Annotated in this window: 77 protein-coding genes and 1 pseudogene (1 of these 78 only partly in view); 41 read left to right on the top strand and 37 right to left on the bottom strand. The window is 64.8% G+C overall.

Annotated elements, in window-relative coordinates:
- Nucleotides 1-275: 275 nt before the first annotated feature.
- The gene (gene mrdA / locus AC07R1_RS10495) at nucleotides 276-2,168 is read left to right on the top strand and encodes a penicillin-binding protein 2 (protein ID WP_011062421.1); all 1,893 of its coding nucleotides are present in this window, start codon (nucleotides 276-278) and stop codon (nucleotides 2,166-2,168) included.
- 1 nt (nucleotide 2,169) lies between these two features.
- Here mrdA and AC07R1_RS10490 read toward each other — a convergent pair whose 3' ends face one another.
- Nucleotides 2,170-3,135 (bottom strand): LysR family transcriptional regulator, encoded by a 966-nt coding sequence (locus tag AC07R1_RS10490; protein ID WP_125063932.1) that lies wholly within the window; start codon nucleotides 3,133-3,135, stop codon nucleotides 2,170-2,172.
- Nucleotides 3,136-3,312: 177 nt separating this feature from the next.
- Here AC07R1_RS10490 and AC07R1_RS10485 point away from each other — a divergent pair, with 177 nt between their 5' ends.
- The 7 genes from AC07R1_RS10485 to qhpG all read left to right on the top strand — a co-directional run bounded on the left by AC07R1_RS10485 (nucleotide 3,313) and on the right by qhpG (nucleotide 12,968).
- The gene (locus AC07R1_RS10485; protein ID WP_015636459.1) at nucleotides 3,313-4,626 is read left to right on the top strand and encodes an MFS transporter; all 1,314 of its coding nucleotides are present in this window, start codon (nucleotides 3,313-3,315) and stop codon (nucleotides 4,624-4,626) included.
- A gap of 19 nt (nucleotides 4,627-4,645) precedes the next feature.
- Nucleotides 4,646-5,875 carry a Zn-dependent hydrolase gene (locus AC07R1_RS10480; protein ID WP_041752774.1) on the top strand — a complete coding sequence of 410 codons (1,230 nt, stop codon included), beginning with the start codon at nucleotides 4,646-4,648 and terminating at the stop codon, nucleotides 5,873-5,875.
- Nucleotides 5,876-5,885: 10 nt separating this feature from the next.
- On the top strand, nucleotides 5,886-6,911 hold the full coding sequence (locus tag AC07R1_RS10475; protein ID WP_015636457.1) for a histone deacetylase family protein: 1,026 nt from the start codon (nucleotides 5,886-5,888) through the stop codon (nucleotides 6,909-6,911).
- Nucleotides 6,912-7,368: 457 nt separating this feature from the next.
- Nucleotides 7,369-9,273 (top strand): sigma-54-dependent Fis family transcriptional regulator, encoded by a 1,905-nt coding sequence (locus AC07R1_RS10470; protein WP_072445019.1) that lies wholly within the window; start codon nucleotides 7,369-7,371, stop codon nucleotides 9,271-9,273.
- Nucleotides 9,273-10,991 carry an ABC transporter ATP-binding protein gene (locus AC07R1_RS10465; protein ID WP_404673663.1) on the top strand — a complete coding sequence of 573 codons (1,719 nt, stop codon included), beginning with the start codon at nucleotides 9,273-9,275 and terminating at the stop codon, nucleotides 10,989-10,991. Before AC07R1_RS10470 ends, AC07R1_RS10465 begins: the two co-directional genes overlap by 1 nt.
- The gene (qhpE, locus tag AC07R1_RS10460) at nucleotides 10,981-11,664 is read left to right on the top strand and encodes a subtilisin-like serine protease QhpE (RefSeq protein ID WP_019094087.1); all 684 of its coding nucleotides are present in this window, start codon (nucleotides 10,981-10,983) and stop codon (nucleotides 11,662-11,664) included. The genes AC07R1_RS10465 and qhpE overlap by 11 nt, the downstream gene beginning before the upstream one ends.
- Nucleotides 11,649-12,968 (top strand): flavin-dependent monooxygenase QhpG, encoded by a 1,320-nt coding sequence (qhpG, locus tag AC07R1_RS10455; protein WP_342402273.1) that lies wholly within the window; start codon nucleotides 11,649-11,651, stop codon nucleotides 12,966-12,968. The genes qhpE and qhpG overlap by 16 nt, the downstream gene beginning before the upstream one ends.
- A 143-nt stretch (nucleotides 12,969-13,111) precedes the next feature.
- Here qhpG and AC07R1_RS10450 read toward each other — a convergent pair whose 3' ends face one another.
- From AC07R1_RS10450 to AC07R1_RS10440, 3 genes are all read right to left on the bottom strand, one after another.
- A complete protein-coding gene (locus AC07R1_RS10450) occupies nucleotides 13,112-15,031 on the bottom strand; it encodes an amidohydrolase (protein WP_342402274.1) in 1,920 nt (639 codons plus the stop codon).
- Nucleotides 15,032-15,217: 186 nt separating this feature from the next.
- Nucleotides 15,218-16,708 (bottom strand): aldehyde dehydrogenase family protein, encoded by a 1,491-nt coding sequence (locus AC07R1_RS10445; RefSeq protein WP_495110507.1) that lies wholly within the window; start codon nucleotides 16,706-16,708, stop codon nucleotides 15,218-15,220.
- Nucleotides 16,709-16,908: 200 nt separating this feature from the next.
- Nucleotides 16,909-17,487 carry a DUF4337 domain-containing protein gene (locus tag AC07R1_RS10440; protein WP_041774389.1) on the bottom strand — a complete coding sequence of 193 codons (579 nt, stop codon included), beginning with the start codon at nucleotides 17,485-17,487 and terminating at the stop codon, nucleotides 16,909-16,911.
- A 236-nt stretch (nucleotides 17,488-17,723) separates the two neighbouring features.
- On the opposite strand from AC07R1_RS10440, the gene AC07R1_RS10435 reads away from it, so the two are divergent.
- Genes AC07R1_RS10435 through AC07R1_RS10425 form a run of 3 tightly spaced genes read left to right on the top strand, consistent with a single transcriptional unit; the run spans nucleotide 17,724 to nucleotide 21,890 of the window.
- A complete protein-coding gene (locus tag AC07R1_RS10435; protein ID WP_495110506.1) occupies nucleotides 17,724-19,202 on the top strand; it encodes an efflux transporter outer membrane subunit in 1,479 nt (492 codons plus the stop codon).
- A complete protein-coding gene (locus AC07R1_RS10430; protein WP_065363159.1) occupies nucleotides 19,199-20,308 on the top strand; it encodes an HlyD family secretion protein in 1,110 nt (369 codons plus the stop codon). Before AC07R1_RS10435 ends, AC07R1_RS10430 begins: the two co-directional genes overlap by 4 nt.
- Nucleotides 20,301-21,890: a DHA2 family efflux MFS transporter permease subunit gene (locus AC07R1_RS10425; RefSeq protein ID WP_093410209.1), complete on the top strand. Its 1,590-nt coding sequence runs from the start codon at nucleotides 20,301-20,303 to the stop codon at nucleotides 21,888-21,890. The genes AC07R1_RS10430 and AC07R1_RS10425 overlap by 8 nt, the downstream gene beginning before the upstream one ends.
- Nucleotides 21,891-21,894: 4 nt before the next feature.
- On the opposite strand, the gene AC07R1_RS10420 is transcribed toward AC07R1_RS10425, so the two are convergent.
- The gene (locus AC07R1_RS10420; RefSeq protein WP_047288070.1) at nucleotides 21,895-22,725 is read right to left on the bottom strand and encodes an AraC family transcriptional regulator; all 831 of its coding nucleotides are present in this window, start codon (nucleotides 22,723-22,725) and stop codon (nucleotides 21,895-21,897) included.
- Nucleotides 22,726-23,000: 275 nt separating this feature from the next.
- Here AC07R1_RS10420 and AC07R1_RS10415 point away from each other — a divergent pair, with 275 nt between their 5' ends.
- Nucleotides 23,001-24,716 (top strand): 2-isopropylmalate synthase, encoded by a 1,716-nt coding sequence (locus AC07R1_RS10415; protein ID WP_495110505.1) that lies wholly within the window; start codon nucleotides 23,001-23,003, stop codon nucleotides 24,714-24,716.
- 387 nt (nucleotides 24,717-25,103) lie between these two features.
- Here AC07R1_RS10415 and AC07R1_RS10410 read toward each other — a convergent pair whose 3' ends face one another.
- On the bottom strand, nucleotides 25,104-25,769 hold the full coding sequence (locus AC07R1_RS10410) for an HAD family hydrolase (RefSeq protein WP_015636443.1): 666 nt from the start codon (nucleotides 25,767-25,769) through the stop codon (nucleotides 25,104-25,106).
- Nucleotides 25,770-25,870: 101 nt separating this feature from the next.
- Nucleotides 25,871-27,526, bottom strand: a complete 1,656-nt coding sequence (locus tag AC07R1_RS10405) for a WG repeat-containing protein (RefSeq protein WP_495110504.1) — start codon at nucleotides 27,524-27,526, stop codon at nucleotides 25,871-25,873.
- A gap of 412 nt (nucleotides 27,527-27,938) precedes the next feature.
- Between AC07R1_RS10405 and peaA the strand changes: the two genes are divergently transcribed.
- The 4 genes from peaA to peaD all read left to right on the top strand — a co-directional run bounded on the left by peaA (nucleotide 27,939) and on the right by peaD (nucleotide 32,499).
- Nucleotides 27,939-29,519: a quinohemoprotein amine dehydrogenase subunit alpha gene (gene peaA, locus AC07R1_RS10400; RefSeq protein WP_011062401.1), complete on the top strand. Its 1,581-nt coding sequence runs from the start codon at nucleotides 27,939-27,941 to the stop codon at nucleotides 29,517-29,519.
- Nucleotides 29,520-29,598: 79 nt separating this feature from the next.
- A complete protein-coding gene (gene peaB / locus AC07R1_RS10395; protein ID WP_065363162.1) occupies nucleotides 29,599-31,032 on the top strand; it encodes a quinohemoprotein amine dehydrogenase maturation protein in 1,434 nt (477 codons plus the stop codon).
- A gap of 1 nt (nucleotide 31,033) precedes the next feature.
- Nucleotides 31,034-31,357 (top strand): quinohemoprotein amine dehydrogenase subunit gamma, encoded by a 324-nt coding sequence (gene qhpC, locus AC07R1_RS10390; protein WP_011062399.1) that lies wholly within the window; start codon nucleotides 31,034-31,036, stop codon nucleotides 31,355-31,357.
- Between the two features lie 23 nt (nucleotides 31,358-31,380).
- The gene (peaD, locus tag AC07R1_RS10385; RefSeq protein ID WP_125063723.1) at nucleotides 31,381-32,499 is read left to right on the top strand and encodes a quinohemoprotein amine dehydrogenase subunit beta; all 1,119 of its coding nucleotides are present in this window, start codon (nucleotides 31,381-31,383) and stop codon (nucleotides 32,497-32,499) included.
- 102 nt (nucleotides 32,500-32,601) lie between these two features.
- Here peaD and AC07R1_RS10380 read toward each other — a convergent pair whose 3' ends face one another.
- The 3 genes and pseudogenes from AC07R1_RS10380 to AC07R1_RS10370 all read right to left on the bottom strand — a co-directional run.
- The gene (locus AC07R1_RS10380; protein WP_015636438.1) at nucleotides 32,602-33,000 is read right to left on the bottom strand and encodes a lysozyme inhibitor LprI family protein; all 399 of its coding nucleotides are present in this window, start codon (nucleotides 32,998-33,000) and stop codon (nucleotides 32,602-32,604) included.
- 37 nt (nucleotides 33,001-33,037) lie between these two features.
- Nucleotides 33,038-33,487 (bottom strand): GFA family protein, encoded by a 450-nt coding sequence (locus AC07R1_RS10375; RefSeq protein ID WP_225368814.1) that lies wholly within the window; start codon nucleotides 33,485-33,487, stop codon nucleotides 33,038-33,040.
- Nucleotides 33,464-34,360: pseudogene (locus AC07R1_RS10370) on the bottom strand (ADP-ribosylglycohydrolase family protein); the annotation flags it as partial. The pseudogene AC07R1_RS10370 and the gene AC07R1_RS10375, both read right to left, overlap by 24 nt.
- Nucleotides 34,361-34,493: 133 nt before the next feature.
- Between AC07R1_RS10370 and AC07R1_RS10365 the strand changes: the two are divergent.
- Nucleotides 34,494-34,952 carry an SRPBCC family protein gene (locus AC07R1_RS10365; RefSeq protein ID WP_011062395.1) on the top strand — a complete coding sequence of 153 codons (459 nt, stop codon included), beginning with the start codon at nucleotides 34,494-34,496 and terminating at the stop codon, nucleotides 34,950-34,952.
- A 78-nt stretch (nucleotides 34,953-35,030) separates the two neighbouring features.
- Entirely contained in the window at nucleotides 35,031-35,834 is an 804-nt protein-coding gene (locus AC07R1_RS10360; protein WP_495110503.1) for an aminoglycoside phosphotransferase family protein, read from the top strand.
- 334 nt (nucleotides 35,835-36,168) lie between these two features.
- Here AC07R1_RS10360 and AC07R1_RS10355 read toward each other — a convergent pair whose 3' ends face one another.
- Entirely contained in the window at nucleotides 36,169-37,494 is a 1,326-nt protein-coding gene (locus AC07R1_RS10355) for an aminotransferase-like domain-containing protein (RefSeq protein ID WP_401403648.1), read from the bottom strand.
- An 87-nt stretch (nucleotides 37,495-37,581) separates the two neighbouring features.
- Here AC07R1_RS10355 and AC07R1_RS10350 point away from each other — a divergent pair, with 87 nt between their 5' ends.
- Together AC07R1_RS10350 and AC07R1_RS10345 are read left to right on the top strand one after the other, a co-directional pair.
- On the top strand, nucleotides 37,582-38,214 hold the full coding sequence (locus AC07R1_RS10350; protein ID WP_220223050.1) for a LysE family translocator: 633 nt from the start codon (nucleotides 37,582-37,584) through the stop codon (nucleotides 38,212-38,214).
- 24 nt (nucleotides 38,215-38,238) lie between these two features.
- Nucleotides 38,239-38,583, top strand: coding sequence for an antibiotic biosynthesis monooxygenase family protein (locus AC07R1_RS10345; RefSeq protein ID WP_011062391.1), 345 nt, complete (start codon nucleotides 38,239-38,241; stop codon nucleotides 38,581-38,583).
- Between the two features lie 4 nt (nucleotides 38,584-38,587).
- Here AC07R1_RS10345 and inhA read toward each other — a convergent pair whose 3' ends face one another.
- Nucleotides 38,588-39,274: an isonitrile hydratase gene (inhA, locus tag AC07R1_RS10340; protein WP_041119270.1), complete on the bottom strand. Its 687-nt coding sequence runs from the start codon at nucleotides 39,272-39,274 to the stop codon at nucleotides 38,588-38,590.
- Between the two features lie 92 nt (nucleotides 39,275-39,366).
- On the opposite strand from inhA, the gene AC07R1_RS10335 reads away from it, so the two are divergent.
- Entirely contained in the window at nucleotides 39,367-40,350 is a 984-nt protein-coding gene (locus AC07R1_RS10335; protein WP_401403644.1) for a GlxA family transcriptional regulator, read from the top strand.
- Nucleotides 40,351-40,359: 9 nt separating this feature from the next.
- Here AC07R1_RS10335 and AC07R1_RS10330 read toward each other — a convergent pair whose 3' ends face one another.
- The 9 genes from AC07R1_RS10330 to AC07R1_RS10290 all read right to left on the bottom strand — a co-directional run bounded on the left by AC07R1_RS10330 (nucleotide 40,360) and on the right by AC07R1_RS10290 (nucleotide 50,285).
- On the bottom strand, nucleotides 40,360-42,798 hold the full coding sequence (locus AC07R1_RS10330; RefSeq protein WP_401403641.1) for an alpha/beta fold hydrolase: 2,439 nt from the start codon (nucleotides 42,796-42,798) through the stop codon (nucleotides 40,360-40,362).
- A 14-nt stretch (nucleotides 42,799-42,812) separates the two neighbouring features.
- A complete protein-coding gene (locus tag AC07R1_RS10325; protein ID WP_125063718.1) occupies nucleotides 42,813-44,255 on the bottom strand; it encodes a TIGR01777 family oxidoreductase in 1,443 nt (480 codons plus the stop codon).
- Nucleotides 44,256-44,270: 15 nt separating this feature from the next.
- Complete coding sequence (locus AC07R1_RS10320) at nucleotides 44,271-44,744, bottom strand: hypothetical protein (RefSeq protein WP_495110502.1); 474 nt, start codon at nucleotides 44,742-44,744, stop codon at nucleotides 44,271-44,273.
- A gap of 76 nt (nucleotides 44,745-44,820) precedes the next feature.
- Nucleotides 44,821-45,726: an alpha/beta fold hydrolase gene (locus AC07R1_RS10315; RefSeq protein ID WP_495110501.1), complete on the bottom strand. Its 906-nt coding sequence runs from the start codon at nucleotides 45,724-45,726 to the stop codon at nucleotides 44,821-44,823.
- 337 nt (nucleotides 45,727-46,063) lie between these two features.
- The gene (locus tag AC07R1_RS10310) at nucleotides 46,064-46,525 is read right to left on the bottom strand and encodes a cysteine hydrolase family protein (protein ID WP_011062384.1); all 462 of its coding nucleotides are present in this window, start codon (nucleotides 46,523-46,525) and stop codon (nucleotides 46,064-46,066) included.
- Entirely contained in the window at nucleotides 46,522-46,899 is a 378-nt protein-coding gene (locus tag AC07R1_RS10305; RefSeq protein ID WP_401403635.1) for a VOC family protein, read from the bottom strand. The genes AC07R1_RS10310 and AC07R1_RS10305 overlap by 4 nt, the downstream gene beginning before the upstream one ends.
- A gap of 66 nt (nucleotides 46,900-46,965) precedes the next feature.
- The gene (locus AC07R1_RS10300) at nucleotides 46,966-48,792 is read right to left on the bottom strand and encodes a glycoside hydrolase family 15 protein (RefSeq protein WP_183001514.1); all 1,827 of its coding nucleotides are present in this window, start codon (nucleotides 48,790-48,792) and stop codon (nucleotides 46,966-46,968) included.
- Nucleotides 48,785-49,585 carry a glucose 1-dehydrogenase gene (locus AC07R1_RS10295; RefSeq protein WP_401403632.1) on the bottom strand — a complete coding sequence of 267 codons (801 nt, stop codon included), beginning with the start codon at nucleotides 49,583-49,585 and terminating at the stop codon, nucleotides 48,785-48,787. Before AC07R1_RS10295 ends, AC07R1_RS10300 begins: the two co-directional genes overlap by 8 nt.
- Before the next feature lie 112 nt (nucleotides 49,586-49,697).
- Complete coding sequence (locus AC07R1_RS10290) at nucleotides 49,698-50,285, bottom strand: TetR/AcrR family transcriptional regulator (RefSeq protein ID WP_011062380.1); 588 nt, start codon at nucleotides 50,283-50,285, stop codon at nucleotides 49,698-49,700.
- 135 nt (nucleotides 50,286-50,420) lie between these two features.
- Between AC07R1_RS10290 and AC07R1_RS10285 the strand changes: the two genes are divergently transcribed.
- Together AC07R1_RS10285 and AC07R1_RS10280 are read left to right on the top strand one after the other, a co-directional pair.
- A complete protein-coding gene (locus AC07R1_RS10285; protein WP_404673672.1) occupies nucleotides 50,421-51,593 on the top strand; it encodes an MFS transporter in 1,173 nt (390 codons plus the stop codon).
- A gap of 70 nt (nucleotides 51,594-51,663) precedes the next feature.
- On the top strand, nucleotides 51,664-52,404 hold the full coding sequence (locus AC07R1_RS10280; protein ID WP_015636428.1) for a thioesterase II family protein: 741 nt from the start codon (nucleotides 51,664-51,666) through the stop codon (nucleotides 52,402-52,404).
- Between the two features lie 181 nt (nucleotides 52,405-52,585).
- On the opposite strand, the gene AC07R1_RS10275 is transcribed toward AC07R1_RS10280, so the two are convergent.
- Nucleotides 52,586-53,554, bottom strand: a complete 969-nt coding sequence (locus tag AC07R1_RS10275; protein ID WP_495110500.1) for a siderophore-interacting protein — start codon at nucleotides 53,552-53,554, stop codon at nucleotides 52,586-52,588.
- 174 nt (nucleotides 53,555-53,728) lie between these two features.
- On the opposite strand from AC07R1_RS10275, the gene AC07R1_RS10270 reads away from it, so the two are divergent.
- The 6 genes from AC07R1_RS10270 to AC07R1_RS10245 all read left to right on the top strand — a co-directional run bounded on the left by AC07R1_RS10270 (nucleotide 53,729) and on the right by AC07R1_RS10245 (nucleotide 78,585).
- Complete coding sequence (locus AC07R1_RS10270) at nucleotides 53,729-63,028, top strand: amino acid adenylation domain-containing protein (RefSeq protein WP_495110499.1); 9,300 nt, start codon at nucleotides 53,729-53,731, stop codon at nucleotides 63,026-63,028.
- Between the two features lie 70 nt (nucleotides 63,029-63,098).
- Nucleotides 63,099-64,157: a TauD/TfdA family dioxygenase gene (locus AC07R1_RS10265; RefSeq protein WP_053152895.1), complete on the top strand. Its 1,059-nt coding sequence runs from the start codon at nucleotides 63,099-63,101 to the stop codon at nucleotides 64,155-64,157.
- A 10-nt stretch (nucleotides 64,158-64,167) separates the two neighbouring features.
- The gene (locus AC07R1_RS10260; protein WP_495110498.1) at nucleotides 64,168-67,239 is read left to right on the top strand and encodes a non-ribosomal peptide synthetase; all 3,072 of its coding nucleotides are present in this window, start codon (nucleotides 64,168-64,170) and stop codon (nucleotides 67,237-67,239) included.
- A complete protein-coding gene (locus AC07R1_RS10255) occupies nucleotides 67,239-77,801 on the top strand; it encodes an amino acid adenylation domain-containing protein (protein ID WP_495110497.1) in 10,563 nt (3,520 codons plus the stop codon). Before AC07R1_RS10260 ends, AC07R1_RS10255 begins: the two co-directional genes overlap by 1 nt.
- Before the next feature lie 80 nt (nucleotides 77,802-77,881).
- A complete protein-coding gene (locus tag AC07R1_RS10250) occupies nucleotides 77,882-78,124 on the top strand; it encodes a hypothetical protein (RefSeq protein WP_495110496.1) in 243 nt (80 codons plus the stop codon).
- Between the two features lie 278 nt (nucleotides 78,125-78,402).
- Nucleotides 78,403-78,585, top strand: a complete 183-nt coding sequence (locus AC07R1_RS10245) for a hypothetical protein (RefSeq protein ID WP_495110495.1) — start codon at nucleotides 78,403-78,405, stop codon at nucleotides 78,583-78,585.
- A 94-nt stretch (nucleotides 78,586-78,679) separates the two neighbouring features.
- On the opposite strand, the gene AC07R1_RS10240 is transcribed toward AC07R1_RS10245, so the two are convergent.
- From AC07R1_RS10240 to pvdM, 8 genes are all read right to left on the bottom strand, one after another.
- The gene (locus tag AC07R1_RS10240) at nucleotides 78,680-79,108 is read right to left on the bottom strand and encodes a hypothetical protein (RefSeq protein ID WP_148053578.1); all 429 of its coding nucleotides are present in this window, start codon (nucleotides 79,106-79,108) and stop codon (nucleotides 78,680-78,682) included.
- Nucleotides 79,086-79,940 carry a polymorphic toxin type 44 domain-containing protein gene (locus AC07R1_RS10235; RefSeq protein ID WP_495110494.1) on the bottom strand — a complete coding sequence of 285 codons (855 nt, stop codon included), beginning with the start codon at nucleotides 79,938-79,940 and terminating at the stop codon, nucleotides 79,086-79,088. The genes AC07R1_RS10240 and AC07R1_RS10235 overlap by 23 nt, the downstream gene beginning before the upstream one ends.
- 1,033 nt (nucleotides 79,941-80,973) lie before the next feature.
- Complete coding sequence (locus tag AC07R1_RS10230) at nucleotides 80,974-83,406, bottom strand: TonB-dependent siderophore receptor (protein ID WP_053152882.1); 2,433 nt, start codon at nucleotides 83,404-83,406, stop codon at nucleotides 80,974-80,976.
- A gap of 159 nt (nucleotides 83,407-83,565) precedes the next feature.
- The gene (locus AC07R1_RS10225; RefSeq protein WP_495110493.1) at nucleotides 83,566-85,221 is read right to left on the bottom strand and encodes a cyclic peptide export ABC transporter; all 1,656 of its coding nucleotides are present in this window, start codon (nucleotides 85,219-85,221) and stop codon (nucleotides 83,566-83,568) included.
- A 332-nt stretch (nucleotides 85,222-85,553) separates the two neighbouring features.
- Nucleotides 85,554-86,573 (bottom strand): GNAT family N-acetyltransferase, encoded by a 1,020-nt coding sequence (locus AC07R1_RS10220; RefSeq protein WP_053152876.1) that lies wholly within the window; start codon nucleotides 86,571-86,573, stop codon nucleotides 85,554-85,556.
- A 32-nt stretch (nucleotides 86,574-86,605) separates the two neighbouring features.
- Nucleotides 86,606-87,496, bottom strand: coding sequence for a dihydropyoverdine dehydrogenase (pvdO, locus tag AC07R1_RS10215; protein WP_123397515.1), 891 nt, complete (start codon nucleotides 87,494-87,496; stop codon nucleotides 86,606-86,608).
- A 47-nt stretch (nucleotides 87,497-87,543) separates the two neighbouring features.
- The gene (pvdN, locus tag AC07R1_RS10210; RefSeq protein WP_495110492.1) at nucleotides 87,544-88,830 is read right to left on the bottom strand and encodes a pyoverdine-tailoring periplasmic protein PvdN; all 1,287 of its coding nucleotides are present in this window, start codon (nucleotides 88,828-88,830) and stop codon (nucleotides 87,544-87,546) included.
- 33 nt (nucleotides 88,831-88,863) lie between these two features.
- Entirely contained in the window at nucleotides 88,864-90,213 is a 1,350-nt protein-coding gene (gene pvdM / locus AC07R1_RS10205) for a pyoverdine-tailoring dipeptidase-like protein PvdM (protein ID WP_123397513.1), read from the bottom strand.
- A 173-nt stretch (nucleotides 90,214-90,386) separates the two neighbouring features.
- Here pvdM and pvdP point away from each other — a divergent pair, with 173 nt between their 5' ends.
- Nucleotides 90,387-92,018, top strand: coding sequence for a pyoverdine maturation tyrosinase PvdP (gene pvdP, locus AC07R1_RS10200; protein ID WP_495110491.1), 1,632 nt, complete (start codon nucleotides 90,387-90,389; stop codon nucleotides 92,016-92,018).
- A 52-nt stretch (nucleotides 92,019-92,070) separates the two neighbouring features.
- Here the strand turns inward: pvdP and AC07R1_RS10195 are convergent, their stop codons facing one another.
- The 5 genes from AC07R1_RS10195 to AC07R1_RS10175 form a co-directional block, all read right to left on the bottom strand.
- Nucleotides 92,071-92,508 (bottom strand): SMI1/KNR4 family protein, encoded by a 438-nt coding sequence (locus AC07R1_RS10195; protein ID WP_495110490.1) that lies wholly within the window; start codon nucleotides 92,506-92,508, stop codon nucleotides 92,071-92,073.
- 28 nt (nucleotides 92,509-92,536) lie between these two features.
- Nucleotides 92,537-92,836: a DUF3349 domain-containing protein gene (locus tag AC07R1_RS10190; protein ID WP_495110489.1), complete on the bottom strand. Its 300-nt coding sequence runs from the start codon at nucleotides 92,834-92,836 to the stop codon at nucleotides 92,537-92,539.
- A 117-nt stretch (nucleotides 92,837-92,953) separates the two neighbouring features.
- Nucleotides 92,954-94,345, bottom strand: a complete 1,392-nt coding sequence (locus AC07R1_RS10185; protein ID WP_342402293.1) for an efflux transporter outer membrane subunit — start codon at nucleotides 94,343-94,345, stop codon at nucleotides 92,954-92,956.
- Nucleotides 94,346-94,352: 7 nt separating this feature from the next.
- Complete coding sequence (locus tag AC07R1_RS10180) at nucleotides 94,353-96,326, bottom strand: MacB family efflux pump subunit (protein ID WP_495110488.1); 1,974 nt, start codon at nucleotides 96,324-96,326, stop codon at nucleotides 94,353-94,355.
- Nucleotides 96,327-97,499: an efflux RND transporter periplasmic adaptor subunit gene (locus tag AC07R1_RS10175; RefSeq protein WP_015636412.1), complete on the bottom strand. Its 1,173-nt coding sequence runs from the start codon at nucleotides 97,497-97,499 to the stop codon at nucleotides 96,327-96,329. It abuts the gene before it with no gap.
- 326 nt (nucleotides 97,500-97,825) lie between these two features.
- On the opposite strand from AC07R1_RS10175, the gene AC07R1_RS10170 reads away from it, so the two are divergent.
- The 5 genes from AC07R1_RS10170 to AC07R1_RS10150 all read left to right on the top strand — a co-directional run bounded on the left by AC07R1_RS10170 (nucleotide 97,826) and on the right by AC07R1_RS10150 (nucleotide 104,863).
- A complete protein-coding gene (locus tag AC07R1_RS10170) occupies nucleotides 97,826-98,308 on the top strand; it encodes a sigma-70 family RNA polymerase sigma factor (protein WP_026020154.1) in 483 nt (160 codons plus the stop codon).
- Between the two features lie 208 nt (nucleotides 98,309-98,516).
- Entirely contained in the window at nucleotides 98,517-99,854 is a 1,338-nt protein-coding gene (locus AC07R1_RS10165; RefSeq protein ID WP_123397507.1) for a lysine N(6)-hydroxylase/L-ornithine N(5)-oxygenase family protein, read from the top strand.
- Nucleotides 99,855-100,402: 548 nt separating this feature from the next.
- Nucleotides 100,403-103,168 (top strand): magnesium-translocating P-type ATPase, encoded by a 2,766-nt coding sequence (mgtA, locus tag AC07R1_RS10160; RefSeq protein ID WP_019094664.1) that lies wholly within the window; start codon nucleotides 100,403-100,405, stop codon nucleotides 103,166-103,168.
- 204 nt (nucleotides 103,169-103,372) lie between these two features.
- Nucleotides 103,373-104,089: an MgtC/SapB family protein gene (locus AC07R1_RS10155; protein WP_015636409.1), complete on the top strand. Its 717-nt coding sequence runs from the start codon at nucleotides 103,373-103,375 to the stop codon at nucleotides 104,087-104,089.
- A gap of 327 nt (nucleotides 104,090-104,416) precedes the next feature.
- Complete coding sequence (locus tag AC07R1_RS10150; RefSeq protein WP_065363180.1) at nucleotides 104,417-104,863, top strand: ANTAR domain-containing protein; 447 nt, start codon at nucleotides 104,417-104,419, stop codon at nucleotides 104,861-104,863.
- A 76-nt stretch (nucleotides 104,864-104,939) separates the two neighbouring features.
- On the opposite strand, the gene dkgB is transcribed toward AC07R1_RS10150, so the two are convergent.
- On the bottom strand, nucleotides 104,940-105,743 hold the full coding sequence (dkgB, locus tag AC07R1_RS10145; protein WP_065363181.1) for a 2,5-didehydrogluconate reductase DkgB: 804 nt from the start codon (nucleotides 105,741-105,743) through the stop codon (nucleotides 104,940-104,942).
- Between the two features lie 221 nt (nucleotides 105,744-105,964).
- Nucleotides 105,965-106,873, bottom strand: coding sequence for a LysR substrate-binding domain-containing protein (locus tag AC07R1_RS10140; protein ID WP_026020155.1), 909 nt, complete (start codon nucleotides 106,871-106,873; stop codon nucleotides 105,965-105,967).
- 97 nt (nucleotides 106,874-106,970) lie between these two features.
- Here AC07R1_RS10140 and AC07R1_RS10135 point away from each other — a divergent pair, with 97 nt between their 5' ends.
- The 6 genes from AC07R1_RS10135 to AC07R1_RS10110 form a co-directional block, all read left to right on the top strand.
- The gene (locus tag AC07R1_RS10135) at nucleotides 106,971-107,846 is read left to right on the top strand and encodes a pirin family protein (protein ID WP_103290772.1); all 876 of its coding nucleotides are present in this window, start codon (nucleotides 106,971-106,973) and stop codon (nucleotides 107,844-107,846) included.
- A gap of 146 nt (nucleotides 107,847-107,992) precedes the next feature.
- Entirely contained in the window at nucleotides 107,993-108,619 is a 627-nt protein-coding gene (gene ycaC, locus AC07R1_RS10130) for an isochorismate family cysteine hydrolase YcaC (RefSeq protein ID WP_011062354.1), read from the top strand.
- Between the two features lie 134 nt (nucleotides 108,620-108,753).
- Nucleotides 108,754-110,196: a mechanosensitive ion channel family protein gene (locus AC07R1_RS10125; RefSeq protein ID WP_019094668.1), complete on the top strand. Its 1,443-nt coding sequence runs from the start codon at nucleotides 108,754-108,756 to the stop codon at nucleotides 110,194-110,196.
- Nucleotides 110,197-110,523: 327 nt separating this feature from the next.
- Nucleotides 110,524-111,696: an acyl-CoA dehydrogenase family protein gene (locus AC07R1_RS10120; RefSeq protein WP_495110487.1), complete on the top strand. Its 1,173-nt coding sequence runs from the start codon at nucleotides 110,524-110,526 to the stop codon at nucleotides 111,694-111,696.
- On the top strand, nucleotides 111,693-112,886 hold the full coding sequence (locus AC07R1_RS10115) for an acyl-CoA dehydrogenase family protein (protein ID WP_262212547.1): 1,194 nt from the start codon (nucleotides 111,693-111,695) through the stop codon (nucleotides 112,884-112,886). Before AC07R1_RS10120 ends, AC07R1_RS10115 begins: the two co-directional genes overlap by 4 nt.
- 15 nt (nucleotides 112,887-112,901) lie before the next feature.
- Nucleotides 112,902-113,026: the start of an SDR family oxidoreductase gene (locus AC07R1_RS10110; protein ID WP_072452517.1), read on the top strand. 658 nt of this gene lie beyond the right edge of the window; only the first 125 of its 783 coding nucleotides appear in the window; it begins with the start codon at nucleotides 112,902-112,904; the stop codon falls past the right edge of the window.

The following is a 113,026-nucleotide window of genomic DNA, read 5'->3' as shown; positions in this document are numbered from 1 at the left end:
CATCGCCGATGGTAGTGTGGGGTTTCCCCATGTGAGAGTAGGTCATCGTCAAGATTAAATTCCGAAACCCCAACTGCGGATGCAGTTGGGGTTTTGTTTTTGCGCGTGGAAAAACTTGCGCTATCCAAGTAGCCGCCAAGGCGCCATTGATCAGCCGCGATGGAAATCCCCTCAAAGTCCGTGGGTGGTTTTTGGTATGGTGCAGCTCTTTTTAAAGGACTTGAGTTCATCCGCACGGAACAGCGTCGACCTCTATTCACCGAGAAGCTGTAGCAATGCCCGAAGCGATTCCGATCAAGGACCACGAGAAAGAAAGCCGCCTGGTCAACAAACGGCTGCTGGCCTGTGCCGTATTGGTGGTGGCCATCACCTGCGCCCTGGTGGCGCGGATGTATTTTCTGCAAGTGGTGGAGTTCGACTACCACTCCACCGTTTCCGAGAACAACCGCGTCCATGTGCTGCCGATCACTCCCACCCGTGGGTTGATCTACGACCGCAACGGAGTGGTCCTGGCGGACAACCGCCCCAGCTTCAACCTGACGATCACTCGCGAACGCACCACCGACCTCAAGGGCGAGCTGGACACCGTGGTCGATCTGCTGCACTTGCCCCCGGAAGACCGCACGCTGTTCGACAAGGAGATGAAGCAGGCCCGTCATCCCTTCGTCCCCGTGACCCTGTTCTATGAGCTCACCGAAGAGCAGATCGCCGTGCTCGCGGTCAACGAATACCGGTTGCCCGGCCTGGACGTGGAAGCCCAGTTCGTCCGCCACTATCCCCTAGGCGCACACTTTGCCCACTCCATCGGTTACGTCGGGCGGATCAACGAGAAAGAAGCCAAGACCCTGGACTCGGTGGAGTACCGTGGCACCCAATCCATCGGCAAGACCGGCATCGAGAAATTCTACGAAGCCGAACTGCACGGTCATGTCGGCTATGAGGAAGTAGAAACCAACGCCCAGGGCCGGGTGATGAGAGTGCTCAAGCACACCGATCCGATCCCTGGGAAGAGCATCGTCCTGAGCCTGGACATCAAGCTCCAGGAAGCCGCTGAGGAGGCCCTGGGCGATCGCCGTGGTTCCGTGGTGGCCCTGGACCCGGCCACCGGCGAAGTCCTGGCCATGGTCAGCAAGCCAAGTTTCGACCCCAACCTGTTCGTCACCGGCATCAGCTTCAAGGAATACGCTGCGCTGCACGACTCCATCGACCGGCCCCTGTTCAACCGAGTGCTGCGGGGCCTCTACGCGCCGGGCTCCACCATCAAGCCGGAAGTGGCGATTGCCGGCCTCGATAGCGGCGTGGTTACCGCTTCGACCCGGGTCTTCGATCCGGGCTATTACCAACTGCCGGACTTCGACCACAAGTACCGCAACTGGAACCACAGCGGCGATGGCTGGGTGGACATGGACGCAGCGATCATGCGTTCCAACGACACCTACTTCTATGACCTGGCGCACAAGCTCGGCATCGACCGCCTGCACGACTACATGGCGATGTTCGGTCTGGGCGAGAAGGTCTCTCTGGACATGTTCGAAGAGTCTCCCGGCCTGATGCCCTCCCAGGCCTGGAAACGCGCCACCCGTCGCCAGCCATGGTTCCCGGGGGAAACCGTGATCCTCGGCATCGGCCAGGGCTATATGCAAGTCACGCCGCTGCAACTGGCCCAGGCCACCGCGCTGATTGCCAACAAGGGCGTGTGGAACCGTCCGCACCTGGCCAAGACCATCGATGGCGTGGCCCCGGTGGACGAGCATCCGATGCCCAACATCCTGCTGAAGAATCCCCGTGACTGGGATCAGGTCAACCACGGCATGCAGATGGTGATGCACGATCCCCGCGGTATCGCCCGCGCCGCGGCAGCCGGGGCGCAGTACCGCATCGCCGGCAAGAGTGGTACGGCCCAGGTGGTGGCGATCAAGCAGGGCGAGCGCTATGACCGTCTCAAGACCCGCGAGCGCAACCGTGACAACGCCCTGTTCGTGGGCTTCGCCCCGGCGGAGCATCCACAGATCGTGATTTCGGTGATGATCGAGAACGGCGAAGCCGGTGGTCGGGTGGCCGGCCCCGTGGTGCGGCAGATCATGGACGCCTGGCTACTGGACCAGAACGGCCACCTCAAGCCGCAGTACGCCGCCCCGGCCAAGGCCCCTGGCGATCCCCACGTCTGAATCATTTCAACATCAGGCTACCCGGCACCGGCTCATGCTGACTGAGCATGTGCTGGATGCTCTGCAGAAACAGTACCTCGGCCCGGCTCATGCGCTGCTCGCGGTTCCACAGCAGGTGAATGTCGACATCGGCAATGCCTTCGTGTGGCGGCAGGCGCCACAGCAGCCTGGCGTCGACATCGGCGGCCACCACATGCTCCGGCAGGCAGCCGATGCCAAACCCGGCGATCACCAGGCGCCGTACTTCCTCCAGGCTCGGCGAGGAGGCGACGATGCGCCCGCTGAAGCCCTGCTGGTCACGGAAGATGGTCAGCGGCGAGAGCATGCCGCCGATCTGGTCGCTGGTGAAACTGACGAAGTTCTCCCGCTGCAGATCGCCCTCGGCCACATCCCCGCGGCCGAACAGCGGGTGGTGCTTGCCGCAGAAAAACGCATAGCGCTGACGCAGGAACAGCCGCTGTTCCAGGCGCGGCTGTGGCCGGCGGTTAAGGCTCAAGCCCAGGGTCGCGGTCTTTTCCTGCAGGGCGCTGACGATGTCCGAGCTGCGCATCACTTCCACCTCCAGATCGACCCGCGGGTGCTGACGATGGAAGTCGGCCAGGAAGTCATCGAAGCGTTCGCTGAAGATCCGGCTGATGATCAACAGCCGCACTTTGCCGATCACTTCGTCGGCGGGCTGTTCCAGCATGCTGCTGACCTGGGACATCTGGCCGTAGATCTCTCCGGCCAGTGCGAAGATCTGCTCACCCACTTCGGTCAGGGCAAAGCGTGGGCCGCGCCGGGCGATCAACTGCCGCCCCAGCTGTTCTTCCAGGCGCTTGAGGGCCTGGCTGACCGCCGGCTGGGTCAAGTGCAGGCGCGCCGCTGCACGGCTGATGCTCAGCTCCTGGCCAATCACCCGAAAGGTGCGCAACAGGTTCCAGTCGAGGCGGTCGTTGAGCAGGCGGCGGGCATCGCGGTCGGACATGGCAGGGGCTCTGGTTCGGGCTGTAGCTGAATAATAAGCCAGGATAATAATCGAGATAACCAATAGAAAATTGACTAATTATCCCCCGGAACGGATAAATCCACCCCAGACAGGTGCCAGCAGAAGCCCTGCGCCCGACCCTTCCTCCTGCCAAAAAAATAATCAAGGGAGCCAACCATGAAGCCTTCCGCTTCGCCTCAGCCTCGCCGGGCTGCGGCCGCCGCCTTTATCGGCACCATGATCGAATGGTACGACTTCTACATCTACGCCACCGCCGCGGCGCTGGTGTTCGGTGCCTTGTTCTTCCCCTCCGACGACAAGCTGTTCAGCACCATGGCCGCCTTCGGCACCTTTGCCGTGGGGTTCTTCGCCCGACCTTTGGGGGGCATCATCTTTGGCCATATCGGCGACCGCATCGGCCGCAAGAAATCCCTGGTCATCACCCTGCTGATGATGGGCGTGGTCACGGTCTGCATCGGCCTGCTGCCAACTTATGCACAGATCGGTGCCCTGGCGCCGGTGCTGCTGATCCTGCTGCGCATCGTCCAGGGCATTGCCGTGGGCGGTGAGTGGGGCGGGGCGGTGTTGATGGCCGGCGAGCACGCGCCCAAGGGCCGGCGCAACTTCTTCGCGTCTTTCGCCCAGCTGGGCAGCCCGGCGGGGCTGATCCTTTCGCTGCTGGCCTTCAGCGCCGTGACCCGCCTGCCCGAGGACGCCCTGATGAGCTGGGGCTGGCGCCTGCCGTTCCTGGCCAGTGCGCTGTTGCTGCTGGTGGGCCTGGCGATTCGCCTGGGGGTCAACGAGTCGCCGGAGTTCCTCGCCAGTCGCGAGCTGGCGGCCAGGTCGCTACGCAAGGAGCAGGCTCCGGTAATGGAGGTGCTGCGCACCGCCTGGCGTCCCTTGCTGCTGTGCATCGGCGCCAACACCCTGGGGATTGCCGGGGTGTATTTCACCAACACCTTCATGATTGCCTACACCACCCAGCAGTTGGAGATTCCCCGTTCACTGATCCTTGAATGCCTGTTCGTGGTGGCGCTCATCCAGTTCTGCATCCAGCCCCTGGCCGCCTGGACGGCCGAGAAAATCGGCGCCACGCGCTTTCTCTGCCTGGTGTCGCTGTTGGCCATGGCCTCGCCCTATCCGATGTTCGTGCTGGTGAGTTCCGGGCAGGCGCCGCTGATGATCCTCGGCATCGCCCTGGCGGTGGTGTGCATGGCTTCCTTCTATGCGGTGATCGCCGGTTACGTCAGCGGCATGTTCGAGACCCGGGTGCGCTACACCGCGATCTCCCTGGCCTATCAGGTCTGCGGTGCCCTGGCCGGCGGCCTGACCCCGCTGATCGGCACCTGGCTGGCCCATCGGTTTATTGGCCAATGGTGGCCGATGGCGGTGTTCTACAGCCTGATCGCTGCCGTTTCGCTGATCTGCGTGCTAGCCCTGGCACGCCGGCACGCTCACGCCCATCGCCTGGAAATGGCATCCCACGCCTGATTGTCTGGAGAATCTGATGATGTTGAAAATCAATGGCCAGCGCCTCTGGGCGAGCCTGATGGCCATGGCCGAAATCGGTGCCACGGCCCGTGGCGGCAGCTGCCGCCTGGCCTTGAGCGATGAAGACCGGGCCGGTCGCGAACTGTTTGCCCACTGGTGCACCGAGGCCGGCATGAGCCTGAGTGTCGACCCCATTGGCAACCTGTTTGCCCGGCGCCCAGGTAGCGACCCGGACGCTGCCCCGGTGATGATGGGCAGCCACCTGGACACCCAGCCCGAAGGCGGGCGCTTTGATGGGGTCTACGGTGTGCTGGCCGGATTGGAAGTGGTACGCACGCTCAATGACCTCGGGATCCAGACCCGCAAGCCCCTGGAAGTGGCGGTCTGGACCAACGAGGAGGGCGCGCGTTTCACCCCGGCGATGTTCGGCTCGGCGGTGTTCACCGGGGTCATGGCCCTGGACGCCGCCCTGGCGGTGCGTGACGCCGATGGCATCAGCGTCGCCCAGGCCCTGCAGCGCACCGGTTATGCCGGCAGCCGGCCCCTGGGCGCAGCGGTGGATGCCTACTTCGAAGCCCATATCGAACAGGGCCCGATCCTTGAAGACAACGCCAAGAGCATCGGCGTGGTCAGCGGCGGCCAGGCCATCCGCTGGCTCGATGTGCAGGTCGAAGGCCTGGCGGCCCACGCTGGCACCACGCCGATGCCGCTACGCAAGGATGCGCTGTACGGCGCGGCGCAGATGATTCTTGCAGTGGAGCAGTTGGCAGCGGATTTTGCCCCCCAGGGCCTGACCACCGTGGGTGAGCTGAGCATCGCCAAGTCGTCGCGTAATACCATTCCCGGCCTGTTGAGCTTCACCGTCGACCTGCGCCACCACCAGGATCGGCAGATCGCCGCCATGGAGCAGCAGGTCGAGGAACGCCTGCAGGCCATCGCCGGCCAGCGCGGGCTCAAGGTCAGTATCAGCCGGCACTGGGTCAGCCCGGCCACGCCATTTGATGCCGAGTGCGTGGCGGCGGTGCAGCAGGCGGTGGATGGCCTGGGCTACCCTCAGCAGTCCATCGTCAGCGGCGCTGGCCACGACGCCATCTTGCTGGCCCGCTATTGCCCGACGGCCATGGTGTTCATTCCCTGTGTCGGTGGCCTGAGCCACAACGAAGCCGAAGACGTGTTGCCCGAGGACGTGCGCCAGGGCGCCGATGTATTGCTTAACGCCGTGCTGGCCCGTGCTGGCCAGGTTGAATAAGGAGAAGGTCATGCGCAGTTTTTTCCACCCCGAACAGTTGCTCCACCATCCACGCAGCTACTACTCGCGCGGTCAGATGCGCATACCCCAGGAGGTTCCGGAGCGCGCCCAGCGCCTGGTGCAGGCCGCACACTCCCTGGGTTTTGCCGTCGAGCAGCCACGGGATGCCGGGATGGCACCATTGCTGGCGGTACACGGCGCGCCGTACTTGGCGTTCCTGCAGGATGCGCACCAGGGCTGGAAGGACATCCCCGAAGACTGGGGCGATGAGGTGATGTCCAACATCTTCGTGCGTGAGCCCAATGCCCTGCGCGGGGTCCTGGCCCAGGCCGCGTGCTACCTGGCCGACGGCAGTTGCCCGGTGGGTGAGTCGACTTGGCGTGCAGCCTACTGGTCGGCGCAAAGTGCCGTCGCCGGGGCCCAGGCGTTGCTCGACGGTGAGCCGGCGGCCTACGCCTTGTGCCGCCCGCCGGGCCACCACGCCCGGTCCGAGGCGGCCGGGGGCTTCTGCTACCTGAACAATGCGGCGATCGCCGCCCAGGTCCTGCGGGACAAATACGCCAGGGTGGCGGTGCTGGACACCGACATGCACCACGGCCAGGGCATCCAGGAAATCTTCTACGAGCGCGCCGATGTGCTGTATGTCTCGGTGCACGGCGACCCGACCAACTTCTACCCGGGGGTGGCCGGGTTCGCCGAAGAGCGTGGCGCCGGGGCGGGGGAGGGCTACAACCTCAACCTGCCGATGGCCCATGGCGCCAGCGAAGGGGATTTCCTCGCCCGTCTGGAACAGGCCCTGGTGGCGGTGAAGGCGTTCGATGCCGAGGTGCTGGTGCTGTCTTTGGGGTTCGATATCTATGAACTCGACCCGCAGAGCAAGGTGGCAGTGACCCGGGACGGCTTCGCCATCCTTGGCCAGCGAATCCGCAGCCTGGGCCTGCCGTGCCTGATCGTCCAGGAAGGCGGCTATCACCTGGAAAGCCTGGAAGACAACGCCCGCGCCTTCTTCGCAGACTCTGGCGCCTGGGCCCTGTAGGCACCACCAGCCCCGCCCGCTCGCAGGAGCCGGCTTGCCCGCGAAAGGGGCCTTACGTCTTGCACCCGACTAAAGGCCCTCGTTCGCTGGCAAGCCAGCTCCTGCACAAGCTGGCATGCATTCGTCTTAGGAGGCGGCCTGCCGGCATAGGGGGCTCAAGCCCTGTGCTCGTCTCGGGGCCCTCTTCGCTGGCAGGCCAGTGCCAACGGGAGGGGGGCGTGCGGTACTTGCCATTTGCTTTACGTTAACGTCAAGATGCTCGGGCGCCCGTTCCACTGGCGCAGGTTTTGCTTGATCTCCAATGACAGGGTAAGCAATTCAGGGCTGCCCGATGATCCGGGCAAAGCCCCTTTACTGCCCCCTGAACCCGGTGTAGACATTGACCACGGCTTGCGTGCTTCGCGCAATCCAAGGGAGTGGAGCGGGATGCAGCGGGCGGACCGATTCGGAGCGCTTGATGACTCTTATAAAAACAATAAAGGGTGAGCAGCAACACGAAGCCCGGCTGGCCCGGGAACGGCTGCACCTGGAAGGCCAGATCCCCGACGGGGTTCTGCGTGCGGAAATCGATGCCTCATGGCGGCGCAGCCTCAGCCATGGCGTGCACTTTGGCAGCCAGCACCAACTGACCCTGGAATCCAGCGCCAGCCTCGAAGTGCTGCTGGCCAGCAACCGCCTGTTGCTGGACGCGGCGATCCCGGCCATCGACTACCTGAGCCAGCATCAGGGCAAGGACGGGATGATCATCCTGGCCAATGCCGACGCCACAATCCTGGCCATCGAAGGTCGCGCCGACCGTCTCAAGGACAGCGGCGTGCAGGACATCACCCTTGGCGCCTGCTGGAGCGAAGCCACCCGCGGCACCAACGCCCTGGGCACGGCCCTGGTGGAGGCCCGGCCGACCCTGATCGACTGCGGCGAGCACTACCTGGACCGTCTCAGCCATTTTTCCTGCACCTCGGTGCCCATCCAGTGCCCCCAGGGCGAGATTCTGGGCGTGCTCGACCTGACCCGCGAAGGCCCCCTGGGCCGGGCCCAGGACAGCACCGCGCTGCTGGCCATGGCGGTCAGCCAGATCGAAGCCCGGGTGTTCCATGCCACCTACCCGGAGCAGATCGTCCTGGCCTTCCACAGCCGCCGGCAATACCTCGAGTCACCGTGGCAGGGGCTGCTGGCCCTGAGCCTGGGCGGGCAGATCCTCGCGGTCAGCGGCCAGGCCTGCCAGTTGCTCAACACCCCGCGCGCAGCCCTGGTGGGCCGGCGCTGCGAAGAGTTCCTCGGGGTCGATGGCCTGCAACTGCTCGCACGCCTGCAACAGGGCGCCGTGGGCAGCCTGCAAACCGCCAAGGGCGAGCTGTTCTACAAGGCCCTGCGGGCGCCGCAGCCAGCGCTCAACCTGCACCGCGCGCAACGCAGCGCTCCGAAAGCCGCAGCCATGCCCCAGGACCTGGAAGCCCTGGCCGGGGGCAACAGCCGCTACGCCCGCACCTTGCGCATGGCCCGTCAGGGCCTGGCCAATGACCTGCCGGTGTTGCTACTGGGCGAAACCGGCACCGGCAAGGAAGTCCTGGCCCGGGCCCTGCACCGCGCCGGCAGCCGCGCCGAGAAACCCTTTGTCGCGGTCAACTGCGCGGCGATTCCCGAAGGCCTGATCGAGTCGGAACTGTTCGGCTATCGCGAAGGCGCCTTCACCGGCTCGCGTCGTGGCGGCATGATCGGGCGCCTGCAACAGGCCCACGGCGGCACCCTGTTCCTCGATGAGATCGGCGACATGCCCCTGGCCCTGCAAGCCCGCCTGCTGCGCGTGCTGCAGGACCGCAAGGTGGCGCCCCTGGGGGCCGGCGAAGAACAGGACATCGACATCGCCCTGATCTGCGCCACCCACCGCGACCTCAAGCAGCAGGTGCAGGACAAGGCTTTTCGCGAAGACCTGTTCTACCGGGTCAACGGCATCAGCGTGCTGTTGCCGGCCCTGCGCGAACGCGAAGACCTGCAGCCTCTGGTGGACAGCTTGCTGGCCAAGCTCGGTGGCGCCCAGGTGAGCCTCAGCGATGAGCTGCGTCGGCTGCTGGCGGACTACCACTGGCCGGGCAATATCCGCCAGCTGGAGATGGTCCTGCGCACAGCCCTGGCCCTGCGCGAAGACGGTGAGTGCCACATCGGCCTGGAGCACCTGCCCGACAGCATGCTCGATGACCTCAATGCCAGTGCCCGACCGCAGACCGGGAGCATCCGCGAGAACGAGCTGGAGCTGATCCGCAGTGCCCTGGACAACCACCAGGGCAATGTCTCGGCGGCAGCGGACGCCCTGGGCATCAGCCGCGCGACCCTGTACCGCAAGCTCAAACAGTTGCGCGCCTGATGCGGCGCCTGATCACCCGGCTGGTGGACAGCCGCGACCCCCAGGCCCTGAGTGCCGCCCTGGGCTGGCTCTACAGTTTCGTGCGGCCCCATCGGCTGGCCATCGGCGGCCTGCTGGGGCTGTCGGTGTGCGCTTCCCTGCTGGTGCTGGTGCAGCCCTGGCTGACCAAGCTGCTGATCGACGACGGCCTGCTGGCCCGGGACTTCCCGCGGCTGGTGCTGATCGCCGCGCTGATGATCGGTGCCGGGCTGCTGGGCACCGTGCTCTCCGGGGTCAACCGCTACCTGCATACGCGGCTGTCCGGGCGCATCCTGTTCGCCCTGCGCGACGACCTCTATCGGCATCTGCAACGGCTGTCGCCGAGCTTTTACGGTCAGCGGCGGATCGGCGACCTGATGTCGCGCCTGGATGGCGATGTGGCGGAGATCCAGCGCTTTGCCGTGGATTCATTGTTCTCCGCCGTGTCCAGCGTGATCGGTCTTGTCGTCGCCCTGGCCATGCTCCTGACCCTGTCCTGGCAACTGTCGCTGCTGGCCCTGGTGCTGATCCCCCTGGACGTGCTCTGGCTGCGCTGGATGCGGCGCAAGGTGGAGCGCGATGTGCGCCAGTTGCGCGAGCGTTCGGCGGACATGTCCTCGTTCATGGTGGAAACCCTGCCGGTGATGAAGTTCATCCAGAGCGCCGGCCAGCAGCAGCGCGAGGCCCGGCGCCTGGATGGCCTTGGCCAGGGCTACCTGCAACAGCTGCTGAAACTGCAAGTCACCGAGTTCTTCACCCAGGCGGTGCCCGGTACCCTGACCTCGTTGTCCCGGGCCTGCGCCTTCCTGATCGGCGGCTACTGGGTGGTGCAGGGCACCTGGCAACTGGGGGCGCTGATTGCCTTTTCCACCTACCTGGGCATGGCGGTGGGCCCGGTGCAGAGCCTGTTGGGCCTGTATGTGGCAATCCAGCGCATGACCGTGAGCCTCGGCCGGGTCATGGAACTGCGCGGTGAGGAACCGGGCATCAGCAACCCCGAGGCGCCGCTGCCGGTGCCGGAGCAGGGCGAGCTGCATTTTCATGCTGTGCACTTTTGCCACCCGGGCCGTGGGATGACCCTGCAGGGCATCGAGGCGCGTATTCCCTACGGTCGCAAAGTGGCCCTCAGCGGCACCTCGGGCGCAGGCAAAAGCACGCTCATCGACCTGTTGCAGCGCCATCACGACCCGCAGTCCGGGCAGGTGCTGCTGGGCGGCGTCGACCTGCGCCAGCTGGACCTGGCGCAGTTGCGCCGGCGGGTGGCGGTGGTCAGCCAGGATATCGTGCTGTTTCGCGGCAGCCTGGCGGACAACCTGGCGTACAGCGTGCCCGATGCCAGCCGCGAAGCCGTGGCCGAGGTGGCGCGGCTGGCGCAGTTGCAAGGGCTGATCGAGTCCCTGCCCGAAGGCCTGGACAGCCCCCTGGGGGAGCGCGGCCAGCAATTGTCCGGCGGCCAGAAACAACGCATCGCCATCGCCCGCGCATTGCTCCAGGACCCGATGATCCTGGTGCTGGACGAAGCCACTTCGGCGGTGGACGAGGCCACCGAGCGCGAGGTGATCGAGGCCATCGACCACCTGTTCGCCGGGCGCACGCGGATCCTCATCAGCCACCGACCCTCGACCCTGGCTGATGCCGAACTGCGCTTCGAATTGCGCGATGGCGTACTGCATGCGCTGGAGGTGGCCCATGAAGCCTGAGCTGCGCATCGGCGTGATCGACAGCGGCCATGCCGCCCATCAGCGGGTGGCGGGCGGACGACGCTTCTTCCTGCAGCCCGAAGGGATAGGCCAGGGCCCCTTGCAGGAAGACGCCCTGGGCCATGGCAGCGCGATCATCGAGGCCATCGGCCAGCGCGCGCCGACGGCGCAGGTCTATGTGGCCCAGGTGTTCGACCGGCGCGCAGTCACCAGCGCCGCGCAAGTCAGCGCCGCGCTGCACTGGTTGCTTGCGCAGGACGTGCGCCTGATCAACCTGAGCCTGGGCCTGCGCCAGGATCGCGACCTGCTGCGCCAGGCCTGTGCCGCGGCCGAGGCCCGCGGGGTGCTGTTGTGCGCATCCAGCCCGGCCCAGGGCGAGGCGGTGTTTCCGGCCAGTTACCCCGGGGTGCTGCGCGTCACCGGCGACGCGCGATGCAGCGCGCAGCAATGGTCATGGCTGAACACCGCCCAGGCTGATTTCGCCGCCTGCGTGCGCGGCAGCAGCCCGGGGCAGTCCGGCGCGAGCCTGGGGTGCGCGGCCCTGAGCGGGCATATCGCGGCCTACCTGGGTGCCCACCCGCAAGCCGACAAGGCCCAGGTCCGGCAGTGGCTGCAGGACAACGCCCACTACCAGGGGCCGGAACGCCGGCAACAGCCATGCACACCATCCTGATCCTCGGCGCGGGGCCGGCCGGGGCCGCAGTGGCCCTGGGGCTGCGCCGCCTCGGCTACCCGGTGACCCTGGTCAGCGACTGGCGACGCTTTCCGGCCCTGGAAGGGGTCTCGCTGCGGGTGCTTGAAGCCTTGCGCGGTGCCGGCCTGGAACAGGCGCTGGCCCAGGCCCTGCAACCGTCCCAGCGGCAGGTGGCATGGAACGGTGCAGAACATGCGCAGAATATCGAATACCTGCTGGATCGCCCGGCCTTCGACCGCGGCCTGCGGGAGGCCTTGCGCGAAGCGCAGGTCAAGCTGATCGAGGGCCGGGTGCTGGGGGTGCAGTCCAGCGAGGCCGGGCATCGGGTCCAGGTGCAAGGGCAGGGCGAGGTGCGCGGCGAGTTCCTGGTGGAGGCCCGTGGCCGGCAGGCGCCGGTGCTGGACAAAGCCTTGCGCCAGGGGGGCGGCAAGGGCCTGCGCGGCCCGGAAACCGTCAGCCTGCTCAACCGCTGGCAGGGCCCTGGCGGCAGCGCCGCCAGCGCGGTGCACAGCCTGGAGGACGGCTGGGCCTGGATGGCCCGGCGCGAGGACGGCCAGTGCTACTGGCAACTGACCCTGGATGTGGAGAGCGCCGGGCTGCCGGGCAAGGCGCAGTTGCTGGAGTACTGTCGCCAGCGCCGCCTGGGCTCGGTCATGGCCCGGGAATTCTTTGCCGGTGGCCAGGAGCAGCAATTGCACCTGCATGCCCGCAGCAGCACGGCGATCCTCAACCCCCAGGCCTGTGGCGCGAACTGGCTGCGGGTCGGCGATGCGGCCATGGCCGTGGACCCTTTATCCGGCAACGGCATTTTCCAATCCCTGTCCTCGGCGTTGCAGGCCCCGGCGGTGATCAACACCCTGTTGCAGCAGCCGCAACGTGCAGCGCTGGCGCAGCGTTTTCACGGGCAGCGGGTGGAACAGTTGTTCCTGCGTTTTGCGCGCATCGGCCGGGACTTCTACGCCGACGAGCAACGCTGGCCCGAGCAGCCGTTCTGGCAGGCCCGCCGGCAGTGGCCGGATTGCCAGCCGGCGCACCGTGCCGTGGACTTTTCGGCCTTGCGCATCGAGCGCGCCCCGGTGCTGCGCGACGGCCTGGTGGATGAAGCCGAAGTGGTGATTACCCCGGACCAGCCCCTGGGCATCTGGCATGTACAGGGCGTGGAACTGGCGCCGCTGTTGCGCCGTTTGCGCAGCCAGGGGGCGGCCCAGGCCCTGGCGCAACTGAGCCCGGACCAGAATCGGCTGATACGCAGCTGGTTGCTGGCCCAAGGCTACCGCCCCTGAACGGGGATCGTAGGAGCGAGCTTGCTCGCGAACCGCGCAGCGGCCATCCACCGGAGTGAACCTGCGGTCTTTTTCGCCGGCAAGCCGGCTCCTACAGGGGGCACCGGGAGCTGGCGCAGCCCCCGGGCTTGCACTGGCCGCGGTCAGCTACGGGGGTTGAGGTACACCCGCTGGCCGCCTTTCCAGGTTTCGCAGACCTTGATGTCGCGAATCCGGGTGGCCGGGAACTTCTCGTCCAGCGGGTCCTGTTCGAGGATCACGAAGTCGGCGAAGTTCTGGTCCTGCAGGGAGCCGGTCCAGGCCTCGGCATGGCACTGCCAGGCAGCGTCGTAGGTGATGGCTTTCAGCGCCTGCTTGCGGGTCAGGCACTGGCCCTCATTGAGGATGGGTTGCAGGCGCGGGTCATGGACGAACTGGTTGTCATGATTGCGGATGCCTTCCATCTTGCGGGTCACCGCCTGCTCCATCGAACGCAGGGGCCCCAGTGGGGTCACCGAATAGTCGCTGTGCAGGGAAATCCGCAGCTCGTGGTCCAGGGCCGACTTGCAGAGGTCGAGCATGTTGTGTGCCTTCTTTTCGAAAATGGCTTTATCGAAGGCGTAGCCCCAGTAGCCGACATGGCCAATCAAAAAGCTCGGCGACAGGCCCAGGCGCTGCATGGTTTCCAGGGTGCTTTTGCTCAGCAGCGAGCAGTGTTCGATGCGATGGCGCTTGTCCAGGCCGCTCTGGCCCTGCAGGGCCAGGTCATAGGCCTGCAGAGTGAATTCGATGGCCTGGTCGCCGTTGGCATGGATCATCAGCGGCCAGCCTTTTTTCACCGCCGCGTGGATAAATTCCTGGTATTTGACCGGGAGTGTTTTCGGGGTGTCCTCGCCCTCGTCGCACAGATTGAAGTTGCCCACCGGGCGGGCGGTCTCGCAGCAGTAGGGCGCGACCTGATAGCCGGTCAACCCCTGGTTGGATCCGTCCGAGATCACCTTGATCGAGCCCTGATACATATGCCTGGCCTCTTCCCGCGTGGCCGGCCGATAGTCCGGCAGCAGCTTGAGGGCTTCGAGCGAGTTGTTGCAGGCGGCGGCGTAGCCGATCCGCAGCGTTCTGGGGTGGGACAGGAAGTAGGCGTTCAATACCAGCTTCGACAAGGGGTCCATCATCGCGTCGTACAGCAGGGTGATCCCGCGGCTGGCCGCGGTGGCGAAGAAGGTGTCCAGGCGCTCGAAGATCTTCAGCATTGCAAGCTTCTGCCTGGCGGGAATCGACAGGATCCCGGCCACTATCTGGGTTTCCTGCAGCACGCCGTTCTCGACCATGACCCCGGTTCTTTCATGCACCAGATCCCGGGCCGCCGTGTTCATGTAGGCGGTGTGCATGGAGGCACTGATCAGCAGCATCGGCCGCTTGGCCTCGATGGTGTCCAGGTAGCCCTCTTCGGGCGTGTCGCCACATTGCAGGGTCATGAGTTGGTTCAGGCCGCCCGGCACCACCTTGAACGGCATCAGCGCCGGATCGACCAGGTGCCCGAGGACCCAGCTCGTGCTGTCTTCGGGGAGGTTGTTCTGGATGGTTTCCTTCAGCCAGCCCCAGGTATAGAGCGGCCGCAGGCGCTGGCTGTTTTTCTCTGGCGCCTGCTGGCTATCGCCGTCGTCGGGCTCGATGGCGCCCAGGTTCAGCCAGCCATCCATGGCGCAGCTCTGCACGATGTGGGCGTGGGGCTCGACCAGGCCGGGCAGCAGGGTCTTGCCGTGCAGCGACTGCTTCTTGTAGTCGATGCCCAGGGCCTGCATGCGGGCTTCGACGGCGGCCAGGGTGCCCGCGGCGACCACGTCGCCGGCATGGATGCCCAGGGCTTCGACCCGCTCATCCATGTTGCCGTCGCGCAAGGGGTAGATGATGCCGTCATGAAACACCAGGGATTCGCCGTTCGCGTCCCTGGCCGGGCCCTGTGCTGCGTTGGGGTGGCTGGCGATGTAGCTGGCGGGGTCGAGGGTGTCTTTCAAGGCTTCCCAGACGGGGTTGTGGCAGCCGCACTGGATGTAATCGTGATCATTTCCATTTGATCCCATGATGCTTTCCTCGGGTTTTCGGTGGTGATGAGGCGTTGTGGGGGGATGAGCCCAGGCTCTTCAAACGAGGTGGCCAGCCGGCTCGGGCTGAGCGTAGCAGTGCTTTGCACGGCGAACAGGGCGGTCGTCGGGGGGGGCGCCGGACCACCTCCGGCGCCCCGGGTGGGGCGGTTGGCGCGGGGCGGATCAGAGCTTGATCAGCACTGATTTCAACTCGGTGTAGTGCTCGATGGCCGCGTGGCCCATTTCTCGGCCAAGCCCGGACATCTTGTAGCCGCCAAACGGCAGCGCCGGGTCCAGGGCACTGTGGCAGTTGACCCACACCGAACCGGACTTGATCCGCGGAATCATCCGGTGCACCGCCGCCAGGTCGTTGGACCAGATGCTCGCGCCCAGGCCGTAGGGGCTGTCGTTGGCCATGCGCAGGGCGTCGGCCTCATCGTCGAAAGGAATGGCCACCAGCACCGGGCCGAAGATCTCTTCCTGCACCAGCGAATGCTTCTGGTCCACATCCACTATCACCGTCGGCTTGACGAAATACCCCGGGCCGAACTGTTCGCCGCCGCAGGCGATGGTGGCGCCGCTTTCGCGGCCCATCTCGATGTAGCGATAGACCCGCTCCTGCTGGCGCGCGGAAATCAGCGGGCCCATCTCGACGCTGGCGTCCAGGCCATTGCCCAGCTTCATGGCATTGGCGATGCCGGCGATGTCGGCTACCACCTTGTCGAAATGCTTGCGCTGCACATACAGCCGGGAACCGGCGCAGCACACCTGGCCCTGGTTGAAGAAGATCGCGCTGGCAGCCCCGGCCGCGGCGCTGGCCAGATCGGCGTCGGCCATGACGATGGTTGGCGACTTGCCCCCCAGTTCCAGGGTTACCCGGGTCATGGAGTCCATGGCGATCTTGCCGATTTCCTTGCCCACGGCGGTGGAGCCGGTGAAGGTCAGCTTGTCCACCAGGGGGTTGCGGGTCAGGGCGCTGCCGGCGGTGATGCCGGTGCCGGTGACTACGTTGAACACGCCGTCGGGGTAGCCGGCTTCCTGCACCAGTTCGGCCAGTTTCAGGGCGCTGAGTGGCGTTTCATCGGCGGGCTTGAGCACCAGGGTGCAACCGGTGGCCAGGGCCGGGCCGAGTTTCCAGCAGGCCAGCAGCAGCGGGAAGTTCCAGGCGACGATGGCGCCGACCACGCCCACGGCTTCGCGGCGGATAAAACTGTGGAACTGATCGTCAGGCATCAGGGGCAGCGAGACCTCGACGCTTGAACCCTCGATCTTGGTCGCCCAGCCGGCCATGTAGCGCAAGAAATCGATGGACAGTTGCACGTCCATGGCCTGGGCCACGGCGGCGCTCTTGCCGTTGTTCAGGCATTCCAGCTGGGCCAGCAGTTCGGCGTCGCGCTGCATCAGGTCGGCGAGTTTCCACAGCAGGTTCTGCCGCTCCCGGGGGCGGGTGCGGGTCCAGGGCGAATCGTCGAAGGCCTGGCGTGCGGCGAGCACTGCGCGGTCCACATCGTCCACCGTGGCCCGGGGCACCAGGCACAGCTGTTCGCCGGTGGCGGGGTTGCGCAGGGACATGGTCTGGCCGTCGCCGGCCTCGGTCCAGTGGGCACCGATCAGCATGCGCGGGGCGCGCTGGATAAAGGCCGTGGTAGCGGCGAGCAGTGGGGCAATAGCCATGGCGAAGCCTCTTGTTGTAGGTGAGGCAGGGGCTTTCGCAATGGCTGTGCCAGTTCCACCCAGGCGCCGCGGCCCCGCTATGGCGGGGCCTGGGGCGCAGCACCGGGGCTTGCGCGGCGGCAGTTTTTCGCAAACTGCGACAGCCCGGTGAGATTCAAGAGACGCATCGGCTGGCAGGTTCCGGGGGCCGGCAGGGGGCTCTAGATGTGCAGCCAGGCCAGGGTGCCCAGCAGCACGCTGCCGCCGGCCGCGCCGTAGGCGAGCTTCTTCAGCCATTCCTTGCGGGTCAGCAGGGTGATGGCCGCCATCGAGATGGCGATCTGGATCGCCATCATCGCCTGGGCCCAGCGATGGTGCTGGTGCAGCGCGGCTTCCGATTGCTCGTCCCAGTCCCGGGCCTCGGCTTCCAGGGCCTCGGCCTTGAGGCGCACCGCTTCCTTTTCCTTCTGGTAGCGCTGGGCTTCGATGCCGTAGTGCGCGGCATCGACTCCGGGAATGTGGGTCGCCAGCTCCGCCAGGTTCTGCCGGCTGGACTTGGCCTGGTAGTAGCTCCACTGGTTGGCGGCTTCGGTCTTTTTCATCGCGGCATTGTTCTTGTCCATCGCCGCCAGGCTTTCCGAGGAGCCGGCCTGATAGCTCAGGAGCGCTCCCAGGGTGGCCATGATCGCCGTCATCACCGCGATCTTGCTGGCGAAGCGGTCACTGCGCGCGTGGGCTTGTTCGCTCACGTGTTCCAGGTGCTTTTCGTGGGGGCTGGGCACATCGAAGTCTTCGGTCATGGCGATCCGATCGGCTGGGTAGGGGGTGTTTCAAATTGTATCCATGGCCACTGGCGCCAGCAGGGCCAGTGTGAGTTCGTTCAGCTGGCCGACAGCCTGGAGCTGTGGGCCCAGGCCGGAAGGGCCGCGCTTGGGATCAAGGTTGACCATTTCGCGATAATCGAAAAGAAGTTCTCGTTAGACGGTCGCCAGCTGGCCTTTCTAAAGTAGGCGCTTCGAATCCGTGAGTACTTCCCATGCCCATTTACCCGAGGCCTGCATGGGCCCTGTGCGCCCTGTTGGCCGGTTGCACCCTGGGGCCGGAACGGCCGCCCGGCAGCACTGTGCCCCTGCCCGTGAGCCACCTGGACGCAACGGCCGAGCAGGGGCTCGACCAGTGGTGGCAGCTCTACCGTGACCCTGGGCTCAATGCCGCGGTACAGGAAGCCCTGAGCCAGAACCGCGACTTGCGGATGGCTGCGGCCAACCTGCTTCAGGCCCGGGCGCTGCTGCGCGAAACCGATACCCTGCGCCAGCCTTCCACCCAGGTGACGGCCCGCGCCGGCTACGGCAGTACCGCCGACGACCAGCTGGAAGCCGCCTTGCAGGACAGCCAGCACATCCGCACCGGCAGCCGCTATGGGGTCGGCCTGGATGTGCAGTGGGAGGCCGACCTGTTCGGCCGCCTGCACGGCCTGGCCGATGCCGCCCGGGCCGATGCCGAGGCGGCCCGGGCCGCCGAAGATGGCCTGCGGGTGGTGGTGGCCGCGGAAACCACCCGTGCCTGGTTGCAGGCCTGCAGCTATGGCCAGCGCCTGCAGGTGGCGGGCGAGTCCCTGGCGCTGGTGGAGCAGGGCCGCACCCTGAGCGCCCGGTTGTATCAGGCCGGCGCCGCGGTGACCCTGGATGTGGTGCGCGCCGAAGGCCTGGTGGGCCAGGTGCAGGCCAGCCTGCCGCCGCTGCAGGCCGGACGGCAACGGGCCCTGGCCGAACTGGCCGTCTTGCTGGGGCGCCCCCCGGGTGATGCACCGGCGGCGGCCCAGGCTTGTCGCCAGGCCCCGACCCTGGGGTCGCCCATGCCCCAGAGCGATGCCCTGGCCATGTTGCGTCGGCGCCCCGACGTGAGTCAGGCCGAGCGCCGGCTGGCGGCGGCCACGGCGCGCATCGGCGTGGCCCGGGCCGACCTCTATCCAAGGGTCAGCCTGGGGGCCGGGGTCTTCACGTCGGCGCACCACCCCGCGGGTTTCGATGACCGTGATGCGTCGGTCTGGCAACTGGGGCCGCTGTTGTCCTGGAGCTTGCCCAACCTCAATGCCGCCCGCGCCCGCATCGCCCAGGCCAGCGCCGGAGAAAGCGCGGCGCTGGCGGATTTCGACCGCAGCATCCTGGCGGCCCTGAAGGAGCAGCAACAGGCCCTGAGCGACTACCAGGCCGCGTTGCAGCGCCAGCAAGCCCTGCACCTGGCAGCCGAACGTGACCACCAGGCCTTGCGCCTGGCCGGGCTAGCCAGGGCCGCCGGTGCCTCCACGGCCCTGGATTACCTCGATGCCCAGCGCACCGATGTACGTACCCGGGCCGCGGCAGCGCAGGCCGATGCCGCCGTCATCGATACCCAGGTGCTGGTGTTCAAGGCCCTGGGCGGCGGCTGGCGCAGCGCGCCGCCGATTGTCCTGCCGCAGCCGAGCCGGGCTGCGGCCAACCCTTTCCCGCGAACCCCCAACGAGCCTTTGCAATGACCCAGACCCCTGTTCCCGCTTCCCCGGCGCAAGCCGTCACCCGCCGTCGCTTACTCGGTTATGCCGGGCTGGCGCTGGTGTTGCTGCTGGTTCTGGCCTGGGGCCTGCGCTGGTGGTTCAACGGGCGTTTCCTGGTGGAGACCGACGATGCCTACCTGCGCTCGGACATCGTCACCATCGCGCCCCGGGTCGCCGGCTACCTGGTGGCGGTCGAGGTCCGGGACAACCAGCCGCTCAAGGCTGGCGACCTGCTGGCGCGGATCGACGACAGCGACTACCGGGCCCGGGTCGAACAGGCGGAAGCGGCGCTGCGCGAGGCCCAGGCCGAACAGCGTGCCGGGCAGGCGCGGCTGGCCAATCTGGCCGCCCGCCAGCAACAGCAGCAGAGCCTGATCGCCGAAGCCCAGGCCCGGGTCGGCGCCGCCGAGGCCGAGGCACAACGGGCCGGCCAGGAAGGGCGGCGGCAGCAGCACCTGGCCAGCCAGCAAGTCAGCAGCGTGCAGCAACTGGAAAACGCCGCCGCCCTGGCCCGTCAGGCCGATGCCGCCCTGGGCGCGGCCCGCGCCAGCCTGGCCGCGCGGCGCCAGCAGGTACAGGTGCTCGATACCGAACAGCAAAGCGCCCGGGCGCAACTGGACAAGCTCGAAGCGGGCGTGGCCCGGGTCACGGCCCAGCGGCAACTGGCCCGCATCGATCTGGCTCGCACCTTGATCCGCAGCCCGGTGGACGGTATCGCCGGCCAGCGGCGCCTGCGCCTGGGGCAGTACGTCGAAGTCGGTGCGCCGCTGTTGGCGGTGGTGCCTGAGGACGCCTATGTGGTGGCCAACTACAAGGAAACCCAGGTCGACGGCATGCGGCCCGGGCAAGCGGCTCGGGTGGAGGTCGACGCCTTGGGCGGCCATGTACTGGAGGGACGGGTGGAGAGTTTCGCCCCGGCTTCCGGCGCTGAATTCGCCCTGCTGCCGGCGGACAACGCCACCGGCAACTTCACCAAGATCGTGCAGCGCATGCCGGTGCGCATCCGCCTCGATCCGGGGCAGCCGCGACAGGCGCAGCTGCGCCCCGGGATGTCGGTGGTGGTGACCGTGGACACCCGTCATGACTAGTGCCCAGGCCGTATCGGAAGGCACCGGCGAGGCCGCCGCACAGGCAATCTCCCTGCGCACCTGGGTGGCGGTGCTGGGCAGCGTGGTGGGCTGCTTCATGGCCGGGATGAACGTGCACGTGACCAACGCTTCCCTGCCGGACGTGCGTGGCTCCCTGGGGGCGACTTTCGAGGAGGGGTCGTGGATCACCACCGCCTACCTGGTGGCGGAGATCATCATCATTCCCATGACCGGCTGGCTGGTCTCGGTGTTTTCCATGCGCAGGGTACTGATGGTCGGCACCGCCGGTTTCGTGCTGTTTTCGATCGCCTGTTCCCTGGCGCCGAACATCCACAGCCTGATCTTCGCCCGGGTGCTGCAAGGGGCCTTTGGCGGGGTGCTGATTCCCCTGTCGTTCCAGCTGATTGTCACCGAGCTGCCAGCGGCCCGGCATCCCATGGGCATGGCCCTGTTCGCCGTGGCCAACAATGTCGCCCAGGCCGCGGGACCGTCCCTGGGCGGCTGGCTCACCGATGCCTATTCGTGGCGCTGGATCTTCTACCTGCAAGTGCCGCCGGGGCTGTTGCTGCTGGCGGCCATCGGCTGGTCGGTGCGGCCCCAGCCCATGGTCCTGGCAAAGTTGCGCCAGGGTGACTGGGGCGGCATCGCCAGCATGGCCGTGGGCCTCTCGGCGTTGCAGATCATGCTGGAGGAGGGTGGCCGTTACGACTGGTTCGCCTCAAGCTTCATCAGCCATTGCGCGATCCTGGCCACGGTCGGCCTGCTGGCCTTCGTGGCCATCGAACTGCGTCGCGAGCAGCCGTTGATCAACCTGCGCCTCTTGGGGCGCTACAACTTCGGCATTGCCAGCCTGATGCAATTCACCTTCGGTGCGGTGGTGTTCGGCGTGGTGTTCCTGGTGCCCAACTACTTTGCCCAGATCCACGGCTACAACGCCCGGCAGATCGGCCTGATGATGATTCCCTACGGCCTGATCCAGTTCGTCATGTCGTTCGCCACCCCGCGGCTGATGCGCTGGACCAGCGCCCGCACCATCATCATTGCCGGGTTCGCCATCACTGGCATCGGCTGCCTGATGAACATCCACCTCAACCCCGATGCCTCGGTGAACGTCATCGTGCCCTCGCTGGTGGTGCGTGGTATCGGCCAGTCGCTGGTGGTGGTGGCGCTGGGGGTGATGGCGATCCAGGGGCTGGAAAAGGACCAGGTGGGCTCGGCCTCCGGACTGTTCTCCATGGTGCGTAACGTCGGCGGGGCCATCGGTATCGCGCTGTCCAGCCAGATTGTGGTGGAGCGCGAGAAACTCCACGCCCAGCGCATTGGCGAATCCGTCAGCCTGTTCGCCCAGGCCACCGAGGAGCGCCTGGTGGAACTGGTGCGCCTGCTGGCCCAGGCACCGGTGGAGTACGCAACGGCCCTGCATTCGGCGGCGCTGGCGCCCCTGCGCCAGCAAGCCCTGGGCATGGTGGACAAGGTGCTGCACCGCGACGCCCTGCTGCTGGCCTACAGCGATGCCTTCTTGCTGGCGGGGCTGGCCATGCTGTTGTGCGTGGTGGCCGGTGTGCTGCTGCGCCGGGCCTGAGCCCTCAGCGGTAGAACTCCGAAGGCGGCGTGCCGAACTGGCGCTTGAAGGCGGCGGCGAAGGCGCTCTGGCTGTCGTAGCCGTGCTGCAGCGCCACTTGCACCACCGGCATGCCCTCGGCCAGGCACTCCAGGGACATCAGCAACCGCGCCTGCTGGCGCCAACGGCCAAAGGTGATGCCGGTGTGGCGCTGGAACTGGCGATGGAAGGTCTTGGCGCTCATGGCCAGGCAGTCGCCCCATTGTTCGGCGGTGCGATTGTCCGAGGGGTCGTCCGCCAGCGCCTGGCACACCCGCAGCATGCGCGGCTCATGGGGCCAGGGCAGGCTGAACGGCAGCACCGGCAGCGAGCGCATCTCATCGAGGATCAGGCGCATCAGGCGGCCGTCGCGGCTGTCCGGCGCATACTGCGTGCCGACCTGGGCGGCGGCCAGGATCAGCTCGCGCAGCAACGGCGAGACCTCGATCACGCAGTCATGCTCGGGCAGGCCGGCAATGGCATCGACATTGATGAACAGGCTGCGCATGCGCACCGCGCCGCGCATGCGTACCCGGTGCTCGACGCCGGCCTGCAACCACACCCCGCGGCTGGGCGGCACCACCCAGCGGCCGGACTCGGTGTCGATCACCAGCACGCCCTCGATGGCATAGGCCAACTGCGAGCGTGGATGGCTGTGGGCAGGTATTTCATGGCCGTTGGGGTAATCCACGGCGATGCTGGTAACCGGCATGGACAGGCAGTCGATGGACGAGACAACAAGCAGATCGGACATGCAGCGCAGCGCCTCCGTCCTGGAAGGGATCATGGGGCGCTTATCATAGGTGAAAATGTCCATTTTGCGATAATCAAAGGGCGTTTAGCGCATTACATTCAGAAGATCGCTACCTAGACTACAGATCACTCCTTGCCCGCCGACGGTTGCAACCGCCCATGAACCCCCTGTTCCTGACCCTGCTACTAGCGCTACCCCTGCCTTACGGCCGGGGTCTGCCGGTGCTGCCAGGAACCTGGCACCCAGGCTGATCTTCCCCAGACTCCGGCCTCGAAGCGCTTTCCATGATGAAAGCAGGGGAGATCCATCGCGTTCTCCATTGTGCTTTCGAGGTCAGTATGCTCGCCCATCCCCATACCAAATACCGTGCCTTTGCTCCCGTGGACCTGGCCTCGCGCCAGTGGCCGTCACGTACCATCACCCAGGCTCCGATCTGGCTGTCCACCGACCTGCGCGATGGCAACCAGGCGCTGTTCGAGCCGATGAACCGCGAGCGCAAGCTGCGCCTGTTCGAGGAACTGGTGCGCCTGGGCTTCAAGGAAATCGAAGTGGGATTCCCCGCCGCCTCGCGCACCGATTTCGAGGTGGTCCGCGAGCTTGTGGAACAGCAGCGGATTCCCGCCGATGTCACGCCCATGGTGATGACCCAACTGCGCGAGGACCTGATCCGCGAAACCGTACGCAGTGTGCAGGGTGCGCGCCGGGTCATCGTCCACCTGTACAACGCCATCGCCCCGGTCTGGCGGCGCGTGGTGTTCGGGCTTTCGGTGGACGAGGTCGAGTCCCTGGTAGAGCGCCATGTCAGGCTGTTGCGCGAGTTGACCGACCAGCATCCGGAAACCGAATGGGTGTTGCAGTATTCCCCCGAAACCTTCTGCATGGCGGAGCTCGAGGTGTCCCTGCGCATGTGCAACACCGCGATCCGTACCTGGGACGCCGGCCCGGGGCGCCCGATCATCATCAACCTGCCGACCACCGTCGAGGTGGCCACCGCCAACGTCTTTGCCGACCAGATCGAATGGATGCACAAGCGCCTGGAGCGCCGCGACCAGGTCACGCTGTCAGTGCACCCGCACAACGACCGGGGCACCGGCGTGGCCTGTGCCGAACAGGCGTTGCTGGCGGGCGCCCAGCGGGTGGAGGGCTGCCTGTTCGGCAATGGCGAGCGCAGTGGCAACCTGGATCTAGTGACCCTGGCCCTGAATCTCTATACCCAGGGCATCAGCCCCGGGTTGGACTTCTCCGATATCGCGGCAGTGGCCCGGGTTGCCGAGGAATGCACGGCGCTGCCGATCCATCCGCGCCATCCCTATGTCGGCGACCTGGTGTTCACCGCCTTTTCCGGCTCGCACCAGGACGCCATCGCCAAGGGCTTGGCCGCCCAGGCGGCTGACGGTTTCTGGGAGGTGCCCTACCTGCCCATTGATCCGCAGGACCTGGGGCGGACCTACGACAGCATCGTGCGGGTCAACAGCCAGTCCGGCAAAGGCGGGATCGCTTTCCTGCTGCAGCGCGACCACGGCATCGTCATGCCCCGGCGCATGCAGATCGAGTTCAGCGCCATTGTGCAGAAGCTGGCTGATGCCAGTGACGCCGAGTTGAGCAGCGACGCTTTATGGGAGGTGTTCCAGCGCACCTATCTGGCGTGCTCAGAGGGCACGGCCGGCCTGCGGTATCTCGCTCATCGGTTGTTCGATGCCCCCGAGGGGCAGGGGATCGAGCTGCGGGTCGCCACCCCCGGGAACCAGGAGGCGTGCTTGCATGGCGTGGGCAACGGACCTGTCGCGGCGGCCCTGGCCGCCCTGGGCTTGCCGCTGCGCATCGACAGTTTTGAAGAGCGCAACCTGGGGGCGGGGGCCGATGCGCAGGCGCTGGCAATTGTCGAAGCGGTGTGGCCGGGCGTTGCCGGGTCACGTTTTGGCGCCGGCTGTCACGCCAATATCGTCACCGCGTCGGTGCAGGCCGTGATCAATGCCGCGGCGCGGTTTTATCCCGAGCAGGCGCTGGCATTCGTCCCCACCCAGGCATCGCTTGCGGAGCGGGCGGCTCCCTGAGTGACCCGCACGAGCAGTCGGCGCCCCAGGGGCCGGCCGCTGGAGCCCGGGCAAAAAAAAGCCCGCTGTAGCGCGGGCCAAATGGGATTCGTTAAGGAGTGATTGGCAATATAGGGGCGGCGAGGTGAAAGCACCGTGAAAAAAAAGTCGTGCAGGGATAAACCTCCAGCATCTTTGCCCAAGTCTTAGGGTGTTTTCGGATATGTCCGATATTACTGCCCCTGGAGCCCGCGTATATTCCCTCCTGCTCGCCCAGCCAAAGGGGGTACTTCGGTCTGGATGCCACTGCCGAAGTGATGGGCGAGCACCTTTTTCCCTCCTGCCGTTTCTTTCTCCCTGGCTGTTTCCTTCCCGCTTGGCCTGGCCAATATCCTCATCCCATTCCCTTCAGGGCAGATCGAGCCGGCGCCGGATCTCGGCCCACAGTTGCGGGTCGTCGAAGTCGTTGATCACGCGGTGGGCGCCGGCATCCAGCAGGGTTTGCGGGCGCTGGCTGGTGGCCAGGCCGAACGTGCAGATCCCGGCTTTTACCGCGGCTGTCAGCCCGGGTACCGAGTCTTCGAAGGCCAGGGCCTGGTCGGCGGTGGCCTGCAGGCATTCCAGGCCGCTCAAGTAGGGCAGGGGATCGGGCTTGGCCCGAGGCAACTCCTCGGCCACCAGCACCGTCTGGAAGCGCTGTCGCAGGCCCAGCACCTCGAGCATGTGCTCGGCATTGGCCCGGGGCGCGTTGGTGACCACGCACACGCCGATGCCGTGCTCCTGGGCAAAATCCAGCAGGCGCAGCAGGCCGGGCATGGGCATCAGTTGCGGGGAGAGTTGGCGAAAGCGCACTTCCTTGCGCTCGGCAAAGGCTTCATGTTCCGCCACGCTGCGCTCGGGGAACAGGTAGCGGCACATGTTGGCATTGGCCTGGCCGCTGACATGGGCTTCGAATTCTTCCTGGGTGAAGGTCCGGCCATCCTCTTCCAGCAGCAGTTGCTGCAGGGCCAGCAGGTGCAGGGCGTCGGTGTCGGTCAGGGTGCCATCAAGGTCGAAGAGCAGAGCATTGAGCATGGGACAGTTCCTGTCGGGCCCCATCCGGGCCGGTTGGCTGAATCGATCAAGCCCGCATCCTAGCAGGCTTGATCCCAACCGTGACCGGTTCGCTCGGGGCCTCAGCCCTGTGCGTTGTCGCCTTCGCCCTGGTCTTCCACTTCGTCAGGCTGCGGGCAGTAGTCCTGGGGGTTGGCCGGCCACAGCACCTGGTCATGGCCGTCGTGCACCTGTTCGGCGCCGCAATCGACCTGGCTGACCTGGAAGCTCGGAGTGCCGTCCAGGCGATACAGGGCCTTGAGGCTGCGGGACTGGTCATCGCCCATGCCTTCCACGGCATAGCCGAAGATGGCGCCGCGGGTTTCGTCCACCACCAGTTCCTGCCACTTGCCGGGGATCAACCGCTTGCCCTTGAGGTCGTACAGCGCCGAGGTGGCCAGGGCCGAGGTGTCGTCGGTGGCCAGCAGGTAGTGGCCGCTGTTGTCCAGGTGGATGTCGACGTACTGGCCCGGCTCCAGCAGCACCTTGCCGCTGGCGTCCATCAGGCCCACGGTACGCACCTGGGTGGCCTGGCCGAACAGGGTGGCCTGCTTGGTCGGGCTGTTGGCGGTGCTGAAGACGAACAGGTCGGCATTGATCGCGCCGATCTGGGCGTAGGTGGGCTTGAACAGCTCGACGCCCTTGTCCACATCGAAGATACCGAAGGTGGCGCTGAACACGTTCTGCAGCACCGCGACCTGGTTCAGCCCCGGTACCTGCCGGAACATTCCCAGGGGGCTGAAGCCGGCCGGGTCCGCCGAGTCGTAGACCGGCTGCACCTTCCATTGGCCCTGGCGGTCGATCAGCCCGGCCTTGCCGGAGCTGCCGTCGGCGTTCTTGGCGGTGACCAGCGCGCCCTGCTTGCCGAATACCTGGCAGGTGCCGAACTGGGCCTGGATCACGGTCTTGCCCTGGAAATCCATGTAGCCGCAGGGGCTGTCGTATTTTTCCCGGAAGGCCACCAGGCCGTCACCCGGTTCGCCCATCCAGTTGTAGGTGGCGGCGCTGATCAACTGGGCCTGGGCATCGGCCAGGGCCTTGCCCTGTTCGGTGCTGACCACCAGATGCTGGTTGGCAAAGTAGTCGATGCTGTCGAAGTCGATCTTCTTCTGCTCGCCGGTCTTGAGGTTCAGCGCCCACTTGTCGTTGCCGCGTTCGGCGATCATCCACCAGCCGCGCTTGGCGAAGTCATCGCGGACCATGCTGCTGTCATACAGGGCTTCGGTCACCACCTCGCCCTTGGCACTGAGAATGCCGCGCTTGCCGCCGATCTCGTAGACGATGAAGTCGTCGTTGCCGCCCACGTACAGATCGTCGAAGCGCGGTGGCTGAATCTGTTTGCCGCTCTGGTCGATGATGCCCTGCTTGCCGTCCTGGCCGAAGCCGAAGTAGCCCGGGGTCAGCAGCCGCAGGTCATCGGTGAAGGCGGCCTTGAGGGTCTGCTTGCCATCGGCGCTGCTGAGGTTCCAGGTACCGTCCTTGGCGAACAGGAAGGTCTTGTCCAGGGGCAGGGCAACCACGGCGTCGTAGTCGTTGTCGGCGCTGACCAGCACCTTGCCGTCCTGGTCCAGCACCGCGCATTCGCCATTGGCGCAGATCGGCATGACCATGGCCGCCGGAGCGGGGGCCGCAGCGACGGCTGCAGTCTTGGGACTGGTTTCTTCCTTGCATCCGACCAGGGTCAGGGCAGACAACGAGAGGATCAGCGAGCCGAGACGGGCACAGGCGCTTCTATCCATGAACTTCAGGTTCCTTGTAAGAGGGGAGGTGCGGCACACCCCATGGGACGGGGCAGGCAAAGCGGGGGTGATTCTGCGGCGCCGCCGGATAAATGCAAGATCCAATTGCAAAGAAAACCAGCGGTACAGCCTCGTCGCCGGCCTTGAGAGCTGTTCTGGCGCTGGCTAATCGCTGTCTCAGACTGAGACGTTTGTCTCGAAATTGAACGTCGGGTAACACCCGCAAGCCCGCCAGGGACCGGCGTCTTCGCCCAAGTCGTTGATTCCGGGTTCTTTTATAAGCTGGCACGCTCCGTGTATTGCATATCAGCAGACGTTTCTCTTGCCTCCATGACCGGGCGTGCCGGGCATGGCAGAAACCATAAAAACGACTCGCTAAAAATAAGAAAGCACCGTGGGAGGTTTGACGTTGATGAAGAGAAGACTGCGCCTGAGGCTCAGTGCCAGCCTGCTGGCCATTGCCACCTGTACCGCCTTGCATGCCCCTTCGAGTTTTGCCGCTCGGGATGCGCAGAGCATCCTCAAGGAAACCTGCCAGGGTTGCCACACCCCCGAGGCCGGGGAAGCCCTGAGCCGCATCAGCCACCAGCGCAAGACCCCGGAAGGCTGGCTGATGAGCATTGCCCGCATGCAGACCATGCACGGGCTGCAAATCAGCGATGACGACCGCCGCACCCTGGTCAAGTACCTGGCCGATACCCAGGGCCTGGCGCCCAGCGAGACCGACGGCGTGCGCTACGCCCTGGAGCGACGGCTGAACACTGTCGAGCATTTCGACGAACAGACCACCCAGATGTGCGCCCGCTGCCACTCCGGCGCGCGGATCGCCCTGCAACGCCGGCCGGCCCAGGAATGGGAGCGGCTGGTGAATTTCCACCTTGGGCAATGGCCATCCCTGGAGTACCAGGCGCTGTCCCGGGACCGGGAATGGCTGCCCACCGCCCTCAAGGAAATGGTGCCGCTGCTGGCCAAGCGTTATCCCCTCGACAATCCCGCCTGGACAGCCTGGCAACAGGCCCGCCCGCAAGCGGCGGCGCTGGCGGGGGACTGGAGCTTCAGCGGCCACCTGCCGGGCAAGGGTGAACTGGCCGGGGTGATGAGCGTCAGCGCCGGGGAAGGCGATCAGTTCAAGCTCAGCGTCAAGGGCCAGTACGCCGATGGCAGCCCGTTCAATGGCGAGGGCAGCGCGATCCTCTACAACGGCTATGAATGGCGCGGCAATGTCACCGTGGATGGCGTGGTCATGCGCCAGGTGCTGGCGGCACAGGGCAATGCACTGCAAGGGCGGATGTTCGAGGCCGAGCACGACGAGCGCGGCCTGGACTTCATCGCCGCCCGGCAAGGCAGCCAGCGGTTGCTGGCGGTGCAGCCGGGTTACCTGAAGGCCGGTGAGGAGGCCGAGGTGACCCTGGTGGGCGCGGGCCTTGCGGGCACTCCGAGCTTCGGCAAAGGGGTGGAGGTCGTGCAGGTGCTGGAGCAGAGCCCCGAACGCATCCGCGTCAGGCTCAAGGCGGCGGCCAGCGCCCAGCCGGGGCTGCGGGAAGTCAGCGTCGGCAGCCTCAAGGGCGCGACGCTGGCGGTGTACCAGCGCATCGCCGAGGTCAAGGTGGTGCCGGCATTTGCCGTGGCGCGGATCGGTGACGGCGGCGGTTCGACGCCCAAGGTCCAGGGCCGCTTCGATGCCGAAGCCTGGGGCAAGGGGGCCGACGGCAAGGCCTACCGCATCGGCGTGATGCCGGCGCAGTGGAAGGTCGAGGCCTTCGACGCCCAGGCGGCCAAGGATGAAGACGTCAAGTACGCCGGCAGCATGCAGGCCGACAGCGGCGTGTTCACCCCAGGGGATGCCGGGCCCAACCCGCTGCGCAAGATGTCCACCAACAACGCCGGCAACCTCAAGGTGATCGCTGCGGTGGAGGAGGGGGGCAAGGCCCTGACCGGTGAAGGCCAGCTGATCGTCACCGTGCAACGCTGGAACAATCCACCCATTCCCTGAGGGGCGTCGAGCGATACCGACAGACACTTTCAGGCAATGACCGCAGGCCCCGAACGCGGGGCAGGCACAGGAGGTTGTAATGGGCGCAATTCTGAATCTGGTGGAGCGCAACCTGCATGAAGTGCAGGTGGACGCCAACCGCATGCTGTTCCATATCCCCAGCAGTTCGCTGTTTGCCAGCGATGCCTTGACCGGCAGCATCATCGATGCGCTGCGCGGCCCGGGCTGTACCCCGGAAGACTTGATCCAGCGTCTGGCCGGCGCCTATGACGGTGCCGACGTCAGCGACACCCTGCGCGAGCTGATGGCCCTGGAACTGGTCAGCGACGGCTCGCCCCTGACCCCGGAAATCGGCGTCAAACGGGTCGAACGCACGGCGATCAATACCGTGGTGCTCAACGTCAATACCGGCTGCAACCTGAGTTGCACCTACTGCTACAAGGAAGACCTGGACAAGCCCTCGGCGGGCAAGAAAATGGGCCTGGACACGGCCATTGCCTCGGTGGAAATGCTGCTCCAGGAGTCCCCGGACGAGGAGCGCTACACCGTGGTGTTCTTCGGCGGCGAACCCTTGAGCAACCGGCCGCTGATCGAGGCCATGGTGGACTACTGCGAACAGCGTTTTAGCGCGGCCGGCAAGTTCGTCGAGTTCGTCATGACCACCAACGCCACGCTGCTGACCGAGGAGGTAGTGGATTACCTCAACGCCCACCGCTTCGGGCTTTCGGTGAGCATCGACGGGCCCAAGACCGTGCACGACCGCAACCGCATCACCGTGGGCGGGCAGGGCACCTATGACGTGGTGCGGCGCAAGGCGCAGATGCTTCTGGAACGCTACGACAGCCGGCCGGTGGGGGCGCGGGTGACCCTGACCACCGGGGTCACCGACCTTGAGACCATCTGGGATCACCTGTTCAACGAGCTGGGGTTCGCCGAAGTGGGGTTCGCCCCGGTGACCTCGGGGGATATCAGCAGCTTCAACCTCAGCAGCGAGGAGCTGATCGAAGTCTTCGCCAGCATGAAGCGCCTGGGCCGGCGTTACCTGGCGGCGGCACTGGAGCACCGCAATATCGGCTTCTCCAACCTGCACCAGCTGATCACCGATATCCACGAGGGCCACAAGAAGGCGCTGCCCTGCGGCGCCGGGCTGAAGATGCTGGCGGTGGACCACAAGGGCGAGCTGAACCTGTGCCACCGCTTCACCGGCTCATCCCTGCCGACCTTCGGCAATGTGCATGACGGTGGGGTCAAGCAGATGGAGCTCAATGACTTCCTGTCCCAGCGCCTGGACCGCACCAACACCGGCTGCGACAGCTGCCGCATCCGCAACCTGTGTTCCGGCGGCTGCTACCACGAGAGCTATGCCCGCTACGGCGACCCGGCGCATCCGACTTATCACTATTGCGAACTGATGCGTGACTGGGTGGATTTCGGCATCGAAGTCTACAGCCGGATCATGGCGCACAACCCTGCGTTCATCAGCAGCTACATCACTCCGCGCAAGGCTCACTGACATGAAACATCTCAAGCCGATCAACAACAAAGCTCAGAAACTGACCGAGGCCGCGGCCCAGGACCGTATCGAAGAAGTGCTGGCGATGAACTCCGTGGCCGGATGCGCCTCGACCACCGACCCGGGCTGGGAAATCGATGCCTTTGGCGGCGTCTCGTCACTGTGCCAGCCGATGGAGGCCGACCTCTACGGCTGCTCCGACCCTTGCTGGTGGCCGGCCCAGGTGCCGGACATGATGAGCACCTACCCCGACTGGAACAAGGACGCCCAGGCCTCCAACGACAACTGGCGCAACCTCGGCACCGTCTTCCCCAAAGACAAGTAACCGGACAGCACAAGGATTCCAGCATGCGAGCTATCACAGTGTGCGGCCTGGCCGCCGGCGCGGTTCTCAGCGCCTGTTCTTTCACCGTCCTGGCCGACGAGGGCCTGGCCCTCAACAGCGGTCACGAGTACATGGTGACCACCAATTACCCGAACAACCTGCACGTTCTCGATCTGGCCACCGACAGCCTGTACAAGACCTGCAAGATGCCCGACGCCTTCGGCCCCGGCACCGTGCAACTGTCGCCGGACCGCAAGATCGCCTACGTGCTGAACAACCACTATGCGGATGTCTACGGCGTCGAGCTCGACAGCTGCAAGCAGGTGTTCCACGCCAGCATCACCCAGCATCCGGGGGAGAAGGCGCGCTCGATGTTCGCCTTCACCGTCAGCCACGACGGCAAGGAGCTGTACACCGTGGCCAACCCGACCCTGTTGCTCAATGACCGCTATGAGGTCAAGGAGCCGCGGCTGGATGTCTACGCCACCGATGCCGGGCTCGACGCCAAGCCGCTGCGCAGTTTCCCCGCGCCGCGCCAGCTGACCATCATGCAGAGTGGCGACGACGGCACCCTGTATGTGGCCGGGCCGGACCTGTACAAGGTCGACGTCAAGACCGGCAAGTTCGAGGTGCTGATCCCCAGCCGCCACTGGAAACGCCCCAACTACAGCGCGCCGGACGTGCTCTACGTGTGGAACCAGCAGACCTTCCGCCATGACTTTTCGCTGCTCTACACCGCGGCGAAGTTCAAGGACAAGAAGCAGGACCCGGCTACCGCCGAGCCGCTGTACGGGCTGTTCAGCGTCGATCTTGCAACCGGCAAGACCGAGACCACCGACTTCGGCCCGCTGACCGAGATCTACTTCAGCGGCATGCGCTCGCCCACGGACCCCAACCTGATGTTCGGCGTGCTCAACCGCCTGGCCAAGTACGACATCAAGCAGAAGAAACTGCTCCAGGCCGCGACCCTGGAACACTCCTACTACTGCATCTCGTTCAACCGGGCCGGGACCAAGATCTACCTGGCGGGGACCTTCAACGACGTGGCGATCTTCGATGTGCAGAGCATGAAGCAGATCGGCAAGATCACCCTGCCGGGCGGCGACATGGCCATCACCACGGCGCAGATCTTCGTCCGCTGACCCCGCCGCCAGCCACCGGCTCCTGTAGGAGCCGGCTTGCCGGCGAACAGGCCGGCAAGCCGTGCAGGGCCCTCACCGACGCCTTCGCGGGCAAGCCCGCTCCTACCGTGCGGGGACCGGGCAGCTCAAGTCGCCTTCCTTGCACTGCAGGTACTGTTTGAAACTCTCCACGCGGGTCTTGGTCAAGGCCGTGATGCAGTTGCTGTAGGCCACCGGATACAGGCTGCCACCTTCCACGCCCGAGGTGGAAAAACTGCACTCGGCATCGCGGAACGCCACCCAGGCGCGCTGGGCGCTGACCAGCAGCTTTTTGCTGTGTGGCTGGTCTTTCAGGCGCTGGTTGATCTGTTGGTAAAGGGCGTTCAGCTCCTTGTCCGCGGCCTTGTGCTGGAAGTTGGCGCACAGGCTCATATCGGTCTGGGTGGTGTTGTTGCACTCATAGGCCTGGGCCAGTGGAGCAAGCAGCAGCGGCGCAAGGGCCAGCAACAGGATCGGACGCATGGAAAGTCTCGCAATCGGTCAATGAGGAAGAAACAGTCTAGCCGCGGCTGGGTTGCCACTCGGGCCAGCGTTGCAGCGCTTCGTCGGCCAGCCAGGGCACATCGTGGGAGGTCCAGATATGCACCTGTGGCGTCTGCCCCGGATCATCGTCCAGGGTCGCCACCCGCAGGATCACGTGGGGCTGCCCCGGGCGCTCCGCCAGCAGGTGAGAACCGCAGACCGAGCAGAAGTGCCGCAGCTTGCCCGGGGACGATTCGTAGGTGCTCAGGCGTTCCTGGCCCTGGGTCCACTGGAAGTGTTCGCGCATGACTCCGGCGGTCGAGGCAAAGGCCGCGGCGTGGGCCTTGCGGCAGGTCTGGCAATGGCAGTGGCCGATGGGCATGTCCAGGCGGTCGACCCGGTATTGCACCGCCTTGCACAGGCAACTGCCATGCAGCGGCCGGGCAGGCGCGCGACGCCGGGCGGCGGCCAGCAGGTCGTCGGCCATGGCCTGGATCTCCTCGCCCATGTGCAGCTTGGCCAGCCAGTGCGGCGGTATGCCCTGGGCCCCGTAGAAAGCTCCGGCCAACTGGCCGGCGATGGCGGCGGTGGTGTCGGCGTCGTCCCCCAGGTTGGCGGCGGCCAGCACTGCTTCGGCATAGCTGTCGCTGTGCTGGAAGCACCAGAGCGCGGCCTCCAGGGAGTCGACGCAATAGCCGTTGCCGCGAATCTGGTCGCGGGTTTTATCCAGGTAATTGCCCTGGGCCAGGGCCGCGACCTTGCTCTCGCGAAAGCCCTGGGCGTCGAGCCGTTGCAGTTGCTGCTTGCTGGCACCGTCCAGGGCCTTGGCGATCAGCCCGGCCAACAGCTGGCAGCATTCGATGGCTTCGGCGGCGCCGTGGGTGGTACGCGAACTGGCCCCGGCAAACTCGCGGACCTGGGCCAGGTCGGGGTAATGGAACAGCACCACCGGCGCCAGGCGCATCAGCGAGCCATTGCCGGCGGTCTGCGGGTCGCTGGAGCCCGCCAAGGGCTGGCCGTGTTCCTGATAGTCGGCCAGGGCCTGGCGCACCGTCATGCCGATATCGAAGCATTCGCCGGTGGCGCTCAGGTAGCCCCATTGCCACCAGTTGAGGTAGCGGCCCATCTGGTCGGCGGGGTCGAAACCGTCCTTGCGCAACAGGCTTTCCCCCAGGCACAGGGCCATGGAGGTGTCGTCGGTCCATTGTCCGGCCTTGAGGTTGAACGGGCCGCCGCCCAAGAGATCGGTGACCGGGGGGAAACTGCCCCGTGGCTTGAATTCCACACTGGTGCCCAGGGCATCGCCACAGGCCAGGCCCAGCAGGCTGCCACGGTAACGGTCGGTGAGGGTGAGGGGCATGGCAGGTCCTTTGCAGAGGTATTGGCGCCGGCGACAGTAGCATTTTTCGTTCTGGGTAATCAGTGGGTCCTTCGGCCAGATAAAGGTTGCGCTCGATTCAGAGAGGTCTAGTGTTCATCACTGGAGGTGGCCCATGAATTCTTCAGATCGCATCGAACGCAAGATCCTGCTCAAGGCCGACCCGGCCCAGGTCTGGCAGGCGCTGAGCGAGGCCGAACGCTTCGGCCGCTGGTTTGGCGTGGCCCTGGCCGGCCAGCAGTTCATACCCGGCCAGCGGGCCCGGGGCGCGGTGACTTACCCAGGCTATGAGCACCTGACCTGGGATGTCCTGGTGGAGCAGATGCTGCCCCAGGAGCTGTTCTCCTTCCGCTGGCACCCCTACGCCATCGATCCCGCTCAGGACTATTCGGCAGAGCCCAGCACCCTGGTCCGGTTCGAACTGGAAGAGCACGCCGGTGGTACCTTGCTGCGGGTCACCGAGTCGGGCTTCGACGGCATTCCCGCCGAGCGCCGGCTCAAGGCCTTTCGCATGAACAGCCGGGGCTGGGACGAGCAGATGAGCAATATCGAGAACTACCTGCAGCAGGGTTGAAACAGGCAGTTGCAAGCGGCACGTTGCAGAGCCAGGCCTGTCGCCTGAAACTGGCCGCTTCCCGTCTGGAGCAGCCCCTTGTTCGAAACCTATATGAAACGCTGGCGCCTGACGCCCGATGGCGATCCCATCGTCACCCCGGGCAGCCGCCTGTTGCCGGTGCGTCTGCAAGACGGTGCGCCGGCCATGTTGAAGATTGCCCTGGATGAACACGAGCAGGCCGGCAACCGGCTGATGGCCTGGTGGGCCGGGGAGGGGGCGGCGCGGGTTCATGCCCAGCAAGGCGATGCCCTGCTGATGGAGCGTGCCATGGGCAAGGGTTCGCTGATGCGCATGGCCCTGGCGGGCCAGCACGATGAGGTCAGCCATATCGTCTGCGCCACCCTGCAACAGTTGCACCGGCCACGGGCACAACCGCGGCCGCCGCTGGTGTCGCTGGATCGCTGGTTTGCCGACCTGCGCGAGGCGGCGCCGCAGCAGGGCGGGTTGTTCCTGCGCTGCCTGGCCGAAGCCGAGCACCTGTTGGCCACGCCCCGGGAGCCGGTGGTGCTGCATGGCGATATACACCACGACAATGTGCTGGACTTCGCCGAGCGCGGCTGGCGGGTGATCGACCCCAAGCGGGTCCATGGCGAGCGCACCTTCGATTTCGCCAACCTGATCTGCAACCCGGACCTGCCCAGCGCCACCGACCCTGTGCGCTTTGCCCGCCAGGTGCAGGTGATTGCCCGAGCGGCGCAGTTGGAGCCGCGCCGGCTGGTGCAGTGGGTGCTGGCCTTCAGTGGTTTGTCCGCTGCCTGGTTTCTCCAGGACGATCATCAGCCCGGGGCGCAGCACCAGCTCAAGCTCGCGGCTTTGGCCGTCCAGGCACTGGAGGGGTGAACTAGGGGTTTGCGTAAGTGCGGTATAGCGAATTTCCTACACGCGCTGTAATTCAATGCGCCTTCTGCGCACCGGGCTTTGTGTTTAATCTTCTTTCCCACAACTGCAGCGCAGGAAGCGCTCAGGATCAGGGAAGGTCGACCATTAGCACGGATGCTGCAGACAGGAAGTCATGATGGTCTTGGAAAAAACCCGCTTCGGCGGGTTTTTTTTCGTCCGGCATTTCGTGCCTGCAGCCTGGGTGCTGTGGCCACTTTGATACTTCATGCAGCGGAACATGAACGTGGCAGGTTCTTTTCAGCCCGACGCTAAGCGCGGGCTTCTGCAGGTGTGCTTAGCGGGTGATTTCGTTGCGGACCTTTTCCAGAGCCTGCTCCAGCAGCGGCAGGCCGATGGAGCCCAGGGCCAGGCGCAAGGCCTGGGGCACATGGGCGGTGGTGGCGAAGGGCTCGGCCGAGGTCACCGTTACCCCCTGATGTTCCAGGGCCGCCACCACGGCATCGGCCCGCCGTCCTTCCGGCAGTTTCAGCCAGAGAAAATACGATGAGCCATAGGCCTGGTAATCGCAGCCCTTGAGCACCCTCCGGGCCAGTTGCTGGCGGCTGCGGGCATCGTTGCGCTTCTGTTCTTCCAGGCTGTCCACCAGCCCCGACTCGATCCAGCGGCAGCCCAGGGTCACGGTCAGCGACGGGGTGCTCCAGGTGGACACGCGGATCGCCCGTTCCAGGGCCGGGATCATCTCCAGGGGCGCGACGATAAACCCCAGGCGCAAGCCCGAGGCGACGCTTTTCGACAGCCCGGAAATATACAGCGTGCGCTCCGGGGCCAGGGTCTGCAGCGGCGTCGGGGCCGGTTCGGCGAGGAAGGCGTAGGCGCCGTCCTCGATCAGCAGCAGGTCATGCTCGCGGGCCAGTTGCGCCAGGCGCCGGCGTTCGGCCAGGGGCATCACCGTGCCCAGGGGGTTGTGCAGGGTCGGCATGCAGTACAGCGCCCGCACCGGGCGCCGGCGGCACAGGGCCTGCAGGGCGTCGAGGTCCATCTGGCCGTTGTGCTGGGGCAGCGCTTCGAGGTCCAGGCGATGGACCTGGGCCAGGGTCTTGAGGCCGGGGTAGGTCAGGGCGTCCACTGCCAGGATGTCCCCGGGCTGGAGTAGCGCCAGCAGGCTCACCGCCAGCCCCTGCTGGGCGCCGTTGACGATCAGCACCTGCTCGGCGGCGACGCGGATCTCGCGGTTGCGCAGGTGCCGCGCCGCGGTCTGGCGCTCATGGGGGCGGCCGCCCTGGGGCGCGGAATGCAGCAGGGCATCCAGGTCGCCGGAGGCGGCTATCGCCCGCAGCCCCTCGCGCAGGCTTTCCGCCTGGCCGGGCAGGGACGGGTAGTTGAACGCCAGGTCCACCGAGGCGGCGCTGGCCGGGTGCTGTTCCAGGCCCATGCCCCGGGGCAGGCTGGTGTCGCGGACAAAGGTGCCGCGCCCGGGCTCGCCCACCACCAGGCCGATGGCTTCCAGCTCGTGATACACCCGCAGCGCCGTGGCCAGCGCCACCTGCTCGCTGGCCATCAGCGCCCGCACCGTCGGTAGCTGAGTGCCTGGGCACAGCTGGCCGGCGCGGATGCGCTGGGCGAAGTGATCGACGATGGTTTTGTAACGGGTACGGCGCATGCTCGGCCACCTCATGTATCTAGAACACTTTTTTGTTTGTATCAGGCAGGCGTCCTAATCTAGCGGCTTTTGCGCAGGAGCGCTCACATGCCGGACCTTTCCACCCTGTCGATCTTCCTCGGCGCCGTGCTGCTGTTGCTGCTGTCGCCGGGACCCAACATGGCCTTTGTCATCAGCCACGGCGCAGCCTATGGCTGGCGCGGTGGGGTGGCATCGGGGCTGGGGATCGGCGCAGCGGATATCGGCCTGACCCTGCTCACGGCCACGGGCGTCACCGCCGTGGTGGCCAACTGGCCGCCGGCGTTCGACCTGATCCGCTATGCTGGGGTTGCCTACCTGCTGTGGCTGGCCTGGAAGGCCCTGGGCCAGCGGGGGGGCCTGGACCTTGCCGATACACCCCGGGTGCCGCTGGCCACGGTGTTTGTCCGGGCCCTGTGCAACAGCCTGCTGAACCCCAAGGCGCTGCTGTTCTTCATGGTGTTCCTGCCGCAGTTCGTGCGCCCCGAGCACGGCAGCATCGCTGTGCAACTGGTGGTCCTGGGCTTGCTGCTGACCCTGGTCAGCGGGGTCTTCCATACCAGCCTGGGGATCTTCGGCGCGGCCTTGCGCCGTGGCTTGCCCGGCAGCGATTCGCGGCTGGCCCGCTGGCAATCCTGGCTGCTGGCGGCGGTGCTGCTGGCCCTGGCCCTGCGCCTGGCGCTGCTGGCGCGTCCGCTCTGATTCATCAGCCAATGGAGTTTGACCATGTACATCGCCGCCTTTATCTACCAGCCGGGCCAGCGCGACGAGGAGTTCCACCGCCTCAGTGCGCTGATCGACGAAATTGCCATCAGCCTGCCGGGCTTCGTCGGCGCCCAATCCTGGACCAGCGCCGACCAGGGGCTGATCAACGCCAGCTATTACTGGGAGGACGAAGCCTCGATCCAGGCCTTTGCCAGCCACCCCAGGCACATCGAAGCCAAGCGCCAGTACCGGCGCTGGTACGCCGGTTATCAGGTGGTGATTTCCAGGGTCGAGCGCACCTATGGCGATGGCGCCATCACCCAGTTGCTGGGCAATGCCCGCCAGGGCCCGGTGCGCCGTGCCTGAAAGCTCAGCCGGCTGCCAGCCGCGCGGCCGCGCGCAGGGTGATTTCCCGGCGCTTGTGCAGCGAATCCGCAGCGCGCTGGCGGGCCTGCTGCACCACGCTGGCCGGCGCGGTATCCGGGCTGCCGGCCTCGAACGGCGGCGCCGGGGCGTACTCCAGTTGCAGTTGCACCCGCTGCGCGGTGGCGGCGTCGAACAGTTCGGCGGCCAGGGTCAGGGCGAAGTCGATGCCGGCGGTGATACCGCCGCCGGTCAGCAGGTTGCCGTCACGCACCACCCGCTCATGCACCGGTATCGCCCCCAGTGGCGCCAGCAGTTCGTGGTAGGCCCAGTGGGTGGTGGCGCGCTTGCCCTGGAGCAGGCCCGCGGCGCCGAGCACCAGGGAGCCGGTGCACACCGAGGTCACGTAGCGCGCCCGGGCGGCCTGCTGGCGGATGAACGCCAGGGCCTGCGGGTCTTCCATCAGCGCCCCGACCCCGGTACCGCCGGGGATGCAGATCACATCCAGCGGCGGGCAGTCGGCGAAGCTTGTGGTGGCCTGCAGCACCAGCCCGGAGCTGGCCACCACCGGCCCCGGCTCCTTCCAGATCAGGTGCACCTGCACATCCGGCAGCGAGGCCAGTACGTCGTGGGGACCGGTCAGGTCCAGTTGCTGGACCTCGGGGAACAACAGAAAACCTATCTGCACTGCCATTGTCTGTTCCTTGTGTCGATGAAGTGGACGGCTTGACTCTAGCGCTCTAGGATTTGGCGCATACGCCAACCAGCCCTCGATTTACGCCAACCATGCCCACTGCGCCGAAAAACGTGTTTGTCCTGGCCTTCGCCAATGCCCAGTTGCTGGATGTCAGCGGGCCGCTGCAGGTGTTCGCCTCGGCCAATGACCGGGCCCGCGGCCTGGGCCTGCCCTTGCCCTACCACCCGCGGGTGATTGCCAGCCCGGGCGGGGCGACCCTGAGCTCCTCGGGGCTGGCGCTGCTGGCCGAGCCGCTGCCGCTGCCGCAAGAGCCCTGCGACACCCTGATCGTTGCCGGTGGCTGGGGCGTCTACGAGGCGGCCCGTGATTCTGAACTGGTGGCCTGGGTGGCGGCCCGGGCTGCGGCGTCACGGCGGGTGGCGTCGGTCTGCACCGGGGCCTTTCTGCTGGCCGCCAGCGGCTGGCTGGACGGGCGCCGGGTGGTCACCCACTGGACCCGCTGCGAGCAGTTGGCCGAGCAATATCCGCGGCTGCAGGTGGAGGCCAATCCGATCTTCATCAACGATGGGCCGGTGTGGACCTCGGCCGGGGTCACCGCCGGCATCGACCTGGCCCTGGCCCTGGTGGAGGCCGACCTGGGGCGCGCAGTGGCGCTGGAAGTGGCGCGGCAACTGGTGGTGTTTCTCAAGCGCCCGGGGGGCCAGTCGCAGTTCAGCGTAACCCTGTCGCTGCAGAACCAGGGCGGGCGTTTCGACCGGCTGCACGCCTGGATCGCCGAGCACCTGGACCGCGAACTGACGGTGCCGGTGCTGGCCGAGCAGGCGGGAATGAGCGAGCGCAGTTTCGTCCGTCACTACCGCGCCGACACCGGCCAGACCCCGGCCCGGGCCATTGAACTGATCCGTGTGGAAAGCGCCCGGCGCCTGCTGGCCGACAGCACCCTGCCGATCAAGCGCATCGCCGCCCAGTGCGGTTTCGGCAGCGAGGAAACCCTGCGTCGCAGCGTGCTGCGGGCCCTGGGCGTGACGCCCCAGGCCTACCGCGAACGCTTCGCCAGCATTGCGCAGCCCTGAGCGCGGGTTTCAGCCTTCTACCAGGCTCAGTTGGCCGTCGGCATACAGCACTTCGCGGCCGATCCAGGCCGGGTCTACCTGGGGCAGTACCGCCGAGGGCTTGCGCAGTTCGCGCAACAGGGTCGAACCGTGGGACAGGCGCCCGCCCATGCGTGCGATCACTGCCCGGGCCTGCTGATAGTGGGCATGGCGCCCGGGGTCGAGGGTGTCCTCCAGCAGAATGTCGACCCCCAGCACGCCCTGGACCTGGCCCGGGTAGATCATGAACCCCGCCGCCTGCTCGCTGCCTTCGCGGCCGTCCTGCCAGAAGCTGCCGCCACGGTTGCGCACCTGCTCATGGGGGGCGAACCAGTAGCCGCGATCAGCCTCGGGCACGGCGTGGTGCAGGCGGAAGAAGATCCGCATCAGGTTGTCCCGGTACCACTCGCGCACTTGCAGGTAATAGCCGCGCATGCCCGGCAAGCCCAGGCGGTGGGCCAGGGTGATGGCCGGGCTCCAGTGCGGGAAGGCTTGCAACGGCAACTCGGCGCACTGCGGGCGCGGGGTGCCGGGGTCGGTTTCCCAGGGCAGGCGATGGGGGCTGTTGTCCAGGTTGTCGTAGGCGGTGGGCGGACGCCCCAGCAGCGCGCCGCCACTGCTGGCCAGGGCGGTGGCGATGCACAGGTTGCCCTGCACCACGAACACATAGAAGCGGCTGAACCAGTCTGCCAGTTGCTGGCCGTCGGCCCCGGCGGCGCGCAACTGCGCCAGCTCCCGGTCGAAGCGCCGCAGGCCCGGCTCCAGGCTCAGCAGGTGGCCGCGGGCGATGTGCTGCATGCGCAGGAACCGTGGCAGCGAGCGCAACAGGCGCAGGGGCCGCAAGGGCAGCTGCGGGGTGGCGCCGCCCACCTCGCCGGCATAGCTGGAGGAGGGCAGGCCCCAGTCGGCCAGCCGCGCCAGGAACAGGTCATTGTTGATATAGGAAGCACCGCCGAACACTGCGGTGAAGGGTTCATTGTCCTGCAGTACACGGGCGTCCCAGCGCGCCATGATCGCCGGAATGCTCGCCGCCGCCCGGCGCTGGCCGTACTCGACGAAACGGCTGGGTTGCGGTGGCAGGATCTCGGCGATATTGGCCGCGGTCAGGTGCCGGCGCCAGCCGTAGTCGCTGATGGGGCGGTACTGCAGCAGCCACAGTTGCTGGCCGTCCCAGGCCCATTCCACATCACCGGGCACGTAGTGGAAGGTCTTGAGCACCCCCTGCAGGAAATCCCACAGGGCGCTGGCGCTCAGGCCCCGGGTGGTGGCGAAATGGCCGCTTTCCCAGGCCGCGCCCAGGCGTGAAAGGATCGCCCGCTGCGGGCTGACCTGACCGTCGGCAAGGCTTTCCAGATGGCCCTCGACCCACTCCAGTTCCACCGCCAGGTGACGGACGAAGGCGATCCCCGACAGGGTCGGCTGGATAAAGCGCTGCACCACCACTTCCTCGACCCCGGCATCGCGCAGTTCGCCGATGCGCCCGGGCACTTGCTCGCTGGGCACCCGCAGGTAAGTGGTGCTCAAGCCGGCATTGGCCGAGTCGGCCTGGTCCTCGCCGTAGCTGGAGGAGCGCACCGCCCACAGCGCCGCAGGCTGGCTGGCGAGCAGGGCCGGCAGCTGCGGGTCGCTGGCGCTGTCCAGGGACAGGGCGCTGGGCACCGGCTGGCCGGCCAGCTCCGCCAGGCGCAGGCGGCCGCCCTTGGTGTGGGCGACGAAGCCGTTGTCGGCGGATTCCAGCCAGGCGACGAACTCGGCGGAGTGGTCGATCCAGGGGTAATGGCCCCAGCCCGGCCGCAGGCTGACCCGCAGGTCGGCCCGGGCCAGGATGGCCGACCAGGCTGCGGCCTGGGCAATCCCCAGCAGCCGGTCCTGGTCGCCCCAGACCAGTTGCACCGGGTCCTTGATCCACTCCAGCAGCGGCAGCGCGGTATCGGCCCGCAGTTGCTCCCACAGCGGTACGAAGGCCCGGCACCGACCATAGCCGGCGCCCATGCGCCGGTACTGCTCCTGGCTCCACGGCTGGCGCGAGAACTTGCCAGCGAACAGGGTCGGTTTATGGCTGAGCAAGCCATGAATCAGCAAGCGCGCGGGCAGCGGCGACATCAGCGCCGGCAAGCGCCGTTGCCAGAGAAAGGCCCCCACCGGCGACAACAGCACACTGCGGCAGAAGTGCCCCGGGCGGCGCTGCAAGGCGTGCAGCACGATCAGCGCGCTGACCCCCACCGCGACAATCCCCTGGCCCGGCTCGGTCATGCCCAGCAGGGCCTCGGCGTATTCACCCAGGTCCTGGCAGGGCGGCAGCGGGTTGTCGCCAAACCCCGGCAGCTCCAGGGCCTGCACCTGATAGCGCTGGAAGTGCGGCAGGGCATCGTCCCACCAGTCGGCGGCGCTGCCATTGCCCGCCAGCAGGTACAACAGGGGCTTGCTCATGGGCATTCCTCAGCTCAGGTCAGGTCGCGCAGGGCGGCGTCCAGGGTCGGGTAACGGAAGCGGTAGCCGGCCTGCAGCAGGCGCGCCGGCACTACCTTCTGGCCATCGAAGAACAGCTCGGCCATCTCCCCGGCCAGGGCCCGTACCGGCGCAGCCGGCACGTGCAGCCACACCGGGCGCTTGAGCACCTTGCCGACAGTAGTGGCGAAGGTGCCCTGGCTCACCGCTTCCGGCGCCACCATGTTGTAGGTGCCGGACAGCGTCGGGTCGTTGATCGCCCGGGCCATCACCTGCAACACGTCGTCGCGGTGCACCCAGCTCATGATCTGCCGGCCATCGCCCATGCGTCCGCCAAAGCCGAAATGGAAGGGCATCAGCAATGGCTTCAGGGCGCCGCCGGGACCGAAGACGATCCCCAGGCGCAGCACCACCTGGCGCACGCCGAAGCGGGTGGCCGGTTCGGCGGAGGATTCCCAGCGCGCGCACAGGTCGGCCATGAAGCCTTCGCCGCGCTCGGCGTTTTCATCCAGGCTCTGGCTGGCGTCGCGCACGCCATAGAAGCCGATGGCCGAAGCCTGGATCCACAGCTCCGGCTTGTGCTGGGCGTGTTGCAGCCAGTTGAGCAGGGCTTCGGTGGTGCCGACCCGGCTGGCCAGCAGTTGCGCCTGGCGCTTGGCCGACCAGCGCGGCCCGGCCACCGGGGCACCGGCCAGGTTGATGATCACGTCGAAGGCTTCGCCGTGGCCCAGCTTGCTCAGCGAGCGCAGGCAACGGGCGCGACCGTCGAACAGGTAGGCGGCGCGCAGCGGGTCCCGGGCCAGCACGCTGACCGTGTGCCCGGCATCCAGCAGTTGGTTGACCAGGGTCTCGCCGATAAAACCGGTGCCACCGGTGACCAGCACCCGCTTGCCGCTGCCACCGGCAAAGGGGTTGGCGCCCTGGCCCTGGCGTTGCAGGCGCAGCGCCGCCAGGCCGTCGCGGATGCCCGAGGCGGTGACGCCCACGGCGAACAGGCTCAGGGCCCAGCCCTGCCAGCCCAGGTCGATGGGATTCAAGGCACTGGGCAGGCGTGACCATTCCAGCAGTTGCAGGCCGTACAGGGCGAAGAAGGCCCCGGCGTTGATCGCCAGCACGGTGTGCATGATGCGTTCGATGGCCGGCAGCTTGCGGCTGCGATCCTCGACCACGAAGTCCCACAGGGTCAGGCCGATTTCCAGGGCGAACAGCAGGGCGATCACCAGGGCCCAGATGCCCTGGAACGCCAGGTGGGCGATGCCCATGAACAGCACGCCGTAGAAGCACGAGCGCAGGGCATGGATGCTCAGTTCCTTGCGGGCGCTGTGACGCTGCGGCAGGGCCACGGTGAGTTCGTGATGGTAGAGAGTATCCAGGGCGCCGAGCACGCCCTGGGCGAGCAACAGGGCGATAGCCCACTGCAGGATTGGCAAATCAGCCACGATGGTGAAGTCCTTTTACGAGGGAAGACGAGAGGTACGGCGGTCGTGGCGCTGCAGCCACAGTAACGGCGGCAGCAGCACCAGCAGGGCGAAGCTGTCGATCCACAGGTGGGCGGTCATGTTCATCTGCCAGGACAGCCACATGTCCTGGGGCGCCCACAGCACAATCCCGGCCATCAGCCAGGCCCAGGCGGCAGGGGCCCGCAGGCGGTTGCCCAGGTGCACCAGCCCCAGCAGGAACAGCGAATAGCTTTGCAGGGTGGCGCCGAACAGCCCCAGCCACCAGATCTGCTGGGTCCGGGCCGGTGCCGGCGCGGCGGCGCCCCAGAAGGCCTGTTCGATGCCCGCGAGGTAATCGTTGAACAGGCCACTGTGGCCGGCCCAGGTCAGCAGCAGCCCGGCAAGCAGGTGGCCGGCGCCGACGGCATACAGCCAGAGCACCAGGGCCCGGCGCAGGCCGGGTCGGGGAGAAGCGGCGACGGATAACATTCCATGTCCTGTGGGGGGATCGAGGCCGCGAAGTGTACCGATTTTTTCCGCCCCATGGCGTGCGCCGGTGCCCATCTCAGGGCTTGCCGAGCAACTCCAGCAGCGCGTCGAGGGTGGCTTGCGGCGCTTCCTGGGGCAGGTTGTGGCCGATCCCCGGGAGGATCCGCCGCTGATAGGGCCCACTGAACAGGCCGACATCGGGGTCCGGTTCGGTGGCCGGGCCGACGCCGTCGTCAGCGCCGCACAGGGCGATGGTCGGCACCCGGATCGGCGGTTGCGCCTCCAGCGCCCGCTCGATGCTTTTCAGGCCCGGGTCGCCCGGCACATAGCCGAAGCGATGACGGTAGGAATGGATCACCACCGCGACGAAGTCCGGGTTGTCGAAGGAGGGCGCGCTCAGGCCATAGAGCCCGGGCCCTTGTTTCCAGGTTGGCGACCACAGGCGCCACAACAGCTCGCAGAATTCCCGGCGGTTGGCCGTCAGCCCGTCCACCCCGCGCTGGGTATTGAAGTAGTACTGGTACCACAGCCGCAGCTCGGTCTCCGGCGCCCGGGGCTCGATGGCCCGGGGAATGTCCTGGATGTTGTAGCCGTCGGCGCTCATCAGGCCCTTGACCCGCTGCGGCCACAGCGCCGCGACGATGCACGCGGCGCGCCCACCCCAGTCGTAGCCGGCGAGGGTGGCCTGGGGCAGGTGCAGGGCGTCCATCAGCTCCAGCAGGTCCCGGGCCAGGGCGGCCTGCTGCCCTGAGCGCATGATCTGCTCGCTGACAAAGCGCGTCGGGCCGTAGCCCCGCAGGTAGGGAACGATGACCCGATAGCCGCGCTCGGCCAGGGGCGGGGCGATCTCGTCGTAGGCCCGCACGTCGTAGGGAAACCCGTGGAGCAGGATCACCGGCTCGGCGTTGCGCGGGCCATGTTGCTCATAGGCGATATGCAGGCTGGGGGTGCTGACCTGGTGCAGGGAGGCTGGGCTGGGCATGACGACTCCGGATCCGGTGGGCCGGGAAAAGCTAGCGCAAAACTTGCGTGCTGTCCTCAAGCCGCAGCGGCATGCAGCCCGTGGGCGTCGCGCCAGCAGCCGGCGGATGTCTTCCAGGGAACTGTGGCCCTACGGTTCGGGGCCCTTGATGTGCACGTAGCAGCGCAGGCCGACGGTGAAGCTCATGAGGGGCCTGGTGAGGGAGCGCGAATGCGGACCCTAGCGCTGTGTGGCCCGCAAGATCGCCTTCGCCGGCAAGCCGGCTCCTACGCAACGGCGCCGCCACCTGAGGGCTGTAGGAGCTGGCTTGCCAGCGAAGGGGCCCGCAAGCCGGCCCCTAGAGTTCGTCGCTGCGGGCCAGGTGCTTGAAGTGATGCCGCCACAGGTCGATGCCCAGGCCGCCGCTGCGGTCCAGGGACGAACCCACGGTCAGGTCGGTGAGCAGGGTCGGCTGCAAGCCGGCATCGAACAGGGCAAAACCTGCGGCCAGCACGCAGGTGTCGGTCTGGATACCGCACACCAGCACACGCTCGGGGGCGAGGCTTTTGAGGTGCTCGAGAATCTCCGTCGTCGGCCCGTAGCCGTGCTTGATGAAGACCTTGTCGGCGGCCACCAGGCTCTGGTCATCCACCGCCGGCTGCCAGCCCAGTTGCCGGGCGAAGGGCGTGCGGCTTTCATCATGGCGCTCCACCGTGGCCACCGAGGGCATGCGCCCGAGCAGGCGGTTGATGCCGTCCACCAGCCACTGCGGAGGGTTGAAGCAGGGTTGCACGTCGATGATCAGCAGCACCTGGTTCATGACGCTTGCCCCAAACGGGCCGGCTGGCGCAGGCCGATGCAGTTGCCCCAGGGGTCCTGCACCTGGCAGATCGAGTCGCCGCCTTCAATGACCATGGGGCCGCGATACAGGTGCCCACCCAGCCCGGTCAGGCGCTGCACCTGGCCGGGCAGATCGGCGACCTGCCAGTACACCACCGTGCCCGCCGGCCCCTGGCCGACCTTGGCGTCGCAGGGGACGATTTCCAGGGACAGGCCCGCGAGCTGCAAATGGCCGAAATCATCCGGCTCGTGCAGCACCCGGCGGGCCTGGGGAAAGGCCTGGGCGTACCAATGGGTGGCGGCACGCCAGTCGGCGGCATGGATCATCACGGCGATGATCGGCGAGTCGGGCATGGGGCGAGTTCCATTTCTGTCGAGCACCAAGGGAAGAACGCCCCGGTCTCAGCACCGGGGCCGGGATCAAGGTTGCCAGACGCTCTTGTCGCCACTCAAGCGCCGGTCGAGAAAACTTGCCGCGCTGATCAGCGCCAGGTGGGTCAGGGCCTGGGGCGTGTTGCCCAGGTGACGGCCGTGGCTGTCGAACTCCTCGGCGTACAGGCCCAGGGGGTTGGCATAGCGCAGCAGTTGCTCGAACTCCAGGTGCGCCTGCTCCAGGCGCCCGGCCCGGGCCAGGCATTCGACGTACCAGAACGAGCAGGCGGCGAAGGCGCCTTCGGTGCCGGCCAGGCCGTCGATCTGGCTGTCGTCATTGCGGTAGCGGTAGACCATGCCGTCACGCACCAGGCTCTTTTCGATGGCATCCAGGGTCGCCAGCCAGCGCGGGTCCTTGGCGCTGACAAAGCGCACCAGGGGCATCAGCAGCATCGAACCGTCCAGGGCGGTACTGCCGATGTGCTGGACGAAATGCCCGTGCTCCTGGTTCCAGAACCGGCTCCAGATATCGTCGTAGATGGCTTGCCGGGTCTGGTCCCAGCGGGCGAAGGGGGCCGGCAGCGAACGCTTGGAGGCCAGGCGGATGGCGCGGTCCACCGCCACCCAGCACATCAGCCGCGAGTGCAGGAAGTGGTGCTGCTCGCCGCGCATCTCCCAGATGCCCACATCCTTGCTCTGCCAGCTGTCACAGACCTGGTCCACCACCTGTACCGTGTGTTTCCAGCCTTCGTGGGAGATGGCCTCGCCGTACTTGTTCACCAGGTACACCGCATCCAGCAGCTCGCCGAAGATATCCAGTTGCACCTGGTCGTAGGCCTGGTTGCCGATGCGCACCGGTTGCGCGCCGCCGTGCCCGGAGAGGTGCCCAAGCTCGGTCTCCGGCAACTCCTGGCGGCCGTCGATGCCGTACAGGATATTGAGCTTCATCGGTTGCCCATGGCAGTCGCTGACCCGGCCCCGCAGCCAGCCCATGTAGGCGTTGGCCTCCTCGACGAAACCCAGGCGCATGAAGGCGTAGACGGTGAACGAGGCGTCGCGTACCCAGGTGTAGCGGTAGTCCCAGTTGCGTTCGCCGCCGGGGCTTTCCGGCAGGCCGAAGGTGGCCGCCGCGAGGATCGCGCCATGGCGCCTGGAGGTCAGCAGTTTCAGCGCCAGGGCCGAACGGTTGACCATCTCGCGCCAGCGGCCGCGGTAGTTGGACTGGCCGATCCAGTCGCGCCAGAACTTCAGGGTGCGCGTAAGGTGCAGCTCGCTATCGCCGTGCCGCACCCGCAGATCGTCGACGCCTCCGAGGATGAATTCGGCGCCCTGGCCCTGTTGCAGCACGAACTCGGCCCGGGCCGAGTCCCGTTCAAGGTGCAGCGGCTGGTCGCCCAGCAGGCGCAGCCCGGGCTGCCCGGGGGCTTCGAAGCACACCGAGTCGCCTTCCTGTCGTGCCCCGGTGGCGGCCCGGCCATAGTCCAGGCGCGGCGCGCAGTGCAGGCGCAGGGTGGCCTGGCCGCTGACCACCCGTACCCGGCGGATCAGCAGCGGCAGCTGCTCGGGGTCGTCGTCGATGGTCAGCAGGTCGGTGACTTCCACCACCGCCTCGGTTCCCAGCCAGCGGGTCTGCAGGACGTTGCTGTCGGGCAGGTAGATCTGCTGGCGCCGGGCGTCGGCCAGCACCGGTGCCAGTTCGAAGATCCCGGCGGCGGGGGAGTCCAGCAGCGAGCAGAAGATGCTCGGGCTGTCGAACTCCGGCCAGCAGAAGAAATCGATGCTGCCCTGGTCGTTGACCAGGGCGGCGCTGCGCATGTCGCCGATGATGCCGTGGGCGTCGATGGGGCGTTGTGCCGTGGGATGCTGGTCAGCCATTGCCGCGAAACTCCGGATAGAGGCTCATGCCGCCGTCGATGAACAGGGTGCTGCCGACCACATAGTCGGAGGCGTCCGAGGCCAGCCATAGCGCGGCATTGGCCACATCCTCGGGGTCGCCGACCCGGCCGTAGGGAATCAGCTTGAGCAGTTCCTGCTCTGCCGCGCCCTCGGTGGCGGTGCGGTTGATGGCGGTGCGGATCGCCCCCGGGGCGATGCCGTTGATGCGGATCCGCTGCTGGCTGACTTCCTGGGCCAGGGTGCGCATCAGCATGTCCACGCCGCCCTTGGAAGCCGCGTAATTCACGTGCCCGGCCCAGGGAATCAACTGGTGCACCGAACTCATGTGGATGATCTTGCCCGCCGCCTTGGACACCCCGGCGCGCACCCCCTGGCGCTGGAAGATGTTCAGCGCCGCGCGAGCACAGAGGAACTGCCCGGTGAGATTGACGCCGATCACCCGGTTCCAGTCGTCCAGGCTCAGGCTGGCGGCCGGCCCATCCTTTTGCAGGCCGGAATTGGCCACCAGGATGTCGAGAAAACCAAAGGCCTCGATGGCCTGGGCGAACAGCGCCTCGACCTGGGCCTCATCGGCCACATCGGCGCGAATGGCAATGGCCCGGCCGCCTTCGGCATTGATCCGCGCGGCCAACTGCTCGGCCGGCGCGGCCTGGGAGTTGTAGTTGAGCACCACGCTGGCACCGGCCGCCGCCAGGGCGATTGCGGTGGCGGCGCCAATGCCGGAGCTGGCGCCAGTGACCAGGGCTACCTGCTGGTCGAGGGATATCTGCATGCACTGCACTCCTGTCGCCGCTGTCGAAGGCCGGGGCTGATGCGCCCATGCGACACGCAACGCATCAGTGGCCCCTGTTGTGCTGACCCCGGACGCGGCTCAGGAGTTCAGTTCAGCGCGGTGGTTGCAGCCCGCGCAGCAGCAGCTCAAGCGCTTGCAGGGCTTGTTGCAGGCGTTGCCCGGGCTGCTCGGCGGCGGCGATCCACAGCGCCGCGTCCACCAGGCTGCCGTTGATCAGGCGCGCCAGGGCCTGGCTCGGCGCGGGCGTGATCAGCCCGGCTTCGACCAGCGCTTGCAGGCGGCGGCTGAGGGAGTCGATGCAGTGTTCCTCGGCTGGCTGCCGTTGCCCCAGCACGGCCCGGGCATCCTGCAGGACGATGCGGCGGATTTCGGCTTCCTGGGCCATTTCCAGGTAGGCCCGGCAGCGCTGGGCAAAGCCTTGCCAGGGATCACTGGCCGCTGCGGAAATGGCCTCCAGGCGCTCATCCATTTCACTGTCGATCTGCTCCACCACCGCCGCCAGCAACCCCTGCTTGTCACCGAAGTGGTGATACAGCGCGCCCCGGGTCAGCCCGGCTTCGGCGGTCAGGTCGTCCATCGAGGTCTTGGCGTAGCCCAGGCGGGCAAAGGCCTGGCGCGCGCTGGCAATCAGCCTGGCGCGGGTTTGCTCGATCATCGCGGCGCGTGGGCGGCTGCTCATGGACACAGTTCTCCAACAAATGGCGGGTTGACATACGAGGCGTATGTTTACATGATTTTTAACATACGAGGCGTATGTGTTTCTACTGTGCCTGCCCTTTGTGGCAAGTTGCAGCCCCCCAAGGAGTCGTTGTAAATGGCAAACCCCTACCGCGAACTGTTCAAGGCCGCCGGCAGCCGGGCCTTTGTGCTGGCCGGGATGATCGCGCGCATGCCGATCTCCATGACCGGCATCGGCCTGATCACCATGCTGGCTCAACTGCACGGCGGGTACGCCCTGGCCGGCTCGGTGGCGGCGACGTTCGCCCTGGCCACGGCGTTCTGCGCGCCCCAGGTATCGCGCCTGGTGGACCGTTACGGCCAGAGCCGGATATTGCCCCTGGCCGCCGGCCTGGGGGGCGGGGCGCTGCTGGCCCTGCTGCTGTGCACCCGCTTGCAGGCCCCGCACTGGACCCTGTTCCTCTGCGCCGCCCTGGCCGGCTGCATGCCCAGCATGTCGGCCATGGTCCGTGCCCGCTGGACCGAGCTGTACCGCGGCCAGCCGCAACTGCAGACCGCCTATGCCCTGGAGTCGGTGCTCGATGAGGTCTGCTTCATTGTCGGCCCGCCCTTGTCGGTGGGCCTCAGCGTCGGCCTGTTTCCCGAAGCCGGGCCCCTGGCGGCGCTGCTGATGCTGGTGCTGGGGGTCAGTGTGTTCGTCATGCAGAAGAGCACCGAGCCGCCGGTCCATCCTCATGAGGAAGGGCACGCTGGCTCGATCATTCGCTCGGTGGAAATCCGCCTGCTGCTGTTGCTGATGACCGCCATGGGCACCATCGTCGGGGTGGTGGATGTGGTCAGCGTGGCTTTCGCCCAGCAACAGGGGCAGCCGGCGGCGGCGAGCATTGTGCTCTCGGTGTACGCCATCGGCTCATGCCTGGCGGGCATCGCCTTTGGCGCCCTGAAACTGGCCACGCCCTTGCCCCGGCTGTTCATGTACGGCGGCATCGCCACGGCGCTGACCACCTTGCCGCTGCTGCTGGCGAGCAACATCCTCGGCCTGTCTCTGGCGGTGTTCGTTGCCGGGCTGTTTTTCTCGCCGACCCTGATCGTCGCGATGGCCCTGGTGGAACGCAGCGTGCCGCCGGCCAAGCTCACCGAGGGCCTGACCTGGCTGGTCACCGGCCTGAGCATCGGCGTGGCCCTGGGGGCCGCGGGGTCCGGAGCGCTGGTGGACCAGTTCGGCGCCCGCAGCGGCTTCTGGCTGGCCCTGGCGGGCGGCGCGGTGGTACTGGGGGCGGCGTTGCAGAGCTATCGACGCATGCGCTGAGCTGATCGGTGGACTAATTTGTTCCCCTCGTGCTGCGTTTCTTTAGCGTCCATCCGTCGAGGGAATAACCGTGACTCAGTTGAACCTGCTGTGCCTGCCGTATTCCGGCGCCAGCGCCATGGTCTACAGCCGCTGGCGCCGCAAGCTGCCGCAGTGGCTGCACCTGCAACCGCTGGAGCTGCCCGGGCGTGGCGCCCGTTATGCCGAGCCGCTGCACACCGACATGCGCGAGCTGGCGCGGCAGCTTGCCCTGGAAATCCGGGGCACGCTGCGTACCCCTTACGCCCTGTTCGGCCACAGCCTGGGCGCCTTGCTGGCCTGCGAACTGGCCCATGCCCTGCGCGCGCTGGGGTGCCCGGAGCCGGTGGCGCTGTTCGCCTCGGGCACTGCTGCGCCGACCCTGCGCACCGAATACGACCGGGGGTTTGCCGAGCCCAAGACCGATGAGCAACTGATCGAACAGTTGCGCACCCTCAACGGCACCAGTGAAGAAGTGCTGGCCAACCAGGAACTGATGAGCCTGACCTTGCCGATCCTGCGGGCCGACTTTCTCTTGTGCGGGCGCTTTCGCCCGGTGCAACGGCCACTGCTCAATTGCCCGGTGCATGTGCTGGGCGGCAAGACGGATCGCGCCACCACCGAGCAACTGATCGGCTGGAGCAAGGAAACCCACGGCAGTTTTTCGGTGGACATGCTGGCGGGCGGGCACTTCTTCATCCACGAGCACGAGGCCAAGGTGCTGAGCCTGCTCAAGGGCCATCTGGAGGTGCATCGCCGCCGCCACCTGCAACCGGTAGCCGCGGTTTCCTAGCGGCTACACACTTGCTTGCTGTAGCCGCTGGCGCAGGCTGCGCGCGGCCCGCAGGGGCGCAAAAATCCCGGGTTCGCCAGGGGTTCGGCTGGCGATCGCCAAGCAAGGCCCGGCGGGCCTTTGTGCAGCTTCGCGGCCTCGGCTGCGGCTACAGGGAAGAGGGTGGGGCGGTTGGTGGGGCTCAACCCAGGGAGCTGCCCAGGCGCCAGTAGCCCATCAGGGTCAGGTTGCGACGCTCCTGGCCGCGCTCGTTGATCAGGTGGCGGCGAATGTTCATCACCGTGGCCGACTCGCCGGCCACCCAGGCGTAGAAATCGTTGTCCGCCGGTTGGGCGGTTTCCCAGAGGCGTTGTTCGTCGTTGCGTTCGGAAACCTTGATCGGCCGGCGCTGGCTGTTGGCCGGCGGCAGTTCGGCCAGCTCCCGGGCGGCATGGATCAGGGTTTCGCCATGGCGTGCGCCCAGCAGGTCCCGGGGCAACCAGTTGATCCGCGCCAGCGGGTGGCAGCGCAGGTCGATGCAATCGCTTTCATAGGGCACTTCGATAAACGCCTGCACATCCGGATGGTCCGGATAACCCTGCAGTTCTTCCAGAATGCCGGCAATCGCCGGCAGCGCGGTTTCATCGCCCATCAACAGCACCTTGCGGATCCCCGCCGGCGGCAGCCATTCATAACCACCGGGGTCGCCGCTGTAGGCCTTGTTCGGCACCACCATCTGCAGGCGGTCGCCGGGCCGGGCATGGGTGGCCCAGGCGGAGGCCGGGCCGTTGACCCCGTGCAGGACGAAATCCACATCCATTTGCGCAGGCTGCAGGCGCAGGGCGCGAATGGTGTAGGTGCGCATTGGCGGTTGCTGCTCGGCCGGCAGCTTGCGCCGGGCCGCCTGCCAGTCGCCTTCCACCGGCAGTTGCGAGGGCGTGCCATCGGCCCCGGGAAACAGCAGCTTGATGCGCTGGTCCGGTGCCAGGGTACGCGCCTGGGCGATGTCCTCGCCGGTGAACACCAGGCGGGCCATGGACGGGCTGAGGTGGATGCGCTGCTTGAGCTCGACGTTGATTACCCGGTAGCTGCGGGGTTGCTGGGCGCCGGCGCCTACCAGCTTGCGCAAGCCATTTGCCAGTGAGCTGGCCAGTGAAGTGGCTGAGGACATGATCGCGACCTTATTAAAGAGAAGGTCCTGATTTGACGAGCCGCAAGCCCTGGAATTTACCGATCGCAGCGGCGCCGCAGTGCTGCGCCCACGGTTAATTTTTCCCCTGGCCCATCCGTTTCGTAGGGATAGCCGAGCCAAAGCTCGATACCCAACATGTACGGATGAACCCAGATGAACGCTGAAAAGTCCCTGAAACTTGCTCGCCGGTTTATCGAGCTGCCGCTGGAGAAACGGCGGTTGTTCCTCGACGGACTGCGAGCGGAAAACATCGACTTTTCGCTGTTTCCGATCCCCGCCGACGTGTTGGTCGAGGACCGTCACGCGCTGTCCTACGCCCAGCGGCGCATGTGGTTCCTCTGGCAATTGGATCCGCAGAGCGGCGCCTACAACCTGCCCGGGGCGGTGCGCCTCACCGGCGTGTTGAATCGCTCGGCGCTGGAGCAGGCCTTTGCCAGCCTTGTTGCCCGTCACGAAACCCTGCGCACGGTGTTCAAGCGTCATGCCGACGACAGCCTGGAGCAGGCGCCTGCGGATATTTCTCTGCCTGTGGAGTTCCTGGATCTGAGTGATCTCGATGCGCCCGGGCGCGAGCAGGCCGTGGCGGCCGAGGCCCAGCGCCAGTCGCTGCTGCCGTTCGATCTGGGCAGCGGGCCGCTGCTGCGGGTCAAGCTGCTCAAGCTCGGCACCGAGGAGCACGTACTGTTGCTGACCCTGCACCACATCGTCTCTGATGGCTGGTCGATGAACGTGCTGATCGATGAGTTCATCCGCTGCTACGACGCCTTCGAACGAGGTGAGACACCGCAACTGCCGCCGTTGCCGATCCAGTACCGCGACTACGCCCTGTGGCAGCGTCGCTGGCTGGAGGCCGGTGAGCAGGCGCGGCAGCTTGAATACTGGCAGGCACGCCTGGGGGACGAGCATCCGGTGCTGGAACTGCCCATTGATCATCCGCGCCCGGCGATGCCCAGCTACCGCGGCACCCGTTATGACTTCGCGATAGAGCCGCAGTTGGCCGAACAGCTGCGGGCCCTGGCAAAACAGCACAACGTGACCCTGTTCATGCTGTTGCTCGGCGCCTTCAACGTGCTGCTGCACCGTTATACCGGCCAGGGTGATATCCGTGTCGGCGTACCCATTGCCAACCGCAATCGCGCGGAAGTCGAGGGGCTGATCGGCTTCTTCGTCAACACCCAGGTACTGCGCACCGAGCTTGGCGGCCAGACCCGGGTCGGCGAGTTGTTGCAGGCGGTCAAGGAAGCCGCCCTGGGTGCCCAGGCTCACCAGGACCTGCCGTTCGAGCAATTGGTGGAAGCCTTCAAGCTGGAGCGCAGCCTGAGCCATACGCCGCTGTTCCAGGTGATGTACAACCATCAGCCGCAAGTGGCGGACATCAGTACCGTGCAGACCGCCTCCGGGCTGGAGCTGGGGGTAGTGGAATGGCAGAGCCGCACCACCCAGTTCGACCTGACCCTGGACACCTACGAGAAGTCCGGCAAGCTGCATGCTGCCCTGACCTATGCCAGCGACTTGTTCGACGCCGCCACCATCGCCCGCATGGCGCGCCATTGGACCGCGCTGCTGCAAGGCATGTTGGGCGATGCTGAACAGCGCATTGGCGAGTTGCCGTTGCTCGATGCCGAGGAGCAGCAGACCCTGGTGCACGAGTGGAATGCCACCCGGGTCGCTTACCCCACCGGGCAGTGCATGCACCAACTGATCGAAGCCCAGGCCCGGCGCACCCCCGCGGCCTGCGCCCTGGTGTTCGGCGAACGGCAGCTGAGCTATGGCGAACTGGATGCCCGGGCCAACCAGCTGGCGCGTCTGCTGCGTGAACAGGGCGTGGCGGCGGATGGGCTGGTGGGGATCTGCATCGAGCGCTCCATCGAGATGGTCGTGGGCCTGCTGGCGATCCACAAGGCCGGTGGCGCCTATGTGCCGCTGGACCCGGAATACCCCCAGGACCGCTTGGCCTACATGATCGAGGACAGCGGCATCCGCCTGTTGCTGACCCAGAGTTCGCTGGAGCCGTTGCTGGCGGTTCCTGGTGCTCAGGCCCAGGGGCTCAAGGTCATCACCCTGGACCAGGAGCAGAACTGGCTGGATGCCTACAGCGACAGCCCGTTGCAACTGCCACTCGATCCGCTGAACCTGGCGTACGTGATCTACACCTCGGGTTCCACCGGCAAGCCCAAGGGCGCCGGCAACAGCCATGCGGCGCTGGTCAACCGCCTGTGCTGGATGCAACAGGCCTATGGCCTGGACGCCAGCGACGCGGTGTTGCAGAAAACCCCGTTCAGCTTCGACGTCTCGGTGTGGGAGTTCTTCTGGCCGCTGATGACCGGCGCGCGCCTGGTGGTGGCCGCCCCGGGCGCCCATCGTGAGCCGGAGCGGCTGATCCAGGTCATCACCGAGCAGCAGATCAGTACCCTGCATTTTGTGCCGTCGATGCTCCAGGCGTTTATCCACGACAGTGGCGTGACCGCCTGCACCAGCCTCAAGCGGATTGTCTGCAGCGGCGAGGCGCTGCCCCTGGATGCCCAGCAGCAGGTGTTTGCCCGGCTGCCGAACGCTGGCTTGTACAACCTCTATGGCCCGACCGAGGCGGCGATCGACGTCACCCATTGGACCTGCGTCGATGAGGGCGCCAGCAGCGTGCCCATCGGCCGGCCGATCGCCAACCTGCGTACCCATGTATTGGATGCCCAGCTACAGCCGGTTCCGGCGGGTGTCGCTGGCGAGCTGTATCTGGGAGGCATTGGTCTGGCGCGCTGCTACCACCGACGTCCGGCTCTGACTGCCGAGCGCTTTGTGCCTTGCCCTTTTCATCAGGGCTCGCGGCTGTACCGCACCGGTGACCGAGTGCGCCAGCGTGCTGACGGCGTGATCGAGTACCTGGGGCGTCTGGACCATCAGGTCAAGCTGCGTGGACTGCGTATAGAACTGGGTGAAATCGAGGCCCGGCTGATGCAGCACCCCGGTGTACGCGAGGCTGTGGTGCTGGTGCAGAACGCCAAGCACCTGGTGGCGTATCTGGTGTTACAAGAGGCAGGGCTTGCCGAGGCGTGGCGCGACGAGCTCAAGGCATGGCTGGCCGGCAGCTTGCCGGAGTACATGGTGCCCCATCATCTGCTGGCCCTGGAGCGCCTGCCGGTGACCGCCAATGGCAAGCTCGACCGCAGAGCCTTGCCGCTGCCAGAGGCGGCACCGCAGCTGACCTACGTGGCTCCGGAAAACACCATGCAGAAGGTCTTGGCGGGGGTCTGGCGCGATGTCCTGGGGCTGGACCAGGTAGGCCTGGACGATAACTTCTTCGAGCTCGGCGGTGATTCGATCATCTCGATTCAGGTGGTCAGCCGCGCCCGTCAGGCTGGGATTCGCCTGGCCCCCCGGGACCTGTTCCAGTACCAGAGCGTGCGTAGTCTGGCTCAGGTTGCGGTCCTCGACGATCTGCCGCAGATCGACCAGGGGCCGGTGGCCGGCGAGGTCCCGTTGACCCCGGTACAGCACTGGTTCCTGGCCCAGGAGGTGCCTCGACCCGGGCACTGGAACCAGTCGTTGCTGCTCGATCCGCGTCAGCACCTGCAGCCGCAGCTGTTGCAGGCGGCGCTGCTGCACCTAGTCAATCATCACGATGCATTGCGCCTGCGTTTTGCTTTCTCGCCGCCTGGCTGGCAGCAGGCGTACGCCGAGCCCGCTGGCCATTTCGACCTGTGGCAGCGCCGGGTGGCGGATGATCAGGCTCTGGCGGCGTTGTGCGATGAGGCCCAGCGCAGCCTGGACCTACAGGCTGGCCCCCTGATGCGCGCAGTTCTGCTTGCGCACGAGTCCGGCCGCCAGCAACTGCTGTTGGTGATCCATCACTTGGTGGTGGATGGCGTGTCCTGGCGTGTGCTGCTGGAAGACCTGCAACAGGCCTACCGGCAGTTGGCAGAGGCTCGGCCACTGCAACTGCCGCCCAAGACCAGCGCCTATCAGGCATGGGCCCGTCGTTTGCAGGAACATGCGCCACGGCGCGAAGCCGAGCTGTCGTACTGGATGGCGCAGCAGGCCGGGGCGGGTGACTTGCCCTGCGATAACCCGGCGGGCGGATTGCAGAATCGTCATGGGCGCAAGATCGAGTCGCGCCTGCCGGCGCAGTTGACCCGACAACTGCTGCAGCAGGCCTCGAGCGCCTATCGCACTCAAGTCAACGACCTGCTGTTGACGGCCCTGGCTCGCGTATTGTGCCGCTGGACCGGACAGCCTTCGGCGCTGATCCAGCTGGAGGGGCATGGGCGCGAAGACCTGTTTGATGAGCTGGACCTGACCCGCACCCTGGGCTGGTTCACCAGCCTGTACCCGGTGCGCTTGCAGCCTGCAGAGCAGGCCGGAACTGCGATCAAGGGCATCAAGGAACAATTGCGCGCGATTCCCGGCAAAGGGCTGGGCTACGGCTTGCTGCGCTACCTGGGCACTCCGGCCCAGCGTCAGGCTCTGGCGTCTTTGCCGGAGCCACGGATCACCTTCAACTACCTGGGCCAGTTCGATCGCCAGTTCGACGAGCATGCGCTATGGACACCGGCCAGCCAAAGCAGCGGCCAGGCCCAGGACCCACAGGCTCCTCTGGCCAACTGGCTGACCCTGGAGGGGCAGGTCTTTGGTGGCGAATTGGCTTTGCAATGGGGCTACAGCCAGGAGATGTTCAGCGACGCCAGCGTACAGCGACTGGCTGATGACTACCTTGCCGAGCTGCATTCGCTGATCGAGCACTGCTGCGGCCTGGCCCAGGCCCAGGCTACGCCCTCGGACTTCCCGCTGGCGCGGATTTCCCAGCAGCAGCTCGACGAGCTGCCGGTGCCCGCCGCCGCGATCGAGGACCTTTACCCGCTGACGCCAATGCAGCAGGGCATGCTCTTTCATACCCTCTACGAACCCCAGGAGCAGGCGTACATCAACCAGTTGCGCCTGGACATCCATGGCCTTGATCCGCAGCGCTTTGCCGATGCCTGGCAGGGCGCTCTGGACCGCCACCCGATCCTGCGCAGCAGCGTGCACTGGGAAGGGCTGGACACGGCTCATCAATTGGTCAGAAGCCAGGTCAAGGTACCGTTGCAGATACTGCAGGCGGCCCCGGTGGATCTCGACCTGTTGGCCGAGCAACAGCGCCGCCAGGGATTCGAGCTGCACCGGGCGCCGCTGCTACGCCTGTTGCTGGTGCCACTTGGAGATAACAGCTGGCACCTGATCTACACCTGCCATCACCTGCTGTTGGATGGCTGGAGCAACGCCAGCCTGCTGGCCGAAGTGATCCAGTTGTACGCCGGCGCGCAGTTGCCGGTTGCCCCGGGTCGCTATCGTGACTATCTGGGCTGGTTGCGGAAGCAGCCGGCCCAGGCTGCGCAACAGTTCTGGAGCCAGCGGCTGCAAGCGATGGACTCGCCGACCTTGCTGGCCGACGGGGTGCGCAAGCCGGTATCGGGCAGTGGCTATGGACAGTACCTGGAAGGCTTCGATCAAGCCATGACGCAGGGCCTGGCAAGCTTCGCCCGGCAGCAGAAGGTCACCCTCAACACCTTGCTGCAGGCCGCCTGGGCGTTGTTGCTGCAGCGTTACTGCGCGCAGCGGTGCGTGATCTTCGGCGCCACCGTGGCGGGGCGTTCGGCGCCGCTACCGGGTATCGAACAGCAGTTGGGGCTGTTCATCAACACCTTGCCGATCATTTGCCAGCCCCGCTCGGAGTGCAGCGTGGGGCAATGGCTGGAGCAGATGCAGGAAATCAATCTGGGCCTGAGAGAATACGAGCATGTGCCGCTTTACGAGGTCCAGGGCTGGGCCGGGCAGCAAGGCACGCCGTTGTTCGACAGTCTGTTGGTGTTCGAGAACTTCCCGGTCGCCCAGGCGCTGAAGGAGGGGGCGCCAGCAGGTCTGAAGTTTTCCGGCCTGGCCAACCACGAGCAGACCAGTTATCCGCTGACCCTGGGCATTGAGTTGAGCGAGTGCCTCAGCCTGGACTTCAGCTATGAGCGCAGTCGTTTCAGCGCGGATCAGGTCCAGGGCTTTTGTGCCCAGTTGCGGCATTTGCTGGAGCAGTTCATGGATGATCCCGGCACGGCGCTGGGGGCGCTGCAATTGCTCACCGAGCCGGTACGCCAGGACCTGCTGCAGCGCAGCGAAGTGGTCGAGCTGATGGGCTCGCAGGCCTTGCTGGTGCACCAGAGGATCGCGGCGCAGGCTGCGGCCACGCCCGAGGCGCTGGCACTGGTGGTCGATGCCGAACGTCTGGACTACGGACAGTTGAACGCCCAGGCCAACCGCCTGGCTCATTGCCTGCAGGCCCAGGGGATTGGCCCGGGGGATCGGGTCGGCCTGGCGCTCAAGCGCGGGCCGCAACTGATCGTCAGCTTGTTGGCAGTGCTCAAGAGTGGCGCGGCCTATGTGCCGCTGGACCCGCAATACCCGCAAGAGCGCCTGGCGTTCATGATCGCCGACAGCCGCCTGAGCCTGCTGCTCAGCGATACCGGTTCCTGGGCCGCGAATCTGTTGCCCGACAGCGTGCTGCACTGGGACCTGCCGAGCCTTGCGCAACGATTGAGCCAGTGCTCTAGCGCCGATCCGCAGAACAGGGCCTGCCCGCAAGACCTGGCCTACGTGATCTACACCTCGGGCTCCACCGGGGTCCCCAAGGGCGTGGCGATCGATCACCGGGCCTTGTCGGCGTTCTGCGAGGCGGCGGCGGATTACTCGGCGCTCACCGCCACTGACAAGGTGCTGCAGTTCGCAACATTCAGCTTCGACGGTTTCGTCGAGCAGTGTTACCCGGCCTTGTGCCTCGGCGCGGCACTGGTAATGCGCGGTGACGAGCCCTGGGCCGTCGAGCAACTGGCGGCGGTGATCGTCAGCCAGGGGGTGACCCTGGCCGACCTGCCGGCGGCTTACTGGCACTTGCTGGCCAAGCAATGCATGGCTGACGGTATCCGCAGCCTGGGGCGCCTGCGCCAGGTGCATGTTGGCGGCGAGGCGATGTCGGTGGAGGGCTTGCGCCTGTGGCACGCCGCAGGCCTCGGGGCCGTGCGCCTGCTCAATACCTACGGCCCGACCGAGGCCACGGTGGTCTCCAGTGTCCACGACTGCCGGGAACAGGATGCCAGCGAGGTCTACGGCATCCCGATCGGCCAGCCGATCATCGGTCGCGCCCTGCGGATCATCGACGGCGACCTCAATCTGCTGCCCGAAGGCGGCACCGGGGAGCTGTGCATCGGTTCTGCGTCGAGCCTGGCCCAGGGCTATTTTGACCGGCCGGGACTGACTGCCGAACGCTTCATCCCCGACCCCTTTGCCCGTCAGCCCGGCGCCCGGCTGTATCGCAGTGGCGACCTGGCGCGTTACAACCCGCAAGGGGCGATCGAGTACATCGGCCGCATCGATCATCAGGTGAAGATCCGCGGCTTCCGTATCGAGCTGGGGGAAATCGAGGCGCGCCTGTCGGCTCGGCCGGATGTGCGTGAGGCGGTGGTGGTGGCCGTGCCGGCCAACAACGGTATGCAACTGGTGGCCTATGTGGTGCCCTCTGCGTTGCCTGGAGATACCAACGACGGCCTGGGCGATGCTCAGGCACAGGCCGAGCGTTGCGCGCTGATCAAGGCCGGGCTCAAGGAAAAGCTGCCGGATTACATGTTGCCGAACCACGTTCTGCTGTTGCCGCGCCTGCCCCTCAACCCGAACGGCAAGCTGGACCGCAAGGCCTTGCCCAAGCCTGATTTGAGTGCCCTGCAACAAGCGTATGTGGCCCCCCGCAGCAAGCTGCAGCAGCAAGTGGCGGCTATCTGGCAGAACGTGCTCGAGGTTGAGCAAGTCGGCTTGCAGGACAACTTCTTCGCTTTGGGCGGGCATTCGCTGCTGGCCACTCAGGTCATCAGCCGGGTGCGGCATGAACTGGGCTTGCAGGCCGCGCTGCGGACCTTGTTCGACGCGCCGGAGCTGCAGGCCTTTGTCGCTGCCCTGAGCGCCGGCGATGCTCCAGCAGCGGCTCCGGCCCTGCTGCGGGTGGATGACTCGCGACCGCAGCCGTTGTCCTTTGCCCAGCAGCGCTTGTGGTTCCTCTGGCAGTTGGAGCCGCAGAGTTCGATGTACAACATTGCCCGGGCCCTGGAGCTGCGTGGAGAGCTGGATATCGACGCGGTGCGGCAAGCTTTTGATTCGCTGATGCAGCGGCATTCGGTATTGCGTACTACCTACAGCGAGGTCGAAGGCGAGAGCTGGCAGCACGTCCATCGCCACCTGCCGCTATCGTTCGCGTTCGATGACCTGTGCGCCTTGCCATTGGCCGAGCGCGAGGCCATGGCCCAACGGCAGTTGCAGCAACAGGCCGGGGAGCCCTTCGACCTGATCGCCGGTCCGCCGATGCGTGTACGCCTGCTGCGGCTGGAGCCGCAACGCTACCTGCTGCTCATGACTGTGCATCACATCGTCGCCGACCATTGGTCGTTCGGCATTCTGCCGGCCGAGTTCGTGAGCCTGTACCACGCTCATCGAACCGCCATTGCCAGTCCGTTGCCGGAGCCGGCCCTGCAATACGTGGATTTCGCCGTTTGGCAGCGCAAATGGCTCGAAGGCGGTGAACTGCAGCGCCAGCTCGATTACTGGCGTGAGGTCCTGGGCGATGACCATCACCTTACGCGCTTGCCCGCCAGTGCCACGGTGCAGCCCGGGCAGGCGCCTTCACCCTTGTGCGATCTCCATGAGTTCCATTTTTCGGCTGCCCAGAGCGAGGCGCTGCGCGCCTTTGCCAGTGCCCAGGGAGTGACTCTGTACATGCTGTTGCTGGCAGGTTTTGCCTTGGTAGTGGGCCAGCGCAGTGACAGTTCACGGGTGCGTCTGGGGACCGATATCGCCAACCGCAATCACGCCGGCGTTGAAGATCTGGTGGGCTTCTTCGTTAACCAACTGGTATTGCAGATAAGTGTCGAGGAACAACAGTGCGTCAGCGATCTGCTGCAGGTGACACGGAGCACGGTCATCGGTGCCTCGGATCACCAGGACCTGCCTTTCGAGCGCCTGGTGGAGGCGCTCCGGGTGGTCCGGCGTGCCGGTCGTTCGCCGTTGTTCAGCATCAAGTTCATCTATCAGGAAAGCCTTGACCAGCCGTTGTCGATCGACGGCCTGGACGTGCAGCCGGTGGCTGCCGGCAGGGCCGCGGCGGAGCTGGACCTGGTGGCCGAGTTCGTCAATGCGCCACAGGGCATCTACCTCGGCCTGAAATGCGATGCAGGGCTCTATACCGCGGCAGACATGGCGTGCCTGTTCGAGCAGTTGCAGGCGGTGTTCGAGCTGATGGTGGTCGATACCCAGGCGCCGTTGGCGGCGTTGCTGAGCAAGGCACGGGATATCCAATACCTGCGTGAGCGGGACCAGTTGCAGCAGCGCCAGGCCTTGCTCAAGCAACAGCACCCGATCCAGCGCCGCCGTCCAGGGCGCGTGCCGGTCGAGTGAAGCCAGTTATTGAAGAGTCATGCAGGCGCGTGCGATCGCCGCGCCTGATACCGCGAATCGGAGGTGGGTAATGTCGAAATTCGAGTCTCAAGCCATACCGGCATTGGGCAAAGGACGGCGCAAGAGCTTGAGCCTGGACCAATCCAGCCTGGTGACGTTCACGCCGCTGTTCGAGAACAGCTCGATTCCTCTGTTATGTACGCCGAACGTTCCCGGCGTGGGCCTGGCGCAGTGGGCGGGGGAAAACCGCGAGCTGCTCCAGGAAAAGCTCGATCGGCACGCGACGTTGTTGTTCCGCGGTTTCGCGGTGCAGGACATCAACGAATTCAACCAGTGCGTCGATTCGATTTCCGGTGGTGCCCTGGAGTACCTGTTCCGGGCTTCGCCGCGGACCCAGATCACCAAGAAGCTGAATGTCTACAGCTCCACCGACTACCCGGCCGTGGAAAAGATCTTCCCCCACAACGAGCATTCTTATTCCCCGGTGTTTCCGCTGCATCTGTATTTCTACTGCGATGTGCCATCGACCACCGGCGGCGAGACGCCATTCGGCGACACCCGGCATTTGCTGGCGCGAATCGATCCGCAAGTGCGCGAGGAGTTCCAGCGCAAACGCGTGCTCTATGTGCGCAACTACGGCGACGGCATGGGGCTGCCCTGGCAGACCGTGTTTCAGACCGAAGACCGCGCCGAGGTCGAGGCCTATTGCGCGAAGATCGGAGTGGCCCCGGAGTGGAAATCCGGCAACCGCTTGCGCACTCGGCAACAGGGCCCGGCCATGGTCCGGCATCCGCGTACGGGGGAGAGCGTGTGGTTCAACCACGCGACTTTCTTCAATGCCCTGACCCTGCCAGAAAGCATCCGCGACAGCCTGCTGGCGGAGTTCGCCCCCGAGGACCTGCCACAAAACACCTTCTTTGGCGATGGCAGCCCGATCCCCGATGACTACATCACCCATCTGCAACAGCTCTATCGCGAGGTGATGGTGGAGTTTCCCTGGGAGAAGGGCGACGTCGTGATGCTCGACAACATCCTCACCCTGCATGCCCGCAACGAATATTCAGGCCCGCGCAAAATACTCACAGCCATGGCCGTCCCGCTGAAAAGCACCGACGTGGCCATTGGTTAAGGACATCAGCATGACCGACTTTTCCCCAGTAGAGACTTTTCAGATTTCGGCCCAGCAGGCCGCGATTCTTTCCCAGCAGCAGTACCTTGGTCGCCCCCTGGCTGCCCAGGCGATCTTGTCTTTCGACACGCCTCCCGCGCGTGCCGAGTTGGAAGCCGCGCTAGGCGAACTGTGTCAGCGCCACGAAATTCTGCGCACTAGCTACCGCCAGATGCCCGGGTTCAAGCAGCCGGTGCAGGACATCGCCGCGCAGGTTCGTATGCGCCTGTCGATGGAGCCGGGGCGTAGCCTGCAACAGGCCCGTGCCGAGGATCGTCTGGCCCTGGCCGAAGTGCCCCTGGTGGCATCGCTGCTGGATCGTCAGTTGCTGATCAGCGTGGCCTTGGCCAGTTGTGATCGGCAGGCTCTGGCATTGCTGGTGACCGAACTGCAGCAGCTCTGTGCGGGGGTGCAGTTGCCACCGTTCGACAGCCTGCAGTACGCCGATTACGCCGCGTGGCAGAGCGAGCTGGGAGAGGAGGCGATCGGGCGCGAGGGCCTGCAGTTCTGGCGCACTCTGTATGCCGAGCAGCAGAAGGGCGTGCGCCTGCCCTTCGAGCGGCGGCTGGACTTTGCAGCGCAGGTGCAGGAATACCGTCTGGACACCGACCTGGCGCCTGCGTTGCGCCAGGTGGCCAAGGATGCCGAGCTGAGCGTCGAGCAAGCCCTGTTGTTCCTCTGGGCGGGCTTTCTTGCAGGGCTGGGTCAGCAGGACTCGCTGCTGGTGGCTCTGACTGTTGACGGCCGCAGCGACCAGTTGCAACAGACCCTGGGGCATTTCAGTCGACGCCTGCCAGTGGCCGTTGCTCTGCAACCTCAAGCCACCTTGCAGGACAACCTGCAGGCGTTTCGTCATCAGTTGGAACTGAGCCGCTCCTGGCAGGACTGCCTGAACGAGTTGGAGGTGTTCGGCACCGAGGAGCCACGCCCCCTGGACCTAGGGTGTTCCTACACCGAGGGCGCCGAGGAACAGGACCTGATTCTCGATCAAGCCTACTTCGAGAAGCTGCACCTGCAGGCTCGGGCCGATGCTGACCAGCTGACGCTGCAGTTGAGCTGGCAGCCTCATTTACTGCCTGAAGGTATGCCGGCTGCCTGGCTCGAACAGTTTGCCCAGTGGCTGAAATCGGCCGCCGCGCACAGCGACCTGCCACTCGAGCAACTGCCGCTGGTCGGTCACGATCAGGCTCAGCGCCTGCTGCGCGACTTCGACCGCAGCGCGCAGCTGGTCGCCGCCGATGCACCGCTGCTGCACCAGTTGTTCGAAGAGGCGGCCCGGGCTTTCCCCGAGCGTGTCGCGATTCATGTCGATGGCCAAGAAGTCACTTACGGCGAGCTCGATCGCCAGGCCAATCAGCTGGCCCACAGCTTGCGCCAGCAAGGGGTTGCCAGCGATGCCATCGTCGGGGTCTATGGTGCTCGTTCCATCGAGATCGTGGTGGCCCTGCTGGGCATTCTCAAGGCCGGTGGAGCCTACCTGCCACTGGACCCGGCCTATCCCAGCGAGAGACTGTCCTTCATGCTCGAGGACGCAGAGGTACGTTGCCTGATCACTCTGCAGCCTTTGCACCCGGATATCCTCCTGCCGGCCAATCTGCCTCAGGTCACTCTGAATCGGGAGATGTTGAGCGGTAATATCGACGCGCTGCAGAGCGGCAGCAGTGCCGATAACCTGGCATATGTCATCTACACCTCGGGTTCCACCGGCAAACCCAAGGGTGTGATGGTGTCCCATGCCAATGCCAGCACCTCGACTCTGGCCCGGAGCGCCTTCTACCAGGCGCCCCTGGAGCGTTTCCTGATGCTGTCCTCGTTCTCCTTCGACAGTTCCGTGGCGGGGATTTTCTGGACCTTGAGCCAGGGCGCTACCTTGTACCTGCCTAGCGAAGAGCAGCACAAGGACCCGCAGCAGGTCGCCGAACTCATATGTGCGCAACAGATTTCGCACTTCCTGGCCCTGCCGTCGTTCTACGCGCAGATCCTCGAAGCCCTGCAGCAACCGCAACTGCGCTGTGTAATCGTGGCCGGTGAGGCTTGTCCGGTGGAACTGGCTCTGCGGCACCGAGAATTGCTGCCCGAGACCTTGCTGGTCAATGAATACGGCCCTTCGGAAAGTGCTGTCTGGTGTTCGGCCTTCGCCGTGGCTCAGGCGCCTGTGGATGAACGTGTGGCCATTGGTGGCGCCATCGCCGGTACGCGCCTGCGGGTGCTGGATGAAGAGGCCGGGCTGGCCGGTATCGGTCGCGAGGGCGAGTTGTTCATCGGTGGTCCGGGCCTGGCCCGTGGCTACCTCAAGCGTCCGGCCCTGACTGCCAGCCGCTTCCTCCCGGACCCGTTCGCCACTACGCCGGGCGCTCGTCTGTATCGTACCGGGGACCGGGTCAGCAGCCTGCCCCAAGGGGAGCTCGATTATCTCGGACGGATAGACTTCCAACTGAAGATCCGCGGCTTCCGCATCGAGCTCGGTGAAATCGAGAGCCTGCTGGGACAAGCCGCCAATGTGCGCGAAGCCGCTGTAGTGGCGCGGGACACGGCCGCCGGCAAACAGTTGGTGGCGTATGTGGTGCTGGCCCGGGCCGACGATCGCGAGGCCCAGGAACAGGCATTGCTGGCCCAACTGCGCGAACAATTGCCCGAGTACATGGTGCCGTCTTTCCTCAGTGTCCTGGAGCGTTTCCCGCTGACCCCCAACGGCAAGCTGGATCGCAATGCCCTCAGTGCCCTGGAGTTGCAAGGCAGCGCCTACGTGGCGCCGCGCAACGAGCTGGAGGCCACCCTGGCCGCCATCTGGCAAGAGGCTCTGCAACTGGAGCGGGTGGGTGTGCATGACAACTTCTTCGCACTGGGCGGCCACTCGCTGCTGGCCACGCGCATTCGCTCCAAGGTTCAGAGCGAGCTCAACCTGTCCTTGCCGCTGCGGGTGTTCTTCGAAGGCGAGACGGTGGAACTGCTGGCCAGGCAGGTCGAGCTGCATCGTGATTCCGGGGTGACAGGGGACAAGGTCGATGCCTTGGAAGCCCTGTTTGCGGAGGCCCAGGAGTGATGAATCCGTTACCTGAGCGCATGCTGGCGCTGTCCAAGCGGTTCGCCGCGTTCAGCCCCCAGGAGCGTAGCGCCTTGCAGCGCAAGATGATCGAGCAGGGGCTGTCCCTGGACCTGTTGCCGATCCCTGGGCGCAGTGAGGCCCAGACGCTGATGTGCGCTTCCTATGCACAGCAGCGCCTGTGGTTTCTCTGGCAGCTGGAGCCGACCTCCAGCGCCTATAACCAATTGGCGGTGCTGCGCTTGCAGGGCGACCTGCAGGATGCTGATCTGCAACGCAGTATCCAGTACCTGATCGATCGCCATGAAGTGCTGCGCAGCACCTTCAGCCTGCACGGTCGGCAAGTGATGCAGGTGATTCATCCCCGGCGTGAATTCCTCCTGCAACGCCTGGATTACAGCCACCTTGAGGACGCCGGCCCGCAGGTGTCCGAACAGGTGGCGGAGCAGGGCGAACATCCCTTCGATTTGGAACATGACCTGCTGTTGCGGGCGACCCTGATCAAGCTCGGGCCCCAGGAGCATGTGCTGCTGTTCTGCACCCATCACATCATCAGTGATGCCTGGTCGCTGCCGATCCTGGTGGGCGAGGTGACCAGCGCCTATGAGCACTGGCGCCAATACCAGCGTGCGCCGGAGCTGGCGCCGCTGGCGGTGCAGTACGCCGATTTCGCCGTTTGGCAGCGCCTGTGGCTGGAAGCCGGTGAAGCCGAGCGGCAGTTGCAGTACTGGCGTGAGCGCCTGGGCAGTGAACCCTTGACCATGGAACTGCCCCTGGACCGGCCGCGGCCGCCCGTGCGCAGTGCCCGGGGCGGACGTCACACCCTGGTCTTCGAGCAGGACCTGGACCGTGGTTTGCGGGAACTGGCCGCGAGTGCCGGCTGCACGCTGTTCATGGTGCTGCTGGCCTCCCTGCAGGTGCTGCTGCAGCGCTACAGCGGTGCCCGCAGCATTCGCGTGGGCACGCCTGTGGCCAACCGCACCCGGGCTGAAGTCGAGGGGCTGATCGGCTTTTTCGTCAACACCCAGGTGTTGCAGGCCGAGATCGACCCGCAGCAGTCATTCAGCGCCTTGCTGGCCCAGGTCAAGACCCGGGTGCTGGAGGCCCAGGCTCATCAGGATTTGCCGTTCGAGCAACTGGTCGATGCGCTGCAGCCTGAGCGCAGCTTGAACCAGAGCCCGTTGTTCCAGGTGCTGTATAACCACCTGGCGGGGGATAACGAAGGGGCGCGGGTGGAGATTCCAGGGCTGCGAATCGAGGCCCTGGCCAGCGATAGCGAATCCGTGCGGTTCGACCTGACCTTCAATACCCATGAAGAAGGCGGGCGTCTGCATGGGGCGCTGGTCTACGCCAGTGACCTGTTCGATCCTCAGACCATCGAGCAGATGGCCCGGCATTGGCACAACCTGTTGCAAGCTGTAGTTCGCGAGCCGCAGCGTCGCCTGGGCGAACTGCCCATGCTGGATGCGGCGGAGCGCGAACAGATATTGGAACACTGGAATGTCGGCACCGCCTTCGAGCGTCCACCCTTGTCGGTACCGGCCTGCGTCGAGGCGCATGCAATGCGCAGCCCGGATGCGCTGGCCGTGGTCTGCGCCGGGCGGCAGCTGACGTATCAACAGCTCAATGCGCAGGCCAATCGTCTGGCCCGTCAGCTGCGTGGGCGCGGAGTGGGGCCGGATGTGCTGGTGGGTATCGCCGCGCATCGTTCGATCGAGATGATCGTGGGCCTGTTGGCTGTGCTCAAGGCTGGCGGCGCCTACGTGCCTCTGGACCCCGAATACCCGCAGGAACGCCTCAACGGCATGATTGAGGACAGCGGCATTACCCAGTTGCTGGCCCAAGAGCAGTTGATCGCGCGTTTTGCCGATCTTCCCGGGCTCTGTGTCGAGCCCCTCGAGGATTCGCCGGTGCGCCAGGCCCTGAGTGCCGACAACCTCGACCCGCTTACGGCCCCCGGGCACCTGGCGTATGTGATCTTCACCTCCGGCTCCACGGGCCGGGCCAAAGGGGTGACCATCAGTCACGGCGCCCTGGCCAACTACGTGGCGGCCATTCACCAGCGCCTGCCGCTGGCGTCGGCCCGTAGCATGGCGCTGGTGTCCACGCCGGCGGCGGACCTTGGGCACACGGTGCTGTTCGGTGCCCTGTGCGGCGGCCAGGCGCTGCACGTGATCAGCGCCGATCTGGCGGTGGACGGTGCGGGCCTGGGCCAGTACCTGCAACAGCAACAGATCGATGTGTTGAAAATTGTCCCTTCGCACCTGGCGGCCCTGCTGGGTGAGGACAATGCTGCGGTGCTGCCTCGTCAATGCCTGGTATTGGGTGGCGAAGCCTGCCCGGTGAGCCTGGTGGAGCGCATCCAGCGCCTGGCGCCGCAGTGCCGGATCGTCAACCACTACGGGCCGACTGAAAGCACCGTGGGCGCCCTGACCCAGGCCGTGGACGGTGACTGGTCCCAGGCCGCGTCGATTCCCATGGGCCGGCCGCTGACCAATGTCCGTGCCTATGTGCTGGACAGCGAAGGCCAGCTGGCGGCCATCGGTAGCCTGGGCGAACTGTATCTGGCCGGTGCCGGGCTGGCCCGTGATTACCATCGGCGCCCCGAGCTGACCGCTGCCAGCTTCATCCCCGATCCTTTCGACCTGCAGGGCGGCGCCCGGCTGTACCGCACTGGCGATCAGGTGCGCTACCGCCGCGACGGCAGCATCGAGTTCTGTGGCCGCATCGATCAGCAGATCAAGATTCGTGGCTTCCGCGTCGAGCCGGGAGAAATCCAGGCCTGCCTGCACAGCCATCCCTGGATTCGCGAGTGTGCGGTACTGGCGCTGGATGGACCCCAGGGCAAGCAACTGGTGGCCTATCTGGTATGTCAGCCTGGGCTCGATCCAGAACACTGCAAGGATGTCCTCAAGCAGCATATGAACGCGCGCCTGTCGGCGCATCAGGTTCCCAGCCATCTGCTGTTGCTGCCGGCGCTCCCTCTCAGCCCCAACGGCAAGCTCGATCGCCAGGCCCTGCCGCGCCCTGAGCAGGGCCCTGCGCAGGACCTCTACCGTGCTCCACAGAACCCAGTGCAGCAGACCCTGGTGGATATCTGGCAGGAGGTCCTGAACCAGCCGCGGATCGGTATCAACGATAATTTCTTCGAACTGGGTGGTGACTCGATCATTGCCATCCAGATGGTCAGCCGGGCCCGTCAGGCTGGCTTGCAGATTTCCTCCAGGGACGTATTCCGTTGCCAGAGCATTCTTGAACTGGCGGCGGTGGCCAAGCAGGGCACGGCCTTGCGCATCGATCAGGGACCGGTGCGTGGCACGATGCCGTTGACGCCGATCCAGCAAGTGTTCTTTGCCAGCGACATTCCCCAGCGCCATCACTGGAATCAGTCGCTGCTGCTGACTCCGCGCGAGCCGCTGCAGGTACCGCTGTTGGAGCTAGCCCTGAACCAGCTGCAGGTGCAGCATGATGCATTGCGCCTGAGGTATCGGCAGAGCGCCGGCCTCTGGCAGGCCGAACACCAGGAGCATCCCGAGCCGGTCAGCCTTTGGCGGCAGCAGGTGGCGGATGCCGAGGCGATTCAGGCACTGGGACAACAAGCCCAGAGCAGCCTCGACCTGGAACAGGGGCCGCTGTTGCGCGCGGTGCTGATGGACCTGGACGATGGCAGCCAGCGTTTGCTGCTGGTCATCCATCACCTGGTGGTGGACGGAGTGTCCTGGCGGATTCTGCTTGAAGACCTGCAAAGCCTCTATCGGCAGTTGGCCGAGGGTGCAGCAGCGGTCCTGCCTTCCAAGACCAGTGCTTTCCAGGATTGGGCCGTGCACCTGCAAGACTGGGCGCAGCGCCTTGGGCACACCGACGAACTGGATTACTGGTGCCGGCAACTGGAGCAGGCGCCTCAGGGCCTGCCCCTGGACTATCCCGCCGGGGCGAACCTGGCGTGCCATGGCATGGCGATCAATGCCCGGCTGCCTCGGGAACTGACCACCCAGTTGTTGCAGGAAGCCCCCAAGGCCTACCGCACACAGATCAACGACCTGTTGCTGGCCGCCCTGGCGCGCGTGATCTGCCGTTGGACCGGGCATTCGCAGATGCTGGTGCAGTTGGAAGGTCACGGACGCGAGGAACTGTTTGCCGATGTCGACCTGTCGCGTTCGGTGGGCTGGTTCACCAGCCTCTATCCGTTGTGCCTGACTCCGGCGCAGCCACTCGCGGATTCGATCAAGGCGGTCAAGGAGGACTTGCGCCGGGTGCCGGCCAATGGCCTGGGTTATGGCGCGTTGCGTTACCTGGGAGAGGACGCGGCCCGCGAACGCTTGCAGGGGCTTGCGCAGCCGCGGATCACCTTCAACTACCTGGGGCAGTTCGACCAGAGCTTCGACTCGCAGTCACTTTTTGCGCCGGCCGCAGAAGCAGCCGGTGACGAACGTCACAGCGAGGCGCCACTGAGTAACTGGTTGACGGTCAACAGTCAGGTCTATGGGGGCGAACTGTCCCTGAGCTGGAGCTTCAGCGATCGGTTGTTCAAGCCGCAGACGGTTCAGCGCCTGGCTGATGATTACCTTCTGGAACTGCAGGCGCTGATCGAGCATTGCACCCTGGACACCTCGGCTGGTGTCTCGCCGTCGGACTTCCCCCTGGCCGGGTTGAACCAGGCTCAGCTGGATGCGCTGCCGGTGCCCCCACGAACCATCGTCGACCTGTACCCCTTGTCGCCGATGCAGCAGGGCATGTTGTTCCACACCCTCTACGAGCAGGCCAGCGACGATTACGTCAATCAGGTCCGGGTGTCGGTCCAGGGCTTGGACGTACAGCGTTTCCGTCGGGCCTGGGAGGATGCCCTGCAGGCCCATGACATTCTGCGCACCTCTTTTCACTGGCAAGCGGAGCTCGAGCAACCGGTGCAGATTGTCCAGCGTCAGTTGGCGCTGCCCTTCCGGGTGCTCGATTGGTCGGACGGGCAGGCCAGCGAGCCGGCTCTTGAAGCGCTGGCCGGCGAAGAGCGCAGCCTGTGTGCGCATTTCGATCGTGCACCGCTGTTGCGCCTGTGCCTGGTGCAGACCACGGCCCAGGACTATCAACTGTTCTACACCAACCACCACATCCTGATGGATGGCTGGAGCAGTTCGCAGTTGATGAGCGAGGTCCTGCAACGCTACGCCGGGGTGGTGCCGCAGCAGGCTCCGGGGCGTTATCGCGACTACATCCAGTGGCTGCAACGCCAGGATCTGGAGGCCTGTGAAGGTTTCTGGCGCGAGCAACTGGATCGCTTGGCGACCCCGACCCGCCTGGCGGGCAGCATTGCCCGGGAAAACCCTGGCACGGATTCCGGCCATGGTGAGTTCCACCATGACTGGACACAGCCGTGGACCGAGCGCCTGGTGGCCTTCGCCCGGCAGCAGAAAATCACCGCCAACACCCTGTTGCAGGCGGCCTGGCTCCTGCTGTTGCAGCGCTATACCGGACAGAGCACCGTGGCCTTTGGCGCGACGGTGGCGGGGCGTCCTTCGGAGCTGCCGGGGATCGAGCAGCAGATCGGTCTGTTCATCAATACCTTGCCGGTGATCGCCACCCCCGATGCACAGATGACTGTGGCCCAGTGGCTGCAACAGGTTCAGGCGCAGAACCTGCAACTGCGCGAATACGAACATACGCCGCTCAACGATATCCAGCGCTGGGCCGGCAGCAGTGGTGAAGCGCTGTTCGATACCCTGCTGGTCTTCGACAACTACCCGGTGGCCCAGGCCCTGGAGCAGGAGGAGGCTTCCAGCGTGCGTTTCGGTGCCGTGCACAGTCGTGAACGCACCAACTATCCGTTGTCGGTGGCGGTAGCGCTGGAGCAGCGCCTGAGCATCAGCTACGGCTATGCCAGGGAGGCGTTCAGCGCGGTGATGATCGAGCGGCTCAACGGGCATCTGTTGCACTTGCTGGCGCAGATGATTGGCAATCCCCAGTTGCAACTGGGGGCCATCGAGCTGTTGACCGTGGCAGAGACGGCGAGCCAATGCGTAGCGCCCGTCGCGCCGGGGATCGAGCCGGCGGTACACGAGAGCATCGGTGCCCTGGCACAACGCTGGCCGGAGCGCCAGGCGGTGCTGTTTGCCGGGCAGCGCTTCACCTACGGTGAACTGGACCAGCGGGCCAACCGCCTGGCCCATGAACTGGTGGCCCGTGGGGTCGGCCAGGAGGTCCGGGTCGGCGTGGCCCTGCCCCGGGGCGAGGGGCTGCTGGTGGCCTTGCTGGCGGTGCTCAAGGCCGGCGGCGCCTTCGTGCCGCTGGACCTGAGCTACCCAGCCGACCGCCTGGCCTACCTCATGGCGGATTCCGGCATGGCCCTGTTGCTCAGTGACACCGAGTCGTTGCAGCGCCTGCCTTCGGCCGCCGATCTGGCGGTGCTCGATCTGTCACGTCTGGAGGTCGGGCAGCATCCGCTGACCGCGCCTGCGGTGACGGTGGCGCCAGAGAGCCTGGCGTATGTGATCTACACCTCGGGCTCCACCGGGCAGCCCAAGGGCGTGACCGTGGCCCATGGTCCGCTGGCGATGCACTGTCGCACCACCGGCGAGCGCTATGGCATGACCCCCGAGGACTGTGAACTGCACTTCCTCTCGTTTTCCTTCGACGGCGCCCATGAACGCTGGCTGACCGCCTTTGTCTGCGGCGCCAGCCTGCTGCTGCGTGATGACAGCCTGTGGACTCCGGAGCAGACCTGTGAAGCGATTCGCAGCCATGGCGTGACCATGGCCGGCTTCCCGCCGGCATACCTGCATCAGTTGGCTGAACATGTGCAACGGGTCGGCAATCCGCCGCCCATGCGCCTCTACAGCTTTGGCGGCGATGCGATGCCTCAGGCCAGCTTCGAGCTGGTCCAGCAGGTGTTGCGCCCTCAGTACATGATCAACGGTTACGGTCCCACCGAAACCGTGGTCACGCCGCTGGTATGGAAAACCGCTGCCGGTGAACCCTGTACGGCTGCTTATGCGCCCATCGGCCATTGCGTCGGCGAGCGCAGTGCCTATGTCCTGGATGCCGATCTCAATCCCTTGCCGGTGGGTGTTGCCGGGGAGTTGTACATCGGCGGCAATGGCTTGGCGCGAGGCTATCTGAATCGTTTTGCGCAGACTGCCGAACGCTTTGTGCCCGATCCCTACAGCCCCCTTGGGGGGCGTCTGTATCGCACCGGGGATGTGGTGCGCCAGGGCAGTGATGGTGTGTTCGAATACCTGGGGCGTATCGACAACCAGGTGAAGATTCGCGGCTTCCGCATCGAGTTGGGTGAAATCGAAGCGCGGCTGATGGCCCATGAGCAGGTCAGCGAGGCGGTGGTCCTGGCCCGGGACACCGCCCATGGCCGGCGTCTGGTGGCTTATCTGGTGACGGCCGCGACCGCGCGTGAGGACGAGCAAGACCAGGAAAGGCTGCGTGAAACCCTGCGCCAGACGTTGAAGGCCTGCCTGCCCGACTACATGGTGCCGTCCTATTGGCTGTTCCTCGAACGCTTGCCGCTGTCGCCCAATGGCAAGCTGGATCGCAAGGCGCTGCCCATGCCGGAAATGGCCCAGGCCAGCCACGCCTATGTGGCACCGCGCAGCGATCTGGAGAAGCATCTGGTGCAGATTTGGCAAGACGTGCTGAAAGTGCCGCAGGTTGGTGTGAGCGACAACTTCTTCGAGCTGGGCGGGGACTCGATCATCTCTCTGCAACTGGTCAGTCGTGCGCGTCAGGCCTCGATCCGCTTCACCCCCAAGGACCTGTTCGAGCAACAGACCATCCAGGGGCTGGCCGCGGTCGCGCAGTGTGGGACGCAGGACGACATCGACCAGGGACCGGTGACCGGCGACATGCCGCTGCTGCCGATCCAGCGCCTGTTCTTTGCCGAACCGATTCCCCAGCGGCACCATTTCAATCAGTCAGTGCTGCTGATTCCAGCCATGCCATTGAACCCGGCGGCCCTGAAGCAGGGTTTGCGGGCCTTGTTTGGGCATCACGACGCATTGCGCCTGCAGTTTCAGCAGGGAAGCACAGGCTGGAGTGCCAGCCATGGTCCGCTGGATCAGGCCGGGCCCGGCCCGGACCTGTTGTGGCAGGCCGAAGCTGCCAACGCCGCTGAGCTGGAGCAGCTCTGCGAGAAGGTCCAGTGCAGTCTTGATCTGCAGCGCGGGCCTTTGTTGCGGGCGCTGTTGGTGACCCTGGCGGACTCCACTCAGCGCCTGTTGCTGGTGGCCCATCACCTGGTGGTGGATGGTGTGTCCTGGCGCCTGTTGTTCGAGGACCTGCAAAGTGCCTACACCCAGGCGTTGGCCGGGCAAGCTGTGCAGCTGCCCGCCAAGAGCAGTTCTTATCAGGCCTGGGGGCGACGCCTGCAAGCGTATGCCCGTGGACCCGAGGCACGGGCCGAACTGGCCTACTGGCGCGCGCAGCTGGAAGGCGCACAGGCATCGTTACCTGGGGTTGAACCTGGCACCCAGGCCTTGAGCCGCGACGCTGGCAGTGTGCAGGTCCAGCTCGATGCCGCGACCACCCAACGCTTGCTGCAGCGCGCTCCGGCCGCCTACCGGACCCAGGTCAACGACCTGCTGCTGGCGGCCCTGGCCCAGGTCATGGGGCAGTGGACCGGACAGCCCTCGACCCTGATCCAGCTGGAAGGCCACGGGCGTGAGCAGCTCTTCGAGGATCTGGACCTGAGCCGCACCGTGGGCTGGTTCACCTCGGTGTTCCCGGTGCGCCTGAGCGCCGCGGACAGCGCCGAGTCTTCGATCAAGCGGATCAAGGAACAGCTGCGGGCGATTCCCAACAAGGGGATCGGCTACGGTGCCCTGCGTTACCTGGGCGACACCGCCAGTCGCGAGGCGTTGCAGGGGCTCGCCCAACCTCGGATCACCTTCAACTACCTGGGCCAGTTCGATGGCAGTTTCGACGATCCCCAGGCGCTGTTCATTCCAGCGCCAGAGGCCCATGGCGCGGATGCCAGTCTCGATGCGCCCCTGGGCAACTGGCTGTCCATCAGCGGTAAGGTCTACGAGGGGCAGTTGCGCCTGGACTGGAGCTTCAGCCGGCGCATGTTCGACAGTGCGCAGATCGAGTCGCTGGCCCGGGACTATGTCCAGGCGCTGCAGGCCCTGGTGGAGCATTGCTGCCAGGCCCGCGGCGGCGTCACGCCATCGGACTTCCCGCTGGCGCGGCTGACCCAGGAACAGCTCGACGCCCTGACGCTGGTGCCGGTGCAGATCGAGGACATCTACCCATTGGCGCCGATGCAGCAGGCCTTGTTGCAGCATGAGTTGCAGGACCATGAGGCGGGGGATTTCGTCAACCAGATGTGCATGGACGTGCAAGGTGTCGACCCGCAGCGACTACGTCAGGCTTGGCAGCAGGCCATGGATACCCATGAAATCCTGCGCAGCCGTTTTGTCTGGGGCGAGTCTCTGGCGCAACCGCTGCAGGTGGTTCACAAGCAGGTCGAGGTGCCGTTCCAGGTGCTAGACGGCATGGCGATGAGCAGTGATGAGCTGGAGCGTCTGGCCCTGGCCGAACGACTCAAGGGCTTCGACCTGGCCCAGGCGCCGATGCTGCGCCTGCAAGCGATCCAGCTGGGCGAGGGACGCTACCGGCTGATCTGTACCAACCATCACATCCTGTTGGACGGCTGGAGCGGGTTCCAGTTGTTCAACGATGTGCTGGCGGCCTACACCGGGCAGGCCATCAGTCACCGACCGGCTGGCTACCATGACTACATTGCCTGGCTGCAGGCCCGGGACCAGCAGGCGGACGAGCGTTTCTGGCGTGAACAGCTCGCCCCCCTGAAGGTGCCGAGCTTGCTCAGTGATTGCGCGATTGCCCAGGGGGACCCACAGCGGGGCGGACATCGTCAGCACTACTTCCACTTCGACGAGGCACAGACCGAGCAACTGACCCGTTTCGCCCGGCAACAGAAGGTTACCGCCAATACTCTGGTGCAGGCCGCCTGGCTGTTGCTCCTGCATGTGCATTGCGGTCAGTCCACGGTGGCCTGCGGCGCGACCATCGCCGGGCGCCCGCCCCAGCTCAAGGGCATCGAGCAGCAATTGGGCCTGTACATCAACGACGTGCCGCTGGTGGCCAGTATCGAGCCAGAGCAGAGCGTGGGTGACTGGCTGCAGGCACTGCAAGGGCGCAACTTGCTGATGCGTGAGCATGGCTACAGTGCCTTGAGTGATATCGAGCGCTGGGCCGGGTTGCCGGGTGGGGAGTTGAGCGACACGGTGATCGTGTTCGAGAACTATCCGGTCAGTGCGGCGTCGGCCGGTGGTGATGTCGGTGATTTGCGCCTGGAGAGCATGCACAGTTTCGAGCAGACCAGCTCGGCTCTGACCTTGTATGTCGAGCTCAAGGGGCAGTTGCAGTTCCACTATGACCATCGTCTTGCTGCCTTTAGCGAGGCGGCGGTGCAGGGGTTGAACCTGCAACTGGTGCAGTTGCTTGGGGTGTTGGCAGAGGGTTCGCCGGCGCGCTCGCTGGCGCAGGTGTTGGCGCAGCTGGGTGGGACTCGGTCTCAGCGGGAGGTGCGGGTGGGGGCTTAGGCTCAGGAGACTGGAATGAAGGGCGGGAGGGCAGGTGACTGTTCTTTCGCTTTTAAAAAGTGCATCGCGGAGCTGGAGGCGTGCCGCAGTCGTGGGCGGTCGAGGTCGAAACTGAGGGCTACACGTACCGCGAGGATGTGGAGGAAAACCGGGTTATGTTCGAGTTTGATGGCAAGCCTGAACAGAATTTTCGTGATCTGCTCAAGCGCAACGCTTTCAACTGGTCGCCTCGTCGGAACGCATGGGTGCGCCAATTGACGAACTCCGGAATTTACGCAGGCGAAATGGTATGCCAAGGGTTGGCCAAGCTCAGGGCCAATTAAAGAGCTATAGCCAGGGCGCGTCCCTACACTGTGCTGCGGGTCGGGCTTTCGTGCGGCGCATTGAGCCGCCCCGTCTCCACCCATTGGGTTTCGATCCCTAATGGCCTCGGCCTGACGGTCTATGAGCTCTACATATTTCCAGAGCAACAGCGAGTATTCGTGCCGTTTTTCAACCGGCGCTTGCAGCGCTGTAATTAGAGGCCGATGAAACTCCGGCCCAGGTAATCATTCCCGGTTTCGGTTCGCAGCAACCAAGCCTCTAAGGGGAACTTGCCCCAATGAACTACTTTAAGTGGGAAGGCAAAGTGGTCGAGTCGGTAACCGAGGCTCTGCAAGTCAGTTATTTCGATGCATTTGGTATCATTGAAGTGCAGCCGTTCTACGTGCAGCAATCGTGGTGCAAAGACATGGATACACAGCGGGCGGCTACAAAAAAACCTGCAGTAGCTCAGGGTGATTAATGGGGATGTCTTGGGTGCTAGATATCAGCGATAGGTGAAGTCATAACTGACTAAACAATACCGGCCTAAGCCGGTGTTGTTATGTCGCCATTTTTTATGGCATGGTGGCTTCAATTTCGAAATTGATAATGTTGATCTTTTCGTCAACTTTATAGTATCCAATACTGCTGTAGTTGAATACTGTATCGGTAGTCTTCAGCTTGACTTTTCCAGGAAGGACTTCTTGAATGGCGCCTGAGCTTTTTGTGGTTAGAAACGGGCGCGAGTCTTTTGCTTTAACTAATGCTGTACTATCATCAATTTGTACGTTCATGAGGTAGTAGTTATAGGTTAGCGGTACGGTCGCCCCTCCATTGTCAGAAAGTATCTCGTATATTGCCCCTCGCTCTCCTATTAATGTAGTGGATACAAGCTTTGTTGGCTCCGGAGAGTTTTGAGTAGAGCCGTATATATACAGGGCTTGCCCAAGGCAAATAATAATCAGTACTCCTACCAGCCACTTAGTAGCCTTTTGATTTTGCATACTCAATCCCAGCTTTGATCCATTCTTGATCCATCGGGTCATCGCCATAAGGCGCGCTTTCCCACCATTTTCCAAACTCTTCGCTGGAAGTACCAGCTACTGATTGCGCAGCTCCCGCTGCCCTCAGCAGTATTTCTGTGGAGATACCAGCAGCCTCTCCAGTGGCACCATAATTGAAATTTCCAAACTCTTGGTATTGACTGCCACGTTGTTTGTAGTCCCAGTCTCCTTTATTTTTTACCTTCGTATAAAACCAACCTAAAAGAAATGCATTGGCTCCATTGAAGAACTTATACCGTTCTTTAGCCTCCTTGAGGTTTTCGTCTATTAGAACGCCGACCGGAGCTGGAGGGACGGTTGTAATCTTAGCCTTCTCTTTAATTGCCTCGGCCAATTTCTTTTCAAGTGCTTCAATGGCTAAGGAGTGAAGCTCAATGTTGAGATCTGCTGTGAGGCCATCAATCATCTGGTCTAGGATCTCTTTAAAAGCATCGTCATCGCTGCGAGTTGCTAGATCGATTTCATTCATTATTTCTTCGATAGAGATTGAGGTGTATTTTCTCGGCGGTAGCGTGGATAAGATATATTGATTGTCTTCTAGAGCTCCTTGTCTTTTTTTGATGAGTTTGTTGATTGTAGCTATTGATTTGTCAAATGAATTCTCATTGCCTGGGATGGGGGGGCCGCCCTCTGCAGCGATCTCAGATCTAACTTTACCTTCAATGCCTTCTTTGTTTTCTCTCGCACTAATTTTTATATCGTAAAATGCTTCTGTGAGTTGAAGTGGAACAATTTTCCAAACGTTGAGAGAAAGATCTTTATAGCTGTCCATGCTTGGCCATCCTTCCGACTCATCACGTAATCTGTCCGCTAGGTCGATTCCTGTAGTCGAGGTCCTTCCTCGGCGTAAGCCTTCACCATAACCACCACCGCCGCCAACTCCATAGTTTTGTTGCCTATCTGGATGAATCGTGAACTCTAGTTCGAAAGCTGACCCTGACATATATACATACCTGCGCCGCTAACTGCCTCATGCTAAATTACATGGCTCGTTGGCATTAATTTGTTCCAGAGACATCCCTACAGGGCGCTCCGAAGTTATGTGCTGCAGCGCCTTTACTCATTTCGAGCTGGATGCGCTACCAAGGCACAAAATAACTGTACGTATAACCAGTGCTTTACGCAATCGAAATATGCGTTTGTGCATAATTTTATTGCTACTGATTCTCATTTATTTTCAGGCAACGGAAGGGCAAAGTGAAGAGGCATCTGGCCCTAAGCTGGGCAGCCTTCCCGGGCGGACTTCTTGTTACAGGTGGCCGGCCGCAAGTGCTCTTCACGCGGGGCACCTGTTTCACAACGTGAGGATCTCCATTCGCCAAAAGCCGTAACCATTCACCCCCTTGCATAATTTTCCGTGAACACCACGGCACGCGGGCCTGTAAGCTATTCAGGAGGTCCGCTGCCAACTCTTCTCAGGATCGTTCGCGATTCGTCACCAATCCTGGTAGAGAGCCCCATGACTGCATCCGTCCCCTGAGCAACATCCCTTCGCCCTGGACAATTCAAACACCTGATCCGCGTAGTATCCGTGACTGGCCGTCTACCAGAGCGCGACGTAATTCTGTTGTGGCTCACACACACTACTGGCGTTCGCGCTCCTCGAGCTGGCTTGCCAGCGAAGGCGTCAGCCCAGACGCTGAATGGCTTGCGGGCCTCTTCGCCGGCAAGCCGGCTCCTACGAAAATCCAATACCAATGCGTATGCCGAAGACCGAGGGCGAAACATCAGGTCGATGCTGGCGCTGCGGACAAAAAAATCCCCGCCCCGGTGACCGGAGCAGGGAGGGGTTCAACTGGGGCGAATCAGAAGCTGTATTTGACGTTGAACATGACGTTGCGCGGGTCACCGTAGTAGATCGAATTGTAGGTGCCGATACCGCTGTAATAGGTCCGGTCGAAGACGTTGTTCAGGTTGACCGTGGCCTTGAGGTTCTGATTGAAGTCATAGCTGCTCATCAGGCCCACAACCGCGTAGCTTGAGCGGGTGAACTTGTGGCTGGGCAGCGGATTGTAGGCGGCATCGGTGAAGGTGTCGTCGACGAACGAGGTCGCGCTCTGCCATTGCATGTTGCCGCCCACGGTGACCTTGTTCAGCTCGGCAGGCAGGCGATAGGTGGTGGCGACTTTGAACAGATGCTGTGGCTGGGTGGTCGCCACACGCTTGTTCTTGGCGTCGTAGGACTCCTGATAAACGTAGCCGGCGTTGACGTTCCAGTCCGGCAGCACTTCACCTGCCATTTCCAGTTCAACGCCATTGGTGGTAGCGCCCTTGATCGCACGCATGGCCTCGAAGCCGTCGACACCCATGACGCCACTGCTCTCGGCAAGGTTGTCCTGCTTGAGTTGGAACAATGCCATGCTGGCGTTCAGGCGACGGTCGAAGTATTCACCCTTGATCCCCACCTCGTAGCTCTGCCCGGTCAGCGGGTCCAGGGGCTTGCCGTCCGCTCCCAGGTTGTAGGGCTGCGGCTTGAAAATGTCGGTGTAGCTGGCATAGACCGTGTGGTGGTCGTCCAGGTCATAGGTGACGCCGGCATAGGGAATGACTTCCCCGGAATTGGTGGTGGAGATTCGTGGCAGTTGGCGAAGGGCGTTGACCCGATCGATCTGCCAGTCGTAGTCGTTGACCCGGGCGCCGAGAATGAAGTTGAGGGCATCGGTGGGCTTGAGAATGACCGCCGCGTAGGAAACCTTCTGTGTGCTTTTCACGTCGAAGGTCGACCACCAGGCCCAGTCAGTTGGATAGGGTTCGCTGTTATCCCAGTTCAGTACGTTGTCAATGGTACTGGAGCTGGTGCCATCGGTACGTTTGGACATGGTGGTGGCATGGGAGTAGTTGTAGCCGAACACCAGTTCGTGGGTCCTGCCAAACAGCGCGAACGGACCCTTGGCATAGGCATCGAAGGACTTCTCGTCGCTGTTGGAGTCGAAGTTGGTCACGCCGCCCGGCGGCAGGTAGCCATAGTCCTGGCTGTTGTCTAGGTTGACGTGCTCGCTCGACATGCCGGCGATGATTTCCCGCGAGGTGTATTTGCGCGCATTGACCGTCGCCTTGAAGGTCCAGTCATTGTCGAACTGGTGATCGAGGCCGACAAAGGCGTGCTGGGTTTCCTGGTTGCGGTAGGCGTACTTGTCAGCCGGGTTGGTGGAGCGGGAAAACTTGATCCGATTCCCGTTCTTGTAAAACACCGGCAAGCTGGTGTTGGTCGTGGCGTCGTTGTTGTTCTTCTGGTAGTCGTAGCCGACGCTGAGGGTGGTGGAATCGCTCAGGTCGCCTTCGAGAATGCCGTAGAAGACGTTCTGCTCACCTTTCTGATAGTCGATGAAACTGTTGCGCTTGCCGGTCCCGGCCACCATCCGCCCGCGTATCGCACCACCTTCTACCAGGGGGCCGGAGACATCCACTTCGCTGGTATAGCGGTCCCAGGAGCCAGCGCCTGCGGCGATGTGGCCCTGGAATTCCCGAGTTGGGCGCTTGCGCACCATGTTGATCACCCCGGACGGATAACCGATGCCGTTGACCAGGCCGGTGGCACCCTTGAGCACTTCGATGCGGTCGTAGATCAGGGTATTGCCGATGCTGTAGTTGTCGCGGATGTTGCCGCCGTCGGTGCCCAGGCTGGGAATGCCGTCGTACTGGAAGTTCTGGATTTCAAAGCCCCGCGAGTAATACACGTAGCCTTCGGAACTCTCGCGGTTAACCGTGATACCGGGGGTCTGTTGCATGACTTGCGCCAGTTCGGTCAGCCCTTGATCATCCATTTGCTGGCGGGTGATGACGCTCACCGACTGTGGCGTTTCGCGCAGCGAAAGGTCCAGACGAGTGGCCGAATTGCTTTGCCCTGTGGTGTAGGAACCGGTCCCCTCGGTGGTGCTCCCCAGCCCTTGAGTGGAAATGTTCGTGGTCCCCAACTGCACGGACCCGCCGCTTTGCCCCAGGGTCACTGTGTTGCCTTGCCGCTGGTAGGTCACCCCGGTTCCCTGTAGCAGCTGTGTCAGGGCCTGGTCGGGTTGCAACGAGCCCTTGATTGCCGTGCTGCGCTTGCCCTGAACGCTGTCCTGGTTGTAGAGCACCTGCAGGTCGGCTTGCTGGCCGAACGTCTGCAGGGCGTTGCCCAGGGACTGTGCAGGAATATCGAAGTTGGCTTGCTGGGCTTGTACCTGGGCGGCACAAGGCAGCGCCAGTACGGCCCCAAGCAGATACGACCGCAAGTTCGGCCGCAGCGCATGACGCATGAGCAGGGCTTTTTTAAGGGGGGTGAGTCCAAGAGGTGCTGGCATGTTCATTTGCTCTTATTAAAGCGGCAATGGGAATTCATTTTAAATGTGAATGTTTCTCAAACTTACTATGAGACGTTCGACTTCCCGAAAACCGGAAAGCCGATACGTAAAAAATCAGGCGGGTTCGAGTTCGCAACTGACCTTGCCTGCCTCCATTCGAACCAACTGGTCGGCAATGTCGAAATAGCGATCGTCGTGGGAGATAACGATGATGGTCTTGCCCATGCGCTTGAGATCCGGCAACAGCTCGGTGTAGAAAATGCGCCGGAAGGTCGGGTCCTGGTCAGCAGCCCATTCGTCGAACACCAGCACCGGGCGCTCCTCGATCCAGGCGTTGACCAGTGCCAGTCGCTTGCGTTGCCCGGTGGACAGGTCGGTGGTGGTGAAAGCCCCGTCGCGGATGCTCACCTTGTGCCCGATCTCCAGGCGCCGCAGATACTGCTCGGCATCTTCGGGCAGTTGTTCGCCACCCTGGACCAAGTCATCGAACAGGTAGTAGTCGGCAAAGATGGTGGTGAACAGTTGTCGATAGTCGTCGCGAGTCTCGGCGGTGACCGCGCCGCCGTTAAGCCGGATCTCGCCTTCCTGGGGTCGGTACAGGCCCAGTAGCAGCTTGATCAGAGTGGTCTTGCCGCAGCCGTTTTCGCCGATGATGAACACAATGTCGCCCTGGTTGATCCGCAGGTTCACCGGGCCCAGGGCAAAGGGCGCACTGCCTTCCACGGCAGGAAAGGCATAGCGCACATCGTGCAGTTCCAGGCTGTGCACCACCTGGGGCTGGGTCGCGGTTTCACTGAGCAGCAGGTGCGGTTCGGGCGAGGAGAAGCGCTCCGACAGCTCGGCGATGCGGCGGAAGGCCACCTGTGCCCGGCTGACGATCGGCAGGTTGCCGATCAGCAATTCCAGGGGGCCCTTCATGTACAGCAGCACCAGGACGAAACCGCTCATCACCGCGCGGTCGTTGTTGGGCCAGAAGGACTGCAGGGCCAGGGCCAGGCCGATGACCACGAAAAAAAGCATGGAGCCGAAGGTCTTGGCGACAATGAAAATGTTCACCGACTCGATCTGTTTGTTGCAGATGTGCTCGGCGCTGTGCTTGATCCGCTGGTTGAACATGCGGTTGCGTCGCGGCCGGTGGATGCGCAGCTCCTTGGCGCCGTCGGCAATGGCGTTGTAGTGCTTTTGCAGGTTGTCCTCTTCATCCCGGGCGTCCATGAACCCCTTGATGCCCTTGGTCTGCGCGACAAACTGCACGCTGCAGCCAATCACGATGGCCACCAGCATCAGCAGGAACATCGGCCATGAGAGCAAGGCCAGGTAACCCAGGCAGCCCAGGGTCACGGTCAGGGAAATGGCCAGTGGCGCGAAGGCGAAGGCGAAGTCGCTGATGGTGTCGATGTCGTGGGTCAGTACCGGGATCAGGCGATGGCTGCGATAGCGTTCGATCTGCTCGATGGGCGCGCTCAGGACTTTCTCCCCCAGGTCTTTGCGCAGCTTGCTGATGATGTGCTGGCCGACGTAGTTGCTGCCGATGTCCGACAGAATCGAACACAGCAGCGCCAGCAGGCACAGCCCGGCGAAGGTCAGGACCACGCCGCGGCTGAGGCCGTCGGCGCCGTTCAGGGCCTGATTGATGGTCGCCAGCAGGACAGTGATGCTCAGGCCACCGATGATGCCCAGCACGATCGAGAGGGCCACTGTGGGCCAGAAAGGTTTGAGCAGGCCCAGCAGGTCACGGATGGCGCTGCGGCTACGCGGAGGGCTGTTCATGATGACTCCTGGTTCAAGCACGGATAAGGGCGGGTGAGAGGCGGTTGGCGTTGGTGGTGCATGGGGGGCGGGGTGCAGCCGTCGGGTTCATCTGGTGCGCTTCCTCTGGAATAGATCGAAATACGGGCAATGGTCCGGGGTGCACAGCGCTGCGCGGCGTGCAGTGCTAATTGCTTCAGTGCCAGGCTTGAGGAGGCTGTCGCGCTCGGGGCGGGGCTTGACTCAAGACCGTTGCAGAGAAGACGAAGTGGCGCTGGGGGGATTTAGCGCAGGCCATGCGTTGGGCCATGCGCCGGTCGCTGCAGGGTGGCTGCAGCGACCGTGCGATCAGGTCAAAGTGGCCGATCGAAGAAGAACTCGCGCTCCAGGCGCAGCAGCGCAGCCTTCTTGTGGGCCAGCTGGATGTCCTTCAAGTGACCGAAGCCCTGGGACTTGAGGAAGTCGATCTGCCGGTCATGGTCGATGCGCGGTTCGCCGAGGATGCGCTGGGTGCGTGGGTCATCCAGGAACATGTAGTGCATCAGCGAATTGAACCAGCCCTTGAGCTTGCCGATGCCCTGGTGCTTGTTCTCGCCCACCACCACGTGCCAGCCGCGGTCGTGGTCCTGCACGTCGTAGTAAGGGGCGATGCGGTCTTCCTTGCACCAGTAGACTTCGAAGTAGGCGAAAGGCTCGTCGTCGTAGCAGCCGATCAGCGGGTGGACGCGTGGGTCTGCCAGCATGTCTTGCAAGTAGGCGGCATGCTCGTCGAGGCTTCCCGCTTGCTCCCAGAAGAACGCCACCTGCTCCAGGTTCATCCAGCGGTTGAAGGCTTGCAGGTCACGATCCGGGTCGATGGTGCGCAGGCTGAATTCGGTGTTCAGCCCCGGCAATCGGCGGCGGTACACCTCGCCCTGAGGTAGCGGCGGGCGTTGTGGGTGACGTTTCTCGCCGCTGAACTGGTAGAAGGGTGCGGTGTGGGCGCTGGCCGGAGCACTGAGCCAGGGGAGCGGGTGCTGCCAGAACGTACTGCGTCGGCACTGCAGTTCCACCTGGTGGGCATCCGCGCTGAGCAAGGTGTCAAAGACCCCCTGGCGAATGGCCGACACCGCAAAGTCGCGGCTGGCACGCAGGCGAACCCGCACCAGGGCGGACTTTTTCTTGTAGCAGAAATGCCCGCCGAGCAGGGCCAGCAGCGCGCTGGCCGGATAGTTGGGCGCAATCTCGCCGCTGATCTCGATCAGTTCGCCATCGCTGCGAAAGGTCAGTGCCGCGAAGCCCTCGGTGTGCAGGCTGCCCTGATTCTCTTCGGCGTCATGCACACTGGCGGTGGAACCGTCGCTTAGCGACAGGGTGAACAAAGCTGCTTTCATTGTGTGTCTCCGTCAGTCGATGAGGGGAAGGGTCAAAGGTCGCGGGCAACCCGGAACCCCAGCCAGTCACCACGATCGGTGGGGTAGATGTTGTTGCGGTTGCCTGAGCGGGAAAAAATCGGCGCTTCGGTCCAATCGTTGCCGCGCATCTGCAGGACGCTGCAGTTGGGCTCGGTCCAGGCGCTGCCGTCGGTGGGGGCGCCGACATAGTTCTCATGCCAGCAGTCGGGGGTGAACTCGTAGACATTGCCGTGCATGTCGTAGACGCCGAAGGCGTTGGGGGGGAAGGAACCGGCTGGCGAGGTGAAGCTGAAGCCGTCTTCCGGGCCGTAGGTGTTGGCGTGCTTGGCGATGCTGTACTCCTTGCCCTCGTCGAAAGGGAAGGGGAAGGGACCGGTGCTGCCGGCGCGGGCCGCGTATTCGCGCATGGCTTCGCTGACGATGAAGTAATGCTGGCCGGTGCGCTTGGACAGCCAGGCGGTGTAGGCCTGGGCTTCGTTGAAGTCCATGCACACCGCCGGTTGGCGCGGGCCGACTTCGTAGCGGGGTTTGCCGGCCTTGCATTCACGACCGGGACGAGTGTCGCCGTCGGGCATGCGGTAGCCGGTTTCCCGCAGGTAGGTCGCCCATTCGCCGGCCAGGACCTGGAAACGCCCGATGGCGAAAGGTTTGGCGAAGGTCACTTCATGCATCGGACCCTCATCCTCCTGGCGGCCGACCTCGTCAGCGGGGGTGCCCATGGTGAAGGTGCCAGCGGGCAGCACCACCATTTCCGGGCAGTCCTTGCAGTCCTTGAACACCTTGCCCGGCTGGGGCGAGGCGGCGGCCTGGGCGGCGGTCGGCAGGAACAGGCTCAGCAGCAGGGCCAGCGAGAGGCTGGCCAGGGCCGGGCGGTGGGCGGTACTCAGTGAATGCTGTTTCATCATGACTCTCTTTTTAAAAGTGACACAGGGCGCAAGGAGGGGCGGTTTCAAACCTTTTTGCGCAACAGGTCCATGAGGCGATCGATCTGTTGTTCGTCGTTGAGCAGGCCAGGCGCGGTACGGATCACTGGGCCCACATCGCGGTCCACGGCATCGACCACCACCCGATTGGCCATCAGGTAGGCGGCGACCTTGTCGCAGTCCTGATTCTTGACCCGGAAGAAGGTGAAACCCGCCGACAGCTCGGGGCTCAGGGGAGTGACCAGCTCCACTTGGGGCAGCTCCTGCAGACGCTGCTTGAGGTAGCTGTTGAGGGCGTGGATGCGCGCCTGGACCTCGGCCTTGCCCAGTTGCAGGTGCAGCTTGAAGGCCTCATCCAGGGCCCAGCGATGTTCAAAGGCGTGGTAGCCGCCGGGGGTCATGCTGGTGCCGAAATTGTTGTCCTCGGAAAAGGTCGGCACGCTGGGAGTGACGTTCTTGAGCTCCTCGGAGCGGGCACAGATGATCCCGGTACCGCGGGGGCCGAACATCCACTTGTGGGTGCCGGCGATGAAGAAGTCGCAGTGCATGTCGGGAAAGCTCAAGTCCTCCACGCCAAAACCGTGGACCCCATCGACCACGTAGAGGATCTGCTGCGGTTCATCACGCTGGCGATTGAGTTCCTCCACCAGTTTGCCAATCTCGCCGATTGGCAGTTTCACGCCGCTGCCCGACTGCACCCAGGTCATGCCCAGGACCCGGGTATTGGGGCGGATGCTGCGCTTGATCGAATCCAGGATTTCATCGCTGGAGACCCGGTGCGGGTCCTTGAACAGGCTGATCTTGCGCACTTGGGTACCCTGTTTGCGTACCCGGTATTCCAGGCTGTAATCGGTGGCGTAGTGCTCGTGCACCGTGGTCAGGATTTCCTGCTCGGGCCTTACGTGAATACCGCCATAGATCATCGCCAGGCCTTCGCTGGTGCTGCCGGTGAGGGCGATCTGGCCAGGCTTGGATTGCAGATAGCGGCCTGCCCACTGGCGGACTTCGGCTTCGCGTTTCCAGGGTTCCTGCAGGTCCCAGTCCATGGTCAGCCCGGGGTTGCGATCGATGTTGGCGCGATGCCGTTCGATGGCTTCACGCACGGGCCTTGGGTGCGAGGTCACCAGGAAATTGGAGAAGTGCAGGTAGTTCGGGTCCTGATCGAACAGCAGGCGCAGTTGCGCCCATGGGTCCTTGGGCGTGGGCGCCGGGGCGCTAGCGCTAGTGCCGGACGCTGCCAGGGCGCCGGCGCCCAGAGGCAGGCCGGCGGCGAGGATGCCGGCCTGTTTGAGAAATGTACGGCGATCGGTCATGAGCTCATTTCACTGGTTGGCAAAAGGGGAGGATCAGTGGTTGGCCAGGGGCTTGGCGGACTTCTGCACCTGCTCCCAGACTCGCAGGAAGTTGCCGCCCCAGAGCTTGGCGATATCTGCTTCGCTGTAGCCGCGCTGCAGCAGTTCGGCGGTGATGTTGCGGCCCTCGCTGACGTCCTTCCAACCGTCCAGGCCGCCGCCGTCGTTGAAGTCCGAGCTGATACCGACGTGGTCGATGCCGATCTTCTTCACCGCGTAGTCGATGGCGTCGCCGAAGTCCTTGAGGGTGGCCTTGGGTTCTGCTTCGACGATGCTGTACAGCTCGCCGGCGTACTCGCCGAAACGCTGCTCGGGCCACACGGTGATGATGGCGTCGCCGGGCATCAGGGCCATTTCCAGCCCGGTCAAGGGTTGCAGGTCGAAGCGGGCGCGCAGGGCGTTGAGCTTGTCCCGGGTCGCTTGGCTCAGGGGGCGGATATAGGTGGGAAAACCGACGATCTGCACCACGCCGCCGCTGTCCTTGATCAACTGCATTTCCTTGTCGCTGAGGTTGCGCGGGATATCCACCAGGGCCCGGGGCGCCGAGTGCGAAGCGACGAAGGGCGCGCGGCTGAGCTGGCTGACTTGCTCCAGGGCCTTGCTCGACATCTGCGACACGTCGATGATCACCCCCAAATCGTTGAGCCGGCGCACGGCCTGCTGGCCCAGGTCGGACAGCCCGCCCAGGGCATCCGGGGTGTCGTTGAAGAACGGCAGTGGCCGCGAGGAATCGGACCAGGCGTTGTTGCCTACATAGCTGAAACCGAACATGCGCATGCCACGGGCAGTCCAGAGATCGAGCTGGTTGAGATCGGTGCCCAGCGGGTAGGCGTTGAGCATGCTGAGGAACACCGCGAACTTGCCTTCACCATTGAGGCGGCGGAACTCTTCCGGGGTGTGGGCGATGGCCACCTGGTTGGGGAAATCGCGGACCATGCCGGTGAGAATCTTGTAGCGAGCTTCCTGTTCATTACGCGCGGCGTCGACAAAGCCCGCCGTTGGGCGATGAGGGGCATTTGGGCCGTTCCAGATTTCCGGCCAGCCAAAGATCGTCAGGGCTGCGCCGGACAGGCGCCCGCGTCCGGCCTTGGCCAGGTCGAACTGGCCGCTGCCGTCCTTGTCGGCCTCGTTGCCGGCACTGCCGAAATCCAGGGGCACGGTAATGTGGCTGTCGAAGGAGAGGATGCGCTCCTGCAGTTCTTCTGCCTGCTTCATCACCTTGACCGGGTAGCCGGGGTTGTCCCTGAACCAGTAGTCCCAGGCCAGGAAGCCGGCGCCGGCGCCAATCGCCAGGGCCAGCGGCAGGCCAATGTAAAGAGCCTTCTTCGAACGTGGTTTTGTCATTGCCATCTCAGTCGGATTCGCCGTCAAGGTGCAGGCACAGGGGCCTTTGCTATCTGGGAAGAACGAGCCAGTGACGAGGAAATTTAAGCCTCCTGCGCGGGCGGTAAATTTCCTGGGGCAATAAACGTTCTAGCTTGGATAAAGCCTGCATCAGGGCTGACACAGGTAGGGCAATGACGATTTCTCGACGAGGGTTCATGGCGGGCTTGGCGCTGACTGGCGCTGCAGTGCCGGCGGCGTTTTACGTGCATCGCGAGTTGACGCGTGAGGAAGAGTTTCCCGTCACCCCGGGCGAAGCCACGGTGGACCTGGCAGACACCGCCGGGCAACGCTTGGCGGACCAATTGCGGGGCGTCTGGAGCATTCGCTTCGAAGGTGCCGATGCCGGGCTCGACGGCTTGCCGCGCCAGGGGCTGGAGCTGTTCCTCGACATCGCCCAGCGCGGTCGCGGCCTGCGCGGCTACCTGGACACCGCCGAAGGCCTGCGTGGCGCGGCCGAGCCGCGTTACCGGATTGTCGGTGATCTGGTGAGCCCGCAGCCGGGTGAAATGTACTGGCGCCTGGTTCCGGTCTCGGCGGCGGACGGCGCCGCCGCCTATGAATTCAAGATGAGCCTGGATGAGGTCTGGGCCGATTTCGCCAATGCCGGCAGCGGCACCCTCAGTGGCCGTGTCGAGCGCCTGGACCGGCCTCTGGCGTTGCCTGCCCTGGATAACCGCTTTGTCGCCACCAAGCAGATGTTTCCCGAGGCTCGCCAGCGTATCGGCCTGAACCCGACGCTGCAGGCCTGGCTGGTGTCGCCCGAGCATCGTTTGTTCCACCAACTGTGGCACGCGACCCGGGACAAGTGGCACCGGCTTTCCGAAGAGAAGCGTGACGCCCTGCGCGGCATCGGCTGGCAGCCCGGCCCCCGGGGCCAGGAGCGCGATGCGCGCGGTCCGAAGAAGGATCGCAACGGCTCGGGCATCGATTTCTTCTTCATGCACCGGCACATGCTGGGCACGGCGCGTTCCATGCAGGATTTGCCGTCCTGGCAGTATTTCCCCCTGCCGCAGCCGGAACTGCTGCGTGATCGCCTGGGCTTCGCCCGCTATTTTGACAACCATGACGGCGGTTCCTTGCCCCCGGCGTGGCTGGCCGATGACGATGACGACTACAGCCAGTGGGTCAGCGACATCAAGGCCGGCGAGACCTACCACAGCAACTTCCAGGTCTGGGAGTCGCAGTACCGCGACCCGCGCTACCTGGCGAACCTGAGCCTGGGTCAGTTCGGCTCGGAGATTGAACTGGGCCTGCACGACTGGCTACACATGCGCTGGGCCTCGGTGCCGCGTGATCCTTCCAGCGGTGCACCGGTGCCCATGGCCCGCGATCCGGCGGACTTTTCCCCGCGCTGGTACCAGCCGGAAAACGACTTTCTCGGCGACCCGTTTTCTTCCCATGTCAGCCCGGTGTTCTGGCGTTTCCATGGCTGGATCGACGACCGCCTGGAGGACTGGTTCCGCGCCCACGAGCGTTTCCATCCCGGCGAGCTCAAGCGTCTGGAAGTCAATGGCGTGCCCTGGTTCGCCCCGGGGCGCTGGGTCGAGGCCGGCGATCCCTGGCTGGGACCGGTGACCCACGGTTGCAGCACTATCCCTGGATTGCAGACCGGCAAGACCGTGGAGATGGACCCGGAAACCATGAAGCTGGCCCTGCGCATCACCTTTATCGAGGATGAAAAGCAGTTGGCCGATCTGCTGCGCAAGGTGCCGCGCCGGCCCTGGTATGCGCGGCATTTGAAGGTCAGGCAGCGGCTGCTGTAGTGGAGCCGGACTGATCGCGAACTTCGAGTCTGGAGGTCGTTGCTAGGGGGGGTCAGATCGAAAGGGCCACTTCGGCCAGGAAGCTGAACAGTTCTGGGTATCCGGTCTGCTGCCATGCTTGGGTTTCATGATCAAAAAAGCACACCTCTGCCAGGCATTGATTATTTTCAATCCGGAATCCGTAGAAGTCGCCGCAGCCGTTCTCTGAAAACAACAGATGACACTTGCCAATCAGTAGGTGTTGTCGATTGATTCTGGCCAGGTTGAAATCGCTGTCTCTGTCCAGTGAGTAGACGATTCCCAAGGCAAAGTAGCCGCCCCCATGCTTCAGCAGGAACTGGCGGTACTCGACAGGAAGTCGCAGCACCAGGTCATTTTGAGCCTCGGTGATGTCCTCCTCGGTGGCGGCGCTGTCCGAAGGGAGCTCAAACCAGATCGGATGGAGGTTCTTCTTGGCATTCAGCAGTTGTTCAAATTCACTGAAGTTCATTGTCCTGGTCTTTTTGAGGGGCGAGGCATCAGGTGTCGGCCAGGGTTTCAGACGCTCCGTGATGGTTCAGGAACCGAGCTAGCGATTCTATGTCCTGAGCTTTCGGTTTCTTGCTGGTCACGGCCTCGTAGATCTCGTTGAGCACCAGATCCGGGTCCTTGTGGGTGAGCTGCGAGATGACATTCGCCAGGTTCCGATCTGACAGATGTTCATACAGCACTGCCAGAAGAGGAGGGTAATCGGTTGGGCTGACTCCGTTCGGGAATGCTCTTTTCAGCATCGACAGCACGTCTGCCAGGGCGGCGTCCAGCTCGGTTCCAAGGGGCATGGTGGGGGCGTTGCTCGCGTCTGTGGGTGGTCGGACGATTCTAGGTCATCAGCGCCCTGGCCGTCGCTGCGACGATGGCCAGTGGTGATACCGCTGGCCATGCGAGCCTTTGGTGATTCATTGATTCCAGCCGCCACCCAGGGCCTTGTACAGGGCAATGCTCGACTGCAGCCGTGACAGCCGCAATTGCACGTTCTGATCCTGGGCGGCGTACAGGGTGCGCTGGGTTTCCAGCACGGTCAGCAGGTCTTCGGCGCCTGCCTGGTAGCGGCTCTGGGCAATCTCGAAGGCCCGTTGCGCCTGATTCAACTCCTCGCTCTGCCACTGGCGTTGCTGGTCCAGGCCGCGAATGCTGTTGAGGGCTTTTTCCACATCGGCAAAACCATTGATGATCGCCCCGCGATAGCTTTCCAGCAGTTCTTCCTGCTGGGCCGTGGCCTTGTCCCGTTCGGCGCTCAGGCGCCCGGCGTTGAAGATCGGTGCCACCAGCCCCGCGCCGAGGTTGTAGAAGGGACTGCGCAGCAGATCCGGGGCGTGACTGGCGCCGGAGCCGAGGCTGGCGCTCAGGGTCACGCTGGGCAACATGGCCGCCCGCGCCACTTTGACATCGGCCTGGGCTGCGGCCAGTCTGGCTTCGGCGCTGGCAATGTCCGGGCGCCGGGTCAACAGGTCGCTGGGGACTCCGGCGTTTATGTTCGGCCATTGCAGCTCGGCGAAGCCCTGGTTGCCCAGGCGCAGGTCCTGCACCGGTTGCCCGAGCAGGGCGGCCAGGGTGATCCGTGCTTCCTCGGCCTGTTGCTGCACCAGTGGCAACTGACGTTGCTGGGCGGCGACCAGGCTGCGTTGCTGGGCCAGTTCCAGGGCAGTGGCCGAGCCCGAGTCGTAGCGGGTTTGCACCAGTTTGAGCACGCTCAGGGCGTTGTCCAGGTTCAGCCGAGCGATTCGGCTTTGTTCGCTCAGCGCCAGCGCCTGCGTGTAGCTGTTGGCCACGCCACTGAGCAGGGTCAGTTCCACCGTGGCCTGGTCGAATTCGCTGGCCTTGACGCCCAGGAGGGCGCTGTCGCGGGCGGCGTGGCGGCCGCCCCAGAAGTCGATCTCGTAGCTGGCGCTGAGGCTGGCGTCGAAATAGTCCACGGCCTTGCTGTCGCTGGTGGCGTCCAGTTGGCTGTAGCCCTTGCCGCGCAGCAGTTTCTGCCGGTTGGCGTTGAGCCCGCCCTTGAGCTCGGGCAGCAGTGGCGCGCCGGCGATCACCGCGCTGGCCTGGGCCTGGCGTACCCGCGCCATGGCTGCGGCGAGGTCGAAGCTGCCATCGCGGGCCTGGGCGATCAGGCGGTCCAGGTCCGGGCTGGCGAACTGGCTCCACCATTGCCGGTGGTCGGCCTGGGCCGCGGGGGAGGCGCTTGCATGCCAGGTGGTAGGGGCTTGCAGGCCGCTGTCCGGGCGTGATCCGGGGGCGCTGCAAGCCGCCAGCAAGATGCTGGCAGCAACAAGGGTCAGGGATGCTTTCATCAATCGATCATTCACTGGTAAGGGCCGTGACCGGGTCGAGCCGGGCAGCTTTGCGGGCCGGCATGAAGCCGAAGATGACACCGGTGGCCAGGGCGCAGGCGAAGGCGCCGAGCACTGCGGCCAGGGAGAAGGCCACCGCCACTTCGCTGAGGATCAGGATGCCGCCGATGAGCATGGCCACGCCGATGCCGGCCAGGCCGCCGACCACCGAGAGCATCACCGCTTCGGTGAGGAACTGGCGCAGGATGTCGCGCTGGCGGGCACCGGTGGCCATGCGGATACCGATTTCCCGGGTGCGTTCGCGCACGGTCATGAGCATGATGTTCATCACCCCGATGCCGCCCACCAGCAGCGAGATCGCGGCGATGGCGCCGAGCATCAGCGACAGGGTGTTCTGGGTCCGGGCCTCGGCCTGGATCATCGCGGCGTTGTTGGTCAGTTCATAGTCGCGCTTGCCGTTGTGCAGGCGCAGCATCAGTTGGTCGATGGCTTGTTCGGCTTCCTTGACCTTGCCGGCATCGGCGGCGGCGATGGCCACGTATTCCGGGTTGCGACTGCCAAACAGGCGAGTGCTGGCGGCGGAATAGGGCACGGCGATACGGTCGTCGCTGTCCTGGTCGCCGGAGCTTGCACCTTTGCCCATCAGCACGCCGACCACCTGGAAGGGCGCGTTTTCGATCAGGATGTACTGGCCGATGGGGTTGGCGACATCTTTTAGCAGTTTCTCCCGGACCTTCTTGCCGATCACTGCCACTGCGGCGCCGGAATGTTCGTCGGCCTCCGTGAAGTAGCTGCCTTCCACTACCGGCCAGTTGAAGATATGCGGGAAGTTGGTGTCGTTGCCGCCGACATAGCTCATGTGATCGGCATTGCCGAAGCGCACTACGGCTTCCGATCCATTGACCGGCATGATGCGCTTGACCTGGGGCAGGGTGGCCACGGCGGCGACGTCGTCGAGGCTGATGATGCCTTGCGGCGCGCGCGGGTTGGGCGCGTGTCCGCTGAGATAAATGATGTTCGAGCCAAACGCCCCCATCTGCGCCATCACCTGGCGCTTGCTGCCTTCGCCCACCGCCAGCATCACCACCACCGAGGCCACGCCGATGATGATCCCCAGCAGGGTCAGGGCGGTGCGGAAGCGGTTGATCCACATCACCCGCCAGGCGGCCTGTATGGCTTCCAGCAGTTCGCCTTTCCAGGCACCGGTGGGCTCGCTGCCGTCGGCCAGGCGCTGGCGCAGGTCCACGGCTTGCAGGGCGCCGGCGTTGGCGCTCAGTTGTACTGAGGGATCGCTGGTGGCGGTGTCGCTGATGATCTCGCCGTCGCGGATCTCTATGATGCGCTTGGCCCGGGCCGCCACTTCGCGGTCGTGGGTGATGAGGATCACCACGTGGCCCTGGCTGGCCAGTTCGTCCAGCAGGGCCATGACTTCGGCGCCGCTGTGGCTGTCCAGGGCGCCGGTGGGTTCGTCGGCGAGGATGATGTGGCCGCCGTTCATCAGGGCGCGGGCGATGGATACCCGTTGCTGCTGGCCACCGGACAATTGATGCGGGCGGTTGCCGCTGCGGCTGGCCAGGCCCAGGCGGTCCAGCAGGGCGGCGGCGCGGGCGTGGCGTTCGGCGGCCGGGGTGCCGGCGTAGATGGCCGGCATCTCGACGTTTTCCTGGGCCGAGCCGGAAGGGATCAGGTGGTAGCCCTGGAATACGAAGCCGAAGGCCTCGCGGCGCAGCCAGGCCAGTTCGTCGCTGTCCAGGTGAGCCACGTTCTCCCCGGCGAACAGGTACTCGCCCGAGGTCGGGCGATCCAGGCAGCCGAGGATGTTCATCAGCGTCGACTTGCCGGAGCCCGAGGCGCCGACGATGGCGACGAACTCGCCGGCGTGGATCGACAGGTCGATGCCCCGCAGGACATCGACCTGCGGGCTGTCGCCGCCGCCGTAGGATTTGCGGATGTTCCTGAGGTCGATCAGAGGCGTCTGCATTCAACCCCCGCTGCTGTTGGCCGGGCCGATCAGCAGATGATCACCTTCGTTCAAGCCGTCGAGGATCTGGATGCGCAGGCGGTCGCTGATGCCGACCCGGACCTTGCGTTCGTCGATCGAGCCGTTCTTGGCCACTACCCGAGCCATCTGCAGGTCCGGCTCGGTACTGCCGTGCAGGGCGGCGATGGGGGCAGTGAGCACATTTTTTGCCTGATTGGCGACGAAGAACACCTGGGTGGTCATTTCCGCCATCAGGGCGTTGTCGGCGTTGTCCACGTCCAGCAGCACGGTGTAGAGCACCACCCGGCCGCTGCCGCTCTTGCTGGTGCTGTTGGGGCTGCCGCTGCCCTGGCTGGATTCGTTGAGGGGCTTGGGCGGGATCGGCAGGATCTGCCGCACAGTGCTGGTCCAGCGTCGGTTGCCGCCGCTCAGGGTGGTGAAGTAGGCGTGCATGCCGGGTTTGACGTGGCCGATATCGGCTTCCGAGACTTCGGCCCAGACGGTCATGGGCGAGAGCTTGGCGATGCGCAGGATCAACGGGGTCTGCTGTTGGGCGTTGAGGGTCTGGCCTTCGCGGGCGTCCACCGCGACCACGGTGCCGGACATGGGCGCATAGATGCGCGTGTAGCCCAGTTCGGCCTGGTCGCTGCGCAGGCTGGCCTGGGCCTGGCGGATCTGCGCCTTGTACATGTCGATCCGCGCCTGGGTGGCCTTGAGTTCGGCCTGGGCGGTCTGTACGTCTTCCTCGCGGGTGGCGCCGCCGGCCGCCAGGTTCTGCTGGCGCTGGTACTTCTGCCGGGCCAGCTGGTTCTGGGCGTACTGCTCCTGCAACTGGGCCTGCAGGTTCTCGATGGAGAAACGGCTGGCGTCGAGTTTCGCCTGCTGGGTGGAGGGGTCGATCTCCACCAGCAACTGGCCTTCCTTGACCTGATCACCGGATTCGACGTGGATCTTGCGGATCTGCCCGGACGCCTGGGCGCCCACATCCACGTAGCGTCGTGGCTGCAAGGTGCCCAGGGCGGTGACGCTGCTTTCTATATCGCCGCGGCTCACTTGCACGGTGGTGAACTGGTCACGGCCTGCCGGGATGAACTTCCAGGCAGCGATGGCAACAACGGGGATCACACACAGTGCGGCAAGCAGGGCGCGTCGGGTAGGGCGAGGACGTTTCATGCAGGGTTCCGGCCAGGGGATATCGGCCCGTCACAACGGCCAGCTGCACAAGGGGCAGCCAGGCTTGCGGCTGCCGCAGGAACGGCAGAGACGGGGAGCTGTCAGGTAAACGAGATGCCGGGGGGGGAATTTAACTGCCGACACATGGCGTTACAGCTGTCGGAACACTGAAAATAAACCCACCTCGGTGCTGCGCTACTTTAAATCTATATGAGAATTACTATAAATTACGCCGCTACTAAACAGCCATCACGAATTACCGGGTGCAATCGGCCATGGCCGGACTTGCTCAAGGACAGAACCGCCCCAGTGGGCGCTCGGGAGCCCTGTTGGAAAACTACTATCGCGAGCTGATGTGCTTCCTCAACGCCAAGCTGGGCAATCGCCAGGTGGCCGAGGATGTGGTGCATGACGCTTATGTGCGGGTCCTGGAGCGCTCCAGCGATACCCCCATCGAGCAGCCGCGGGCGTTTCTCTATCGCACGGCCCTGAACCTGGTGATCGACGGCCATCGGCGCAATGCCTTGCGCCAGTCCGAGCCCCTGGAGGTGCTGGACAACGAAGAGCGTTACTTCAACCCTTCGCCGCAGACCAGCCTGGATCACGGCCAGCGTCTGGAAATGCTGCAACGGGCCCTGGCCGAGCTGCCCCGGCTGTGTCGCGAGAGCTTCCTGCTGCGCAAGCTCGAAGGCCTGTCCCACCCGCAGATCGCCGAACAGCTGGGGATTTCCCGCAGCCTGGTGGAGAAACACATCGTCAATGCCATGAAGCATTGCCGGTCGCGCCTGCGTCAGTGGGATGCTCAGTGACGAGCGGTGTTCGTCAACCGGGCAGAGCCCTGCACTGAATCTGACGTATCGGCAGCTTGCTTTTGTCTGAAGGCAACACCACCAGGCGGTTAAATTTTTTTTCATCGTCCTCGTTCCTACTCAACAGACGACCTGCTGGCCTGCATGGGCCGGCGAGGTCACCGGCGTAATTCCCCACGTTGAGGGGCTTCTCCAGAGGACACTGGACATGACACAGGCAATGGCATCGGCCATCGTTCACGATTTGATTGGTATCGGTTTTGGTCCCTCTAACCTGGCGCTGGCCATTGCGCTGGAGGAGCGCGGCCAGGTTCAGGGTCCTCTGGACGTGCTATTTCTCGACAAACAGGCCGATTATCGCTGGCACGGCAATACCCTGGTGGCCCAGAGCGAGTTGCAGATTTCCTTCCTCAAGGACCTGGTCACCCTGCGCAACCCCACCAGCCCCTATTCCTTCGTCAACTACCTCAAGCACCATGGGCGCCTGGTCGACTTCATCAACCTCGGGACCTTCTACCCGTGCCGAATGGAGTTCAACGATTATCTGCGCTGGGTAGCCGCTCAATTCAAGGATCAGAGCCGCTACGACGAAGAGGTCCTGGCTATCGAGCCGCTGTTGCACAACCAGCAGGTCGAGGCGCTGCGGGTCATTTCGCGTAATTCCCAGGGGGAAGAGTTCGCCCGCAGCACCCGCTCGGTGGTGGTCAGTGCCGGTGGCACCCCGCGGATTCCCGATACCTTCAAGGCGCTCAAGGGCGATCGTCGGGTCTTCCATCATTCCCAGTATCTGGAGCGCATGGCTGAACAACCCTGTGTGGCCGGCAAGAAGATGAAGGTCGCGATCATTGGTGGTGGCCAGAGTGCAGCAGAAGCCTTCATTGACCTGAATGACAGCTTCCCTTCGGTACAGGTGGACTTGATTATCCGTGGTTCGGCACTCAAGCCCGCAGACGACAGTCCCTTCGTCAACGAAGTGTTCTCGCCGGAATTCACCGACCTGGTGTTCCAGCAAGCGAGCAGCGAGCGTGAGCGCCTGGTCAACGAGTATCACAACACCAATTACTCGGTGGTGGACATCGACTTGATCGAGCGCATCTACGGAATCTTCTATCGCCAGAAGGTTTCGGGTATCGCCCGCCACGCGTTCCGTACCCTGACCCTGGTGGAAAAAGCCGTCGCTACCGATCACGGCATCGAGCTGGTACTGCGCAATAGCGCCACCGGGGCCTGCACCACTGAACACTATGACGCGGTAGTGCTCGCCACTGGCTATGAGCGCCAGATGCACCGTCAATTGCTGGCACCGCTCCAGGAGTACCTGGGTGATTTTGAAGTGGATCGGCACTATCGCGTGATTACCGACGAGCGCTGCAAGGCCGGCGTCTACATGCAGGGCTTCAGCCAGGCGAGCCATGGCCTGAGCGACACCTTGCTGTCGGTGCTGCCGATCCGTGCCCAGGAGATTGCCGATTCGCTCTACGAACACGGCAAGAGCCGCGGTCACAGCCGTTCGGTGCGTGACATGCTGCTGGCCACCGCCAGCTGATCGGCGCCACCTCCGTTCTTGCGGACCTCTTCGCCGGCAAGCCGGCTCCTGCCATTCGGGGCTATCCCGGGTGTTTTTTGTAGGAGCCGGCTTGCCGGCGAAGGCATTCCTGAACCTTGGCTGAAGAACTTTTCGATTCCCTCTGCCAGGGTTTCCCTCCGGTTTACTCTGCAAATAGTGCGGCGTAAGCTGCGCGCGTTTTCAATCAGTGGAGGCCCAGTGTGGGTACTTGTTCGAGTGACAGGAGTCGGCCGGTTTCAGTAACCGGCGCAGTCCCGGCAAGATAGCGCGCAGCCTTTTTCCTGCCGCTGTCTCGCCGTCCAGCGAGATGCGGCATCCCGATCGCGAACTTCTATGGTTCGCTTCCCGACGCCACTTCCTGGCGACTTCTATTTCCCCTTCGACCCGGCCGGCTGCCGTGTCGTGGTGGCATCGACGCGCAGGTCCAGGACCTGCGGATCAGGCATGCATGGAGGATTACCCTCCGGCAACGCCCGATCGTACCTGCCTGCGGTTTTCCCTACGCCGTTGCTGCAGGAGTCATCACCATGAAGCTCACCCTGTTGAAAGAGTTCTTTGCCGGCTTCCTGCGGACCCGGCATTTCGCCCGGCACTTCCGCCGCCTGGCACTGCTGGAAAGTTTCAGCGATGCCAGCGTCAGCCGCGACGTGCCGCCGACCCTGGCGCAAACCCTGGTGGCCGCGGCCAACAGCGACGCCGCGCAACTGCTCGACCGGCTCGGCAGCCACACCGACGGCCTGAGCACCGAGGAGGCCGATGCCCTGCGTGAGCGTCACGGCCTCAACGAGGTCGAGCACGAGCAGGCGCTGCCCTGGTGGACCCACCTGTGGCACTGCTACAAGAACCCATTCAACCTGCTGCTGACCCTGCTGGCGGTGATTTCCTGGCTGACCGAAGACATGAAGGCGGCCACGGTGATCTTCTCCATGGTGGTGCTCTCGACCCTGCTGCGCTTCTGGCAGGAGGCCAAGTCGAACAAGGCCGCCGATGCCCTCAAGGCCATGGTCAGCAACACCGCCACGGTCATGCGCCCAGGGTCGGCGCCCCAGGCCGCGCCGATGCTCGGCCGCCTGCTGGGGGCCGCCGCCGAGGTCAAGGGCGCTCAGCGCATCGAGTTGCCGATCAAGCAACTGGTGCCCGGCGACCTGATCGTGCTCTCGGCCGGCGACATGATTCCCGCCGACTGCCGGGTGCTCAGCGCCAAGGACTTGTTCGTCAGCCAGGCGGCCATGACCGGCGAATCCATGCCGGTGGAGAAATTCCCCCGCCAGCAGGACGCCGACACCAGCAACCCCCTGGACCTGGACAACATCCTGTTCATGGGCACCAACGTGGTCTCCGGTTCCGCCACGGCAGTGATCCTGACCACCGGCAACAGCACTTATTTCGGCGCTCTGGCCCAGCGTGTCAGCGCCACCGACCGCGCGCCCACCTCGTTCCAGAGCGGGGTCAACAAGGTCAGCTGGCTGCTGATCCGCTTCATGTTCGTCATGGCGCCCCTGGTGCTGTTCATCAACGGCTTCACCAAGGGCGACTGGATGGAGGCGCTGCTGTTCGCCCTGTCGATTGCCGTCGGCCTGACCCCGGAAATGCTGCCGATGATCGTCACCTCGACCCTGGCCAAGGGCGCGGTGTTCCTGTCGCGCAAGAAGGTCATCGTCAAGCGCCTGGACGCGATCCAGAACTTCGGCGCCATGGACGTGCTGTGCACCGACAAGACCGGCACCCTGACCCAGGACAAGATCTTCCTGGCGCGACACGTGGACGTCTGGGGCGAGGATTCCGACGACGTGCTGGAAATGGCCTACCTCAACAGCTACTACCAGACCGGGCTGAAGAACCTGCTGGACGTGGCGGTACTGGAGCACGTCGAGGTGCACCGCGAGCTCAAGGTCGGCACGGCATTCCAGAAGGTCGATGAAATCCCCTTCGATTTCACCCGTCGGCGCATGTCGGTAGTGGTGGCGGAACAGGACCGGCCGCACCTGCTGATCTGCAAGGGGGCGGTGGAGGAAGTGCTGGCGGTGTGCCGCAACGTACGCCATGGCGAAGCCGAGGAAGCCCTGACCGAGAGCCTGCTGGCGCGGATCCGCCAGGTGACCGCCGACCTCAACGAAGAGGGGCTGCGGGTGGTGGCGGTGGCCGCGCGGCCGATGATCGACGGGCGCGATACCTACAGCCTGGCGGACGAGTGCGAGCTGACCCTGATCGGCTACGTGGCATTCCTCGACCCGCCCAAGGAAAGTACCGCGCCGGCCCTCAAGGCCCTGGCCGAACATGGCGTGGCGGTGAAAGTGCTGACCGGTGACAACGAACTGGTGACGGCGAAGATCTGCCGCGAAGTGGGCCTGGAGCAGCAGGGCCTGCTGATGGGCAACGACATCGAGCGCATGAGCGACGAGCAACTGGCCCAGGCGGTGGAAACCACCAACGTGTTCGCCAAGCTGACCCCGACCCACAAGGAGCGCATTGTCCGCCTGCTCAAGGCCAACGGCCACGTGGTGGGCTTCATGGGCGACGGCATCAACGACGCCCCGGCGTTGCGCACCGCCGACATCGGCATTTCCGTGGACAGCGCGGTGGACATCGCCAAGGAAGCGGCGGACATCATCCTCCTGGAAAAGAGCCTGATGGTGCTGGAGGAGGGCGTGCTGGAAGGGCGCCGGACGTTCGCCAACATGCTCAAGTACATCAAGATGACCGCCAGCTCGAACTTCGGCAACGTGTTCTCGGTGCTGGTGGCCAGTGCCTTCATTCCGTTCCTGCCGATGCTGCCGATGCACCTGCTGGTGCAGAACCTGCTGTACGACATTTCCCAGATCGCCATTCCCTTCGATAACGTCGATGAGGAAATGCTGAAAAAGCCCCAGCGCTGGCAGCCGGCGGATGTGGGGCGGTTCATGCTGTTCTTCGGGCCTATCAGCTCGATCTTCGACATCACCACCTTTGCCCTGATGTGGTACGTGTTCGACGCCAATACCCCGGACCACCAGACCCTGTTCCAGTCCGGCTGGTTCGTGGTGGGGCTGCTGACCCAGACCCTGATCGTGCACATGATCCGCACGCCGAAGATTCCGTTTTTGCAGAGCCGCGCGGCCATGCCGTTGATGGTGATGACCGGCGTCATCATGGCGGTGGGGATCTTCCTGCCGATGGGCCCGCTGGCGCACTACTTCAAGCTGCAGGCGCTGCCGTCGCTGTACTTCGTGTTCCTGCCGCTGATCCTGCTGGCCTACATGGCCCTGACCCAGGCGGTGAAGGGCTTCTACGTGCGGCGCTTCGGCTGGCAGTAATGCTGCCCTGTAGGAGCCAGCTCGCTGGCGAAGGCTTTCTTGCCAGCGAAAGCTCCCCGGCGGGCTAAGGCGTCCTTACGGGCCTCTTCGCTGGCATGCCAGCTCCTACGGTCAGCCGTGCATCACGGCAGGCCATGAGACGTTCATGGACCGCTGCTAGAGTCCTCTGGTGCCATTCATGCCCTTCGCTCAAGGACAGTCGCCATGCAAGCCCTGCACAACATCAACCTGGACTCGCTGATCGATACCCTGGTCAGCCTCAGCGCCGCCTTTATCCTCGGGGGCCTGATCGGCTTCGAACGCCAGTACCGCCAGCGCACCGCGGGTTTGCGCACCAATGTGCTGGTGGCGGTGGGGGCCGCGATCTTCGTCGACATGGCCAACCGCCTGGGGGGCGCCGAAGGGGCGGTGCGGGTGGTGGCCTACGTGGTCTCCGGCATCGGCTTTCTCGGCGCCGGGGTGATCATGCGCGAGGAGGGTAATGTCCGTGGGCTGAATACCGCCGCCACCCTCTGGGCCTCGGCTGCGGTGGGGGCCTGCGCCGGTGCCGACCTGATCCTCGAGGCACTGCTGGGCACCCTGTTCGTGCTGGCCGCCAATACCCTGCTGCGGCCCATCGTCAACAACATCAACCGCCAGCCCCTGGACGTGGTGTCCGCCGAGGTCACCAATATCGTCTACGTGATCGCCCACCGTTCGAAGCAGAAGGCAGTGTTCGCCCTGCTGGAAGCGGAGCTGGCGCGCTGCAACTACCCCGCCAGCGACGTTGATGTGCACGCCTTCGGTACGGAGGATGTGGAGATCGAGGCGACCCTGGCGACCACCTCGGTGGACGGTGACGAACTGGATGCGCTGGTGGCCCGGCTGTCCACATCGCCCTGGGTGCAGCAGGCGTTCTGGAGCCCGAGCACCACCGAATGAGCATTTTTCGCCTCCGCCAGGGGAGGCATGAGATACGGCTCGGCTTCTCTCGGAAGGGGCTTACCGGACAACAAGACTTTTCCGCGGGCTGGCCCCTGCTAAAAACCGTGGCCGGTGGTTATGGTAGGGCACGGTTGCACAGCGGGGCTGGAGGACGCGCCGCGAGCGCCAGGCGGCCGGGGTAGAGCGCCGTCCGCCGGGGCGCCCTCGGCAGCGACTTTCAGGTTGTTCCTAGAGCCAACCTCCACGCACTGGCTTAGCCTTCCAGCGGCCCGGGAGTAGGGCCGGTATTCGCAGTGCCGAAGTCTTGTCAGCAGGATCAGAAAAATGTCCAACAGAGCATTGCGCATATTGATTGCCGATGATCAGCACTTTCGTCGCATGCAGATCGAAAGAGCCCTGAATCAACTGAACTATTACCGAGTGGCCCCGGTGCACAGGCTGGAGGAACTGCTGACGCTGGTGGAGTATTCCTGCGAGTCGTTCGACCTGCTGATCATCAACGCCAACCTGGCTGTCCGCAGCGATTTCGACCTGCTGGCTTTCTGCCTGGACCACCCGCATATCGAGCAAGCCCTGATCTACGGCAGCCAGCATCTTGCCGCCACTTCCGGCAGCCGGCGGTGCAAGGTGCATGTCAGCCCGGCCGAATGGCCGGACAGCGCGGCGATCAAGCGCCTGATGCTGTGGGTGGACCCGCCATTGCCCGATGCCGCCGGGCCTTCCCGGCAGCGGCTGGCGCAATTGCATGGCCATTGGGGCAGCCCGAACTGACCGAGGTTTGCGCACCCCACGCCAAACGGCATCCCCAGGGATGCCGTTTGGCGTTTTTGTCAGCGCCGTTCGCGCTTCAGTCCCATTGCGGGGCAATGCCTGCCGGGCTGGTCAGGCGTTGGCCGCGCTCCAGGCCGGCGATGCTCTCAAGCTCCGCGCGGCTCAGGGTCAAGGCGCAGGCTGCGAGGTTGCCTTGCAGGTTGGCCCGGCGGGTGGAGGAGGGGATCACCGCATAGCCCGACTGCATGGCCCAGGCCAGCACCACCTGGGCCGGGGTGGCCTGGCGTGCCTGGGCGATCTGCAGGATCAGTGGGTCCTTGAGCACTTCGCCATAGGCCAGGGTCATGTAGGAGGTGATGTGAATGCCCTGGCTGCGGGCGAATTCCACCACCTTGCGGTTCTGCAGGTAGGGGTGCAATTCCACCTGGTGGCTGGCGATCTGCTCGGCCCCGACGGCATCAATGGCTTGCTGCAGCAAGGCATTGCTGAAGTTGGACACGCCGATCTGCCGGGTCAGGCCCTGGGTCTTGGCTTCCAGCAGGGCCTGCATGAACTCCGCCACCGGCACCTGGTTGTCTGGCGAGGGCCAGTGGATCAGGGTCAGGTCCAGGTAATCGGTGCGCAGCTTGTGCAGGCTTTCCTTGAGGCTGGGGATCAGGCGCTCCCGGGACAGGTTGGCGATCCAGATCTTGCTGGTGATGAACAGCTGGTCGCGGGGAATGCCGCTGGCGGCCACCGCGGCGCCGACATCGGCTTCGTTGTCGTAGATCTGCGCGGTATCGATGGCGCGATAGCCCAGTTCCAGGGCGCTGCTCAGGGAATCGATGAGCACCTGGCCCTGAAGGCGGAAGGTGCCGAGGCCAAAGGCGGGTACAGACATGGGTCACTCCGGGCATTGCAGTGGGATTGGCCGGCAGTATCCGTACCTGCGTCGCTGCGAAAAACCGCCGCCGGCACAAAGGAATATTGCCCCGCGTTCACGAATCCACCTGCCCCTGTAGGAACCCGCTTGCCGGCGAATCGTGCAACCCAGGCACGAACCCCACAGGGAGGCTGCCCAACCGCCACCGCCTGGCCGCTCCAGGCGCTTGCTTCTGAGCCTCAGGCCATGTCGCTGTGGCTGAATTCCTCCCCGAGAAAGTCGATCAGGCTGCGTACCGAAGGCAGCAGCCCTCGGCGCGAGGGGAAGATCGCATGCACGATGCCGCACCTTGGCGCCCAGTCGGGCACCAGTTCCAGCAGTCGCCCGGCCTCCAGGTCTTCACGCACCACCACCTTGGGCAGGTGGGCGATGCCGATGCCCGCCAGCACTGCATGGCGCAGCGCCAGCAGGTCGTCGGTGACCATCCGCGGTCGGTGGCGGATCAGCGCCTCGGCGCCGTCCGGGCCCAGCAATTGCCATTGATATTCACGTTGTGCCGCCCCCCAGTGCACGCTCGGCAAACCGCTGAGGTCGGCCGGTGTTGCCGGGCCCGACAGGCGCTGGAGAAAATCCGGGTGGCCCACCAGGCACTGGGTGCTGTTGCCCAGCACCTTCATCACCAGGTCGGTGTTTTCCAGGGGCGGGAAGCGCACCCGCAGGGCGATGTCGAAGCCCTCGTGGATCAGGTCGACCCGGCGGTTGGTGCTCTCGATGAACAGTTCCACCAGGGGGTACTTGAGCATGAAGCGGGTAAGCATCGGCCCCACCCAGGAATTGAGCAGGGCAGTGGGGCAGGCCACGCGTACCAGCCCCTGGGGTTCGGAGCGGTTGCGTTCTATGACTTCCGCCGCGCCCTCGGCTTCCACCCGCATGGCCAGGCAGCGCTGGTAGTACTCCTGGCCGATCTCGGTCAGCGAACAGTGGCGGCTGGTGCGATGGATCAGGCGCACTCCAAGGCGTTCCTCCAACTGGGAAATCCGCCGGCTGAGCTTGGACTTGGGCATGTCCAGGGCCCGTCCCGCGGCGGCAAAGCCACGGTGCTCCACCACCTGGGTGAAGTAGTAGAGGGTGTTCAGATCTTCCAAGATCGTTCTCCAGATAGAACGCTAAGGGTGATTTTTGCAGTCTAGCGCGGCAAAGGTCTGAGTTTTAAGGTGTGTCCATCAGATAGATCTGGAGGACGACATGAAAAACATCATCGGCATCTACACCAGTCCACGGCCCCATTGGGTCGGTGACGGCTTCCCGGTCCGTACCCTGTTTTCCTACGACAACCTGGGACAGCACATCAGCCCGTTCCTGCTGCTGGATCACGCCGGCCCCGCGCAGTTCAGCCCCACCAGCGCCCGACGCGGCGTCGGCCAGCACCCCCATCGCGGTTTCGAAACCGTAACCATCGTCTATGACGGCGAGGTGGAACACCGGGATTCCACCGGCAGCGGCGGCAAGATCGGCCCTGGCGATGTGCAGTGGATGACCGCGGCCTCGGGGATCCTCCATGAGGAGTTCCATTCCACGGACTTCGCCCGGCGTGGCGGCAACCTGGAAATGGTCCAGTTGTGGGTCAACCTGCCGGCGAAGGACAAGCTCGCGGCGCCCGGTTACCAGACCATCGTTGCGGCGGACATCCCGCAGGTCCCGCTGCCGGGCAATGCCGGCAGCCTGCGCCTGATCGCCGGCGAGTTCGATGGCCACCAGGGCCCTGCACGGACCTTCACCCCGATCGACGTCTGGGACATCCGCCTGCAAGCCGGCAAGCACCTGGACCTGCCCCTGCATTCGGGGCGTAACAGCGCCCTGGTGGTATTGCGCGGCACGGTGCAGGTCAATGGCCAGGAGCTGGTGCGCGAAGGTCAGCTGGCGCTGCTGGAGCGTGACGGTCAGGACATCAGCCTGGAGGCCAACAACGACGCGATCGTGCTGTTGCTCAGCGGCGAGCCCATCGACGAACCCATCGTCGGCCACGGCCCGTTCGTGATGAACAGCGAAGAAGAGATTCATCAGGCTTTCGTCGATTTCCAATCGGGACGCTTCGGCCAGATGGACGCAACCGGTCACTGACCGGTTGCACTGGCGCGGCGGGCATCGGCCACCAGGCTTTGCCAGTCGTGCGCAACTCCCCGGCGCCCGCCGTTACCCCGGCGGAGCGTGCCACGGGTTTCATCCAAGCCGGGTCTTCCGGCATCGATCATTAGCGAGGACTTCACATGACCACTGCATACAAGCGTCTGGACAAGGATAACGCCGCCGTTCTGCTGGTAGACCACCAGGCCGGCCTGCTGTCGCTGGTCCGCGATATCGAGCCCGATCGTTTCAAGAACAACGTGCTGGCCCTGGCCGACCTGGCCAAGTACTTCAAGTTGCCGACCATCCTCACCACCAGTTTCGAAACCGGCCCCAACGGCCCCCTGGTGCCGGAGCTCAAGGCGCTGTTCCCCGATGCGCCGTACATCGCCCGCCCGGGCCAGATCAATGCCTGGGACAACGAGGACTTCGTCAAGGCGATCAAGGCCACCGGCAAGAAGCAACTGATCATCGCCGGCGTGGTTACCGAAGTGTGCGTGGCGTTCCCGGCGCTCTCGGCCCTGGAAGAAGGCTTTGAAGTCTTCGTGGTTACCGACGCTTCCGGCACCTTCAATGCCCTGACTCGCGATTCGGCCTGGAACCGCATGTCCAATGCCGGCGCCCAGTTGATGACCTGGTTCGGCCTGGCCTGCGAGCTGCACCGCGACTGGCGCAACGACATCGAGGGCCTGGGCACCCTGTTCTCCAACCACATCCCCGACTACCGCAACCTGATGACCAGCTACAACACCCTGACCCAGGGCCAGTAATCCCTGAGTCGCGGCGGGCCCTGCGCCCGTCGCCCGATCCCGGCCCGGGGGCGCACGCCCCGGGCTTTTCCAGCTATACCTGCTCCTGCGTCTTTCGTGCGATCGTGCCGTCTTCGTCATGCCGGAGTGCCTCGATGTCTTCCCTGTTCAGCGATCATCCGTTGTTGGCCGCGCTGTTCCTGCTGTTCCTGGATATGCTGCTCTGGCGCCTGATCGGCAGCCGTGGCGACTACTGGAAGCTGGCGGTACGGGTGCTGATCTTTTCCCTCTACAGCCTGATGCTGTTCAACCAGGGCATGAACCCGATGCAGGCCGCGCCCTGGCCCGACGACGTGCCCCTGCACCTGGCCGCCACCGGCCTGGAAATTGGCTGGTGGCTGTTTGGCGCGCGGACCCTGACGGTGTTGCTGGGCACCCTGATGATGCAGCGGGTGGGGCATACCGGGCGCCTGCTGCAGGACTTGATGGGCGCGGTGATCTTCCTCATCGCCATCATCGCCGCCCTGGCCTATGTGCTGGAACTGCCGGTCAAGGGCGTGCTGGCCACCTCCGGGGCCTTGGCGATCATCGTCGGCCTGGCGCTGCAAAGCACCCTCAGCGACCTGTTTTCCGGGATCGTCCTCAACACCACCAAGCCCTACCAGATCGATGACTGGATCGCCATCGACGGCACCGAGGGGCGGGTGCTGGACATCGACTGGCGCGCCACCCGGCTGCAGACCTCCCAGGGCAGCATGGTGGTGATCCCCAACTCCCTGGCGTCCAAGGCCAAGATCACCAACTTCAGCCGGCCGGTGGATGTTCATGGCCTGTCGGTGAGCGTGCAGGTCAGCCCCCACGCGCGCCCGCAGAAAGTCATCGAGGCCCTGGAACGGGCCACCCTGGGCTGCCGCCTGCTGTTGAGTACCCCGGCGGCCAGCGTGGCGATGAAGAGCACCAGCAGCAGTGGCGCGGAATACGAGATCAGCGGTTTTGTCGCCGACATGGGGCACAAGCGCGAGGTGCGCAACCAGCTGTTCGACCTGGCCTTCCGCCATTTGCAGGCCAGCGGCATCGGCCTGCTGTCCGCCGCCGAGCCGGCCCAGGCGGCGACCCTGTCGCGGCCCCGGGCACTGCTGGACGCCTCGAGCATCTTTTCCACCCTGCGCCAGGATGAGAAGGACACCTTCAGCCAGAACATGCACCTGCAGACCTACCGTGCCGGCGAGACCATCCTGGCCCAGGGCGAGGTCAGCGATCACCTGTTCATCATCGAATCCGGGGTGGTTTCGGTGACCATGCAGCGCGACGGCAAGCCCTTCGAGGCCGGGCGCATGGGACCGGGGGAGGTCATCGGCGAAGCCGGCGTGGTGGCCGATCAAGCCACAGTGGCGCAGTTTGCGGCCAAGACCTTCTGCAGCCTCTACCGCATCGACAACGAGTTCCTCAAGCCCTGCCTGGATGCGCGCCACGACATCAACGAGGCCATGAAGAACCTCCTGGATTTTCGCCGGCACATGGCCCAGACCCTGTCCCAGGCTGCGCCCAAGCCAGTGCCCAGGAAGGGTTTCCTGCAATGGCTGCGCAGCCGCACCTGAGGCGCCGGCCACAATATCCCTGACATCGCCGCGTCTGCGCGTAGCCGTTCGCAGCCTGCAACAGTGGCTACAAAAATCGCCGATCGGCCCTGGCCCTGTAGCCGCTGCTGAGCCTGCGAAGCTGCGCAAAGGCCCGCAGGGCCTTGCCTGGCGATCTCCCGCCCTGGCCTGGACCGAAGCCATGAGCCGGCATGCCTGGATAGCCTGTTCGCGCATCGTCCATTCGGACTAGGCAAGGCTGACGATTATTCCTCGGGCGCGACTCGCCATAGTGGCTTGCGGCGCGGGTGTTGCCACCCGCCACCTTCAGCAAGCAAGGCGTGAGCGATGGACTTTGCATTCAGCGACGAGCAGGAAATGATTCGTGCGTCGGCCGAGGAGTTTCTCGCCGACGTTTCCACCACCGGCGCCGTGCGTGCGGCCATGGCCAGCGAGCTGGGATATGACCCGGCGCTGTGGCAACGCCTGTGCCGGGACCTGTGCTGGCCGGCAATTCATATTCCCGAAGAGTACGGCGGCCTGGGGCTGGGGTTCGTCGAGCTGGCGATCCTCCTGGAGCAGATGGGGCGCCGGCTGTTGTGCTCGCCATTCTTCGCCACCGCCTGCCTGGCCACTCCGGCCCTGCTTCTGGGAGCCTCGGCGGCGCAGAAGCAACGCTGGCTGCCGCGGATCGCCGAAGGTTCGCTCACCGCGACACTGGCCAGCAGCAGCGGCAATGGCTGGGGCGCTGGGCAGGTACAGGTCAGTGCGCTGGCCGAAGGCGATGGCTACCTCCTCGATGGGGTGCTCGAACATGTGCCCGATGGCCACAGCGCGCAGCTGTTGATCATTGCCGCGCGCCACCCGCACAGCGTGGGCACCGACGGGATCAGCCTGTTCGCGGTGGAGGCCGGGCACCTGGCGATCCAGCGCCGGAGCCTGCCGACCCTGGACCAGACCCGGCGCCTGGGGCGCATCGAGCTGCGTCAGCTGTACCTGCCCGCAGAGCACCTGCTGGGGGACTACGGCACGGCCTGGCCGGTACTCGAACGGGTCTTGCAACTGGCCTGCATTGCCCAGGCGGCAGAGCAGGTCGGTGGTGCCCAGCAGGTCCTCGACCTGACTTTGGCTTACATGCAGGAGCGTCGCCAGTTTGGCCGTCCGATCGCCAGCTTCCAGGCCCTCAAACACCGCGCCGCCGACCTGATGCTGCAACTGGAGTGTGCCCGTTCGGCCGGCTACTACGCCGCTTGCGTGGGGCAAGAGGTGCTGGCCCCGGCAGGCGACGCCAAGGTGGCCGAGGAGTTGCCATTGGCCGCGGCCCTGGCCAAGGCCCAGTGCTCGGAAAGTTATTACCAGTGCGCTGCCGAATCGATCCAGTTGCACGGCGGCGTCGGTTTCACCTGGGAATACGATCCGCACCTGTACTTCAAGCGTGCCCGGGCCAGCGAGGCCTTTCTTGGCTCACCGGCGCTGCACCGCGAACAGATCGCCACACGGATTTTGGGGGAACAGCCATGAAGATCGGTTTCAGCCAAGAGGACGAGGCGTTTCGCCAGGAGGTGGCGCAGTGGCTGGCGGCCAACCTGTGCGGTGAGTTTGCCGCCTTGCGTTTTCGCGGCGGTCCGGGGGACGAACACAGTTTTCCCGAGGCACGCAAAGCCTGGGAGCGGCGCCTTGCCGAGGGGCGCTGGACCTGTGTCGGCTGGGCCGCGGAGCATGGCGGGCGCGGCCTGTCCATCAGCCGGCAGGTGATCTTCCATGAAGAATATGCCCGCGCCGGAGGGCCCGGACGCATGGGCCATATCGGCGAGGGCCTGGCGGGGCCGACCATCGCCGCCTTCGGTAACGAAGAACAGCAGCGCCGCCTGTTGCCGGGTATCCGCAATGGCACAACGTTCTGGTGCCAGGGCTATTCAGAGCCCGATGCCGGTTCCGATCTGGCCAACGTCAAGACTCGGGCTAGCCAGGACCCGGCGAGCGGCGACTGGTTGATCAAGGGGCAAAAGGTCTGGACCTCCCTGGCTCACGAAGCGGATTGGTGCTTTGTCCTGGCCCGCACCGAAGCCGGCAGCGTCGGCCATCAAGGGTTGTCGTTCCTGCTGGTGCCCATGGCCCAGCCCGGCGTGCTGGTGCGCCCCATCGAACAGATGACCGGCACCTCGGAGTTCAACGAGGTGTTTTTCGATGACGCCCGCACCGCAGCCCAGAACATCGTCGGCCGTCCGGGCGAGGGCTGGAAGATCGCCATGGCTCTGCTGGGCTTCGAGCGCGGGGTTTCCACCCTGGGGCAGCAGATGCAGTTCCACAACGAATTGCAGCGGATCATCGATATTGCCCGCGGCAATGGCGCGGCCCGCGATCCGTTGCTGCGCCAGCGCCTGGCCGAGGCCTGGTGCGGCCTGCGGACCATGCGCTACAACTCGCTGCGCATGCTCAGCGGCCCTCAGGACGGCAGCCTGAGCCGCGAGGCCAGCATCTACAAACTGTTCTGGTCCACCTGGCATGCGCGCCTCGGAAAACTGGCGATGGACGTGCTCGGCGCCGACGCCGAACTGCTACCGGGAGCGCCTTATGCACTAAGTCCCGAGCAAGCGCTGTTCCTGTTCTCCCGTGCCGACATGCTTTACGGCGGCAGCAATGAAATCCAGCGCAACATCATCGCCGAGCGCGCCCTGGGCATGCCCCGGGAACCGCGCGCGGGTTCTTGATCGAGGAGTGTGTTCATGGCGGTTCCTGAATATGTAAAGGGCCACGGCCTGCTGCGGGGCAAGTCGGTGCTGATCACCGCGGCCGCCGGTGCCGGCATCGGCTATGCCGCGGCGTTGCGGGCGGCGGAGGAGGGCTGTCG

The sequence above is a fragment of the Pseudomonas sp. GW821-FHT07F01 genome, assembly GCF_059418825.1.
Note: the sequence above shows the minus strand (reverse complement) of the source record. Positions and strands in the feature narration are given on the sequence as shown.

What these genes read in the sequence shown, in the direction of transcription:
- AC07R1_RS10315 (WP_495110501.1), bottom strand. Translation starts at nt 45,726, where the DNA reads ATGCCCAGCCCAGCCTCCCTGCACCAGGTCAGCACCCCCAGCCTGCAT.
- AC07R1_RS10435 (WP_495110506.1), top strand. Translation starts at nt 17,724, where the DNA reads ATGCCCATTTACCCGAGGCCTGCATGGGCCCTGTGCGCCCTGTTGGCC.
- mrdA (WP_011062421.1), top strand. Translation starts at nt 276, where the DNA reads ATGCCCGAAGCGATTCCGATCAAGGACCACGAGAAAGAAAGCCGCCTG.
- AC07R1_RS10285 (WP_404673672.1), top strand. Translation starts at nt 50,421, where the DNA reads ATGGCAAACCCCTACCGCGAACTGTTCAAGGCCGCCGGCAGCCGGGCC.
- AC07R1_RS10180 (WP_495110488.1), bottom strand. Translation starts at nt 96,326, where the DNA reads ATGCAGACGCCTCTGATCGACCTCAGGAACATCCGCAAATCCTACGGC.
- AC07R1_RS10350 (WP_220223050.1), top strand. Translation starts at nt 37,582, where the DNA reads ATGCCGGACCTTTCCACCCTGTCGATCTTCCTCGGCGCCGTGCTGCTG.
- AC07R1_RS10185 (WP_342402293.1), bottom strand. Translation starts at nt 94,345, where the DNA reads ATGAAAGCATCCCTGACCCTTGTTGCTGCCAGCATCTTGCTGGCGGCT.
- AC07R1_RS10465 (WP_404673663.1), top strand. Translation starts at nt 9,273, where the DNA reads ATGCGGCGCCTGATCACCCGGCTGGTGGACAGCCGCGACCCCCAGGCC.
- AC07R1_RS10330 (WP_401403641.1), bottom strand. Translation starts at nt 42,798, where the DNA reads ATGAGCAAGCCCCTGTTGTACCTGCTGGCGGGCAATGGCAGCGCCGCC.
- AC07R1_RS10405 (WP_495110504.1), bottom strand. Translation starts at nt 27,526, where the DNA reads ATGGATAGAAGCGCCTGTGCCCGTCTCGGCTCGCTGATCCTCTCGTTG.
- AC07R1_RS10345 (WP_011062391.1), top strand. Translation starts at nt 38,239, where the DNA reads ATGTACATCGCCGCCTTTATCTACCAGCCGGGCCAGCGCGACGAGGAG.
- AC07R1_RS10450 (WP_342402274.1), bottom strand. Translation starts at nt 15,031, where the DNA reads ATGGGATCAAATGGAAATGATCACGATTACATCCAGTGCGGCTGCCAC.
- pvdN (WP_495110492.1), bottom strand. Translation starts at nt 88,830, where the DNA reads ATGACCGATCGCCGTACATTTCTCAAACAGGCCGGCATCCTCGCCGCC.
- AC07R1_RS10175 (WP_015636412.1), bottom strand. Translation starts at nt 97,499, where the DNA reads ATGAAACGTCCTCGCCCTACCCGACGCGCCCTGCTTGCCGCACTGTGT.
- AC07R1_RS10380 (WP_015636438.1), bottom strand. Translation starts at nt 33,000, where the DNA reads ATGCGTCCGATCCTGTTGCTGGCCCTTGCGCCGCTGCTGCTTGCTCCA.
- inhA (WP_041119270.1), bottom strand. Translation starts at nt 39,274, where the DNA reads ATGGCAGTGCAGATAGGTTTTCTGTTGTTCCCCGAGGTCCAGCAACTG.
- pvdO (WP_123397515.1), bottom strand. Translation starts at nt 87,496, where the DNA reads ATGAAACAGCATTCACTGAGTACCGCCCACCGCCCGGCCCTGGCCAGC.
- AC07R1_RS10220 (WP_053152876.1), bottom strand. Translation starts at nt 86,573, where the DNA reads ATGAAAGCAGCTTTGTTCACCCTGTCGCTAAGCGACGGTTCCACCGCC.
- AC07R1_RS10335 (WP_401403644.1), top strand. Translation starts at nt 39,367, where the DNA reads ATGCCCACTGCGCCGAAAAACGTGTTTGTCCTGGCCTTCGCCAATGCC.
- AC07R1_RS10195 (WP_495110490.1), bottom strand. Translation starts at nt 92,508, where the DNA reads ATGAACTTCAGTGAATTTGAACAACTGCTGAATGCCAAGAAGAACCTC.
- AC07R1_RS10230 (WP_053152882.1), bottom strand. Translation starts at nt 83,406, where the DNA reads ATGCGTCATGCGCTGCGGCCGAACTTGCGGTCGTATCTGCTTGGGGCC.
- AC07R1_RS10490 (WP_125063932.1), bottom strand. Translation starts at nt 3,135, where the DNA reads ATGTCCGACCGCGATGCCCGCCGCCTGCTCAACGACCGCCTCGACTGG.
- qhpC (WP_011062399.1), top strand. Translation starts at nt 31,034, where the DNA reads ATGAAACATCTCAAGCCGATCAACAACAAAGCTCAGAAACTGACCGAG.
- AC07R1_RS10365 (WP_011062395.1), top strand. Translation starts at nt 34,494, where the DNA reads ATGAATTCTTCAGATCGCATCGAACGCAAGATCCTGCTCAAGGCCGAC.
- peaA (WP_011062401.1), top strand. Translation starts at nt 27,939, where the DNA reads ATGAAGAGAAGACTGCGCCTGAGGCTCAGTGCCAGCCTGCTGGCCATT.
- AC07R1_RS10240 (WP_148053578.1), bottom strand. Translation starts at nt 79,108, where the DNA reads ATGCAAAATCAAAAGGCTACTAAGTGGCTGGTAGGAGTACTGATTATT.
- AC07R1_RS10290 (WP_011062380.1), bottom strand. Translation starts at nt 50,285, where the DNA reads ATGAGCAGCCGCCCACGCGCCGCGATGATCGAGCAAACCCGCGCCAGG.
- AC07R1_RS10445 (WP_495110507.1), bottom strand. Translation starts at nt 16,708, where the DNA reads ATGGCTATTGCCCCACTGCTCGCCGCTACCACGGCCTTTATCCAGCGC.
- pvdM (WP_123397513.1), bottom strand. Translation starts at nt 90,213, where the DNA reads ATGACAAAACCACGTTCGAAGAAGGCTCTTTACATTGGCCTGCCGCTG.
- AC07R1_RS10275 (WP_495110500.1), bottom strand. Translation starts at nt 53,554, where the DNA reads ATGTCCTCAGCCACTTCACTGGCCAGCTCACTGGCAAATGGCTTGCGC.
- AC07R1_RS10270 (WP_495110499.1), top strand. Translation starts at nt 53,729, where the DNA reads ATGAACGCTGAAAAGTCCCTGAAACTTGCTCGCCGGTTTATCGAGCTG.
- AC07R1_RS10485 (WP_015636459.1), top strand. Translation starts at nt 3,313, where the DNA reads ATGAAGCCTTCCGCTTCGCCTCAGCCTCGCCGGGCTGCGGCCGCCGCC.
- qhpG (WP_342402273.1), top strand. Translation starts at nt 11,649, where the DNA reads ATGCACACCATCCTGATCCTCGGCGCGGGGCCGGCCGGGGCCGCAGTG.
- AC07R1_RS10425 (WP_093410209.1), top strand. Translation starts at nt 20,301, where the DNA reads ATGACTAGTGCCCAGGCCGTATCGGAAGGCACCGGCGAGGCCGCCGCA.
- AC07R1_RS10125 (WP_019094668.1), top strand. Translation starts at nt 108,754, where the DNA reads ATGTCTTCCCTGTTCAGCGATCATCCGTTGTTGGCCGCGCTGTTCCTG.
- AC07R1_RS10420 (WP_047288070.1), bottom strand. Translation starts at nt 22,725, where the DNA reads ATGGACATTTTCACCTATGATAAGCGCCCCATGATCCCTTCCAGGACG.
- AC07R1_RS10190 (WP_495110489.1), bottom strand. Translation starts at nt 92,836, where the DNA reads ATGCCCCTTGGAACCGAGCTGGACGCCGCCCTGGCAGACGTGCTGTCG.
- AC07R1_RS10265 (WP_053152895.1), top strand. Translation starts at nt 63,099, where the DNA reads ATGTCGAAATTCGAGTCTCAAGCCATACCGGCATTGGGCAAAGGACGG.
- peaB (WP_065363162.1), top strand. Translation starts at nt 29,599, where the DNA reads ATGGGCGCAATTCTGAATCTGGTGGAGCGCAACCTGCATGAAGTGCAG.
- AC07R1_RS10375 (WP_225368814.1), bottom strand. Translation starts at nt 33,487, where the DNA reads ATGGCCGACGACCTGCTGGCCGCCGCCCGGCGTCGCGCGCCTGCCCGG.
- AC07R1_RS10355 (WP_401403648.1), bottom strand. Translation starts at nt 37,494, where the DNA reads ATGCGCCGTACCCGTTACAAAACCATCGTCGATCACTTCGCCCAGCGC.
- qhpE (WP_019094087.1), top strand. Translation starts at nt 10,981, where the DNA reads ATGAAGCCTGAGCTGCGCATCGGCGTGATCGACAGCGGCCATGCCGCC.
- AC07R1_RS10300 (WP_183001514.1), bottom strand. Translation starts at nt 48,792, where the DNA reads ATGGCTGACCAGCATCCCACGGCACAACGCCCCATCGACGCCCACGGC.
- pvdP (WP_495110491.1), top strand. Translation starts at nt 90,387, where the DNA reads ATGACGATTTCTCGACGAGGGTTCATGGCGGGCTTGGCGCTGACTGGC.
- AC07R1_RS10255 (WP_495110497.1), top strand. Translation starts at nt 67,239, where the DNA reads ATGAATCCGTTACCTGAGCGCATGCTGGCGCTGTCCAAGCGGTTCGCC.
- AC07R1_RS10165 (WP_123397507.1), top strand. Translation starts at nt 98,517, where the DNA reads ATGACACAGGCAATGGCATCGGCCATCGTTCACGATTTGATTGGTATC.
- AC07R1_RS10415 (WP_495110505.1), top strand. Translation starts at nt 23,001, where the DNA reads ATGCTCGCCCATCCCCATACCAAATACCGTGCCTTTGCTCCCGTGGAC.
- AC07R1_RS10245 (WP_495110495.1), top strand. Translation starts at nt 78,403, where the DNA reads ATGAACTACTTTAAGTGGGAAGGCAAAGTGGTCGAGTCGGTAACCGAG.
- AC07R1_RS10235 (WP_495110494.1), bottom strand. Translation starts at nt 79,940, where the DNA reads ATGGACAGCTATAAAGATCTTTCTCTCAACGTTTGGAAAATTGTTCCA.
- AC07R1_RS10135 (WP_103290772.1), top strand. Translation starts at nt 106,971, where the DNA reads ATGAAAAACATCATCGGCATCTACACCAGTCCACGGCCCCATTGGGTC.
- AC07R1_RS10305 (WP_401403635.1), bottom strand. Translation starts at nt 46,899, where the DNA reads ATGCCCGACTCGCCGATCATCGCCGTGATGATCCATGCCGCCGACTGG.
- AC07R1_RS10440 (WP_041774389.1), bottom strand. Translation starts at nt 17,487, where the DNA reads ATGACCGAAGACTTCGATGTGCCCAGCCCCCACGAAAAGCACCTGGAA.
- AC07R1_RS10150 (WP_065363180.1), top strand. Translation starts at nt 104,417, where the DNA reads ATGTCCAACAGAGCATTGCGCATATTGATTGCCGATGATCAGCACTTT.
- dkgB (WP_065363181.1), bottom strand. Translation starts at nt 105,743, where the DNA reads ATGTCTGTACCCGCCTTTGGCCTCGGCACCTTCCGCCTTCAGGGCCAG.
- AC07R1_RS10470 (WP_072445019.1), top strand. Translation starts at nt 7,369, where the DNA reads ATGACTCTTATAAAAACAATAAAGGGTGAGCAGCAACACGAAGCCCGG.
- AC07R1_RS10310 (WP_011062384.1), bottom strand. Translation starts at nt 46,525, where the DNA reads ATGAACCAGGTGCTGCTGATCATCGACGTGCAACCCTGCTTCAACCCT.
- AC07R1_RS10430 (WP_065363159.1), top strand. Translation starts at nt 19,199, where the DNA reads ATGACCCAGACCCCTGTTCCCGCTTCCCCGGCGCAAGCCGTCACCCGC.
- peaD (WP_125063723.1), top strand. Translation starts at nt 31,381, where the DNA reads ATGCGAGCTATCACAGTGTGCGGCCTGGCCGCCGGCGCGGTTCTCAGC.
- AC07R1_RS10115 (WP_262212547.1), top strand. Translation starts at nt 111,693, where the DNA reads ATGAAGATCGGTTTCAGCCAAGAGGACGAGGCGTTTCGCCAGGAGGTG.
- AC07R1_RS10295 (WP_401403632.1), bottom strand. Translation starts at nt 49,585, where the DNA reads ATGCAGATATCCCTCGACCAGCAGGTAGCCCTGGTCACTGGCGCCAGC.
- AC07R1_RS10480 (WP_041752774.1), top strand. Translation starts at nt 4,646, where the DNA reads ATGTTGAAAATCAATGGCCAGCGCCTCTGGGCGAGCCTGATGGCCATG.
- AC07R1_RS10260 (WP_495110498.1), top strand. Translation starts at nt 64,168, where the DNA reads ATGACCGACTTTTCCCCAGTAGAGACTTTTCAGATTTCGGCCCAGCAG.
- AC07R1_RS10475 (WP_015636457.1), top strand. Translation starts at nt 5,886, where the DNA reads ATGCGCAGTTTTTTCCACCCCGAACAGTTGCTCCACCATCCACGCAGC.
- AC07R1_RS10410 (WP_015636443.1), bottom strand. Translation starts at nt 25,769, where the DNA reads ATGCTCAATGCTCTGCTCTTCGACCTTGATGGCACCCTGACCGACACC.
- AC07R1_RS10155 (WP_015636409.1), top strand. Translation starts at nt 103,373, where the DNA reads ATGCAAGCCCTGCACAACATCAACCTGGACTCGCTGATCGATACCCTG.
- AC07R1_RS10320 (WP_495110502.1), bottom strand. Translation starts at nt 44,744, where the DNA reads ATGTTATCCGTCGCCGCTTCTCCCCGACCCGGCCTGCGCCGGGCCCTG.
- AC07R1_RS10120 (WP_495110487.1), top strand. Translation starts at nt 110,524, where the DNA reads ATGGACTTTGCATTCAGCGACGAGCAGGAAATGATTCGTGCGTCGGCC.
- mgtA (WP_019094664.1), top strand. Translation starts at nt 100,403, where the DNA reads ATGAAGCTCACCCTGTTGAAAGAGTTCTTTGCCGGCTTCCTGCGGACC.
- AC07R1_RS10225 (WP_495110493.1), bottom strand. Translation starts at nt 85,221, where the DNA reads ATGAACAGCCCTCCGCGTAGCCGCAGCGCCATCCGTGACCTGCTGGGC.
- ycaC (WP_011062354.1), top strand. Translation starts at nt 107,993, where the DNA reads ATGACCACTGCATACAAGCGTCTGGACAAGGATAACGCCGCCGTTCTG.